Raw genomic sequence first — 112,156 nt, 5'->3', positions numbered from 1 at the left:
CATAGGTGCTGACCGGGGTGCCAGTGGTCTCCAGCCAGGCGGCGGCGATCTCGACTGCCAGCGGCAGGTCGCCGACGGCCTCGGCGACGCGGTCGGCATCCTTCCGGCTCAGGCCCTGCACCCGGCGGCACAGGTGCTCGATGCTCTCGCCCCGGGTGAAGACGTCCACTTCCAGGTCCTCGGCCTGACCCGACCACACCTGGTTGCGTGAGGTCACCAGCACGTGCCCGGGGCCCGCCGGGAAGAAGCGCGCGATGCTGGCCGGTTCGTCCGCGTTGTCGAAGATCAGCAGCCAGCGGGCGTACCGAGTGCCCTGCCGCAGTGCCTCCCTGGCAGCCTCGGCAGCCTCGGCGACACTGTCGCCCACCTGCAGTTTGAGCCTGCCGGCCAGTTCCGCGAGGGAGAGTACGACCTGGTCGGGCTGCTCGGCCTCGATCCACCACACCAGGTCGTAGTCGGCCATGAAGCGGTGTGCGTACTCCAGGGCGATCTGGGTCTTGCCGACACCACCGAGACCGGACAGGGCCTGCGGCGTGGGCTGCACGCCGGTGGCGGTGCTGCTGCCGCGCAGCTGGTCGCGCAGCCGCTCGAGCACGGCGGAGCGGCCGGTGAAGGCGGGGTTGCGCAGTCGGGGGTTCCAGATCTCGGGTCGGGTGGCCGGAAAGCGGGGACCGTCGGACGGGGACGGCTCCAGGACCGTGTCGGCCCGGCCGAGTGCGCGCAGCAGCGCGGCCGCGGCCTGCTCCTCCTCCAGCCGGACCAGGTCCACGGCGTTGCGGTTGCTGAAAGGCGTGGTCAGCCGAACATCGCCGACCCGGACCGGAATGAGTTCCCGGCGGCTTCCTGAGGGATCCGCCCCGGCCACCGCCTCCCATACCGCCTGCGCCTGCGGGGAGCGGACATAGGCAGGGGAGAGCACAGCGAGAGTACGGGCGGCAGCGTCCGCACCGCGTTCGGCCTCGACCCTCGGGTCGGCACCGACCTCCCTGGGCACCACCCGGATTCCGGCACGGGTGAGCACCGACTCGATCCAGTCGGCCCACATCCGGTCCTCGGGGGCGTACGACAGGAAAAGGTCGGCTGGACCGGCGGGCGGCCGTCGGGTGAAGGAGTCGACATAGCGCCGCCGGACGTCCTCGGGGATGGCGGGCAGGCTCGCCACCCGGCCCGCAGTGATCACCGAGGTGAGCCGCTCGCAGGCCGACAGCATGGACGTGGCCCCTCCGGACGGGTCGCCGAAGGTCGCCAGGATTTCCTCGTAGGCGTAGAACGGCTTGTAGGGAATCTCCACCGAGCCCCAGTACTGGATGAGTTGGCTCCCCTCAAGGCCCACTGGAAGCCCGTTGAAGCGCGCCCTGGCCAGTGCCCGCCCAGCGTCGGCCTTCTCTTTCTCGCCCTCGTCGATCCGCATCGGGACCGGAAGGATGCGTATCTTCCGGTTCCCGTAGGCCTTCGCTATGTGCTGGGCGATCGCCGAAGCACCCTCGATGCTCTGCCCGCTGAGGGTGAAGCAGACCACCAGGGTGTCCGGCATCTCCACGGTGCAGATCTCGGCGATGTCGGACAGGCCGGTACGGCTGTCGATGAGGACGTAGTCGTAGTGGCGGCGCATGTCCTCGCGCATCGCCTCGAAGAACCGGCCTCCGTTGAGTTTCTCGTAGAAGCGGTCCCAGTTGATGCTGGCGACGGTGGTGGCGTAGTCGCTGTTGGTGAGCCCCGCCGAGAGGAAGTCCAGGCTGCCGCCGTCGGGGAAGAGCGGCCAGCTCAGCGACACGGCATGCGGCCTGACCCGGGCGAACTCCCGGTGCCAGTCGGGGCTGCGAGCCAGATCCCGCATCGCCTCCTCCCGGTACTCCAGGATCAGGTCGATCACGCCCGTGGTCGAACCCGGCACCGCCGGATCCAGGAAGGGGTGGAAGAAGCGGGCGAGGCCGGGTGCCTCCAGGTCCCAGTCGACCGTGAGCACCCGGAATCCGTTGGAGGCCAGGATCCAGGCCGTGTTGGCCAGGGCCATGGTGCGGCCGGTACCGCCCTTGTAGGAGTAGAAGGTGATGATCTGTCCGGCACGATCCTCCGCCGGGGATCGGCCCTCCCGCGCCCGCTCCGCAGTCTTCTGGAATTCAGTCATCAGGTCCCCTCCGCCGGGTCCGCCTCGCCGCTGTCAGGGTGCTGGGAGCCGTGGTCCGAAGTGCCGTCCCGCGCGGCACTGGTCGTCGGCTCCCGTGACATCTCGTCCTCCGGCCCGCCCATGGGGCCGTACTTCGCATCGCGCACCGTCGCCAGTGGCACCACCAGGGCTTCGCGAAGGCTCGGCCGGCGTCTGCCGCCGCCTTCGGCCGGGCGCGTCGATCGCGCGCTCTCCTCGAACCCGTTCATCGCCCGCTGGGCGGCCTGCGGCAGTTCCTGGTTGAACGCCTCCAGCGAGGGGAGGCCGTCGACGGCCTCCTTGAAGCTCGGCTTGACCTCGCGCTTGTGCCGGAGCGTCAACTCGCTGAGCTCGCGGAGTTCCCCGTTGGCCACCCGGTTGTCGGGGTCGTCCTGAGCCCAGGGCTCCATGACACTGACCCAGGCGGGGTTTCGCTCGTCGAAGCGCCGCACCAGCTCACGCCGGGCCGGATCGAGCAGCGCCCACCGGTCGAGCAGCAGAAGTCCCGGCGCGCTCGGCTCCGGGGGCTGGGAGTCGGCCGGCTTGAGCAGTTCCTCCGCCTCCTCCTCGAAGAGATGCACGCTGGTGTGGAAGTTCAGCTTCTTGGCGACTCTCACGACGTGCTGGACCAGCGGCAGCTTGGTCGGTTGCCAGTACGGCTGCCAGTCGAGCGGAGTCTGTCCGTAGGTGTGTGGAGCACGGCCGGCAGGCAGCCTCCCGACATCGCAGGCCAGCACGGATATGCGCAACTGACGGAAGGGGGGAGGAGGCGCGAAGGCACTCGGCAGGGTCAGGAAGTCCAGCCGCTCACCTTCCCTGACCTTCGTCTGGTGGGCCACATGGACGATCCGCTGGGCCAGGCGGTGCACGGCCAGGTCGTACGACTCCTTGAAGTATCCGAGCTTGATCAGCGCGTGCAGTCCCTCGTTGAGGTAGTCCATACCGAACTCGCTGTGGTTGAACTGCAGTCTGCTCGCCACCGCAGGCAGGCTCTCGGTGGGCACCCGCACCCACCACACCGGCACGATGCCTGTGTGCGGGGCGCCGCCGCGCGGGGGCTCCACCTCGCGCGAGGCGAAACCCTGCCACTCCTGCCCGCAGGGGGCGCTGCGGAAGTAGCGCGGTGAGTAGAGCGGTACAAACACCCGACAGCGGGCTAACGCGTCAGACAGGCGCTCGGCCCATTCCTCGCCGAGATGCATACCCCGGTCCATGAAACCGGCAGGAACATCAGCAGGGAGATCCGTGATCTCCATGATCGCTTCGCAGAGGTCCTGGTAGAGCCGGTGCACCCAGTGGTTGGGGTCGTGCCCGCCGGCACCGGTTCCCGGAGTGTGCGCATAACTCAGGAAGAAGTAGGGTCGGCGTTCGTCATCGCCCGATCCTTCCTGGTCAGTCACGCGCCACCCCCGTACCGCGGAAAGGGGTGCCGCCGCTGATGGAAGCGGTGGATCCCCCGCGGCGAACCGTTCACCGTTGAGCTATTCGACCGCGCGATCAGATCGCTCGTCAACCATGCATGTGTGGTCGGGATCTGACGGATCGTTGTGGAGAAGCCAGCGAGCTGCCGCATCCACTGCCTCGACCAGCGGCACCCGGAAGCAGTCCGCGTCACCCAACCGCCCGGTTCCGAAATCGACCTCCTGGCGCACCGACGCCCCCAGCGCGGGGAAGTGCCGGTCGTCGAGGTCGAGGTCCTCGAAGTTCCGCCAGCGGCCCACCCCTTGAGCATCGGCGACCAAGCAGCTGTAGTGGCGGAGCGGACGCCGGGGCACCCGGTACTCGGCCAGGTGGTACCCCGTGCAGAGCCAGTCGGGAATGCCGATCAGCAGAGCCGAGGCACCCTGCTCGTACAGTCGCCCGAGCGGCGACTCGTCCCCGAGATGGCAGTCGAGCGGGTGCCTCCAGACGATCTTCTCCGCCTGCGGCCCCAGCGCCGCGAACGAGGTCTGCGGATGGCTGCTCCGCAGGGCGCCCGGCGTGGTCCTGATCTCCTCGGAGAGCCGACCGACACTCGGTGAGCAGGGAGTCGTCAGCGGGTCGAACGCGGCCATCCGCGATCGGTGGCGCTCCAGCGCCGCCTCGCCCAACCCCGCGGTGGCGGCACGAAACTCTCGCGAGCTGGTGGAGTTCTCCGGCGTCGCGGTGTACGCCACGAGCGTACCGTCCGCCCCGAGAGCCCGGCGCAGAGCCCGGACCACGGCCGCTGCGCCGCCGTCGACCCGCCCGATACTGCGCAGCGAGGACTGCACGAAGAGCGTGTCCCCCTCGCACACACCGAGTTGGACGAGATCGCGCAGCAACCCCTCCTCGCTGTGCCCCCCCGCCAGGCCCTCGACCTCCAACTCCCGCACTCCCGACCCCGATCCCGCCGCTCCCGCGGCCTCAGCGCCGCGCTGCCGACTGCCGGGCACCGGCACCGCTCCGCTCCTCGAAACCGGCCCGGGTCTCCGCGGCGGACCGTTGCGCGGCGAGCGCCGCCCAGCCCTCGACCGGATCGTTCAGCCAGGGTGTCACCGTCGCCCGCATCCCGGCGGCGAAACGCTCGCCGAGCGGGGTCAGGGCACCGGATCCGGCCAAGGTCTCCACTGCCTGGGCTGTGTGCTCCCGCCAGCGGGCGAACTCCAGCTCCGCGCGGCGCGCTGCCGACTCGTCAAGTCCTGAAGCACGCCTCCGCGAGCGCCAGAACTCGGTGACAGCAAGGTGCGCATACGTCCCCTGGAGGAGTCCTTCGAGCGGACGCGGGTCAGGACGCCACGGCGCGTAGAAGAGACGCGTGTCCTTGGGGTCGAACAGGTCGTGGAGGTCGAGCACCGCACCCAGCTTCACATGCTGGAACTCGTGAACGGCAAGCAGCGCCAGGATGTCGGAGCCGACCGGTCGGGCGATGCCGACCGCGCCGAAGGCGTTCCGTGCGGCGGAGCTGGTCTCACTGCCGTCGGCACCCCGCCGCAGCGGGGTGATCACCGACAACCCTGCGGCCAGCCCGTCGGCGTATCCGGGGAGGTCGGCACCGATGAGGGCCCAGGCCTCGGCGAGTCCGGCCTGCCAGGCGGCGACCTCACCACTGCCGAGGCGGTCGGCGACGGGCCACTGGTGTGCGTCCCGGTGCGGATCGGTGTCCTCCAGGGAGACGGTCCACGGACCGAAGGGGCCCCCGGGAGCCTCCGCCCGGTTGAGCGGCTGCCAGCGCGGATCGGGTGCGTCGTCGGCGTTCTTCCAGGGGAACCGCAACGTCTCACCGCCGGCCTCGACGGCGAAGCCGTCGCCGGTGGCGCGGACCAGCGCCTCGGCGCAGCCGTCGAGCAGCACCCGACCGAGCGTGGGCAGCCGTAGTACACCGTTACGCACCGGCACCGCTACCGCGTCACTCCCGCCGATCCGCCACCCTGCACGCAGTGCGGCAGCAGCGGCGATCTCCGCGAGACCGCCCAGGTCCGCAGGGGGTCCGCTGCTGCCCCTCCGGTCGCCACGGGGGCCGGTCAGACAGCCGACAATCCAGGCCCGGGTGTACGGGTGGGCCAGCACCCGGTCCAGGGCCTGGGGCGCTTCCGCATCGAGCGCCGTGATCAGATCCCAAGCAGCGCGGGCACGCCGGTCGGGTTCGGCCCGCCACCACAGCTCCTCCAGCAGGGTACGGCCCAGTCCCAGTTGCGCGTCGGTGAGGGCGAGGACCGTGTTCGCGCTGCCGTAGCCGCTCGCCAGCTCGCCGAGTTCGCCGTCCGTCAGCGGTCCCGCGGCTGCTGACGGAACGGCGACCTGCGATGCCGCCTGCACTCTGTGCTCGACTCCGTTGATCAGTTGCATCAGGTCCGGACAGAACACCGAGGGGTTGTCGAAGCCCTCGCCGGTCCGGTAGCGGTGCGCGTAGAGGCCGCCACCGCAGGAGCGGACCACCGGGCAGGAGCGGCATTTCTCGCTGAGGCCGTCGAGTCCCGACTGGCGGTCGATCATGCCCGGATGCCGTGCAGCGGAGTCGAAGTCGTCGGCGAAGACGTCGAAGCCGGTGGCCGGCGCCCCGTCGAAGGCGGTCTTGAGCGAGTCGGCCTGCTCGAGCGACCCGTCGGTTTCGATCACCACCAGATCGGCTGGATCCAGCCCCAAGGACTCGGTGAGGCTGCTGAGTCCGTCGAGCGTACGCAGCACAGAATCGAACATGCGGACGGGGACGGGGCGTCCCTGTGCCTCCCAGCGATCGAAGACCGTCAGGAGCCAGTCCGCATAGGGAGTTTCATGACCATCGGGCCGGGTGGGCGGCTGGTCCCAGGTCGCGTGCGGCAACAAGAAGTCGATACGGGGCGGATCGAGCGCCACTAGAGCGTCGTACACGGCCACCGGGTCGTTGGCGACGTCGATGGTGCAGAGCAGACCGGCATAGAGGTGCCGGTACTCCGGCCGGTCGAGAAGTGCCACTGCCCGGAGGACCTGGGGGTGACTGCTCCGACCGTCGGCATAGCGGCGATGGCGGTCATTGGACGCCTTGTCGCCGTCCAGGGAAATACCGACCTTGATGTCGAACTCATCGAAAAGATCAAGGAAGCGTTCGTCCAGCAGCACTCCATTGGTGTGAATCCGCAGGTCCAACGCACACACCTGAAATAAAGCGCGGTTCAGCTCCTCGGCGGCCCGGCGTAATTTCGCCGGGCCGGCGAGGAGGGGTTCCCCTCCATGCAACACGACGTGGACATCAGTCAACCGATGGGCCTTCGCATGCTCGGCGATTCGCTCCGCCGTACGCACCAGCACCTCGTCAGAGGTCGACTTCGGCCTCCCCCTCCAACTCGTGTCGGCATGCTCGTAGACATAGCAATGATCGCAAGCAAGATCGCAACGACTGTGCATCTTCAGAACGAACTGACGAAAAGGCACCAACGGTCTGTCCATGGCGTGGTAACGGCGAAAGGTCTACAGCTCTCAGGCGCCTCAGATGCTCGACTGGAAGGCCGCGACCTCGACCCGCTCCTTTCCGAGCGCGGGCAGGATGCGAGCGATGACCCGAGCTGATGCGGCGTCAGCCATTCGGGCCCGCCGACCCAGTGGGACGCGCTCACGAGTGACCGCGGGGCTCGGCGCCGACCGGGAGATAGTGGGTGCAGTTGCGTTCATGAGGACCCAATCGCGGGTAGGGGGGAACACGGGAAGCCAGGTAGGGTCTTAGCGATCATGTTTGCTCCAGCCTGACCCGTTAATTCACACCACCCCAGGGCAACCTGGAGTTTCCACGCGCGCGCAACGGCTACCTGTAGCGGACAACTCGACATCATAGCCAGGGCGCAGCCCCCGCGCGCGATTTTGAGCCATCGTCACAAAGGTTCATTTGGCCGCACAGTCCCTGGACCTGGCAAGACGTCTTGCCCAGTAAGGTCCGATTTCACTCAATTGGTCGATACAGCGCACGAGCGCCTGCGGTGGCCGAGAATCGCGGGCCGGACCGGAGGCGCCGCTCAGGGCTGCAGCCGCTCAACCGTCCAGCCCGACGCCGCGGCCTGGTCCCTGCGGTACCGCAGCCGGTCGTGCAGCCGATTGTCCTGACCCTGCCAGAACTCCACGCTGTCCGGGGTGACCCGGTAACCGCCCCAGAACGGCGGCACGGGAACGCCCGCGCCCTCCGGGTATCGCGCGGCCAGCTCCGCATAGCGCCGTTCGAGGTCGGCCCGCGACCCCACCGGCCGGGACTGCTCGCTGGCCCACGCACCCAGCTGCGACCCGTGCGGGCGGCTGCGGAAGTAGGCGGCGGTCTCGTCCCTGCCGATCCGCTCGGCCCGGCCGGTGACGATCACCTGACGGGACAGCGGATGCCAGGGGAACAGCAGCGCCAGCCGGGGGTTCGCGTCCAGCTCGGCGCCCTTGCGCGAGCCGTAGTTGGTGAAGAACACAAAGCCCAGCTGGTCGTACGCCTTGAGCAGGACGGTCCGTGCGCTCGGCTGGCCCTCGGCGTCCACGGTGGAGACGACCATGGCGTTGGGCTCGTCGATCCCGGACTTGGCGACGTCGTTGAACCAGCGGTCGAACTGTTCCATAGGTTCCGGCGCGACCTCGGACTCGTTGAGGCCGGCCTCGCTGTAGTGGCGGCGCATCGCCGCCAGCTCGGACGCGGGGGTGTCGGGGTGGGCGTGTTCCGGAAGCTGCACGCCCACATCATCCATCACCCGCCGTGTGGTTCTCATCACCCGGCTTCTCGTCACCTGTACGAAATCTCGACGTCAAGAGATAGGGTGTCGGGGCGCCGGACGGCCGAGTCGTCCAGCCCCACTCCACCAAGAAGGGGCCTGGATTTCCCTGCCACCACGAGGTGATTCCCGCTTCCGTGCGGGGCATCACCGTCGTGGACCCTGGCGCAATGCACCCCGTGCCTGCCACCCTGACACTGCGTGCCACACGCCCACAGCTGAACCGACCGCGCGACCGCGCGGACAAAACACCCGACGACTTGGCCACACCACAGTCACCGACGTCGACCAGAGGAGCCGCCTGATGTCCGATTTCGTACCCGGACTCGAGGGAGTCGTAGCGTTCGAGACGGAGATCGCCGAACCGGACAAGGAAGGCGGCTCGCTCCGCTACCGCGGCGTCGACATCGAGGAGCTCGTCGGCCACGTCTCCTTCGGCAACACTTGGGGCCTGCTGGTCGACGGCAAGTTCAACCCGGGACTGCCCGCCGCCGAGCCCTTCCCGCTGCCGATCCACTCCGGTGACATCCGCGTCGACGTGCAGTCCGCGCTCGCCATGCTCGCCCCGGCCTGGGGCCTCAAACCGCTGCTCGACATCACCCCCGAGCAGGCCCGCGACGACCTCGCCCGCGCGGCGGTGATGGCCCTCTCCTACGTGGCCCAGTCCGCGCGCGGCCAGGGCCTGCCGATGGTCCCGCAGAGCGAGATCGACAAGGCCGAGACCATCGTCGAGCGCTTCATGATCCGCTGGCGCGGCGAGCCCGACCCCAAGCACGTCAAGGCCATCGACGCCTACTGGACCTCGGCCGCCGAGCACGGCATGAACGCCTCCACCTTCACCGCCCGCGTCATCGCCTCCACCGGCGCGGACGTCGCGGCGGCGCTGTCCGGCGCGGTCGGCGCGATGTCCGGCCCGCTGCACGGCGGCGCGCCCTCGCGCGTCCTCGGCATGATCGAGGAGATCGAGCGCACCGGCGACGCGACGGCGTACGTCAAGCAGGCCCTGGACAAGGGCGAGCGCCTGATGGGCTTCGGCCACCGCGTCTACCGCGCCGAGGACCCCCGCGCCCGCGTGCTCCGCCGCACCGCGATGGAGCTGGCAGCGCCCCGCTACGAGGTCGCAGCGGCGCTGGAGAAGGCCGCGCTGGAGGAGCTGCACACCCGCCGCCCCGACCGCGTCCTGGCCACGAACGTGGAGTTCTGGGCCGCGATCGTGCTCGACTTCGCCGAGGTTCCGGCGCACATGTTCACCTCGATGTTCACCTGCGCCCGTACGGCGGGCTGGAGCGCGCACATCCTGGAGCAGATGCGGACCGGCCGCCTGGTGCGCCCGGCCGCGCGGTACATCGGGCCGGGGACGCGCAGCCCCCGCGACGTCGAAGGCTTCGACGACATCGCCCGCTGAGCGGTGCCCTAGGCAGACGAGCAACCCCGTTACTACCCGGGGGCGCGAGGCTTCTCTTCTCGCAGAGGGCAACCCGTTACTACCCAGGGGCGCGGGGAACTGCGCGACCATCCCTCTACGGAGGTGCATGGTTGGCAGCGCCGTTCCCCGCGCCCCTGGGTTGTGCATGGCTGATCAAGTGCGACGCATGGGCGGTCACTCCTTTGTGTCTCATTGGACGGACCAGCCGCAGGCGGGAGGGACGCAGCCGCTAGGCTGCGTCCGTGGCTGAGATCCAGATCCCCGCTGACATCAGGCCCGCTGACGGCCGTTTCGGCGCAGGTCCGTCCAAGGTTCGCCCCGAGGCGCTCAGCGCCCTCGCCGCGACCGGTAGCTCCCTGCTCGGCACCTCCCACCGCCAGGCCCCGGTGAAGAACCTGGTTCGGCGCGTGCGCGAGGGCGTGAGCAGCCTCTTCTCCCTGCCCGAGGGCTATGAGGTGGTGCTCGGCAACGGCGGCTCCACCGCCTTCTGGGACATCGCCGCCTTCGGCCTGGTGCGGGAGAAGTCCCAGCACCTGAACTTCGGCGAATTCTCGTCCAAGTTCGCGGCCTCCACCAAGGCCGCCCCCTGGCTGGCGGACCCGTCCGTGATCAAGTCCGCCCCCGGGACCCACCCCGTGCCCGTCGCCGAGGCCGGCGTCGACGTGTACGCGCTGACGCACAACGAGACCTCCACCGGTGTCGCCATGCCGATCAAGCGCGTGACCGGGGCTGACGAGGGGTCGCTGGTACTGGTGGACGCGACCTCCGGCGCGGGCGGCCTGCCCGTCGACGTCACCGAGACCGACGTCTACTACTTCGCCCCGCAGAAGTGCTTCGCCTCCGACGGCGGCCTGTGGATCGGTGTGTTCTCGCCCGCCGCGCTGGCACGTGCGGCGGAGATCGCGGCGTCCGGGCGCTACATCCCGACCTTCTTCGACCTGCCGACGGCCATCGACAACTCGTCGAAGGACCAGACGTACAACACCCCTGCGCTGGCCACGCTCTTCCTGCTGAACGAGCAGTTGGAGTGGCTGAACGGCAACGGCGGTCTGCCGTGGTCGGTGGCGCGGACGGCGGACTCCTCCTCGCGGCTCTACGCCTGGGCCGAGAAGTCCTCGTACGCGACCCCGTTCGTCGCCGAGCCGGCCGAGCGCTCGCAGGTCATCGGCACCATCGACTTCGACGAGTCGATTGACGCCGCGGCCGTCGCCAAGACGCTCCGCGCCAACGGCATCGTGGACACCGAGCCCTACCGCAAGCTCGGCCGCAACCAGCTGCGCGTGGCGATGTTCCCGTCCATCGACCCGGCGGACGTCGAGGCGCTGACGGCGTGCATCGACTACGTCATCGAGAAACTCTGAACCGCGAGGCTTCGAGCTGCGCTGGGACATGACCGAAGGGGCATGACTGAGGGGCCGTCCGGTCGCACCGGACGGCCCCTCAGTCATGCCGGCTTCAGCGAACCAGCGCGCCGATGACGACAGCGAGCAGCAGCAGTGCCAGCGCGGCGCTGACGATCCGGGTACGGGTCTTGGGGTCCACGGTCTACAGACTATCCGCCGCCCGCGTCGAGCCGCGCACGAGGAGGGTCGTGGGCAGCGGAGCGGGGGCGGACGGGGTGCGGCCGGCCACCAGTTCCGCCAGCAGGCCCACCCCGGCGCTGCCGAGGTGCTCCCCTGGCAGGTCCACGGTGGTGAGTGCGGGAGCGAGCAGCGAGGCGGCGAGGATGTTGTCGATGCCGACGACGGAGAGGTCGTCAGGGATGCGCAGGCCCAGGTCCGCTGCCGCGTGGTAGAGCCCGGCGGCGACCACGTCGTCGTCGCAGACCACCGCTTGCGGAGGGACGTCGGCCAGCAGCCGGTGGGCGGCGGCGCGGGCCGCCTCCAGGCCGCCGTTGATCGAGACGCCGACCTCCAGCACCTCCAGACTGCGCGCGGCCTGCTCGAAACCCGCCTGGCGGGAGCGGAAGGTGTAGGCCGAGTCCGTGGAGCGAAGATGCCCGATCCGGCGGTGCCCGAGCTCGCGCAGGTGGCTCACTGCAGAGGCCATGCCGCCCGAGACATCCAGCTCCAGGGTGCGGCGCAGGGGGGATCCGGCCACCAGCGCCGGGTCGGCGTCCAGGAAGACCACGGGCGTGGACGCGGGCAGCTCGCCGAGTTGGCTGTCGTCCGGGGAGCACAGCAGCAGGCCGTCGAACTGGCGTGAGTTGCAGGCGCGGGCGAGGGCGTCGCCGTCCCAGCCCGAACTGAAGACGACGGCGAGGCCGAGCTCGGTCGCGGCACTCTGCGCGCCGTCGAGGACCCGGGCGAAGAAGGGACCGAGGATGTTGGGGACGGCGAGGTGAACCAGACCGGTACGGCCGAGGCGGAGCTGGCGTCCGGCCGCCTGCGGCTGGTAACCGAGCTGCCGGGCCGCCTCCCTGACCCGGTCGCGGGTGGCGCTGGAGACCCGGGCGCGGGCGGTGTCACTGCCCGAGAAGACCAGGGAGACCGTCGCCTGCGAGACTCCGGCGAGGCGCGCGACATCACGCCCGGTGGGGCGGTCCACCGCTCAGGCGGTCCGGTCCGCGCGCACCGCGTCGTCCAAGGCGTCCTCGGCGGCGGTCTGCGCCGCGATGCGCTGCTTCATGCCGCCCCCGGGCCTGGCCTTGCGCTGCTCGATGCCCGAGCTGATCTGCGCGGACATCTCGTCGCGCTGACGGCTCAGCAGGACGTAGCTGAGCGGCGCGGACACGATCCCGGCGAGGATCAGCAGCAGGAAGACCCCGGACACGCCGGCGGTGGTCGGGAGCACGCCGAGGTCGGCGAGCACCAGGGCGACCACGAAGCAGGCGCCGAAGAGGCTGAACCGCATGGACGTGTAGCGGAGGGTGGCGTGTGACTTGCTGCTCACGGCGCGGTCTTCTCTTTCCCGAGCGAGTCCGGACGACCCGTCCAGTACAGCACGGTGCGGGGGCGGATCTTCAACGAGGTCGGCCGGAGCCGACCCGCATGTCTGCAAACCGGGCGAATAGACGACAATCAGGTGATGATCGGATCGCCTGGTCCGTACGACGGAGGGACGCCTGTGGACGCCGACGAGGCCGAAAGCACCGCCCTCGCCTCTCCTGCCGCCCCCGCCGCCGGATCGACCACCCTCTACCGGGCCGGCCCCCGCCGCGTCCGCCGCTTCCACCGACGGCTGCTGGCCGTGCTCGCGCTGCTGGTGGCCGCGGTCCTGGCCGGCATCGCCTGGCTGGTGTACCAGGGGACGCAGGGTCCGCTGAAGGTCCCCGCCCAGTACGCCTCCGTCGTGAGCAGCGCGGCGAGCACCTGCGGCCAGGTGACGGTGGCACTGCTCGCGGCGCAGCTCGACGCGGAGAGCGGCTGGAACCCGCAGGCCGACTCGGGACACGCCCAGGGCATCGCCCAGTTCACGCCCGCGACCTGGTCGGAGTGGGGCGGTGACTACGACCACAGCGGCAGCTCGTCGGTGTGGGACCCGGGCGACGCGATACCGGCCCAGGCGAAGTACATGTGCTCCCTCTTCAAGCAGACCGCGAACGTCCCGGGCGACGCCACCGCCAACGCGCTCGCCGCGTACAACGCGGGACCGACGGCGGTGATCAACGCCGGGGGCGTGCCCAACTTCCCCGAGACACAGGCCTATGTGAGCCGGATCGAGAAGCAGCTGGAGCCGCGGTACCAGCAGGGTCTGAACCAGTCCGGGTAACGACCCGGGGAGCGACAGGGCTCCGGTCAGCGGCGGGTCAGCGCAGGTCGAGCCACATCGTCACGTCGTCGTACTCCTCGCCCGGCGCGACCCGGATCGCGCCGGGCACCCGGCCGACCTCCTTGTAGCCGCTGCGGCCGTAGAAGGTCTCCAGGCTGCGGCCGCCGCGGAGGGTCAGCTTGAGCCCGGACAGACCCCACTCGCGCGCCGTCCGCTCGGCCTCGGCGAGCAGCTCGGCCCCGTACCCCTTGCCCTGGCAGCCCGGGTGCACCATGACCCGCTTGAGCAGCTGCCAGTGGTCCATCAACACGAAGCGCTGGTCCTCGAAGAACAGGCAGGCCACCAGCCGTCCGTCGGCGTCGTCGCGGGCCACCATCAACCGGTCCGGCCCCTCGGTCACCCCCGCGAACTGCTTGTCGGCGGTGGGGCGTACCCGCTCGGCGGTGACGGGAGGGACGAAGCCGACGGCGCCGCCCGCGTTGCTGACGTCCGTCCAGAGGTCGACGAGCTCGGCGCGGAGCTCGGGAGTGAGCTCTGGGTCCAGAGTGAAGAGAAGGGCCATGGTCACCGACCATAGCCCGTCTCTCCGACAACCTGTTCGGGTGATCAGAAACGCATCAGCTGCGGGGTCTCGCGGCGGTCGGCGACGGGACCGTCGTACTCGCGGATGATCTCGTAGCGGGTGTTCCGCTCGACCGGGCGGAAGCCCGCGTCGCGGATCAGGTCGAGCAGGTTCTCGCGGCTCAGCTTGTTGGGAGTGCCGAAGCCGTCCGCGTCGTGCGTGATCTTGTATTCGACGACCGAGCCGTCCATGTCGTCCGCGCCGTGGTTGAGCATCAGCTGCGCGCCGTCCAGGCCGTGCATCACCCAGAAGACCTTGACGTGCGGCACGTTGTCGAACAGCAGCCGGGACACGGCGAAGGTCTTGATCATGTCCGCGCCGGTGGCCATGGTCGTACGGGCCTGCAGCCGGTTGCGGACGATGCCGTCCTTGGAGTCGTGGAAGTCGTGCTGGTAGCGCAGCGGGATGAAGACCTGGAAACCGCCGGTCTCGTCCTGGAGCTCGCGCAGCCGCAGCACGTGGTCCACCCGGTGCCTGGGCTCCTCGATGTGCCCGTACAGCATGGTCGACGGGGTCTTCAGACCCTTGGAGTGGGCCAGCCGGTGAATCCGCGACCAGTCCTCCCAGTGGGTGTCGTGGTCGACGATGTGCTGGCGCACCTCCCAGTCGAAGATCTCCGCGCCGCCGCCGGTCAGCGACTCCAGGCCGGCGTCGATCAGCTCGTCCAGGATCTCGCTCGCGGACAGGCCGGAGATCTTCTCGAACCAGTGGATCTCGGTGGCGGTGAAGCACTTCAGCGCGACGTCGGGCAGTGCCGCCTTCAACTCCCGCAGCGAGCGGGGGTAGTAGCGCCAGGGCAGGGTCGGGTGCAGGCCGTTCACGATGTGCAGCTCGGTGAGCTGGTCGTTCTCCATCGCCTTGGCCAGCCGGACGGCCTCCTCGATGCGCATCGTGTACGCGTCCTTCTCGCCCGGCTTGCGCTGGAACGAGCAGTACGCACAGGACGCGTTGCACACGTTGGTCATGTTGAGGTGGCGGTTGACGTTGAAGTGGACGACGTCGCCGTTCTTCTGCGTCCGCACCCAGTGCGCGAGGCCGCCGAGCCAGGCCAGGTCGTCGGTCTCGTACAGGGCGATGCCGTCCTCGCGGGACAGCCGTTCCCCGGCGTAGACCTTCGCCTCCAGCTCCCGCTTGAGTCCTGCGTCCATCCGCCTCAGCCCTTCCACTACCAGCTTCACGACAACCTGACCGAGCCTACGCCCTCCCTCCGGGGCGCTACGCGCCGCAGCTCACATCCGGAGCAGTTCCGCCAGCAGCGACGGGTCCACGTTCCCCCCGCTGACCACCGCCGCGACGCTGCGCCCGTCGAACTCGTCGCCGTGGTGCAGGTAGGCCGCCAGGGTGACGGCGCCCGAGGGTTCGGCGACCAGCCGCCCGCGCCGGGCCAGCACCGCCACGGCCGAACGGATCTCGTCCTCGCTGACGGTGATGATGTCGTCCACGAACGCCTGGACGTGCTCCCAGGGCAGCACGCCGAGCGAGTTGGTGCGCAGCCCGTCCGCGATGGTGCGGTGCGTCGCCTCGAACGGCCACACCTTGCGCTCGCCGCTACGGAAGCTCTCCGCGGCGTCGCCCGCCAGCTCCGGCTCGACGCCGACGACCCGCACGCCCGGCAGGGTCAACTTGAGCGCGGCGGCGGTACCGCTGATCAGGCCGCCCCCGCTGACCGGCACCAGGACCGTACGCAGGTCCAGGTCCAGCGCGGTCGCGTCCTCGGCGATCTCCAGGCCGACGGTGCCCTGCCCGGCGATGATCCAGGGGTCGTCGTACGGGGGTACCCAGACGTAGCCGTGCTCGGCGGCCAGGTCGGCGGGGGTGGTGTCGCGCTCGTGCATGGGGACGAGGATGACCTCGGCGCCGAAGGAACGGGTGTTGTCGACCTTCACCGCCGGGGAGGTGTCCGGCATCACGATGACGGCCCGGATGCCCAGCCGCTGGGCGGCGTACGCGATGGCCTGGGCGTGGTTGCCGCTGGACTGCGCGACGACGCCCCGCGCCCGCTCCTCGTCCGTCAGCACGGAGAGCCGGTTGTAGGCGCCCCGGATCTTGAAGGAACCGGTCGGCTGCAGGCTCTCCGGCTTCACATGCAGCGTCTTGTGGCCCTCCCGTCGCCCACCACCACCCTTGCCGGAGACGCTTCGCGTCGCCCCTCCGGTCTCCGCCCAGGGGCAGGGCATCAGCGGCGTCCGTACCGCCACGCCCGCGATGCGCTTCTGCGCGTCCCGCAGCTCGTCCAGGGTCACCAGGGTCACAGCGGCTACACCTTCCGGTCGGTCAGAGCGTCCGTCTCGGGCAACTCCGTCGCCCGGTTCTCCCACTTGGTGGAGAGCACCACCGTCGTCCGGGTCCGGGCCACGCCCTTGGTTCCGGACAGCCGCTTCACGATCGACTCCAGGCCGTCCACATCGGGCATCCGGACCTTCAGCATGTACGAGTCGTCGCCGGCGATGAACCAGCAGTCCTCGACCTCGGTGAGATCCCGCAGCCGGTGCGCGACGTCCTCGTGGTCGGCGGCGTCGGACAACTGAAGGCCGATCAGCGCGGTCACCCCCAGGCCCAGCGAGGCCGGGTTGACCGTGGCCCGGTAGCCGGTGATGATGCCCGCCTGTTCCAGGCGGTTGATGCGGTCGGTGACGCTAGGGCCGGACAGGCCCACGAGCCGTCCCAGCTCGGCGTAGGAGGCGCGGCCGTTCTCGCGCAGCGCCTGGATGAGCTGTCTGTCCACCGCGTCCATGCTGGAAACCCGCGCCTTCCGATCGTTGGGCAACTCGCCGAGATTATCCGGAATCGAAGAGTCCCGCCCCGTCGACCCTGACATCCCAACGACAATACCCCGTCGGAGTGAGCTGCCTCACTCGCTCCCCTCGCCCCGGCCGCCTCCGCCGAGCTCGCCGGACCAGCGCCGGTACAGATCATGGGTGACTCCGGCCGCGTCCAGCACCCGTCCGGCGACGAAGTCCACCAGTTGCTGCGCGCTGTCCAGGCCCGCGTAGAAGCCCGGCGAAGCGGGCAGCACCACGGCTCCGGCGTCGTCGAGCGCGACCAGCTGACGCAGCGTCTGCCCGGTCAGCGGGGTCTCCCGGACGCAGACCACGAGCCGGCGGCGCTCCTTGAGCGTCACACTCGCGGCGCGTTGCAGCAGGTCCTTGGACAGGCCGAGGGCGATCCCCGCCACCGCGGCCGTGCTGCAGGGGACGACCAGCATCCCCTTGGCGGGGTACGAGCCGCTGGACGGACCGGCCGCGAGATCCCCCGCCGACCAGTACCGCACCTCGTCCAGCGGCTCCACATCGGGCTTACCGGCATCGAGGGGCAGCTCCAGCCACTCGCGGAGGTCGTCGCGCCAGTGCGCGTCCCGGAACGCGATCCCGGTCTCGTCCAGGATGGTCAGCCGCGCCGCCCGGCTCACCACCAGGTCCACGGCCTCGCCCGCGGCGAGCAGGCCGCGGAGCACCGCCGCCGCGTACGGCGTCCCCGACGCCCCGGACACGCCGAGCACCCACGGCCGCCGTACTCCCGATCCTTCGTCCACCCCTCCGACCCTACCGGCGGCGCTCCCCAGGTCGTTAGCTGTCGATGAGCAGGCGCAGGCCGGTGCGGAGGCCGTGGGTGTGGTAGGAGGGGTGCGGTGGTCAGAAGCAGCGGAAGCCCCTGATATTCCGTCACGTTCGAGGGAATATCAGGGGCTTTGCGGATCCCCGGGAGGGTGTCAGACGCCCAGCCCGCGCAGCACCAGGTCGAGCAGCGCGAAGGCGAACAGCGAGACTCCGACGAAACTGTTGAGCTGGAAGAACGCCCGGTTGAGCCGGGACAGGTCGCCGGGCTTGACGATCGAGTGCTCGTAGAGGAAGGCGCAGCAGACGACGACCAGGCCCAGCCAGAAGGCCCAGCCCGCGTCGGTGAGCACCGCGTACCAGCCGAGCAGCAGCACCGTCACCGTGTGCGCGGCGCGCGCGCCGTACAGGGCTCCGTTGATGCCGAAGCGCGCGGGGACGGAGCGCACGCCGTCGGCACGGTCGGCGGCGACGTCCTGGCAGGCGTAGATCAGGTCGAAGCCGCCGATCCACACGCCCACGGCCAGGCCGAGCACCACCGCGTCCCAGGACCAGGTTCCGGTCACCGCCAGCCAGGCGCCGATCGGGCCCATGGCCTGGGCGATGCCGAGGATGGCCTGCGGGAAGTCGGTGAACCGCTTGCCGTACGGGTAGACCACCATCGGGATCACCGCGACCGGCGCCAGTGCCAGGCACAGCGGGTTGAGCAGCGCGGCCGCGGCCAGGAAGACCACCAGGGCGACGGCGGAGCCCGCGTACGCCGTGCGCAGCGACACCGCGCCGGTGACCAGTTCGCGCCCTGCCGTGCGCGGGTTGCGGGCGTCGATCTCGCGGTCGATGATCCGGTTGGCGGCCATGGCGAAGGTCCGCAGACCGACCATGGCGAGCGTCACCAGCAGCAGCTCCAGCCAGTGGACGTGCCCGTTGTCGAGGAACATCGCCGTCAGCGCCGCGGTGTAGGCGAAGGGCAGCGCGAAGACCGAGTGCTCGATCATCACGAGCCTCAGGAACGCCTTGGTTCTCCCGGGTGCCGGTGTGGCGATGGCAGCCGTTGTCACAGTCCGTACTCCTTCCAGCGGCGGGTGACGGTCGCGGCGGTCGACGGGTCGGACTCGACCATCTCGGGCCAGCCGCCGTCCCGGGTGTACCCCTCCTCGGGGAGCTTACGGGTCGCGTCGATCCCGGCCTTGCCGCCCCAGAACTGCTGGTACGAGGCGTGGTCGAGATGGTCGACCGGGCCCTCCACCACGCTCAGGTCGCGGCTGTAGTCGACGTTGCCGAGCGCCCGCCAGGCGACCTCCTGGTAGTCGTGGACGTCGCAGTCCGCGTCCACCACGATGATCAGCTTGGTCAGCGACATCATGTGCGCACCCCAGATGGCGTGCATGACCTTCTGCGCGTGCTTGGGGTACTTCTTGTCGATGGAGACGATCACGCAGTTGTGGAAGCCCCCGGCCTCGGGCAGGTCGTAGTCGACGATCTCCGGGACGATGATCTTCAGCAGCGGCAGGAAGAAGCGCTCGGTGAACTTGCCGAGCGGGCCGTCCTCCGTCGGCGGGCGCCCCACCACGATCGACTGCAACAGCGGGCGCCGACGCATCGTCACACAGTCGATCGTCAGCGCCGGGAACGGCTCCTGCGGAGTGTAGAAGCCGGTGTGGTCCCCGAACGGGCCCTCCGGCAGCATCTTCCCCGGCTCCAGCCAGCCTTCGAGCACCACCTCGGCATCGGCCGGGACCTGCAACGGGACGGTCCGGCAGTCCACCATCCGCACCCGCTCCCCGGCGACGAAGCCGGCGAACAGGTACTCGTCGATGTCCCCGGGCAGCGGCGCGGTGGCCGCGTACGTCACCGCCGGCGGGCAGCCGAAGGCGATGGCGACCGGCAGCCGCTCGCCGCGCCTCGCGGCGACGGCGTAGTGGTTGCGGCTGTCCTTGTGGATCTGCCAGTGCATCCCGATGGTGCGCCGGTCGTGCCGCTGCAGCCGGTACAGCCCCAGGTTCCTGATCCCGGAGTCCGGGTCCCTGGTGTGGGTCAGCCCCAGGTTGAAGAAGGAGCCGCCGTCCTGGGGCCAGGTGAACAGCGCGGGCAGCTGGTCCAGGTCCACCTGGTCACCCGTCAGCACGACCTCCTGCACCGGGGCGTCACCGGCCTTCACCTTCTTCGGCGGCACGTGCGTCATCCCGGCCAGTTTGCCGAACGCCTCCCGCACGCCGGTGAAGCCGTGCGGCAGTTCCGGCTTCAGCAGCCCGCTGATCTTCTCGGCGATCTCCTCGGCGCCCTTGAGCCCGAGCGCCTTCGCGAGGCGGCGTTCGGTGCCGAAGACGTTCATCGCCAGCGGCATCGACGCGCCCTTGACGTTCTCGAAGAGCAGCGCGGGGCCCTTGGCCTTCTGCACCCGGTCGACGATCTCCCCGATCTCCAGGTACGGGTCCACCTCCACCTTGATTCGCTTGAGGTCGCCCTCACGCTCCAGAGCCCGAAGAAAGGACCGAAGATCGTCGTATGCCATACGTGCCAGTATCCGCCACGGGTTAGGCTGCCCTCGACGCACACCGCCGCGATCCGCCCCGGGTATCTCCCGGACCTGTGCCGAACCTGTGCCGTCCATCTCCCGGCTACGTACAGAACGTACGCCGTACCCCCGCGTAGACCCGTCGTTCCGACCGTTTACGGCTTCCATACGCGCCCCGAGACTGACCGTATGACCGCCGCCCCCACAGAGATATCCGCGTACGGCGACCACGTTCTCGCCGTCGAACCCACCGGCGCAGAACCCGTCCCCGACGATGCCCGGCACGGCCGTCCGCTCAGCCTGCTGTGGACCTGGACCTCCCCCAACATGGAGTTCGCCACCGTCTTCATCGGCGTGCTCGCCGTCGGCATCTTCGGCCTGGGCTTCTGGCAGGCCGTCCTCGCCATCGTCCTGGGCACCGGCCTCGGCGCCGTCGCCCACGCCTTCCTCGGCCTCAGCGGGCCGCGCTTCGGCGTGCCGCAGATGGTCGCCGGGCGCTCCGCCTTCGGCTACTGGGGCAACGCCCTGCCGGCCGGACTCAACGCGCTGACGGCCGGCATCGGCTGGTTCGCCGTCAACAGTGTCAGCGCCGCGTACGCGCTGAACACGCTCCTCGGCTGGCCGGTGCTGCTCTGCCTGTTCATCGTGGTGATCCTGCAGGTCGCCATCGCCTTCTACGGCCACAACTTCATCCACAGCGCCGAGAAGTACACCTTTCCGGTGCTGACCGTGGTCTTCCTGGTCGCCGCCGCCGTCATCCTGAGCAAGTCGCACATCGGCACGGCCACCGGCTCGAAGGCCTTCCCCGGCGCGTTCCTGCTCACCGCCGGTGCCGCCTTCGGCTACGCCGCCGGGTGGACCCCGTACGGTTCTGACTACACCCGCTACCTCCCGCGCACCGCGCCCAAGTGGGCCGTCGCGCTCTGGCCGGGCCTGGGCGTCCTCGTCTCCTGCGTCTTCCTGGAGATCGTCGGCGCGGCCTCCGCCACCGTGCTGATCCCGGCGAAGGTCGCCGCCAACCTCTCCCTCACCGCCGCCTTCACCTACTCGCTCCCCGGCTGGCTCGCCAACCTGACCCTGCTCGCCATCGCTGTCGGCGGGATCGCGGCGAACGCGCTGAACATCTACTCGGGCTCGCTCTCCTTCATCGCCATGGGCATCAAGCTCCCGGCGGCGGTACGACGTGCCACCGTCTCGCTGGTCTTCGGCGTCGCGGGGACGCTCGTCGCCTGGGGCGGCCTGAGCGACTCCGCGACCAAGTACACGGACTTCCTGCTCGTCATCACCTACTGGATCGGCCCCTGGCTCGCGGTCGTCTTCACCGACCGCTACCTGCGCCGCAACGAGTCGGACGCACAGCTCGCCGCGCTGCTGAGCGACCCGTCGCACCGCAACTGGGCCGCGCCGATCGCCATGGCGGCGGGCACCGGGCTCGGGGTGTGGCTGTTCTCCAACCAGACCGAGTACGTGGGTCTGATCGCCAAGCACGTCCCCGGCATCGGCGACATCGCCTTCGCGGCGGGCTTCGTCATCGCCGGGCTGCTGTACCTGGCGCTGCGTCTGGTCCCCGGCCTCGGCCCGGTCGGCGCAGGCGCCGTGCCCTCGGCGGAGCCGGAGCCGGAGCCCGCCGGGGCCTGACTCCGACAACCCACCGCCCGCTGCCCGCTGCCCACCGCCTGCTGCCTGCTGCCTGCTGCCTGCCGCGGCCTACTGCGCGGCGCGCAGCAGGCGGTGGGCGCAGCAGGCGAGCAGGAGTTCGGCGTGGCAGTCGGCCTCGCCGACCGGCAGGCCGAGCAGGGACTCGACCCGCTCCAGGCGCTGGTACAGGGACTGCCGTCCGACGTGCAGCAGAGCGGCGGTACGGGTCGGACTGCAGCCGTTGCGCAGGTGGACCTCCAGGGTGCGGACGAGGTCGCTGGGGTGCGCGGCCTCCCATTCCAGCAGCGGTCCGAGGGCGCGGCTGACCAGGTGCGCGAGCCGGTCGCGGGCGGCCGGGGTGAGCCCGTCGCCGGTCAACTGGCGTTCCAGGGCGAACGCGCGGGACGAGGTGACCAGCGGGCCGCCGGTGCCGGTGCAGCGGGCGGGCTCCGCCGTGGGCACGGTCAGGGCGAACCCCAGCGCCGTACGGGCCTCGCGCAGCGACTCGCCCCAGCGGCTCCACGCGGCGTCCGCCGGCGCGGCGGGCCCCAGCGCGACGACCGCGCCGGCGCCGGCGCCGTCCGGGCTCGCCTCCGTGAGCGCCGCCCCGGCCGCCCGTACCGCGTCACCGGCCCGGGCCGGAACGGCGAGCAGCGCCGTGACGATTCCCCCCGGAGCGGGTGCGCCGAGCAGTGGCGCACCCAGCTCGGCTGCGGCGCGGTCGAGGACGGTGAGCGCGGATGCGCCGGTCGCGGCGATGCCGACCAGCCACTGGGTCCGGTCGGGACAGAAGTCCAGTGCCCGGGCCCGGGTGAGCACGTCGGAGCGGCTGAGCACCGTCCCTTCGGCGAGTTCGACGAGCAGCGCTGCGGTGCGGCCGTCGCGGTCGGCGGCCGGGTGCGGACGGTTCGTCAGCGACTGGGTGACGATGGCGGTGTTGGCTGCCTCGGCGATCCGGATGAACGGGACGACGGCCCGCAGCGCGACCAGCGGCAGGCCACGGCGACGGCTCTCGTCCACCAGCTCGTAGGGCATCTCCGGCAGCGACCGGCCCAGCTCGACGGCGATCCCGGCGACGCCTCGTTCGGCGAGCTCGCGGACGTAGTGCCGGCGCGCCCCCGCGTCCGCACCGGCGAGGCCGAGGCCGGTGGTGAGCAGCAGTTCGCCGCCGGACAGCAGCGGGCCGATCTCGTAGATCTCGCTGGAGTGCACCCAGCGCACCGGCCGGTCGAGGCCCTTCCCGCCGCTGAGTATCTCGGGCGCGGCATCGCCCATAACGTCGAAGGAGAGGATCTCGCGGAGCGTGAGTGCGGCCATGGCGGCTCCCGGAGCGTAGAGGGCACTGTGGACATGGCGTCAGCCGTTGAGTGGGCTGGAGCGTACTTTCCGCACGTTGCCCCGGTGTTTCACGGCCGGGACAGTGGTGGCATGACAGAGAACTCAACGCTGCTGGCCGTCGCCGTGGCGGAGGCCAGGGCCGGGCTCGCCGAGGGCGGCATCCCGATCGGCGCCGCGCTGTTCGGCCCGGACGGCGAGCTGCTCGGCCGTGGCCACAACCGCCGGGTGCAGGACGGCGACCCGTCGATGCACGCGGAGACGGCGGCGTTCCGGAGCGCCGGTCGGCTGCGCGGCTACGGCCGGACCACGATGGTGACCACCCTCTCCCCCTGCTGGTACTGCTCGGGCCTGGTCCGGCAGTTCGGCATCGGCCGGGTCCTCGTCGGCGAGGCGGAGACCTTCCACGGCGGGCATGACTGGCTCGCGGACCACGGTGTCGAGATCGTCGTCCTGGACGACCCGGAGTGCAAGGCTCTGATGCGGGACTTCATCGCGGCGCGACCCGAGCTGTGGTTCGAGGACATCGGCGAGTGACCGCCGCAACGACCGGCTCACCGAGCAGCGCACCGAGCGACGCACCGAGCAACGCACAGAGCAGCGCACCGACCGGCACACCCAGCAGGAGGAGCAGCATGTCCCCCCGTATCCCCGTGATCGACCTCGGGCCGTGGCTGTCCGGCGACCCCGACGCGCGCACCCGTACCGCCGCCGCAGTGGACGCGGCGCTCAGCCAGGCCGGCTTCCTGCTGATCACCGGGCACGGTGTCAGCCGCGAGCAGCGGGAGGGCGTCCGCGCGGCGGCGCGAGCGTTCTTCGCCCTGCCGAACGAGGTCAAGCAGCGCTACGGCGTGAGTGTCGGCGGCCGCGGCTGGCTGGCCAAGGGCGCGGAGGCGAACGGGTACTCGGAGGGCACGGAGACCCCGCCCGACCTCAAGGAGTCCTGGACGGTGGGCGCGGACCAGCCGATCGGCGACGCCGCGATCGACGACTTCTGGTTCCAGCCGAACCGCTGGCCCGAGGCGGAGGCCCCGGCGCTGCGGAAGACCGTCGAGGACTACCTCGCGGTGATGCGGACGGTCGCGGACGAGGTGCTGCGCCTGCTCGCCGCCGCCCTGGGGCAGCAGACCGGTTTCTTCACCGACCACACCACGCATCCGACGTACACCCTGAACATCAACTGGTACCCGGGCACGGGCGTGGTCGGCGAGCCGCAGCCGGGCCAGTTCCGGATCGGCCCGCACACCGACTTCGGCACGGTGACGCTGCTCGACCGCCAGCAGGGCAGGGGCGGCCTGCAGGTGTACGTCGCCGAGGAGGAAGGCGGCGTGGGCTGGGAAGACGCGCCGTACGACCCGGACGCGCTGACCGTGAACATCGGGGACCTGATGGCGCGCTGGACCGGCGACCGGTGGAAGTCGGGCCGCCACCGGGTGCTCCCGCCGTCGCCGGAGGCTCCGGAGGAGGACCTGATGTCGCTGGTCTACTTCTTCGAGTGCGACCCGCACACGACGGTCAGCCCGGTGGGCGGGACCGTCGCGTACGAGCCGGTCGACTCGTCCGCGTATCTCAGAGCCAAGCTGGAAGCCATCACCGTCGCCTGACGATGCGTCAACAGGTCAGCTGTGACGGGTCAGCTGTGGCCGAGGTCCTCGGCCGGGTCGCTCTCGACGACCGAACCGCTGTCGCGGTCGGGGTGCAGCGGGAACGACTCGACGGTGAACTCGTCCAGGACCGGCGGCGGGGGCTGCGGCGGGGTGGGCATGACCGCCGCCTCCGAGTGGCCCCCGCAGCCGTAGTCGAGCGCGACGATGTGTCCGTCAGCGGGGCCGAACTCGTTGGCGCAGATGCCGAAGGTCTGGCTGAGCGATCCGGCGATCGGCACCAGGAAGCCGCAGGACGAGCAGGACGCCGGGGCGGCCTGCGCCATCGGCGTGTGCGCGCCGTAGTCCTTCTCCCAGCGGTCCGCCGCCAGGTGCAGGCCCAGCCGGGACAGCACCCGGGCCCGGCCGAAGCCGAGTTCCATCGCGACGGCGGAGATCGAGCCCCGGGTGATGGGCGCGGCCAACTCCTCCGTGGCGACAGCGCCGGCCGAGTCGGAGCCGTCGCCGGTCGCCGCCGCCAGCCGCTCGTCCGCCAGGGCGGAGTTCGGCGCTGGTTCGTCCGCGCCGGTCCAGCCCGGCTCCAGGCGCAGATCGTCCTCGTCCGTCGGCAGCAGGTCGCCGGGCCCCATGTCGCCCGGCCGCAGGCGCTCGCTCCACGGCACCCACTGCGGCGCGGTCAGCGCGTCCGGGCCCGGCAGCAGCACCGTCTCGTCGAGCGTGACCTGACGGCTACGGGAGGCGCGGGTCACCGTGACGGCCCAGCGCCAACCCCGGTAGGCCCATTCGCGGGTCGCGAAGTAGTGCGTGACGACGCGCTCGCCGTCGACGTCCACACCCAGGTGCTCGCCGACAGCGGCGTCACCGGCCGCCTCGACGGCGGCACCCCGGGCAAAGTCGACGGCCTCGGCACAGAGCCGGTCGGGGGTACGGCTTCGCGTCGTCGCAGCACTCATCACAGGATCGATTCTCTCCCAAGACTTATCCCTGGATCGCCACCGTCTCCGGACGGCATGGCGCGGGTTGCCTGCCGGAAGGTGTCGGATGTCTCTATTCTGCGGGATTCCGCAGGGCCTCGGCGCGGCACTGCCGGAAGCACCACCGGAACTGCCACGGAGTGAACGCTACCGGTCCTGCCACCACGCCGGACAGTACCTTGTCCCCTTGTGACAGTGCGCCACGAGAAGCGACTCGCGACTCGATGAACTACACGGCACTGCGGGCCGTCCGTCGGGCAGGATGGAGAGTGTGGCCGACGAAGCGTCTCCGGGGTTCACCTCCGGAGGCTCCGAGCGCCCCTCCCCGTCCGGGCCGAGTTCCAGGCCGACGGGGGCGGAGGGGCAGCGGCCCCATGAGCACTCCGACTCGGGGCACTCAGACTCGGGGCACTCCGACTCGGGCCGGGTGGCCCGGATGACCGGCTCACTGCACCGCGCGGCCTCCGCGACCGCGCTTGGCACCGGCCACCTGGTACGCGGCACCGGCCGCCGCATCCGCCGCGCCACCTCCGCCGAGGGCGCGGGCGAGTCCGGCCTGGCGAAGCTGATCGAGCTGCACGCGGTGAACTCCGCGGGCGACATGCTCGTCACCGTCGCCCTCGCGTCCACCATCTTCTTCTCCGTGCCGACCGGCGAGGCCCGGGGCCGGGTCGCCCTGTACCTGCTGATCACGATGGCCCCGTTCGTGCTGCTCGCCCCCGTGATCGGACCGCTGCTGGACCGTCTGCCCAGCGGCCGACGCAGCGCCATGGCCCTGTCCATGCTGGCGCGGGCCGCCGTCGCCTGGATGATGACCAGCTCCATCGCGGGCGGCGGTCTCGCGGTGTACCCCGAGGCACTGGGCGTGCTGGTGGCGTCCAAGGCGTACGGGGTGGTCCGCAGCGTGGTGGTCCCACGCCTCGTGCCGGAGCAGGTCACGCTGGTGAAGGCCAACTCTCGGGTGACCCTGGCCGGGCTGCTGGCCACCGGTCTCGCCGGCGGGCTGGGCGCGCTGCTGCACCTGATCGGACCCGACTGGCCGCTGCGCGGCGCGTTCCTGGTCTATCTCGCCGGAGCGTTCCTGGCGTTCTCCCTGCCGCACCAGGTGGACCTGGCGAAGCACGAGGAGCGGGCGGTCCTGCACGCCGAGGCGACGGCGTACGGGCATCCCTCGCTGCTGAAGGCGGCGAAGCCGGCCCGGATGGGACTGCGCACCGTCGGCCCGTCCGTCATCCTGGCGCTCCGCGCCGAGGGCACTCTGCGCGGCCTTTCCGGCTTCCTCACCTTCTTCCTGGCCTTCCTGCTGCGTGAGCACCCGCTGGGCGGCCTGCACGCCACGGCCGCGCTGGGTGTCGCGGTAGGCGCACTGGGCATCGGGAACGCCGTCGGCACGGCCCTGGGTTCGTGGCTGCGGGCCCGCGGCCCTGAGATTCTCGTCACGCTGCTGCTGGCAATCGCGGGTGCAGCGGCCCTCGCCGCGACGGTCGTCTACGGGCTGCTCACCGTCACGGTTCTGGCAGGGGTGACCGGGCTCACCCAGTCGCTCGGCAAGGTCGCCCTGGACGCCCTGATCCAGCGGGACGTCCCGGAACGCGTGCGCACGTCGGCCTTCGCCCGCTCGGAGACGCTGATGCAGCTCACCTGGGTGCTCGGCGGCGGCCTCGGCATCGTGCTGCCGCTGATCGGACGGCTCGGCATGGCCACGGCGTCGGGCATCCTCGCCGTGTCGCTGGCGTTCACCCTGCGAGGGCTGTTCCGGCTCCCCGGCCCGGCGGCCCGGCCCCACCCGGCGTAACGACCTGGGCAGCGACAGGCCCCCGACGTGGCGTGATCGCCGGCGGACGGTAGCCTCAGCACCATGAGTCTCAACCGCGGTGTCGCCGCCCTCGGAGCCGTCGCCCTCGTCGGGGTTGCCACCCTCGGCGTTTCCTACGGGATCGCCAGCAGTGCGGGCCAGCCCATCCCCAAGGTCTCGGTGACCTCCGGCTCGACGTGGACTCAGTTCTCCCCCGCGTCGACCTGCTACAACGGCGGCGACCCGCTGACGGCGAAGCAGCTCGCCGCGTGCGGTGCGCTGATCCAGAAGCAGGCGAACAACGCGACTGCCCCCGCCATCTCGGTCGCCCCGAACGGCACGTTCATGATCAGCGTGGACAAGAAGCTCACCGAGAAGGGATGGACCGCGAGCGGCGGCCAGACCTCCCTGGTGTCCGAGACGAAGAACTACCAGGCGAGCAACCTCCCGGTCTCCTCGGTCATCGCCGCGGCCTCGTCCACCTCCGCTGCCGCCACCTCGGGCACCGTTCTGGTCCTGGAGCAGCAGGGCAAGACCATCTACGGAGCCTGGCTGTTCCAGCTGAACCAGAAGTCCGCCTGACCCGGTGGCCCCGCCCCGGCTGCTCGTCGTCACCGCCGTCGCCCCCGAGGCGGCGGCGGTAGTGCGTGGCATCTGCACCGCCCTGCCGCAGGTCGGCCCGGTCGAGACAGCGCTGCCGGGTGGCTGGACTGTCCAGCGCTGCGGCCCGGTGGACGTGCTGGCCGCCGGTGTCGGCCCGGCCGCAGCCGCCGCCGGGACGGCCACCGCGCTCGCGCTCGATCCGGGCGGCTACAGCCTGGTCGTCTCCGCCGGGATCGCGGGCGGCTTCGCCCCGCTCGCGCCGCTGGGCTGCGCCGTCGTCGCCGAGGCGATCATCGCCGCCGACCTGGGCGCGGACACCCCCGACGGCTTCGCGACCGTCACCGAGTTGGGCTTCGGGCGCGTCCGCCACGACACGTCGCACCACGAGCTGGTGACCGCGCGCCTGCGCGAGGCCGGCGTTCCCACCGCGACCGGGCCGATCCTGACCGTGTCCACGGTCACCGGCAGCGCCGCGCGCGCCACCGAGCTGGCGGCGCGTCACCCCGGGGCCGTCGCCGAGGCGATGGAGGGCTTCGGAGTCGCCGAAGCCGCGGCCGGATACGGCACAGCGGTGCTGGAGCTCCGTACCGTGTCCAACGCCGTCGGCCCGCGCGACCGCGCCGCCTGGCGCATCGGCGAGGCGTTCGCCGTGCTCGAACGAGCCTTCGCGGTACTGCCGTACGGCGAGCTGGGCTGAGCGGTTAGGGTCGTCAGGGGCAGAGCGCACGACCGCTGAGCGCACGACCGCAGCGCGCACCCGCTGAGCACATCCGCTGAGCATCCGCAGAGACTGGGAATCGGGGACCGTCATGACCGCGACGAGCAGCAGCAGCGACCGTCTGGCAACCGCGTACTCGCCCTGCCCCAACGACACCTTCGTCTTCCACGCCTGGGCCCACGGCCTCGTCCCCGGCCCGCTCACCCCCGAGGTGACCTTCGCCGACATCGACGTCACCAACGGCCTGGCCGAGCGCGGCGAGCTCGACCTGCTGAAGATCTCGTACGCCGCGCTGCCCTGGGTCCTGGACGAGTACGCGCTGCTGCCCTGCGGCGGCGCGCTCGGGCGCGGCTGTGGGCCGCTCGTGCTGACCGGACTAGCGGCGTCCGGCGACCCCGCCGCCCTGGCTGGGAAGACCGTCGCCGTTCCCAGCGAGCGGTCCACCGCGTACCTGCTGTTCCGGCTCTGGGCGGCCGACGCCGTGCCGGGCGGCCTGGGCGAGGTCGTCGTGCTGCCGTTCCACGAGATCATGCCCGCGGTGCGAGACGGCAAGGTCGACGCCGGCCTGGTCATCCATGAGGCCCGGTTCACCTACCAGCAGTACGGGCTGCACAGCCTGGCCGACATGGGCGAGGCATGGGAGGCCGCGACCGGGCTGCCCATCCCGCTCGGCGCGATCGTCGCCCGCCGCTCGCTCGGCGCGGAGCGCCTGGGCGAGCTGGCCGCAGCGATCCGCGCCAGCGTCGAGTACGCCTGGGCGCAGCCGCAGGCGAGCCGGGACTACGTGCTCGCGCACGCCCAGGAGATGGACCCGGCCGTCGCCGACCAGCACATCGCCCTCTACGTGAACGACTTCACGGCCGAGCTGGGCCCGGACGGTTACGCGGCCGTCCGGGCCCTGCTCGACCGTGCGGCCGCAGCGGGCCTGGTGCCTCCGGTCGCCGCGGAGGCCCTGGCCTTCCCCGGCGTCATCGGCTGACTGCCTCGCCGGCAGTACCGGCCGGGGCGGGCGGCTCAGACGTCCAGCTGGTCGGCGACCGCGCGAAGCAGCGTCGCGACCTGATGCCCGGCCTGCTTCTCGGGATAGCGCCCGCGCTGCAGGCCCGGGAGGATGCGCTCGAGGAGGGTCGTCAGATCCTGCACGATGGGGGCGAGATCATCCGGTTTGCGACGGTTCGCCGCGGCCAGCGAGGGGAGATCCTCCAACAGGATCACCTTCTGCGCCTGGTCGCCTCGGTGTCCGGCGATCACGCCGAACTCGACGCGCTGGCCGGGCTTGAGTGCTTCGACCCCGCTGGGCAGCGCCTTGGAGTGCACAAAGACGTCGCCGCCGTCGTCGCTGGAGAGAAAGCCGAAGCCCTTCTCGGAGTTGAACCACTTGACCTTGCCCGTGGGCATCGGAGACCTCGTCGCTGGTGAGATGGGGGTGGAGACGTGTGGTGAGGAGCCGGGTGATCAGCTGCACTGGACCGCGCTGGTGCTGATGGTCTGCCAGGTGGATCAGTGCCGCGCCATTGTTCCAGGTCGACGGCCGGTTGATCGAGCGCATTCCCCGGGGCCGAGCGCCTGGGAGCCGGGATGCGCGATACGCCGCAGCTGTTTCGCCGGCCGTTTCGCCGTGGCCACGGTGCACCCCCGATCCCTTGGCGGGGTCGCTGCCGGACAGTCGCGGCGCAATCCCCGTGCGTGACGTGCATACCCTTGAGGGGTGACTACTGAAACTAAGCAGCCCGGCGACGCGCTGGTCCGAGTCGGCGCGATCCTGTTCCTCGTCGGTGCGGTGGCGACCGTCGCCACGGTGGCCCCGTTGTTCCTGGGGCTGGCGCCGCTGCCGACGGCGGCGTACTTCGTGAGCATGGTGATGCCGCTGGGCTTCGGCGTCGCGCTGGTCGGGCTGCTGCGCTCGGCCCGGGCGCAGCGCCGGCCGGCCGGTCGGCCCGTTCAGAGCGCCAGGTAGTTCAGAGCGCCGGGCAGTCAGGGCACCAGGTAGGAATCCAGCCAGTCGGGGAACACGGTGAGGTCGGGCAGGACCACGTCTGCCCCCGCCTCGCTGAGCGCCTCGGCGTCGTACGGACCGGTGGCGACGGCGACGGCCAGCGCTCCGCCGGTGCGGGCGCCGATGATGTCGCCGAGGTGGTCCCCGACGTAGATCGTCGCCCCCTCCTCCCGCAGCACCGTCCCCTTCTCGGTGCCGAAGACCGACCCGTGCAGGGCGTCGGCGACGAGGTCGAGGGCGTCGAGGTTGCGGCGGGCGTTGGGGGTGAACTTGCCGGTGACCACGATGCTCCGGCCGCCGTGCTTCTGGACCGCGGCGAGCGCCTCGCGGGCTCCGGGCAGCGCGAGGCAGCCGGCGACGCCGTGCTCCCGGTAGAGGGCGCGGTAGCGGTCGGCCATGGCGGGGACGTCCGAGGCCGGGAACCAGTGGACGAGCTCCTGCTCGACGGGCGGCCCGAGCCGTCCGACGGCGAGGTCACTGTCGATGACCGCGCCGGTCTCGGCGGCGAGGAAGTCGTAGACCGCCTTGATGCCCGGCCGGGAGTCGATCAGCGTCATGTCGAGGTCGAAGCCGATGGTCAGCGCAGCGCGTTCGATCATGCCGCTCACCCTACGGGCCACGTACCTCGGGTGCCGTCGGCAGGATTCGTCCCGTACTGCCTCTTGTGACCCACGTCACCCCGTTCCACCATGGCAGGATGCCGACGACAGCAGAGCAGGCCCAGCAGCAGGCGAACGCGCAGCGCAAGGCATATATCGCCCAAGGCTTTGACCTGGTGGCGGGCACCTTCGACACCGTGAACGGCGACTTCTTCAACGGCCTGGGGGCGCGGCTGGTGCAGCTCGCCGGCGTGCGTCCGGGCGACCGCGTGCTGGACCTCGGCTGCGGCCGGGGTGCGGTGCTGTTCGCCGCCGCCGCGGCTGTCGGTCCGGACGGCTACGCGGCCGGGATCGACCTCTCCCCCGAGATGGTGCACGCCACAGCCGCCGAGATCGCGCGGCGGGGCCTGCGCAACGTCGCCGTTCGGGTGGACGACGCGGAGGACCCGGGCTTCCCGGCGCGTTCCTTCGAGGCGGTCCTGGCCGGGCTGATGCTGTTCATCACCCCGGACCCGGCCGCCGCCCTGGTCGCCGCGCACCGGTTACTGACGACGGGGGGACGCTTCGCGATGACGACCTTCGGCCCGGCCGACCCCCGTTGGGAGCGTCCGCTGCGCGCCGCCCTCGCCTTCCAGGAGCCGCCGCAGCCGCCCGCGAGCACGGGGGCGGGCAGGGGCGGCAACGGACTGCTCGACGCCCCCGAGGACATCGCGGAACTGCTCGGCCGGGCGGGGTTCACCGAGGTGGCGACCGTCGACGAGGAACTGGTCACCACGACGGAGCCGGACGAGTGGTGGGCCTCGGCGTGGTCGAGCGGGCGCCGCGCCGCGCTGGAGCTGATCCCCGTCGAACGGCGGGAGGACGCCCGAAAAGCGGCGCTCGCGGAACTCGAACTCCTGGCCGTGGACGGCGTCCTGACCCGCCATTCGGTGATCCGTTACACCACGGCCGACAAGGAGTAGGGTCGGTCCGGTCGATCTTCGCGGCTGCGGGCACCAGCGGCTACGCCGCGGGGCGCACGCCGTCGCGGTGACACCATGCGGCACCGCCGCGTGGCGGCGCCTTGTAAGGCGGCGGAGCGCCCTTCGTAGCGGAGCTACCAGGGCGTTTCTCCCCCAGCCTTCGGCCGGGAGGTGGAGGTGCAGCCTTCGCGGCGAGGTGCCGCCACGCGGCGGAGCCGCACTCGGCCGGACCGGCCCCAGGGCCGTCAGGCCCGGGCTCACCCGCGCCGGTAGCGGGAGATCCGCCAGGCCAGGAACGCCGCCGAGCAGGCCGCCGCCGACCGCAGCCACACCCCGGCTGCGGAACGCAACGATGCCTTGAACTGGGCGCTGGTCAGTGGGTGCCCCGGCGGCTGCCCGTGGGTGTGCTGGTACAGCCAGAAGCCGCAGCCTGCGGCGACCAGCAGCGGCAGCCACAGCCCGGCGACGTGCGTGGACGCGCGTCCGATCCGGCGCGCGGTGTAGGCGATGAACCAGCCGAGCAGGGCGACGTACCAGAGGGCCAGCACGGCGGCGCTGACCAGGATCAGCACCGCCAGCGACTCCATCGGCGGCAGCGGCACCCGGACCGGGGCGGCGGCCTCGACGCCGTCCTCGTCTGTCTCGGGTTGCTCGGCGGGCAGCTCGGGTCTGCCCAGCAGGCGGCGCAGGAACGGCCGTCGGGGCGGGAGGGCGGCCGGATCGAGGCCGCCCTCGCCGTCGTCGTCCGCCCCGGGACCGCGGGGCGTCGGGACGCGGGCCGACCGGGGGTCGCCGTGGTCCGGGTCGAGGAAGTCAGGCTCGTAGGTGGCCCGCCAACCGGGCAGCTCGCCCAGCGTCTCATCGCTCAGCGGCGGCACCCCGCCGGGGCCGAGCTCGGGCGCGGCGCCGACGCCGTCCCCCGCGCCTCCGCCGCCGAGGCGCCACCAGTCGACGGGCGCGCCCGTTCCGCCCGCGCCACCGCCCGCCGGCCCGGACCGCCCGGCCTGCTTGGGGACCGAAGGCCCGGACGGGTAGGCACCTGCCGCGTACTCCCCTTCGCGCTTCCGCGCGCCCCTTGGCGCGGGCGCCGACGGCACGCCGTTGCGCACCGCCCGGCTCACCACCTCGTCCGGCGTGCCGATCCCGGCGAGGATCTTCTGCAACGCCGTCGCCTCCGTCCGCCGCGAGCCGGACGACGTGTCGCCGCGCCGCGTGTCGATGTCCTCGCGCAGCGTGGTGACCAGGCGCGCCCGCTCAGCCGCAGTGAGCGGGGTGGCCTGCGCCAGGTCCCCGACCCGGCTGAGGTAGTCGTAGACGAGTTGGTCGCTCTCGATTCCCATGGCGGCGATCACCCTCCCCGGTAGGCACCCCGTCGCGCGTGAACCCGAGCCTAGACCGACCGGCACGGGTGGCGGGCGGTCGGTCCCCGGGGGGCCTGTTGTCTGCCTCTCCCGTACCCGGAGAACCGCACCGGCACGCCCTTGCACCACGGTTGCACCCCCGTCCACACCGCCCGACCGCACCCCCCGTCCACACCGCCTGTCCACACCGCCTGTCCACACCGCCTGTCCACACCTCCGCCCGGCGGGCGATCGGCCTCCGGCCGCGCAGGCCCCGCCGGTGCGGCCTTGCCGTGGACCGGACGCGTCGGGCCTGCGCTGACGCTCCTCTGCTCACCCGTACGACTTGCCCGCGCGAGCGGCTAGCCTGGATCGGATGAGCAGTCGAAGAAGCGGTCAACCGGGCAGCGGCAGCAGCCACACCCGCGCCTCGGCACCGCGCACCCTCGCCGAGGAGCTGCGCGCGCGGCCCGACGAGGCTCTGGCGGCGCTGCTGCGGGCCCGCCCCGACCTGCTGCACCCGGTCCCCAGCGACCTCACCCAGCTGTCGACGCGGCTGTCCACCCGCGCCTCGGTCGTCCGCGCGCTCGAACGGCTGGACCGGTTCACCCTGCAGACCGCGGAGGCTCTCGCGGTCGCACCCGACGGCTGCCCCTACGCCACCCTCCTCGGCCTGCTCACCGGCACCGAGCCCGGCACCGAGCCCGGCGACGGGACGGCCGCCGTCACCACCGCCGTCACCACCGCCGTGATCGCCGTCCTCCCGGCCGCGCTGGCGACGCTGCGCCAACAGGCCCTGGTGTGGGGCGGCGAGGACCAGCTGCGACTGGTCCGCACGGCCCGTGACGTGCTCGCACCGTCGAACGGGAACCCGGGGCCCACCGGCCTGGGCCCGACCTTCGCCGAGGCCACCACCGGGGTCTCCCCCGGCCGCCTGCAGGAGTTGCTCGCCGATGTCGGGCTGCCCGCCACCCACGACCCGGTCAGCGCCGTCGCCGCCCTCGCCGCGCTGTTCGAGGACCGCCCCCGGGCCGCCGAGCTGCTCGCCGACGCTCCTCCGGGTGTCAAGGACGTGCTGCGACGGCTGATGTGGGGGCCGCCTTACGGGGCCTCGCCGCCCCGCGCGGTCCGCGCCGCCGACGCCCGCACCCCGGTGGAGTGGCTGCAGGCGCGCGGCCTGCTGCTGCCGGCGGGCCGCGAGAACGTCGTCCTGCCCCGCGAGGTAGCCCTGCACCTGCGCGGGGGCCGCGCGCACCGGACCGTCGAGCCGCTGCCTCCGGCGGTCACCACGGCCGCCGAGCACGACCCGAAGCTGACGGACCGCGCGGCCGCCGCTCAGGCGTTCACCGCCGTCCGCATCGTCGAGGAGGCGCTCGACCTGTGGAGCACCGAGGCGCCCGCCGTGCTGCGCACCGGCGGCCTCGGCGTGCGCGAGCTGCGCCGCACGGCGACGGCCCTGGATCTTCCGGAGCCGGAGACCGCGTTCTGGCTGGAGCTCGCCTACGGCGCGGGCCTGCTCGCCGCCGACGGCGAGACCTCCGAACGCTGGGCTCCGACACCGCTGTTCGACGAGTGGCTGCGCCGTCCGGTCGCCGAGCGCTGGCTGCTGCTGGCCCGTACCTGGCTGGCGACGACCCGGGTGGCCGCGCTCGTCGGCAGCCGGGACGCCAAGGACAAGATCCTCGCGGCGCTCGGCAACGACCTCGACCGTACGGCGGCCCCCGAGCTGCGCCGCAGCGTCCTCACCCTGCTCGCCGGGCTCCCCCGCGGTTCGGTCGGCGACCCGGTCTCCCTGCTCGAACACCTGCGCTGGCAGAACCCACTGCGCGGCGGATCCACCCGGGACCGCCTGGTCGGCTGGACCCTCCGCGAGGCCGAGCACCTCGGCCTGACCGGCCGTGGAGCGCTGGCCACCCATGCCCGGCGGCTGCTCGACGGCGGGGACCCCACGGCGTCCCTGCAGCCGCTGCTCCCCGAGCCGTTGGACCACGTCATCCTGCAGCCCGACCTCACCGCGATCGCCCCTGGGCCGCTGCACACCAACCTGGCGCAGACCCTCGCGGTCGCCGCCGACATCGAGTCCAAGGGCGGCGCGACGGTCTACCGCTTCACCCAGGAGTCGGTGCGCCGCGCCCTGGACGCCGGGCGCAGCGCCGAGGAGCTGCACTCCTTCCTCGCCCTGCACTCGCGCACGCCCGTCCCGCAGCCGCTCAGCTATCTGATCGACGACGTGGCGCGACGGCACGGACGGCTGCGCGTCGGCGCAGCCTCGGCCTATCTGCGCTGCGACGACGACGCGCTGCTCGCCGAGCTGCTCGCCGACCGCCGCGCGGTGCAGTTGCGGCTGCGGCGGCTGGCGCCGACGGTGCTGTCGGCCCAGGCCGAACCGACGACCGTACTGACCCAGCTGCGGGCGATGGGGTACGCGCCCTCGGCGGAGTCGCCGGACGGCGATGTGCTGATCTCCCGCCCGGACGCGCTGCGGACGCCTCCGCGCAGCGCACCGCTGCCGGTGTCGGACGGCCCGCCGGCGGTGCCCGAGGGCCTGCTGGGCGCCGCGGTGAAGGCGGTCCGGGCGGGTGACCGCGCGGCAACCGCCGTCCACCGCCAACCAGCGACGGCGGCGCCTGCCGATCCGAACGCGCCGGCCGCCGCTCCCGGCCTGGCCGCACTGCCGCGCACGACCGCCGCCGACACCCTGGCGGCGCTGCAGACAGCCGTGCTGACCGGAGACCGGGTCTGGATCGGCTACGTCAACGCCGACGGCGCGGCCAGCCAGCGGGTCGTCGAACCGGTAAGAGTGGCGGGCGGTTTCGTCACGGCGTACGACCATCTCCGCGAGGAGGTACGCACGTTCAGCCTGCACCGGATCACCGGTGTGGCCGAGCTGGCGGACGGTTCGTAGGTTCACCGGACTGACATATGATCCGCATGAAAATTCCTGCAACCGTCTCATGATTTTCTTACGTCATGAACGGTGGGTGCACGACGGATCGGAAGCGGATCAAGCTCCCCCGAGCCGGCGTGCCCCTGTGCGAATCAGCCCCCACCACCCCGGAGAGCCCCGCCATGCGCCCCAGTACTGCCCGCCGCCCGCTGCTCCCCAGCCTGGCGGCGACAGCTCTCCTGGCACTCACCCTGGCGGCCTGCGGCTCCTCCTCACCCGGCTCCTCCCAGGCGCTGGGCACGCCCGCGCCCAGCACGTCCGTCGCTCCGACGCCGACGCCGAGCCCGTCCAGCACCATGGTGTCGCTGCCCACCGGACCCCACACCGCGATGACCAAGGTCAGGGACACCGCCGCCGGACCGATCTACCTGGTGAAGCTGCACGGACCGAAGTCCGGGGTGACCGGCAACGTCTGGGTGTGGCTGCCGCCCGAGTACAACGACCCCGCCTACGCCGGCTACGGCTTCCCCGTGGTGAGCCTCTACTCCGGCGGCCAGAGCAACGGCTACAACACCTGGACCGACGACAGCCAACTGCCCATCGAGGAGGCCGACGTCCGGCTGAGCAAGGCGGGCAAGGCACACCCCTTCATCCTGCTGATGCCGGTGCAGAACTTCATCTCCAGCGAGAGCCACGAGCTGGACTGCAGCGACATCCCCGGCCAGGTCAAGATGGGCACCTGGATGGGCGAGGACGTGACCGACTTCGCCCGCGCGAACTTCCGCACCCTGAAGACCCGCGACGGCTGGGGCGTCGCCGGCGCGTCGACCGGCGGCCTGTGCTCCGCCAAACTGGCGCTGCAGTACCCGCAGACCTTCCGCGCCGCCGTCCCCATCGACGGCTACTTCATCCCCGACTCCCTGTTCTGGCGCGGCCACGCGGCCGAGATGGCGGCCAACACCCCGCAGATCATGGTCAGCAAGGCCACCACTGACATCGACATGATGGTCACGGCGGGCGGCGCGGAGCAGTACGAGGTCAACGTGGTGAAGGCGTTCGTCAAGCGGGCGTCACCCTCGGTGCACATCACCTACCTGGAACTGCCGCACGCCGACCACTCCACCAAGAACTTCAAGCGGGTCATCGACGCCACGCTGGTCTACCTCAGCCAGCACCTCGCCGCACCGACGGCCGGGTGAGCGCCCGGGCTGGCACACTGGAGGGTCTGCCCCCGCACACCGGCATCGGGTAGGACCGGCACCCTCGGAGGACCCGCACGTGAATGACGGCCCGCTCATCGTCCAATCCGACAAGACCCTGCTGCTGGAGACCGGGCACCCGCTGGCCGGTGACTGCCGCCGCGCCATCGCGCCGTTCGCGGAGCTGGAGCGGGCGCCCGAGCACGTCCACACCTACCGGGTCACCCCGCTGGGTCTGTGGAACGCCCGCGCGGCCGGACACGACGCCGAGCAGGTCGTGGACGCCCTGGTCACCTACTCGCGCTACCCGGTGCCGCACGCCCTGCTGGTGGACGTCGCCGACACCATGGCCCGGTACGGGCGGCTCACCCTGTCCAAACACCCCGTGCACGGCCTGGTGCTCACCAGCACCGACCGTCCGGTGCTGGAGGAGGTGCTCCGCTCCAAGAAGATCGTCCCGCTGGTGGGTCAGCGCATCGACCCCGACAACGTCGCGGTTCACCCCTCCGAGCGCGGCCAGATCAAGCAGGTGCTGCTGAAGCTCGGCTGGCCGGCCGAGGACCTCGCCGGATACGTGGACGGGGAGGCGCACCCGATAGAGCTGGACCAGAACGGCTGGCAGCTCCGCCCCTACCAGGAGCAGGCCGTCGAGGGCTTCTGGCACGGCGGCTCCGGCGTCGTCGTGCTGCCGTGCGGCGCGGGGAAGACCCTGGTCGGCGCGGCGGCGATGGCCACCGCCAAGGCCACCACCCTGATCCTGGTGACCAACACCGTCTCCGCCCGGCAGTGGAAGCACGAGCTGGTCAAACGCACCTCGCTGACCGAGGACGAGATCGGCGAGTACAGCGGCACCCGCAAGGAGATCCGCCCCGTCACCATCGCCACCTACCAGGTGATGACGACCAAGCGGAAGGGCGTCTACGCCCACCTGGAGCTGTTCGACGCCCGCGACTGGGGCCTGATCGTCTACGACGAGGTGCACCTGCTGCCCGCACCGGTCTTCCGCTTCACCGCCGACCTGCAGGCCCGGCGGCGGCTCGGCCTCACCGCGACTCTGGTCCGCGAGGACGGCCGCGAGGGCGACGTGTTCTCGCTCATCGGCCCCAAGCGCTTCGACGCGCCCTGGAAGGAGATCGAGGCCCAGGGCTATATCGCCCCCGCCGACTGCTGCGAGGTCCGGGTCACCCTGACCGACACCGAGCGCCTCGCCTACGCCACCGCGGAGCCCGAGGAGCGCTACCGATACTGCGCGACCACGGCGACCAAGCGCCGCGTCACCCAGGCACTGGTGGAGAAGCACCGGGGCATCCCCACCCTGGTCATCGGCCAGTACATCGACCAGCTGGACGAACTCGGCGAGGCCCTGAACGCCCCCGTCATCAAGGGCGAGACGACGAACCCGCAGCGCGAGAAGCTGTTCGACGCGTTCCGCAACGGCGAGATCACCGTGCTGGTGGTGTCCAAGGTCGCGAACTTCTCCATCGACCTGCCCGAGGCCACGGTCGCGATCCAGGTCTCCGGTACCTTCGGCTCGCGCCAGGAGGAAGCGCAGCGCCTCGGCCGGGTGCTCCGCCCCAAGGCGGACGGGCACACGGCGCACTTCTACTCGGTCGTCGCCCGCGACACCATCGACCAGGACTTCGCCGCGCACCGCCAGCGGTTCCTGGCCGAGCAGGGGTACGCCTACCGGATCATCGACGCGGACGACGTGCTGTGACGAGGCGGTAGCGGCGGCCGACGGCGGCCTCTGTTCAGCGCAGCTAGCGCTTGACGCCGTCGATGCCTTCGCCGCCGAGCAGCACGACGCGCCACGCGGTGTCGAGGAAGACCCCGACGCCGCGGACCGCGGTTCGCACGGGGCTGCCCTTGTGGTCCTGCTTGGTGCTGCCGTGCGGATCGCCCTGCCGAGTGGTCGTGCGAGTGCCGGGGCGAGCGTTCTGTCGGGGGACCTGCCGAGTGCCTGAGGCGGCCACGGCCTGCGGATTCATGTGTGCGGTAGCCATGCTTCAACCGTAGGTCTCCAGGCCGCTCCGGGCGTCGCCCGGCAGGCCGATCCGGGGGTGCGCGAAGCATCCTCCCTCGGGTGTACGCGCGCTCCTCCCCAGGTCAGGGATCACCCTGAGACCGGGGCCGGGGCCGGAGACCGGGGACGGAGGCCGGGATCGGGGACGGGGACTGGGGACGGGGACTGGGGACGGAGGCCGGGGACCGGGGACGGGGACGGGGACTGGGGACGGAGGCCGGGGACGAGTGCCGGGGACGGAGGCCGGGGACCGGGGACGGGTGCAGGGGAGCTCTGCCGGGGAGCTCTGCCGGAAAACGGTTCGCGGACACCCCGTGGACGGGTCTAGGATGTCCGGTCTGCCGCCTCCCCCTCCGTTCCGGGGCCCGGGGAGTGCGCCGCCCGGCCGGTACCGGGCGGCTCTCAAACTCCATCGCCGAACTTTGAGACCGCTGCGCGCCGGGCCACCCCCGGTGTCTCGCAGCCGGGAAGGCTCCTCCGTGCCCGCGCACACCTCCACGCACGCCGACTCCACCGCGAACCCGCTCGACCGCGAGCGCGCCCACCTCGCCCAGTCCCGCGCGGCGCTCCGCGCCATGCGCGCCGACGTCGAGTCGCTCGACCTGTCCGACGTCACCGGCAACTGGGTGAACGCCGCGATCCTGCAGCGCGAGATGTCCGACCGGATCAAGGCGCTCGCCGACCTCGCCCACACCCCCCTCTTCTTCGGCCGCCTCGACTACCTGCACGCCCCGGGCGTGGACCTGGTCGAGGGCGCAGGAGGAGAACAGTTCTACATCGGCCGGCGCCACGTCCACGACGACGACGGTGACCCGATGGTCATCGACTGGCGCGCGCCCGTCTCCCAGCCGTTCTACCGGGCCAGCCGCAAGGACCCGCTGGATGTCGGCCTGCGCCGCCGCTTCGGCTACACCGGTGGCGAGTTGACCGCCTACGAGGACGAGCACCTCACCGACGCCACCGAGGCGGAAACCGCGAGCGCCCTGCTCACCGCCGAGATCGAACGACCCCGCGTCGGCCCCATGCGCGACATCGTCGCCACCATCCAGCCCGAGCAGGACGAGATCGTCCGCGCCGACGTGCACGGCACGGTCTGCGTCCAGGGCGCCCCCGGCACCGGTAAGACCGCGGTCGGCCTGCACCGTGTCGCCTACCTGCTGTACGCGCACCGCGAGCGCCTGGCCCGCACCGGCACCCTGGTCATCGGCCCCAACCGGTCCTTCCTGCACTACATCGAGCAGGTGCTGCCGGCCCTGGGCGAGCTGGACGTGGCCCAGGCCACGGTGGAGGAACTGGTCTCGCACGTGGCCGTCAGCGGCGCCGACCCGGCCGACGCGGCCGTCGTCAAGGGCGACGCCAGGATGGCGGCGGTACTGCGCCGCGCCGTGCGCTCCGGCATCCGGATGCCCACCGAGCCGTGCGTCGTCGTCCGCGGCTCACGCCGCTGGCGCATCCCTGCCTACGAACTCGAGGAGCTCGTACGTGAGCTGATGGACCGTGACATCCGCTACGGCGCGGCCCTGGCAGCCCTGCCGCAGCGCATCGCGCACGCCGTCCTGGTCAAGATGGAGAACGGCGGCGAGGCGCCCGACGACCGGGTCCAGGACAGCGTCGCCCGCAACGCCGCCGTGAAGGCGACCGTCAAAGCGATCTGGCCCGCCGTCGACCCCGCGAAGCTGGTCTTCCGGCTGCTGTCCGACGCCGAGTTCCTGCGCGACTGCGCCGACGGCATCCTCACCCCCGGCGAGCAGCAGACCATCCGGTGGCCCAAACCTCCGCGCAGCGTGCGGTCCGCCCCCTGGTCGCTCGCCGACGCGGTCCTCGTCGACGAGACCCGCGACCTGGTGGAGCGCACCCACTCGCTCGGCCATGTGGTCCTGGACGAGGCGCAGGACCTCTCCCCCATGCAGTACCGCGCGGTCGGCCGCCGCTGCACCACCGGGTCGGCGACCGTCCTCGGCGACATCGCGCAGGGGACGACGCCGTGGGCGACCGGGACCTGGGCCGAGGCCCTGACGCACCTGGGCAAGCCCGGGTCCCGGATCGAGGCGCTGACCAAGACCTTCCGCGTCCCCAGCGAGGTCATCGGCTACGCCTCGCGGCTGCTGCCGGGCATCGCCCCCGACCTGGCCCCGGCCGAGTCCGTCCGCGAGTCGGTCGGCGCGCTGACCATCCGCCACATCCCCGCCGCGCGGCAGCCCGGCGACCTCGACGGGCTGGACTCGGCGGCGCGGGACTCGGCCGCTCTGGATTCGGCGGCGCTGGATTCGGCCGCGCTGGACTCGGCCTCGGCGCTCACGCTGCCGGCCCCATCGCCCGAGCTGGTCCGGGCCGTGGTCGCCGCCTGCCGCGAGACGCTGCGCAACGAGGGCTCCATCGGCCTGATCGCCGCCGACGACCGCATCCCCCTGCTCGCCGCCGCCCTCGACGCGGCGGGCCTGCCCTACCTCGACCCGGGCGTGGAGACCTCGGCCGAGGCCCGGCTGACCCTCGTCCCCGCCTCGCTGGCGAAGGGCCTGGAGTACGACTACGTCGTACTCGACGAGCCCGCCGCCATCGTCGACGGCGAACCCGACACCCGCACCGGCCTGCGCCGCCTCTACGTCTGCCTCACCCGCCCGGTCTCCGGCCTGACGGTCCTGCACGCACGCCCGCTGCCGCAGGCGCTGGCGGCGCACCGCTGACCGGCTCCGCCGGCAGGTGAAGACCGACCGGCACATGGGGCGGCGAGGCTCTGCACGATGAACCCGGCGCGCTGCCAACCTTGCACCTCCGTAGGCGGCTGGTCGCACACGCGGTTGATCAAGCAGAGCCTCGCGCCCCTGCTGTGCATGGAGCCGCCAGGCAGACAGGCCCTACGCCACGGCGTGGGCCTCGGCGTCGACGAGGCGGCGCCACTGCTGGACCAGGCCGGTGTCCACGGGGGTGTCCCAGCCGCCGGTGCGGACCATGCCGCCGACGTGGAAGCCGTCGATGCCGATCGCGCAGAGATCCGCCACCTGGTGGGCCTTGAGGCCGCCGCCGACGAGGATCCGCGGGCTGTAGCCGGGCTCGCCGGAGCGCGCGGCCTCGACGGCGAGGACGTCCAGGCCCGAGGCGACGCCCGACGCCGATCCCGCGGTCAGGATGGTGTCGAGCCCCGGCAGGCCGTCGATCGCGGCGCGGACCGCCGCGCGATCGGCGGCGTTGTCCAGGGCGCGGTGGAAGGTCCAGCGGCAGCCCGGGACCGCGGCCAGGACGGTGCGCACCGCGTCGAGGTCGACCGCCCCCTCGGGGGTGAGGAAGCCGAGCACGAACTCCTCTGCGCCCTCCGCGCGCAGCGCCTCCGCCGTGGCGGACAGCTGGTCCAGGTCGCGCGGCTGGAAGCCGTCACGGTCGCGCAGCATGACCCGGAGTGGGATGTGCACGGCCGCCCGGATGCGGGCGAACTCCTCGACGTTGGGGGTCAGTCCGTCGGCGGCCATGTCGGTGACCAGCTCAAGGCGGTCGGCACCACCGGCAGCTGCTGCCACCGCATCCTGCGCGGATGTGGCGATCACCTCGAAGATTGGTCTAGACATATTCCTAAGACTGCCATATCCAGGCGCTGCGCGGCGAGTCCTGACCGCCCCTTGATCACGCAAACTTCACACACGCCACTCCCTCACAATGGCGTCATGACATCGCCGACGCACCCCGACACCGAGCTGGCCCGAACCTTGCTCGGACGCTGGATCCCGCTGCTGGAACGGGTCGTGGACGCGAACTCCCCGGCCCCCGCGCCGTTCGGCGACGAGCTGCTGCGCCGGTGGTCGGAGCCGCAGCGGCGGTACCACGCGCTCGCCCATCTGGACGCGGTGCTGACCTCCGTGGACGACCTCGCCGGCGACGCCGACGACGCCGACGCGGTACGCCTGGCCGCGTGGTTCCACGACGCCGTCTACGCGCCGGACCGCTCGGGCAACGAGGAGCGCAGCGCCCGGCTGGCGTCCCGGGTCCTGGCCGAGGCGGGTGTCCCGGCGGCCACCGTCGCCGAGGTGGCCCGACTGGTGCGGCTGACGGAGAGCCACGATCCGGCGCCGGGCGACCGCAACGGCGAGGTGCTGTGCGACGCGGACCTGGCCGTGCTGGGCGGCTCGGAACGGGCCTACGCGGCCTATACGGCGGCCATACGCGCCGAGTACGCGTTCGTGCCCGAGCCGGACTTCCGCGCCGGACGGGCGGCGATCCTGCGGCAGCTGCTCGCGCTGCCCGCCCTGTTCCGCACGCGGGCCGCGTGGGAGGCGTACGACGCGGCGGCCCGGCGCAACCTGGCAGCCGAGCTGGCCGAACTCGGCGACGTCGGCGACGACGGCGACGGCGTCGGCGACGACGGCGACGACGGCGACGTCAGCGACGTCAGCGAGTAGAGCTCTTCCGCCGTCGCAGCCCGCCGGCGATCAGCCGCGCCACCAGCTCCTTGCTCGGTACCGGCTGCGCACCGGCCGCCACAGCCGCCGCGTAGAGCCGCTCGGGCACGTCGTAGTGGTCCCGCTCGAAGCCGCGCTCGGGGACGCCGATCGTACGCGCGAAGGCGTGCAGCTCGTCGTAGGAGGTGTCGCTGACGAGGTGGGACCAGAGCCGTCCGTGCCCGGGCCAGGTCGGCGGGTCGATGAGGATCACGGCCGCAGCTCGCCGACCGCAGCGACCACGACGCCCGCCTTCTCGCAGACCCAGTGCGGGTCCGCCCCGAGCTCCGGCTCGACGGCGAGCGCGTGCAGCTCGCCGTCGGCGGCGCAGGAGCCGCACAACGGCCAGCGGCCGTAGGCCTCCAGCAGCGCGTCCTGGATGTCCTGGGCGACCAGCCCGAGCAGGTACTCCGCCCCCTCCGGCCACTGCTCGACCCACCAGCGCCGCTGGGCGACGGCGTCCTCGAGCATCGAGACGACGGCGGCGTCGGCGACGTCGCGGGCGGTCAGGTCGCGGAGCACCCCGGCGCGGGCGGTGTGCAGTACTGCTTCGAGCGTGTCGGCGTCCATCCGTTCATTGTCCCGGACGTGCCGGGAGCGGGGAAACGCCGCGAGGCGGCCCTCCCCGTGGTGGGGAGGACCGCCTCGCGAGAGGTGCTTTCCGATCCGGGCCGAAGCCGTGGATCAGAAGTCCATGTCGCCGCCCGGCATGCCGCCGCCCGCGGGGGCACCGGCCTTCTCGGGCTTGTCGGCGATGACGGCCTCGGTGGTGAGGAAGAGCGCGGCGATGGAGGCCGCGTTCTGCAGAGCGGAGCGGGTGACCTTGGCCGGGTCGATGATGCCGGCCGCGATCAGGTCCACGTACTCGTTGGTGGCAGCGTTGAGGCCCCAACCGGGCTGCAGGTTGCGCACCTTCTCCACCACGACGCCGCCCTCGAGGCCGGCGTTGAAGGCGATCTGCTTGAGCGGGGCCTCAAGGGCCACCTTGACGATGTTGGCGCCAGTGGCCTCGTCGCCCTCGAGCTCCAGCTTCTCGAACACCGAGGAGGCCTGCAGCAGGGCCACGCCGCCACCGGCGACGATGCCCTCCTCGACGGCCGCCTTCGCGTTGCGAACGGCGTCCTCGATGCGGTGCTTGCGCTCCTTGAGCTCGACCTCGGTCGCAGCGCCGGCCTTGATCACGGCCACGCCGCCCGCGAGCTTCGCCAGGCGCTCCTGGAGCTTCTCGCGGTCGTAGTCCGAGTCGCTGTTCTCGATCTCGGCACGGATCTGGTTGACCCGGCCGGCGACCTGGTCGCTCTCGCCGCCACCATCGACGATGGTGGTCTCGTCCTTGGTGATGACGACCTTGCGGGCGCGGCCCAGGAGCTCCAGACCTGCGTTCTCCAGCTTGAGGCCGACCTCCTCGGAGATGACAGTGCCACCGGTGAGGATGGCGATGTCGCCGAGCATGGCCTTGCGGCGGTCGCCGAAGCCCGGGGCCTTGACGGCGACGGACTTGAAGGTGCCGCGGATCTTGTTGACCACCAGGGTCGACAGGGCCTCGCCCTCGACGTCCTCGGCGATGATCAGCAGCGGCTTGCCGGACTGCATGACCTTCTCCAGGATCGGGAGCAGGTCCTTGACCCCGCCGATCTTGGAGTTGGCGATCAGGATGTAGGGGTCCTCGAACGAGGTCTCCATACGCTCCAGGTCGGTGGCGAAGTACGCCGAGATGAAGCCCTTGTCGAAGCGCATGCCCTCGGTGAGCTCGAGCTCCAGACCGAAGGTCTGCGACTCCTCGACAGTGATGACGCCTTCCTTGCCGACCTTGTCCATCGCCTCGGCGATGAGCGCGCCGATCTGCGGGTCGGCGGCGGAGATGGAGGCGGTGGAGGCGATCTGCTCCTTGGTCTCCACATCCTTCGCCTGGGCGAGGAGCTCGGCGGAGACGGCCTCGACGGCCTTCTCGATGCCGCGCTTCAGCGCCATCGGGTTGGCCCCGGCGGCGACGTTGCGGAGGCCCTCACGGACGAGCGCCTGGGCGAGAACGGTGGCGGTGGTGGTGCCGTCGCCCGCGACGTCGTCCGTCTTCTTGGCGACCTCCTTGACGAGCTCGGCACCGATCTTCTCGTACGGGTCCTCGAGCTCGATCTCCTTGGCGATGGAGACACCGTCGTTGGTGATCGTGGGGGCGCCCCACTTCTTCTCAAGGACGACGTTGCGGCCCTTCGGACCGAGCGTGACCTTGACAGCGTCGGCGAGCTGGTTCATCCCGCGCTCAAGGCCGCGACGAGCTTCCTCGTCGAAGGCAATGATCTTGGCCATGGAAGTGGTCCTCCCGGACAGGGTGGCTTCGTATGGACCGCGCTGGCGCCCGCGACGGACGGACCCGACCTGCGACGGTTCCTTCCCGTCGCGCCCGGGGCCTCACCTACCCGGCCCGTTGTCACTCTCTACCTCAGAGTGCTAACGCCAATGATTAGCACTCGACCCCTCCGAGTGCAAGCAGATGGAGTGTGAAGGGGCGGTGGCGAGGGGCGCGGAACGCCGAGAGGCCCGCACCCCGAAGAGGGCACGGGCCTACTGGAAGACCTGAGTTGCGCTTCGTTCGGAACGAGGCCCAGCCGGTCCTGTCGTCAGTCAGCGATCGCTCGACCGGTCACACCACGCGGACCATGTCCGCCTGCGGACCCTTCTGACCCTGCGAGATCTCGAACTCCACTCGCTGGCCCTCTTCGAGCGACCGGTACCCGTCCATCTGGATCGCGCTGTAGTGGACGAACACGTCCGCACCACCGTCGACCGCGATGAAGCCGTACCCCTTCTCCGCGTTGAACCACTTGACGGTGCCCTGAGCCATTCCAAACTCCCCTATTACTGGCCCTTTCACGGACCGCACTCCGCGGACCGGGCCGAGACGCCGACGCGTGGCGCAGCGCTCAACCGACGCTGAATGTATCCACTCAGATGCCCTCCGCAACAGGGCATAAGGCGGAGAATTCTTGGCGGGCGTTAAGGGACAGCGGCGAATCAATGCAAACAAACGCCCGCAAAGCGGTCCGGGCATAGCAGACTTACCCGACAAATCACTTCGGTTTTTCTGATGCTTCGAGCGCGCCTCCGCGCCGGTTCCCGTCTCAGCCAACGGGACGGGGCATCGCGCTGGACTGCCGGTGGTGCAGGAGTGATTCAGGGGTGGCGCACGTGGCGGAAGCGAAGGGGGTTTGAATCCTGCGCCGACTGCGCAGTAACTGGTGAGACGGTCAGAAGCAACCGGAACTCACTCTACCCCTACGCCCGGTCAGCCCCGTGCACGGGGGACGGACATGAATGCGAAAAGCCGGGACGCCCCGAATGTGCGGGCGCCCCGGCTTACGACCGGTCGGCTATGGGGATAGCCGGGTTCGGCAGGTCGGACGGCTCAGCCGCCGGCCACGGCGGGAATGATCGAGACGCCCGCACCGTCCGGAGTTGCCGTCTCCAGGCCGTCCGCGAAACGCACGTCGTCCTCGTTCACGTACACGTTGACGAATCGGCGCAGCTTGCCGGTGTCGTCGAGGATGCGGCCCCGGATGCCGTTGTGGTTGGTTTCCAGGTCGTCGATGACCGCGGCCAGGGTCGCGCCCTCGGCCGCCACCTCGGCGGCCCCGCCGGTGTAGGTGCGCAGGATGGTCGGGATGCGGACGTTGACGCTCATGCGAGGCCAGCCTCTCGGAACGAGTCAAGGGTGGGGCGGATGGTGGCGGAAAGACCGGTGGTGGGTTCCACCGCGTCCAGGGTCTTCAAACCGTCGCCGGTGTTCAGTACGACGGTCTCAGCGGCAGGGTCGAGCAGGCCGTTCTTGATGAGCTTCTGCAGCACGCCGACCGTGACGCCGCCCGCGGTCTCGGCGAAGATGCCCTCGGTACGAGCGAGCAGCTTGATCGCGTCCACGACCTGCTCGTCGTTGACGTCCTCCACCGCGCCGCCGGTGCGGCGGCAGATGTCGAGGACGTAGGGGCCGTCCGCGGGATTGCCGATCGCCAGGGACTTGGCGATCGTGTTCGGCTTCACCGGGCGGATCACGTCCTGGCCGGACTTGAACGCGGCCGACACCGGGGAGCAGCCCTCGGCCTGCGCGCCGAAGATCTTGTAGGGCTTGTCCTCGACCAGGCCGAGGGCGATGAGCTCCTTCAGACCCTTGTCGATCTTGGTGAGCTGCGAGCCCGAGGCGATCGGGATGACCAGCTGGTCCGGCAGCCGCCAGCCCAGCTGCTCGCAGATCTCGTACGCCAGCGTCTTGGAGCCCTCGCCGTAGTACGGGCGCAGATTGACGTTGACGAAGCCCCAGCCCTCGCCCGCCGGGTCGCCGATCAGCTCCGAGCAGAAGCGGTTCACGTCGTCGTAGTTGCCCTCGATGCCGACCAGCTCGCCCCCGTACACGGCGGCCATCACGACCTTGCCCGCCTCCAGGTCGTGCGGGATGAACACGCAGGAGCGGAGCCCAGTACGGGCCGCGGCAGCGCCGACCGCGCCGGCCAGGTTGCCGGTCGAGGAGCAGGAGAGGGTGGTGAAGCCGAAGGTGCGCGCTGCCTCGACGGCGATGGCGACGACCCGGTCCTTGAAGGAGTGCGTCGGGTTGCCGGAGTCGTCCTTGACGTACAGGCCGCCGGTGACGCCGAGCTCGCGGGCCAGGTTGTCGGCCTTGACCAGCTTGGTCCAACCGGGGTTCAGATTGGGCTTCGTCGCGACGTCGACGGACACCGGAAGCAGCGGCGCGTAGCGCCAGATGTTGTTGGGACCCGCCTCGATCCGCGCGCGCAGCGCCTCGGGGTCGCCGGTGGGCAGCTCGTACGCGACCTCCAGCGGACCGAAGCACTCGGTACAGGCGAAGTCGGGGGCCAGCGCGGTCCGTGCGCCGCACTCGCGGCAGGACAGGGCGACGGCGGGGCCGAAGGATTCCGCGGCGACCTGCGGAGGTGCTGCCTGCGGACTTGCTGCCTGCGAAGGTGCGGTGACAGATGTGACAGCCATGATGGCGAGGCCCTCTCTCCTCATCTTCCCCACGGCGCGTCTCGCCGCAGGACGGAATTGGCACCTTCCCCACCAGGGCCGCGACGGCTTGTACTGGCAGGAGGGTTGCCGGGACTTCAACGGGCCGTTCCCTCAGTCCCTCTGGATGAGCTCTATGGCGGTCCGCCCAGCAGGCGGACGCATTTGTGAGACTGGCACCCCCGATGTGCGCCGGGTGTGCGTCGTCCCCAAGACTGTAACCGAAGCGCCCCGCCCCGATCACAGTCGTCCGCGAGGCGAGACGACAACACCATGACGACAGCACCATGACGACGACACCATGACGAGGAGTCCTGTGCTTGACGAGGTCGCGGACTGGCTGCGCCGCCGCTCCTGGACGGCCGCCGACCGCCCGCTGCCCGACCTGCTCGCCGCCAAGCGGGCGAGCGGAAGCACCGTCAGCGTCGTACTGCCCGCGCTGGACGAGGAGGCGACGGTCGGCGAGATCGTCACCGCGATCCGCCGCGACCTGATGGAGGACGTCCCGCTGGTCGACGAGCTCGTGGTGATCGACTCCGGATCCACCGACCGCACCGGCCAGGCGGCCGCCGCGGCCGGAGCCCGGGTCGTGCACCGCGACGCGATACTGCCGCACCTGCCCGTCATCCCCGGCAAGGGCGAGGTGCTGTGGCGATCGCTCCTGGTCACCACCGGCGACATCGTCTGCTTCATCGACGCCGACCTGCGCGAGTTCGACTCCACGTTCGTCTCCGGCATCGTCGGGCCGCTGCTGACCGAGCCGGACGTCGCCTTCGTCAAGGCCATGTACGACCGGCCGCTGGACACCGACACCGCCGACGGCACGGTCAGCATCCCGGCCGGGGGCGGCCGGGTCACCGAGCTGGTCGCCCGCCCGCTGCTCAACCTGCACTGGCCGCTGCTGGCCGGATTCGTCCAGCCGCTCGGCGGCGAGTACGCGGCGCGGCGCGCGCTGCTGGAGCGGCTGCCCTTCCCCACCGGCTACGGCGTGGAACTGGGCCTGCTCGTGGACGCGCTGGACCTGGCCGGTCTGGACGCCCTCGCCCAGGTCGACGTGGGCGTGCGGCACCACCGCCACCAGGACGCGCTGGCGCTCGGCCGGATGGCCGCCACCATCCACCTCACCGCACTCGACCGGCTCGCCCGCACGGATCGGCTCAAGGCCGGCGACGACCTGGTCAGACTGCGGCTCACCCAGTTCACCCGCACCGCCGCGGGCTTCACGCCGACCACCGTCGACATACCCACCGTCGAACGGCCGCCCATCGTCACGCTGCCCGAGCGCGATGTCTGACCGACTCCGAGGTTCGACTCCGACCTTCGACTCCGACCTTCGACTCCGACCTTCGACTCCGAGGTTCGACTCCGCCATTCGGCTCCCCATTCCAGCCCCTGATTGACTCCCTCCGTTTGACTCCCTCCGCGAGAGGCAAGGTAGGACTCATGGCCAACGCAAGTCCCGCACGGATTCTGCTCGCATCCAACCGGGGGCCCGTCTCCTACACGGTGGAGGACGACGGCACGCTGACGCACCGCAGGGGCGGTGGCGGACTGGTGTCCGGACTCTCCGCCATCGGCAACGACATCGAGTCGGTCTGGGTCTGCGCGGCGCTCTCCGAGGGCGATCGCGTCGCGACCCGGCGGGGCCTCACCGATCCTTCCGTCCGGATGCTCGACATCGACGCCGGGACCTTCGCCCGCGCCTACAACGGCATCGCCAACTCCACCCTGTGGTTTGTCCACCACCTCATCTACAACACGCCGACCACCCCTGTGTTCGGCGCCTCCTTCCGTCGCGAGTGGGCCTCCTACGAGGCGTACAACCGGGCCTTCGCCGAGGCCCTGGCCCAGGCCGCGGCGCCCGGGGCGACCGTGCTGGTCCAGGACTACCACCTGTCACTGACACCGCGGCTGCTCCGCGAGCTCCGACCCGACCTGCGGATCGGGCATTTCTCGCACACCCCCTGGGCCCCGCCGGACTACTACCGGCTGCTGCCCGACGACGTCGCCCGCGACGTGCTCGCCGGCATCCTCGGCGCCGACCGCGCCGGATTCCTCACCCGCCGCTGGGCGAGCGCCTTCGCCGACTGCTGCGAGGCTGTCCTCGACGCGGACGTCGACCGCGCTGCGCTGACCGTGACGTACCAGGGACGCACCACCCGGCTCGGGGTGCACGCCCTCGGCGCGGACAGCGACTTCCTGCGCGAACGCGCCCACCGCCCCGACGTGGACCTCAGGCTCGCCGCCCTACGGGAGGCCGTCGGCGACCGCCGCACCGTGGTCCGGGTGGACCGCACCGAGTTGTCCAAGAACATCGTCCGAGGGCTGCACGCCTACCGGCATCTGCTGCGTACCAGGCCCGAATGGATCGACCGCGTCGTCCACATCGCCTTCGCCTACCCGTCCCGACACGACCTGCCGGAATACCGCGAGTACACGGCGTCGGTGCTGCGCACGGCGCAGGAGATCAACGACGAGTTCGGCACCGCGACCTGGCAGCCCGTCATCCTGCACGTGGACGACGACTTCCCGCGCTCGCTCGCCGCCTACCGGCTCGCCGACGTGGCGCTGGTCAACCCCATCAGGGACGGCATGAACCTGGTCGCCAAGGAGATCCCGGTCGTCTCCGACGAGGGCTGCGCCCTGGTCCTCTCCCGCGAGGCCGGCGCCTTCGCCGAACTCGGCGAGGACGCCGTCGCCGTCAACCCCTACGACGTCATCGCGACGGCCGAGGCTCTGCACACGGCGCTGACCATGCCCCGTGCGGAGCGGGCCGAACGCTGCAAGCGGCTGGCCGAGGCGAGCACGGCGCTGCCGCCGTCGGCGTGGTTCCTGGAGCAGTACGCGGCGCTGACGGCCGATCAGGGGCAGGAGTAGGAGAAGCTCGCGGAGGCGGAGCCGGCGACAGGACCGGTGATCCACACGGTGGCCGTCCCCTGGAACGTGCCCTTGCCCTGAACGGTCCAGCGCAGCGGCACCGACACCTGGTGCAGGCCGGCCGGGACTGACTGCTGCAGCACCCCGCTGTCGGTGCCGTCGCTCCGCACCCAGCGGTAGTGGACCGTGCCGGACCGCCCGTTGGTCTGGAGGGTCGCGGTCACGACCTCCGTGCCGTCGCAGCCGAGGCTCGCCGGAGCGGCGGCGACCGAGACCGAGCTGACGGCGAGCGAAGGCCCGAAGCGCTGCCACAGCAGGAAGGCCACGACCGCCAGCAGCACCACCCCTGCGAGGGCGTAGCGCCCCACCCGCCGCCCGGGCTTCGCCTCCGGCGCGGCGGCGGGGCCGGGCCCGGCGCCCTTCCACACGGCGATCGTCCGGGCCGTCTTGGGGTCGGGCACGCCGGGCCCGAACCGAATCAGGCCCTCGGCAGGCAGCGCGGGCTGCTGCGCGGACGGTTGTGCGGGCTGCAGCGTAGGCGCAGGGGCGGGTACCGGCAGGGGCACGGGCATCGGCATGACGAGCGTCGGCGTGGGCACAGGCGCAGGCGCAGGCGCGGTCATCGGCACCGGGGCGGTCTGGATCTGCCCCAGCTGGACGGTGGCGTTGTCCGGCACCGGCGGGGTGTCCTGAAACGGTCCGCGTAGGTGGACAGTGCCCTTGTCGGGCGGGGGCGCGTCCCGGGGTTCGTCGCTGGGTGTCATGTGATGCACTGCTCCCGACCGGACGCGTAGGGGCTGCCATTGGCTGCAGCAGGACTGGTGCTGAGCTGCGCGACCGCGAAGCTGCACGAGGAGTAGGGGAAGGTGAAGGTGCCGACCCGAATCCGCACATAGGACTTACCGCCCCGCAGGCTGACGGACTGCGAGCCGACAAAGGTCCCGCCCGGGTACCCGGTGCCGTTCACGTACGCGTTCGCGGTGACGGTGATCGACCCGGTGCCGTCCGTGGTGATGTTGGCGTAGATCGTCCCCACGTTGGTGGCGGAGTCGTAGGCCCACGCGTCCACGGTCACGCTCGTGACGTGGGTGACCGGTGGTGGCGGAGGCGTCGGCGACTTGCTCGGGGAGGCGCTCGGCGTGGGCGAGGGAGTGGGCGACACCGTCGGTGAGGGCGACGGCGACGCGGAGGGGCTCGTGGAGGCGGACGCCGACGGGCTGGGCGACACCGACGCCGACGCGGAGGCTGAGGCGGAAGCAGATGGCGAAGGCGACGCGGCGACCGAAGCCGACGGCGACGTCGTCGGCGACGGTGAGAGCGAGGTCACGGCGATCGGAGTCGGATGAGCGACGGGGGAGGTCCGCGGGCTGCCGCCGATCACGCCGGAGGCGTAGCCGCCACCGAGCAGGATCAGCACGATGCCACCGGCCACCCCGCTGACCAGGACCTTCTTACGGATGATCCGCCCCGCGCCGCGGCCCGGGCCGACTCCACCGCCGAGCACCGTGGTGGCCAGCGCCGTCGTCCCGCTGGGGACGCCGCCCGCCGAGGGGAACAGCAACGGCAGCAGCGCGGCGATCGCGGCGAGCTTCCGTTGCCCGCGTTCCTCCCAGTCGGGCCCGTAGGCCGTGCCGGCCACCGCCTCCAGTTCCTCGACGAACGCCGCCGCGCTGCTGGGCCGGTCGTCCGCCGCTTTCGCCAGGCCGCGCCTGATCAGCGGACGGACCGCCTCGGGGGCGAGCTCGTCGGGGATGGGCGCGGTGGTGTGCTGCACGACCAGCTCGGCGAACTCCGTGCCGGGGTACGGGCGCGAGCCGGTCAGGCACTCGAAGAAGGTCGCCGTCGCGGCGTAGACGTCCGCCGCGGCCGAGGCCGGGTCGCCGGCCCACTGTTCGGGGGCCATGTAGGGCGGCGTACCCGCGACGTCCCCGGCCTGCCCGTTGTGGACGGCGATGCCGAAGTCCACCAGCTTCGACGAACCGTCAGCCGCGACCAGCACGTTCTCGGGCTTGTAGTCCCGGTGCACCACACCCATCGCGTGGGCGGCCGCCAGGCCCAGCAGCGAGCCCTTGAGCACCACCAGCGCGGCCTCGGGTCCGGTCGCACCCGCCTGTCGCAGCAGCGCCCGGAGGGCGATCCCGTCGACCAGCTCCATCACGATGGCGGCGCCCTGCGGCCCCTCGACGTACTCCCAGAGCCGCACCACATACGGGGTGTCCAGCTCGCCGAGCAACCTCGCCTCGGCCCGGAACTCTTCCAGGAAGTCCGCGTCAGCGCGGAGTTCGTCGGCCAGGTACTTGACGGCGACCGGCGTCCCGGTCGCCTCGTGCAGCGCCAGGACCACGCGTCCGCTCGCCCCGGCACCCAGTTCTCTGGTGTGCCGGTAGCCAGGTACGACCCATTCCATTCGCTCTACCCCCATGAGTCATTCGCAAGGAAGGTAGCGCTTGGTCGGTATCACTTGGGTCCTCAGAACGTCACAGTTCCCCCACAGCCGGACGTTCGTCGACGCACAGTCAGTTCACGGACTAATCGGACACGCTCGCCCGTCCCGTCACGCTCCGAGAGCTTCAGCGAGTGCGTCCATCAGCTCCACTACGCCCTCGGGCCCGTGGACGATCAGGTCGGCGCGGTCGGCGAGGGCACGGACGGGGGGTTCGCCGGTGGTCGGGGCACTGCAGACGAGGACGCCGGGGATGCCGGCGACGCCCTGCCGCGACCGCAGCGCGTCCACCGCGTCATAGGCGGCGACGTCGCCGAGGTCGTCGCCGGCGAAGAGCACCGAACGGGCGTCGCGCTCGCGCAGGAAGGCGGTGAGGGCGACGCCCTTGTCCACGCCGGGCGGGCGCAGTTCCAGCACCATCCGGCCGGGCTCGACCGCGAGCCCGTGCCGGGCGGCAGCCTCGCGCAGCGGGGCGTCCAGCAGTGCGAGGGCGGCGTCGGGATCCTGGGCGCGGCGGGTGTGGACGGCGAGGGCGTGGCCCTTGTCCTCGAGCCAGACTCCCTCGGGGGCGCCGGCCAGCAGTCCGGGGAGTTCGGCCCGCAGCGCCGCGACCCCGGAGTGCTCCTCCGGCGCGCGCACCACACCGTCGGCGGCGTCCCAGCGTTCCAGGCCGTAGTGGCCCAGGACGGTGAGGTGGTCGAGCCCGGGCACCCCGGCGAACCCGCCGTAGCGCACCGCTGTGGCGGCCGGGCGGCCGGTGACCACCACGACGGCCGCGAGGTGCGGAGCGAGTCGGACGAGCGCGGGAACGACACCGGGGTGGGCGCGGGCCCGTTCGGGGTCGGGGACGATCGGTGCCAGCGTGCCGTCGAAGTCGAAGGCGGCAACGGCCCGGGAGGGATCCTTGAGGAGGGCGGCCAGTCCGGCCGTTCCGGCGGGTGTGTGCGGCTGGAGCTCCATGGCTCCCGACCCTACCGGCGGGCGCGGCGCTGCTCGCGGAGGCGGCGGAGCCGGTTGACCAGGATCGCGTCGTGGGCCAGGGCGGCCGGCCGGTCCAGAAGCCCGTTGAGCAGCTGGTAGTACCGCACCGGAGCGAGGCCCAGTTCCTCCCGTATCGCCGCCTCCTTGGCCCCCGGCGTACGCCAGGGACGCGCTTCCAGAGCGAGGAGCGCGCGGTCGCGGTCGCTGAGCTCGTCCATCGAGCGCTCCCTTCGGTCCCGGCTGGTGTGACGATACGACCTGTCATTCTGCCGAACGGGTACGACACAATCTGCCCCTGCCCGGTCGGCGAGGGTCACGGCTAGCGTCGGGTCCATGACCAGCAAGAGTTTTGCCGTATACGTTCCGGACGTCGAACTGGAAGCGGACCCGCTCGACCCGGGGCAGATCGTCGAGGGCGCACCCGAGGTCTCGGGGAAGGTCCTGTGGGAGTCCGAGGACGGGAAGCAGATCCGCGGGATCTGGCAGATCACGCCGGGTGTCGTCACCGACACCGAGGCCGACGAGTTGTTCGTCGTGGTCAGCGGCCGGGCGACGATCGCGGTGGAGGACGGCCCGACCTTCGACGTGGGCCCGGGCGACGCCTGCGTACTGCGCGAGGGCGACCGCACCGTGTGGACCGTGCACGAGACGCTGCGCAAGGCCTACCACATCACGCTCGGCTGAAGGCGGAACGAAGGCGGAACGAAGGAGGCCCCGGCCGGGGTGGATGCCCGGGCAGGCATCCACCCCGGCCGGGGTCGTCCGTTGCCGCTTCCGCTACTTCACCGAACCAGCGGTCAGGCCGGAGACGACCTTGCCCTCGATGAGCGCGAACAGGATGATCACGGGGATGGTCGCGATCACGGATCCGGCGAACAGGTGCTGCCAGTCGATGGAGTACTGGCCGATGTAGCTGGAGGCCTTGACCGTCAGCGGATGCGTGGCGTCCGAGGTGGTCAGGGTGAGCGCGACGATGAACTCGTTCCAGGCAGCGATGAAGGTGAAGATCAGCGCGGTGACGATGCCGGGCATCGCCAGCGGGATGATGACGCGGAACATCGCACCGACCCGGCTGCAGCCGTCGACGATCGCGGCCTCTTCGATCTCCTTGGGGATCGCACCGAAGTACGCGTTGAGGATCCACACCGCGAACGCCATGTTGAAGCCGGCGTTCACCAGGACCAGAGCCCATACCGAGTCGATCATGTTGAACTGCATGAACTCGCGGTAGATGCCCACGATCATCGCGGTGGGCTGGAACATCTGGGTGATCAGCACCAGCAGCAGGAACAGCCGCTTGCCACGGAAATTGCGCCGGGCCGTGTAGTAGGCGGCAGGGATCGCGACGAGCAGGACCAGCGCGGTGGAGCCGACCGCGATCTCCAGGCTCACCCGGAGGTTGGTGCCGAGACCGGTGTCCCAGATGTTGATGAAGTTGGAGAAGGCGAAGTGGTGGGGCAGGTAGTTGCGGTCCCTGATCTCGTTGTGGGGCCGCAGCGCCGTGAGGATCATTTCCAGGTACGGCAGCAGGAAGAAGATCGCGATCAGGTACGCGCCGCCGGCGAGGCCGACGGTCCGGAGCCGGGGCGGGGTCCGCCGCGCCGCACGGGACTTGGCGGGCCGTGCGGCTGCGTGCGCGGGCGCGGTTTGAGTGGTCATCTTGGTCAGTCCTCCGCGGAGTTCCACTTGGACGCCCGCAGGAACAGCAGGACGATCACGATAATGAAGCCGAAGTTGACCACCGACATCGCGGCGGCTTCACCGATGTTGGTCTGCTGGGTGGTGTACATGAAGATGGTGGTGGTCGCCGTCTGGTTGCCAGGGCCGCCACCGGTCAGCTCGTAGATGATCGGGAACGAGTTGAACACGTTCATCACGTTGATCAGAGCGGCCACCAGCAGTGCGGGGCGCAGCAGTGGCAGCGTGACCGACAGGTAGGTCCGGAAGGCGGAGGCGCCGTCCAGCTTCGCGGCCTCGTAGACGTCCGCCGGGACCGCCTGCAGGCCCGCGAGCAGGGCATAGGTGGTGAAGGGCACCGAGACGAAGACCGCGACGAAGATCTCCCAGCAGAACGCGGAGACCGGATTTGCGAGCACGTTCGAACCGGTGCCGTTGAAGTCCTTGACCACACCGAGCTGGTGCAGGAAGACCACGATGGCCCCGTTGTTGGGGTCGAGCATCCACCTGAAGACGAGCGTGGTCATCACCACGGATGCGGCCCAGGGGGCGATCAGTGCCCAGCGTGCCACCCGGCGACCGGGGAACTGCTTGTTGAACAGCTGTGCGACGCCCAGCGAGAGCAGCATGGTGATCGTGACGACCGCCACGACCCAGACCACCGTGCGAACCATGACCGAGGTCAGATCTGCCTCGGCGAACAGTCTGGTGAAGTTCTTCCAGCCCGCGGACCCCATGTCGAAGCCCAGGGACGAGTAGTGCTGCCCTGAGGTCTGGAACATCGCGACGACCGGCCAGATCACCACGAACAGGATCAGGCCCGTGGCCGGGGCGATCCAGGGCAACGGCGCCAGCGCACGTGTGAGTCGTCGCAACGGGCCGCCGGGCCGGTGCGAAACCACGCGTGCCTCACCCGGGCCAGGTCCCGCCCCCCGCACGTCGGGGTGAGTCGTTTGCGTCATGGTCTTCTCCATCGATGCGCGCCGGTGGCCGACGCGGCGATGGTGCCTCGCCGCGCCGGCCACCCGCAATGCGGATTACTGGTTGCTGGTGGCGAAGGTCTGCAGGCCGCCCAGGACCTTGCTCGGGTCGGTGCCCTGGACACCGGTACCGATCGTCTGCTGGATCTTGGACTTCAGGGTGTTCCAGTTGGCCGTGTTCGGGTAGACCACCGAGGTGGGCACGGTGGCCAGGAAGCCGGCCGCGACCGGGTCGCTGGCGGTGAGCGAGGTCGACGCGGAGGTGGTGGCCGGGAGCAGGTTGTACTCGTTGTCGAACTGGATCTGGTACTTGTCGGCGTAGGCGAAGTCGAGGAACTGCTTGACCTCGGCCGCGTGGCCGCCGGCCTTGAACGCGGTGATGTCGTCGTGCACGGCGAGGGCCGAGGTGAGCGGGGCGGTCTTGCCGGGCATCGTGGCGACGCCCCAGTCCGTGGTCTGCAGCTTGCCCGCGGTCTTGATGATCGGGATGAGCGCGCCGGAACCGCCGACCATGCCCACCTGGCCGGCCGCGAAGTCCGACCAGACGGTCTTACGGTCCGTGGTCGCCGGGCTCGGCTGGGTGTCCCCGGCCTTGACCAGCGAGGTCAGGAAGTTGAACGTCTCGATGTTGGCCGCCGAGTTGATGGCGTACTTGCCCGAGGCGTCCGCGTAACCACCGTTGTTGCCCAGCATCCACATGAAGGACTCGCCCTGGGCCTCCTCCGGCCCCAGCGGCAGGCCGTAGCCGATGTTGCCGCCGCCCAGCGCCTTGATCTTCGCGGCGTCGGCCTGCAGGTCGGCCCAGGTCTTCGGCGGAGCGGCGATCTTCGCGGCGGCGAACAGCTTCTTGTTGTAGAACATCGCGCGGGCGCTGGTGGTGAAGGGGGCGCCGTAGGCGACGCCGCTCGTCTCCTCCTGCTTGGCGAAGACCGGGATCAGATTGCTGATCGTGCTCTGCGACATCACGTCGGTGAGCGGGTAGAGCAGGCCGTTGGCGGCCAGCTCCTGGGGCGCGTCGCCCACCAGGATGTCGGGGTACTGCTTGTCCTGGATCAGGGTCGCGACCTGGTCCCAGTTCGCCCAGGCGATGGTCTGCACCTTGACGGTGATCTTCGGGTTGGCCGCGTGGAAGGCGTCAGCGATGCCCTGCCAGTAGGTCTGCGAGCTGTCCGGGCCGCCGGCAGTGCCGTAGTCGGGCGCCAGAAGCTTGATCGTGGTGGTGCCGTCACTCGTAGTGGCCTTGGAAGTGCTGGAGCTGCTGCAGGAGGTGAGGGCCATGACGCCCGCGACACCGATCGCAGAGAGGGCAAGCAAACGACGCTTCACGACAACTACCGCCTTCGCAGATGCGAACCCGGTCCTGGCCGGGTCCGAATGTGAGTCCAAGGTCGGCAGCTACCACCGGGGGGTGGAGGAGAGCCACCCACTCGGACCGGAAGACCTGCCGCCTCCGCTGTGGCCGCCAGTTTGTCCGCGCGGCACACAAGAGGTCTACACCATTTACCGAATAGCTGAACTTCGTTGCATCCAGTGCAACGACAATTCGGGCAATTGGTATGAATGTCCGTCAGCCGGCTTGATCCAGAAGGGACCCGCGTGTCCGACAGTAACGATCAAAGAGATCTCTCAGTGAATTTTGTGGAACCCTCTTGTGGAATCGTCAGCCTGGTGACCTGCGATTCCACTTGGTCTAGACCACATAGGCCAGCCGGCGGACATCGTCGCAGCTCAGAGCGCCGCCCTCGATCCGCTACCCTCCGTGACACGCGGATGAGCGCCCTCGTCGACCGGCACCCCGGCTGCGCTCGAACGCACTTGGACCAGACCAATCCTCAAACTGGACTAGACCTCTACCTGCTCTGAGGAGACACTGTCCCCCGTGAAGCACGTCATCGCACTTGATGTCGGCGGGACCGGTATGAAGGCCGCTCTCGTCGCCCCGGACGGCGCCCTCCTGCACGTGGAGCGGCGTCCCACCGGCAGGGAACAGGGCTCAGCGGCCGTCGTCGCGGGGATCCTGGACTTCGCCGCGCACCTGCGCGACGAGGGTCTGCGCCGGTACGGGACCGTGGCCCTGGCGGCCGGGGTCGCCGTGCCGGGCACCATCGACGAGGAGCGCGGGGTGGCGGTGTTCTCCGCCAACCTGGGCTGGCGCGACCTGCCGATGCGCCGCCTGCTGGGCGAGCGCCTGGCCGAGGGCGGGCACGCACTGCCGGTGGCGCTCGGCCACGACGTGCGCACCGGGGCGTTCGCCGAGGGCCGGATCGGCGCCGGGCGCGGGGTGGACCGGTTCCTCTTCGTCGCACTGGGCACCGGCATCGCCGGCGGCATCGGCATCGACGGACGGATCGAGGCAGGCGCGCACGGCTACGGGGGCGAGATCGGCCACATCGTGGTGCGCCCCGGCGGGCCGTTGTGCGGCTGCGGGGCCCGCGGCTGTCTGGAGACCCTGGCCTCGGCCGCGGCGGTGTCCCGTGCCTGGGCCGAGGCGAGCGGAGACCCGGACGCGACGGCCGCCGACTGCGCCGTCGCGGTGGACGCCGGTGACCCGCAGGCCGCCGCTGTATGGACCGAGGCGGTCGACGCCCTGGCCGACGGTCTGGTCACCGCGCAGAGTCTGCTGGACCCCCGCACGGTGATCATCGGCGGGGGTCTCGCCGAAGCCGGTGACACCCTCTTCACACCCCTGCGTGCGGCAGTCGAGGAACGCCTGACGTTCCAGATGCCCCCCACGCTCGTACCGGCGATGCTCAAAGACACCGCCGCATGCCTGGGCGCAGGGCTGCTCGCCTGGGATCTGCTCTCACTGGAGGTGACCGCGTGAGCAACGCGGACCGCACTGTGCTGGCCGGCGCCAGGCTCGTCCTGCCCACCGGCGTCGTCGAAAACGGACGACTGACCGTCGAGAACGGCCGGATCGTCGAGGCGACAGCAGTCGACAGCACCTCCGGCACCAGCAGCACCAGCAGCGCCAGCGGCAGCAGCACCTCCACCGCCCCGCCGGTCCCGGCCCAGCGGGTGCTCGACCTCTCCGCCTACACGATCGTGCCCGGCTTCGTGGACATCCACGTCCACGGCGGAGGCGGTGGCTCCTACGCCTCCGGCATCGCCGAGGAGGCGCTCCGGGCGGCCCGTACGCACCTGGAGCACGGCACCACGACGACCATGGCGAGCACCGTCACCGGCGAGATCGACGAGGTCTGCCGACAGGCGTCCGTGCTCAGCGAGTTGGTCGAGGACGGCGTTCTCGCCGGAGTCCACTTCGAGGGCCCCTTCATCAGCATCAACCGCTGCGGCGCGCACCAGCCCGACCTGCTGCGCGACCCCGATCCCGGGCTGGTCCGCAAGCTGGTGGACGCCGCGCGCGGTGCCGCGAAGATGGTCACCCTGGCCCCCGAGCTGGACGGTGGCATCGAGTCGATCCGCCTGCTCAAGGAGCTCGGCGTGATCGCGGCGATCGGCCACACCGACGCCCGCTACGACAAGGTCCTCGAGGGCATCGACGCGGGCGCCACCGTGGCGACGCACCTGTTCAACGCGATGCCCGGGATCGCCCACCGCGCGCCGGGCCCGATCGTGGCGCTGCTGGAGGACGAGCGGGTCACCGTCGAGCTGATCGGCGACGGAGTGCACCTGCACCCCGCCGTGATCGACCTCGCCGTCAAGGGCGCCGGCCTGGACCGGGTCGCGCTGATCACCGACGCCATGTCGGCGGCGGGCTTCGGTGACGGCCTCTACCCGCTGGGCCCGCTGCAGGTGCGGGTCGACCAGGGCATCGCGCGGCTGGTCGAGGGCGGCTCGATCGCCGGAAGCACGCTCACCCTGGACGTGGCCTTCCGCCGCGCGGTGACCGTCAACGGCCTCTCCCTGGTGCGCGCGGCGCAGGTGCTGTCGCTGAACCCGGCGCGGGTGATCGGGATGGCCGACCGGGTCGGCTCGATCGAGCCGGGCAAGGACGCCGACCTGGTGGTCCTGGACGACGCCTACCAGTTGGTCGCGGTGATGCGCCGAGGCGAGTGGATCGTCGGCGCGGACGCCTTCCGCACACCGGCCGCGGTCTGACGCGGCGACACGGACAACGGCCTGCCGACACTCCCTGGGGGGGAGTCGGCAGGCCGTTCATACGTGGTTCAGGCGCCGTTACGGCGCCGTTCTGTGTCCGGCTGCCGCGTGCGGTTCTGAGGCCGGATCAGCTCCAGGGGCTGTGGTCCTTGTCGGCGCTCAGCCCGAGCTGGTCGATGTTCACATTGCCCTGCCCGGCCCCTATGGTCAGGCCCACGGTGTTGGCGCCCTGCTTGAGGTTCACCGTCACATAGGAGCGGTACCAGGCCTTGGCCCAGTCCGACTCGTGGCTGAAGTTCTTGAGCCTTATCGCGTACGAGGTCGGAGTGCCGTTCACCACGACGGTCGCGGTACTGTCGCCGCCCGCGTTGGCATACCGCACCCAGAAGGTGTAACTCCCCGCCGTGGACACGTTGACGGTCCAGTTGATCCCCTGGCCCACCGTGACCAGCGGCACGAAGGTGCCGCCCGCGGCCTTCGCGCCGGTGTGGTTGTTGGTCGGAGTCGGGTTGCCGACGAGCTGCATGGTGGCGGCGTCCGCAGGCCCGGGCAGCGCGGCACTCGCCGAGGGCGAGGCGCTCGCCGAGGCGGACGCCGAGCTGCCGTTGCTGGCGGAGGCCGCCGCGCTGTTGGCGCCACCCGCTGTGGACGTCTTCGGGGAGCCGCCGTTGAAGAGCGCGACGCCGATGCCGATGGCCACGGCGGCCGCGACGGCGACTGTGCCGATCATCACTCCGCGCCCGCCGCCACTGCTGCGCCCACCGCCGTTGGTACGGGCCCCGGCCCGGCCGCCACCGGGCGGCGGGGCCTGGTACTGCGCGGTCTGCTGAAGCGGCGTCGTCTGGTGCGGGAGCTGGGGCGCGAACGGCGGTGACTGCGGCTGCTGCTGGCCGTACTGGGTGCGGCCGACCTGGGTGGCCTGGTGGTACGAGGTACGCGGGACACCGGGCAGCGGGGCGGTCTCCTGCCCGGTAGCGCCATCCGCCCCCTCGCCCCGGTACAGGTAGGCGAACGGGTCGTCGTCCTCGGGCACGCCGTGGTTCTCGGCCGACATCGAGATCTCAACTCCCCAGTGGTGGAAGACCGTCCGCTCCCGCACAGGCGGGGGAAAGGTCAAGCTACATGATCGAATCAGGGCGTCACACCCCGTGCATGTCAACCGGCCGACACGCTTATCCCAGGCACACTACCCGGCTCGGGTGACACAGAGGTAAGTACCGGCCGTGCGTAAGTGGAGCGGAAACAGTCCGGATATTCAACCCGCCGAACGACCTCCGCTGCGATCCGCCGTCCGCCCCGCCGTTCGACCGGCAGGTCAACCCGCGCGGCGGTGGGAGCGGTTGCCGTTCCCCGGCGGCCGGGTTCCGGCCGCGGCCGCCCCGGCGCGGGCGCGCTTCTCCAGGTACATGCGTTCGTCGGCCGTGTGCAGCACCTCGTCGATGGACATGCCGCAACCCGCCCAGCCGATGCCGAGGCTGACCCCGACCCGCACCGTGCGGTCGTCCACCCGCATCGGCGGGATGATCGCCGTCCGGAGTCTGCCGGCCAGGTCCTTGGCCTCGTCCCGCCCCACGCCGTCCGCGAGCACCACGAACTCGTCGCCGCCGAGCCGCGCCACCGTGTCGCCCTCGCGGACGACATGCTGCAGCCGCCGGGCGACCTCGATCAGGACGGCGTCGCCCGCGCCGTGGCCAAAGCGGTCGTTGATGGATTTGAAGCCGTCCAGGTCGCAGAACAGCACGGCGAGGCCACGCCCGCCGCGGAGCTCGGCGGCGGGGTCGTCCGGGAGGACGGCGTGGACGTGCTCGAAGCCGCCGTCGAACGGACCGCCGTACGGGGAGAGGTTGTAGCTGTGCCCGCCGGTGTCGAAGGTGCCCAGCGCGCCGGGTCCGCTGCCTGCGGCGGCCTGGATGGCCTGCCGGCCGTCGTCCGCGACCTGCGGCTCCTCGCAGAGCCGCAGCCGCAGCCGGGCCCTGAGCTCGGCCGCGTTGGGCAGCCCGGTCAGCGCGTCATGACTGGCCCGGTGGGCGAGCTGCAGCTCGTGCCGCTTGCGGTCCTCGATGTCCTCGATGTGGGTGAGCAGGAAGCGGGCGCCCTCCTCGGTGTCGGCGACGACCGAGTTGCGCAGGTAGACCCACAGGTAGCCGCCGTCCCGGCGGGCGAGCCGCACCTCGGCGCGGCCGTTCTCGGCCGAGACCCGCCGCAGCAGGCCCTCGTCCTCGGGATGGACCAGGTCCTCGAAGCTCTGCCGCTGGAGCGCGGCCCTGGGCCGCCCCAGCAGCCGGCACAGCGCGTCGTTCACCCGGGTGAGCTTGCCCCGCTGCGCGCCGTGCAGTTCGGTGATGGCCATGCCGCTGGGCGCGTACTCGAACGCCTGCCGGAAACTCTCCTCGCTGGCGCGCAGGGTCTGCTGCTCGCGCTCGAGCCGGACCAGGGCCCGCTGCATCTCCGCGCGGAGCCGCGCGTTGCTGATGGCGATGCCCGCCTGCTGGCTGAACATCTCCAGCGACTCGCGGGTCCACTGGCCGGGGCGGCGGCCGCTGCGCGGGCGGTCCACCGAGAGCACGCCCAGGAGTTCGCCGCCGAGGCTGTGCATCGGCGCGAGCAGGAGGTCATCGGGGTGCCAGGGCACCGCCTCGGAGGGGCCCACCGGGACCAGTTCACCACCGCCGCTGCCGCCCCAGCTGGGGATGTCCGGTGAGCGGGCCCAGCTGCGCTCGTGCGGGACGAAGACCAGGGAGCCCCAGACGTCACCGACGTTCATCAGCCGGTTCCAGGACTCCCGGGAGCCGATCTGTCCGAGCAGGCTGTCGATGCCGGAGTCGGTCTCGCCGTACTCACCGCAGTCCCAGACGGCGGCCACCACGAGGTCCCCGTCCGGCCGGACCAGGTTGACGACGGCGCTCTCGAAGCCGAGCCCGGTGACCGCACCCTCGACGACGGCCTGGAGGGTGCCGGCCAGGCTGCGAGCGGCGTTGAGGTCGGCCACGATCCGGTGCAGGGTGCGCAGGGTCGCGAGACGGACGTACGGCTCCGACTCGGGGTCCATCACGCACTCCCTCCGTGACAGCGGCAGCTTCCGGGGCTCTTCCGGGGCTTCGGGGTGGACTCGTTGCGGAGTACCTGTCATGCCTATCGTCCGATTGCCAAACAAACTGAATCACAGGGAGCACATCTACCGGCACGCTGGGTCAGCAAATGAACGCCACTTGTGACCCAACTCACACAACTGCGCAGCATTGATAACCAGTTCATCCGGGGCAGACTCTGCCAATCCCTATCAAATCGGTACTCACTGTCTCGGTCGAACACGTCAAGAACTGAAGCCATCATCCCGCCGCCAAGGCTCATGTCTTCACTCCTGGGGGTGAAAAAGCGTCTTTCGCCCGTTCTGCAGTGTCTTTTCGCTCACTCTCGAACACAAGCATGCCGCCTAGGACCTGCGGCCGGGTCGGGATACGCCCAAGGGCCGATGCGGTCGACCGCCGCGCGAAGATACCGTGCGTTACGTGTACAACGCCGCGCTCCCTTCCCCCACCGGCAGTTCCAACGGTTCAGCAACTGCCGCCTCCCCGCTCGCCGCCGCCCAGGCCACCCCGGAGGAGTTCCGGGCCGCACTCGGCCAGCTCGCGTCCGGCGTCGTCCTGCTGGCCGCGCACGACCCCGAGGACGGGCCGCGCGGCGAGGACGTCGGCATGACCGCCACCGCGTTCCTCTCCGTCTCCCTGGAGCCCCCGCTGGTGATGGTGTCGGTGCGGGAGGACTCGCGGATGGAGGAGGCGCTGACGCGGGTCGACCACTGGGCGGTGTCGATCCTCTCCAGCGACCAGCGGACGGCCGCGGCCCGGTTCGCCATGAAAGGCCGGGTCAGTGACCGGCTGCTGTTCGCGGACCTGCCGCACCATCGGGGCGAGATCAGTGGAGCACCGCTGGTGGACGGGGCGCTGGCGACCGTGGAGTGCCGCACCGAGCAGCGGATACCCGCCGGGGACCACGTCCTGCTGATCGGGCGGGTGCTCTCCGCGCGGATCGGGAAGCAGGACGGCGCGCCGCTGGTGTACTTCCGGGGCCAGTACCGGCAGCTCGGCTGACGGTCGACGGCAGCTCGGCTGGCGGTCGAAGCTGCGCTGCCGGTCCCGGCTCCGTTGACGGTCCCGGCTCCGTTGACGGTCCCGGCTCCGTTGACGGTCCCGGCTCCGTTGACGGTCCCGGCTCCGTTGACGGTCAGTCTTTGACGGTCAGTCGAAGTGGCCCGAGCGCCCGCGCTTCACGTCGGCGCGGCGCTTCTTGTCGGTGAGCCGCCGCTCCACCACGCCCCGGCTGGGCCGGGTCGCCCGGCGCGCCCTCGGCGGCGGCGCCACCGCATCGCTGAGCAGCGCCCCCAGCCGCACCGCGGCCGCCTCCCGGTTGCGCCACTGCGACCGGTGCTCGGAGGCCCGCACGACGACGACCGCGCCGTCCACCAGCCGCCCGGCGAGCCGCTCCAGCGCGCGCTCCTTCCACACCCGCGGCAGCACCTCGGACGCGGCGAGGTCGAAGCGCAGCTCGACCTGGGTGTCGGAGGTGTTGAGGTGCTGGCCGCCCGGGCCTGACGAACGTGAGAAACGCCACTGGAGCTCGGCGTCGGGAACGACGACCGAGCCACGGACGCGGACGGGAAGGGACATGCCCATATGATCGCCGCTCAGCGCGGAGGACCGCCAGGGGATATCAGGCGCGCGCCCGGCCCGTGCGACGATCGTGCCGTGATCGACCTCGGCTACTCGCTCTCCAACCGCTTCCCCGACCCCCCGCAGACCGACTACCGCAGCGTCGGCGCCCGTGCTCTGCGGCACGACCTGTTCTGCGGCGACGTGCACCTGGAGGGGGACGGGCTCGACCTCTCCACGGCCTGGGGCTGGGTGCCGGTGCTGGACTTCGCCTGGGCGCTCTGCGACATCGTCGAGGAGATCGACCGCGATCCCGCCGGCGCTCGCGGTTCCACCCTGCAGCGCGCCGAACTGGACTTCACCGAGTCCGCGGACCTGCTCCGGTTCAGCCGCCGCTTCAACTGGGTCGAGATCCGCGCGGACTGGGTCGACGGCCCGCCCCTCACGGTGCGTCATCCGGTGCTGCGCCGCGAGGCCCGGGACTTCCTCCAGGACCTGGTCGCGGACCTCTGCGACCTGCACGAGGGGCTCGCCGACAACGCGACCGTCTGGGAGCTCCAGGGCCGCTTCCCGCGTCTCCCCCAGGAGACGTCCGCCGCGGAGACCTCCTCGACGACAAGGGAACCGTAAGAGGGTCCGCCCACGTTCTTACCCGCGACGGAACAACCGCGGGAATCAGCGACGCAGGAAGGGGCCCCACCATGCCGGTAAGCCTGTCCAAGGGCGGAAACGTCTCCCTCACCAAGGAGGCCCCAGGTCTCACGGCCATAACCGTGGGCCTGGGCTGGGACGTCCGCACCACCACCGGGACGGACTTCGACCTCGACGCCAGTGCCATCGTCCTTGACGCCTCCGGGAAGGTCCTCTCGGACAAGCACTTCGTCTTCTTCAACAACACCTCGACGCCCGACTCCACCGTCCTCCACACCGGCGACAACATCACCGGCCAGGGCGACGGCGACGACGAGCAGATCAAGGTGAACCTGGCCGGCCTGCCCGTCGAGGCCGACAAGATCGTGTTCCCGGTCTCCATCTACGACGCCGAGAACCGGAGCCAGAACTTCGGGCAGGTCCGCAACGCGTTCATCCGCGTCGTCAACCAGGCGGGCGAGGCGGAGATCGCCCGCTACGACCTCAGCGAGGACGCAGCCACCGAGACCGCCATGGTCTTCGGCGAGATCTACCGCAACGGGCCGGAGTGGAAGTTCCGCGCCATCGGCCAGGGCTACGCCTCCGGTCTGGTCGGCATCGCCCGCGACTTCGGCGTCAACCTCTAGCATCCCCACAGCACCTGCGTTCTGACCGCAGGTCAGGTCACCGCCGTCCCCCGTCCCATCAGGACGAGGGACGGCGCGGGCCGCGCGATCTCGTGGAAGCCCAAGCGGTCGTAGAAGGCGCGGGCGGCGGTGTTCGCGGCACCCATGCCCAGATGCACCCGCGGGACACCCGCCGCGCGCAGCGCCGCGAGGTACGTGTCCATCAGCGCCCGCCCCGCGCCGCGGCCCTGGGCCTCGGGCAGCAGATCGATGTGCAGGTGCGCGGGATAGTCGGCAAGGCCGTCCTGCAGCATCCACTCCGGATGGTGCAGCTCGCGGATGCGCTCGGCGTCACGGCCTGTGCCGCTGCCCTCCGGGTAGCGGTCGGCCACCTTCGGCAACCAGTCGCGCCGGTATGCGGAGACGAAGCGCGGGGTGTCGGCGGTACCGATGATGTAGCCGACCGGCCGGTCGGCGGCGTCCGCCAGGACGAACGCAAGCGCGGGATCCAGCTCCAGGTAGGGGCCGGTGAAGATGTCCGGCAGGATGCGCGGATCGGAGTAGAGCGCGGTGGCGTCCCGGCCGGAGTCGCCCGTGCGAATGCAGATGTCGTACAGGGCGTCGCGGTCGGCGGGGCGGTACGGGCGAATCGTCGACATCCCGCCAGCTTGGCACAGCAGGCGGGATGTCCGGCGCCAACAGCGGGTTCAACGCGGTGGGTTCAACGCGGTGGGTTCAACGCGGCGGGGTTCAATGCGGTGGGTTCAGCGCGGTGGGGGCAGTCGCTGCAGGAAGACCTGGAAGGCGGTCGGTTCGACCCTGGTCACCCCGCCGAAGGGGTAGTTCATCTCCCTGATCAGGATCAGCGAGACCACGACCAGCGCGGTCAGGGACAGCACCATCAGTGCGTGGGCGAGCGTGTTCGAGAGTCCGAAGAGATAGGTGAAGGCGATCGTCAGCACCGCGCCGACGATCAGCGCACCCCACAGGATCGGCGGGACGGAGTCCTCCACCTGGTTGAGGCGCGCCCGGCGCTCCGACGCCAACTGCTCGACGTGGGTCAGGGCGTGGTCGTAGAGGACCTGCTGCTGCGGGGTCGTCGGCTGGTAGGAGAGGACGGCGTCGCGGATGCCGTAGACCTCCTGGGTGGCCTGCGGGCTGCTCCGGTGCTGCTCCATCAGCGGCCACTCGGTGCCCTCGACGGTGTTGGCGTAGTCGAGGGTCAGGTGCTCGATCTGCGAGCCGAGCGGCAGCGGGAGGTCGCGGGAGATCCAGTAGACCCCGGCCAGGGCGTCGGCCTCCCTGAAGGTGGTCTGCCGGGCGGCGTCGACGCCGGTCCAGACGGAGATGACCACGAACGCCAGCAGGACGGCGTAGATCACGCCGACGGTCGCGAAGATGAATCCCGCGACGTGGTTGTGGACTTCGCGGAGCGGGTGCGGCACGAAGCGCTGCAGCACCCACAGGCCGAGAGCGGCGACTCCCATCGCCGCGGCGAATATCCCGAGGTCGAGCCAGGTCAACGGGCACACTCCGATCCAGGTGCGGCGACGGCGGAAGCCACGGAGGTGGCGAACTGATGGATCGTCACCTTTCAGTCCCGGAGACTGGCCACCTCGACGTTCTCCAGGACCCCGAGTGCGTCGGGCACCAGGACGGCCGCCGAGTAGTAGGCGCTGACCAGGTATTGGATGACGGCCTTCTCGTTGATGCCCATGAAGCGCACGGACAGGCCGGGTTCGTACTCGTCCGGGATGCCGGTCTGGTGCAGGCCGACCACGCCCTGGTTGTCCTCGCCCGTGCGCAGCACCAGGATCGAGCTGGTGTGGCCGCCGTTCACCGGGATCTTGTTGCACGGGAACATCGGCACCCCGCGCCAGGACGGCACCTGGTGGCCCTGCACGTCGACGCTGTCGGGGTAGAGGCCGCGCCGGTTGCACTCGCGGCCGAAGGCGGCGATGGCGCGTGGATGGGCGAGGAAGAACTTGCTGCCGCGCCGCCGGGACAGCAGCTCGTCCAGGTCGTCGGGGGTGGGCGGGCCGCCGTGGGTCTGGATCCGCTGCTCGTGCTCGGCGTTGTGCAGCAGCCCGAAGTCGGGGTTGTTGATCATTTCGTGTTCCTGGCGCTCGCGCAGCGCCTCCACGGTGAGCTTGAGCTGCTGTTCGATCTGGTTCATCGGCTGGTTGTAGAGGTCGGCGACCCGGCTGTGGACCTGCAGCACGGTCTGGGCGACGCTCAACTCGTACTCACGCGGCGCGAGTTCGTAGTCCACATAGGTGCCGGGGAGCTCTGCCTCGCCCTCGTGGCCTGCGGCGAGTTCGATGGCGGCCTGGCCGTGCCGGTCCTGCGACTGGGCGGCCTCGGCCAGATAGTCCTCGACCTGGGCCCGCAGCGCTTCGGAGCGGGCGGCGAGTTCGGCGAAGGCCTGCCTGGGCAGCGCGAGCAGGATGCCCGAGGTCGCGGCCTTGGCGGTGTAGTCCCAGGTGGCGCCGTCGCCGGTGAGCGCCTCGTCGCCGAAGTGGTCGCCGTTGGCGAGAGTTCCGAGGACGGCCTCGTGGTCGCCGAACTTGCCGTCACCGAGCTTGCGGATCTTCCCGTGGGCGACGACGAGCACGTGGTCGACGGGCGTACCGCGCTGGGCGATGACCTCTCCCGCCTCGAACTCGCGCTGGGCGAAGCGCCCGGCCAGTTCGCCCAGCAGTGCGTCGTCGTCGAAGCCGCGGAGGAGCGGGAGTTCGCCGAGGGTGGGCGGGACGATCCGGACCTCGGAGCCGGTCTGCGCGAAGCTGAGGCGGCCTCTGCCGGTGGTGTAGGTGAGTCGCCGGTTGACCCGGTAGGTCCCGCCGGCGACCTGCACCCAGGGCAGCATGCGCAACAGCCACCTGGAGGTGATGCCCTGCATCTGCGGGGCGGTCTTGGTGGTGGTCGCGAGGTTCTTTGCTGCTGCTGTGCCGAGAGCCGTCTGCTCGTCAGTCATCTGCTACTGCCTCCCCAGAACGTTAAAACCTGCAGTTCCAGGGTGTCGGTTCGGAGCCGAAGCTTCTATTCCCCGATCGAGTGCACATGTTCGACACCCGTCCGGGGTAATCACAGGCCCTGTTCGCATAAGACCGACCGGCACATGGGGGGTGGGTGAAGGAGGAGGTCGAGGGAGGGGGCACCCCCGGACGAAGTTTGGGGGAGAGTCTGGGCGGGGCGGAGGAAGGAGCCATTGCGGAGCACTGGCGACTGACGACAACCCGGCCAGGCGAAAGCCTCCCCCACCCTTCGGGCGGGAGGTGCCCCCTTGCCCGCGACGCCGCCCCCCATGTGCCGGTCGGTCTAAGCCGGACGGAGGTTGTCGGTGGGTCAGCTGCTGCCGAGCGCGTCGAGCAGGTGCGGCCAGGCCGCCGACAGCGGGTCGATCAGGCCGAAGTGTTCCATTCCGGGCAGCTCGACCAGCCGCACCGGGTCGCCCGCCTGCTCGGCGAGGCCCGCGTACTCGCGGCTCATGGCCACCGGGACATCGGCGTCCTCGGTACCGTGCAGCAGCGTCACCGGAACGCCCAGCGGCAGCAGCGCTCCGGGGTCCGCGAGGGCGTAGCGCTCGGGCACGTCGTCCACGCCGCCACCGAGCAGGGCGGAGGCGGCCTGTCCGCCGAGGCTCCAGACGTCAGTGAGGGCCAGCGAGGCGCAGCCCGCCAGCGAGACCACGGCGTCGGGCCGCCACTGCGTCCGCCACGGCGATCCGGCGGGGAGGCGGTGCCGGGCCGCCGCCCACAGCGCCAGGTGGCCTCCGGCGGAGTGGCCGACCAGGATGGTGCGCTTGGCCCGCAGGCCATGGGCGGTGGTGATCGTGCCGAGGGCCTCGAAGAACACCGAGAGGTCGTCGAACGTCCCCGGCCAGCCGCCGCCGACGGAGCCCACCCGCCGGTACTCGGGCACGGCGACGGCGTAGCCGGCGCGGGCGAGCGCGTCGGCGAGCGGCCCGGTATGGGCACGGTCGTACCTGGCCTTCCAGAACCCGCCGTGGACGAGGACGACCAGGGTGTCGGCGGGGCGGTCGGGCGGCAGCCGAAGGTCCACCACCTGGTCGGCGTGCGGGCCGTAGTGCGAGGTGTGGTCCGGCGGAGGGGCCGTACGGGTCATCACGTCAGGGCTCGGGTCGTTCCCCACGGTGGAACTCCTCACGCTGGTTCTACCGGTCGCCACAGCACCGGACTGGAAAGAATCATGGTGCTCGCGGGCTGCCCGTACTCGGCGAGGCGATCGATCAGCACCTCGAACTCCGCCATCGACGCTACCGCGACCATCAACACGCAACAGGCTCCGCCGGTCACCCGGTGCAGTTGCACTACTTCGGGCCAGGTCGCGACCGCCGGATCGCGCAACACACAGCGTGGCCCATAACATTGCACCTGCACCAGTGCGCTCACCGGCCGTCCGGCCCGCACCAGGTCGACCTGCGCGTGGTAGCCGGTGAGCACCCCCGCCGCCTCCAGCCGTCGCACCCGCTCGGCGACGGCCGGCGAGGAGAGGTTCACCCGCCGCGAGAGCTCGTTGAACGACAGCCGCGCATCCTGCTGCAACTCGTCCAGCAACCGCCGATCCACCGCGTCCACGTCGCCACCCTTCCAATCACGAAGCCATCCCATGAATCTGCCTTTCACATGCTAGGCACATGGACGAAAGCAGCATCCGACGGCCATTCAGTGCGAGCCCGAAGAACTCCAGAATTACCCCAGGCAGCCAGCACGCCAGCAGCAGCCGGAACCAACAGGAGACGCGCGATGGAACCCAGACTCGACTTCGGCGAGCCGACGACGCCGTACGCCGCGTACGCGGGCATCGACGCGCTCCACACGCTGCAGAACCCGCGCAGCAAGGAGCCCACCGAGCGCACCTTCATCGTCGCCACGCAGGTCATGGAGCTGCTCTTCGGCCAGCTGCGCGAAGAATGGACGCTCGCCCAGCACGCCCTGCGCGCCGACGACCTGGCCGGAGCCACCGCCGCGCTGCGCCGCGGCCTGGGCGTCCAGGAGGTGCTGGTCAGCTCCTGGGAGCTGCTGGCGACGATGACGCCGGTCGAGTTCAGCGCGTTCCGCCCGTACCTCGGCGAGGCCAGCGGCTTCCAGTCGTACACCTACCTGCACCTGGAGTTCCTGCTCGGCAACAAGAACGAGCGGTTGCTCAACCTCTACGCGGGCCACCCCCGGATCCACGCCGAACTCGCCGCCACCCTGCACGGGCCGAGCCTGTACGAGGACGCGATGGGCGTGCTGGAGCGGCGCGGGCTGAGCGGACCCGACGTCTGGGTCGAGGTCTACAGCAAGCCCGAGCACCGCGAGCTGGCACTCCTCGGCGAACTCCTGCTGGACGTCGCCGAGCGGGTCACCCGCTGGCGCCAGCGCCACTTCAGCTCCGTGAAGCGGACGATGGGGGCCAAGCCCGGCACCGGTGGCTCCAGCGGCCTGAGCTGGCTCCGCAAGGCCGCCGAGGAAGACGTCTTCCCCGACCTCTGGAGCGCCCGGAATGCACTCTGATCCGCACCTCGCCGATCCGTCCCTCGCCGATCCGTCCCTGACCGCCGAGGCCCTCGACGCCGCCGATCCGCTGCGCGGCTTCCGCGACCGCTTCACCCTCCCCAAGGACGTCCTCTACCTGGACGGCAACTCGCTCGGCCCGCTGCCCGCGAACACCCCGGCCCGGGTCGCCCGACTCGTCGAGCAGGAGTGGGGCGAGGGCCTGATCCGCAGCTGGAACGACGCCGGGTGGTACGACCTGCCGCGCGGCCTCGGCGACCGCATCGCACCGCTGGTCGGGGCGGCCGCAGGCCAGACCGTGGTCTGCGACTCGACCTCGGTGAACCTGTTCAAGGTGCTGACTGCGGCGCTTCGGCTGCGACCCGGGCGCCAGGTCATCGTCTCCGAGCTGGGCAGCTTCCCGACCGACCTCTACCTCACCGAGGGCGTAGGGCCCGCCCGTCGCCCGACCACCACCCCCGAGGCCCCCGAGGGAAGCGCTTCGCGCCCCGGACTCCGGCGCCTCCTCGGCCGCGACGGCTCGACCCTGGAGGAGCTGCTCGACGGCGATGTCGCCGTGGTCCTGCTCTCCCATGTCGACTACCGCACCGGTCGGCTGCAGGACATGTCCGCCGTCACCGAACTCGTGCACCGCCACGGCGCGCTGATGGTCTGGGACCTGTGCCACTCGGTGGGCGCACTCCCGGTGCAGCTCGACGCCTCCGACGTCGACTTCGCCGTCGGCTGCACCTACAAGTACCTCAACGGCGGCCCCGGCTCGCCCGCCTTCCTCTACGCGGCGGCCCGCCACCACGCGGCCGCGGACCAGCCGCTCACCGGCTGGTTCGGCCACGCCGACCCCTTCGCCTTCGAGCCCGGCTACCGCCCGGCACCCGGCATCGGCCGCTTCCTCACCGGCACCCCGCCGCTGCTCAGCTTCGCCGGACTGCAGGCCGCCCTCGACGTCTGGGACGACGTGGACCTGGCCGCCCTGCGCACCAAGAGTCTCTCCCTCACCTCACTCTTCCTCCGGCTCACCGAGCCGCTGGGACTGGAGTCGCTCACCCCCGCCGAACCGGAGCAGCGCGGCAGCCAGGTCTCGCTGCGGCACCCGCACGCCCGCGCCGTCGTCCAGGCGCTGATCGAACGAGGTGTCATCGGCGACTTCCGCGCCCCGGACGTGATGCGCTTCGGCTTCACCCCGCTCTACCTCTCCCACGCCGACGTGCGCGACGCGGCAGAGGCGCTGCGCGAGGTCCTGGCCTCCGGCGTCTGGCGCGAAGCCCGCTTCGCCGCCCCTGCGGGCGCGGTCACCTGAGCGAGCGCGAGGACGACGCCCGTACAGGACCATGAGTATGAGACGCCACTGTCTTGTACGGGCCTTCGCTGTCAGAATGTCTGGATGCGCACCCCCACCCCTGCCGCCGGAGCCTCGCAGCGCCGCACCGGTCTCACCCTCGCCCTCCTCTCCGCCTGCGCGTTCGGCGGCTCGGGGGTGGCGGCGAAGCCGCTGATCGAGGCCGGGTTGGCGCCGATACAGGTGGTGTGGCTGCGGATAGCCTGCTCCGCGCTGGTGCTGCTGCCGGTCGCGGTCCGGCACCGGGACCTGCCCCACCGCCACCCCGGGCTGCTGCTCGGCTTCGGGCTGATCGGCGTCGCGGCGGTGCAGAGCTGCTACTTCTTCGCGATCTCCCGGATCCCAGTGGGAGTGGCGCTGCTCATCGAGTACCTGGGCCCGGCGCTGCTGCTCGGCTACGTCCGCTTCGTCCAGCGCCGCAGCGTGTCCCGAGCGTCCGCCGTCGGCGCGCTGATGGCCATGACCGGCCTCGCACTGGTGGTGCAGTTCTGGGACGGCCTGGGCGGCCTGGACCCGCTCGGGGTGGCCTTCGGCCTCGGCGCGGCCTTCGGCATGGTGGGCTACTTCATCCTCTCGGAGAAGTCCGGCGGCAAGTCCGGCTCCCCGTCCGAGGGAGGCTCCGTCCCGATCGACCCCATGGGTCTCACCGCATACGGGCTGATCATCGGCGCGATCGTGCTCGTCCCGATCGCCCAGCCATGGGCCGCGCACTGGCAGGTGCTCGGGCAGGACGTGGCCATGGGGAGCATGCGGGTACCGGCCCTGGCACTGCTCGGCTGGGTGGTGCTGATCGCGACGGTGCTGGCCTACCTGACCGGGGTCGCGTCCGTGAGCAGGCTGTCCGCGCCGGTCGCCGGGGTGGTGGCCTGTCTGGAGGCGGTGGTGGCGACCGTGCTGGCGTGGGTCCTGCTCGGTGAACATCTGGCGGTGCCGCAGATCATCGGCGGCGTGCTGGTGCTGATCGGGGCCTGCGTGGCGCAGACCGCCGCCGCACCGGCGGCCGCTCCGTCAGTGGAACCGCTGCCCGTACCCACCTCGCCCCCGGTCGACCGGACCCCCGCCGCACGCTGAGGGCGGCGCCGGCACGCTCTGCGGCTCGGTGGCGCGGAGTAGCGGAGGAGTAGCGCAGGAGTATGGTCCATTTCCATGGCAGACGAGTGGGCCAATTCCAGCCCCGGCGGCAGCGACCTCCACCTCGACCTCAGCGGCCCGGGCGGCGTACGGGCGTCGCTGATCCGCGCCCTGCGCGACGCCGTCCGGTCCGGGCGACTCGCGCCCGGCACCCGGCTGCCGCCGTCCCGCTCCCTCGCCACCGACCTGGGCCTGGCCCGGAACACCGTGGCCGACGCATACGGGGAACTGGTCGCCGAGGGATGGCTGACGGCGCGTCAGGGATCGGGGACGCGGGTCGCCGAGCGCGCGGCGCAACGGACCACCCCGCCTCGGAGCCGCCCCACCGCCAGGCCCGCACCCGCCCCCCGCACCCCGCCGCGCCGACCGAACCACGGTCCGAACAGCCTCTACGCCGGGTCGCCCGACCTGTCGTCGTTCCCCCGCGCCGCCTGGCTCGCCGCCGCCCGGCGGGCGATGGCCACCGCGCCGAACGAGGCTTTCGGCTACGGCGATCCGTTGGGACGGATCGAGCTGCGCCGGGCGCTGGCCGACTATCTGGCCCGCGCCAGAGGGGTCCGGGCCGATCCTGAGCGGATCGTCGTGTGTGCCGGGTTCATCCAGGGCCTCTCGCTGCTCAGCCGAGTGCTGCGGCGGAACGGCGCACGGCGGCTGGCCGTGGAGTCGTACGGCCTGGACTTCCACCGCGACCTGATCACGGCCGAGGGGCTGCGCACCACTCCCCTGACGGTCGATCACCATGGCGCGTCCACCAGCATGCTGTCCGGCCGCAAGGACCTGTCCGCGGTTCTCCTCACCCCCGCGCACCAGTTCCCCACCGGCGTTCCGCTGCATCCGGACCGCAGGGCCGCCGCCGTCGACTGGGCCAGGAGCACCGGCGGACTGATCCTGGAGGACGACTACGACGGCGAGTTCCGCTATGACCGCCAGCCCGTGGGCGCGCTGCAGGGGCTCGATCCCGAGCGGGTCGCCTACCTGGGCACGGCCAGCAAGAGCCTCGCCCCGGGGCTGCGGCTGGCCTGGACAGTGCTCCCGGCCCCGCTGGTGGAGCAGGTGGCGGCGGCGAAGAGTGCGGGTGAACGGCACCCGGGTGTCCTGGACCAGCTGACGCTCGCCGAGTTCATCACCTCGGGCGCCTACGACGGCCACCTCCGGGCCATGCGGCTGCGCTACCGCCGACGCCGCGACCGCCTCGTCGCCGTCCTCGCCGAGCGCGTGCCGACTGTGCGGGTCAGCGGGATCGCCGCGGGCCTGCACGCGGTACTGCGGCTTCCGCCGGGGACGGAGCGGGAGGCGGTGCGCGGCGCGGAATGGCTGGGCCTGGCCGTCCAGGGCTTGGACCACTTCCGCTACCCCTACCCGGAAGAGGCCGGGGCAGGGGCGATTCGGCCTCAGGCCGCCCATGCCATCCACTCCGTCCAGGCCGTGCCGGACATCCCGGACGGCCTGGTCATCGGCTACGGAACGCCGGCCGAGCATGCCTTCGCCGGAACGCTGGAGACGCTCTGCGAGGTGCTGCAGGCGATCGTCTGATCGTCTGGTCAGTGGTTCGTCGGGGAGACTTGGTTCATGAGCACACCGACAGCAGGCGGTCCGGTCCAGCGACTTCTGGACGCGATCCGGGCGAGCGACTCCGAGGCGTTCGCCTCGCTCTTCGGCGACAACGGAGTCGTGGACGACTGGGGGCGGGTGTTCACCGGTCGCGACGAGGTCTCAGGCTGGAACGAGCGCGAGTTCATCGGCCTGGCCGCGGTTCTGACGATCGGCCAGGCCCAATGGGGCGACGACGCGACCGTCCTCACCACCGACATCGCCACGTCCGGCGGCTACAACGGCCCCGCCACCATCACCCTGACCGTCGCCGCGGACGGGAAGCACATCACCCGGATGCTGCTGGCGGACTGACCGCCGCACCGGCTGCACGCGCCACGGGGGACACACCCATGATGAGCAGCATGGATGCGGCAAACCGGTAGAACTGAGGCGTCTGGAACTGAGGCGTCGGCCACCGATTCGGTCCCAGCCGATGCGAACTGGAGGGCCACCGTGATCACCGCACTTCGCGACGCCTGGAGCACCCTCGTCCCCGACCTGCGGGACCGCCACGGCCCGCTGCCGCCCATGCTGATCGCACTGACCGTCGTCGCGGGTCTGGTCGACGCCTTCAGCTACCTGGTGCTCGGACGCGTCTTCGTGGCCAACATGACCGGAAACGTCGTGTTCATGGCCTTCTCCCTGGCCGGCTCCACGGACTTCTCCCTTGCCGCGTCACTGGTCGCGCTGCTGGCGTTCGTCGCAGGGGCGGTGCTCGGCGGCCGTATCGGCAACCGTTACCCCGACCACCGGGGCCGACTGCTACTGGTCGCCACGACCATTGAGGGGGCGCTCGTCCTCGTCGCGTACGTCTGCTGCCTCCTGTTCACGTCCCCGTTCACCGGTTCCGTCCGCTACCTGCTGGTGGCCCTGCTCGGACTCGCCATGGGCGCGCAGAACGCCGCCGCTCGCCGCCTGGCCGTACCCGACCTCACCACCACCGTGCTCACCCTCACCATCACCGGGATCGCCGCGGACGGGCGGCTGGCCGGCGGCGGCGACAGCAGGATCGGACGCCGGCTGCTGTCAGCAGCCTCGATGTTCGTGGGCGCCCTGGTCGGCGGCCTCGCCGCGCTGCATGCCTCGCGCTCGCTTCCGCTGCTGATCGCGGTTGCCGTCCTCGCGGTGACGGCGGCGGCGCTGACCGTGCAGGCCCGATCCACCCTGCCCTGGACCCGCCCGTCCTGACCGGATCCACCGGTCGGCGGCACGTGAGTCAGCGGCCCGTGAGTCAGCGGTCCGTGAGTCAGCGGTCCGTGAGTCAGCAGCCCGTCAGTTGGCGGGGCCGCTCCCGAGTTGGACCAAGGCGCTGTGCTGCCCACCGGAAAGGTCCGTCCACCGGAGCGTGACCCGGTCGCCGGGGCTCCGGCCAGCGACCAACGTGGTGAGCGCGGACGGGGAGGCCACGGACCGTCCGCCCAGCGACGTGATCAGATCGCCTGCGGCCAGTCCCGCCTGCGCGGCCGGCGAGCCGTCGACCACGCCCTCGACCAGCGCACCCGGCGCGCCCTGCGGATCGGAGCCGACCTGGACGCCAAGGAACGGCGTCGCACCGACGTGCACGGTGGGTCCGCCGGTACCGGCCTCGATCTGCCGGACCACCGGCATCGCCGCGTTGATCGGAACGGCGAACCCCTGGCTGCCGGACTGCTGGAAGCGGAAGCCTTGGGAGGCGGCCGTGTCGACACCGATCACCGCACCCGAGGCGTTGACCAGCGGGCCGCCCGAGTCGCCGGGCTGCACATCGGCGTTCACCTCGATCAGCCCCGCCAACTGCTCGGACTCGCCGGTCGTCTGGTCCCCGGCGGTGATCGACCGATCGAGCGCGGTCACCGTGCCGGAGACGGCGCTCGGCGTGAGGCCCACGCCTCCGGCGTTGCCGATCGCGAGCACGGGGTCGCCGACCACTACCTTCGAGGAGTCACCCAATGTCGCCGTGGCCAGCCCCGACGCCCCCTGCAACCGGATCACGGCCAAGTCGGCGGAGCGGTCGTAGCCGGCCACGGTCGCCGTGTAGGTCCTGCCGTTGCCGACGTCGACGGCGCTGATCCGGGTGGCGCCGCTGATCACATGGTTGTTGGTGAGCACCTCCCCGGAGGAGCTGAGCACGATCCCGGTCCCGGCTGCCTGAAGCCCCTGGTAGCCGAGGGTGACGTTGATGTCCACCAGTTCCGGGTCCACCTGGGCCGCCACGCCGCCGACTCCGGCCGCCGGGGGCGCCGTCGGGCTGCCCGAGCCGGACGACCCGGGGACGGACGGCCCGGGGACGGACGGCTCAGAGGCTGCCTGCCCGGGCGCGACCGGGGACTGGCTCCAGAAGGCGTGGTCGATGCCGATGCCCGCCCACACCGCGGCCGCCACCACGAGCAGCAGCGCGAGCACCGCACGTAGCGGGTGCCGCCTGCGCGGTGGTTGTGGCGGCGCGGCCGACGGCGGCGGCGGATACGGCGGACCCCAGCCGCCATCGCCCGTGCCACCCGTCCAGCCTGGTGTCCCTGCTCCGTGACTCCCGCTCATGACGGCCTCCAACAGGCCCCGGCTCGGACACGCTCAGAGCGTTGCGCCCTGCTTCCATCATGCGAGCCCCGCGCGTAAGCGCACCGTCAAGCGCAACTGAGCATTCTCTGCAACCGGGGGATCACTGGCCTGGGCGACGGTTTCTGTCGAACGACCACTCACCTGGGAACCTGTCAGGACGCCAGGACGCACAGTCAGTCCAGCGCCTTGGCAACGGTCAGCAGGACCGCGCTGTCCTCCAGCGCCGTCAGCGAGTGACGCTCGTCGGGCACGATAAGCAGATCGCCCGCGGAGCCCTCCCAGGCGTCGGTGCCCGCGTCGAGCCGTACGCGGCCGAGCAGGACCACGACCGTCGCCTCACCCGGGCTCTGGTGCTCGGCGAGGGTGCTTCCCGACGTCAGGGCGATGACCGTCTGCCGCAGGGTGTGTTCGTGGCCGCCGACGACGGTGGCGGCGGTGCGCCCCGAGGTGTGAACGACGGCGTGGGAGAGCTGCTCGCGCGCGAGCGCGACCAAGGAGACGTGTCTCATGAACCCAGTGTCGGTGCAGACGGCCCGGCGCACATCCCGGGCGGCGCCGCGGACACGCTGCTGACCCGTGGCGCCCCGGTTCGGGCACCACGGGTCAGCAGGTTCGTCAGTGGGCTCCAACCGCCGAGCCCGGTCGGCCCTGTCGCTCCGTCAGTGGCCCGAGCCGGACAGCGGCGGCAGCGGCACGGGGAGCGGCGGCAGCGGCACACTGGGCAGTCCGGGCAGCCCGGGCAGGTTCGGGACCGGCAGGCCGCTGCCCAGCAGGATGCCGGCGACGAGGTTGACCGCCGCCTGGACCGCCGCGGTCACCGCGGCGAGGATCTTTGCCGGGTCCAGCGAGGTGACAGCCTGGACGAGGGCGTCCAGCGCCGCCTTGACCTGCGCGATCGCCTGCGCGAGCAGCGCGCCCGGGGCCGGCGGGTCCACCCGCTGGGCGGACTTCGGGACCGGCGGGAGAGCGCTGGTCAGCCCGTCCAGCGCCGCCTTCGCGGTGGCGACGAGCTGGGTGACCTTCGCCAGGTCGGGCGGAGTGGCGAGCGCGGCCTTGAGCGCGTCGGCGACCGGGCCGACCGCGCCGAACTGCGACAGCACGCCGATGAGAGCTGAGGGGTCGGGCGCCGGGACGGGAGCGGCCACGTGAGCGGCGGCGGGCTGCTGCACGGCGGCGGCGGTCGTTCCGGCGACACCGAAGGTGAGCGCGCCGCACGCGATTCCGGCGACGACGAGGTTGGTGGTGCGGGACAGGTGCATGGGGGGAGATTCCCTTCGATGCTGTACACAGATGGCTTGTTCACCATGCAAAGGACGTGTACGCTCCGCAACTTTTCGGATACTGGGAGTGACCATCGTGCCAACGCCCGCACTCCAGGTCTGACCTGCGCGTTCGTCAGAAATCCCGGAAGCTGCCGGGGCCGTGGAAAGTGCCGCCGTTAGGGCCTCTCCGCCCCAAGGCTCCCGCTGGACGGCGCCGCAGGTGCGTCCGGCAGGATGCGTGGGTCAACCGGCGTCAACGGAGGCCGCGTCCCGCCGCAGCAGCAGGCAGGCTGCGTCGTCCTCCAGGTCCAGCCGGTCTGCCAGGGACTCCATGAGGTGGTCGGCCAGCGGCTCCAGCTCGTGCGGCCCGGTGCCCAGTGCGGTGGTGAGCCGGGCCAGGCCCTGGTCGAGGTCCTCGTCCGACCGTTCCACCAGTCCGTCGCTGCACAGCAGCAGGGTGTCGCCGGGGTCGAGGTGGAACGAGGAGCGTCCGTAAGGGGGCGCGTCCAAGCCGGCCGGGAGGCCCAGCGGCGGCCCCGCCTCCAGGTCCAGCCGCCGGACCGAGCCGTCCAGGCTTCGGACGAACGGCGGCAGATGCCCGGCGTTGGCGGCCCACACCGATCCTGTGGCGAGGGAGACATGGGCGTAGAAGCAGGTCGCGAACCGGTCCGCGTCGAGGTCGCGCAGGAAGGCCGAGGCTCGCTGCAGGACGGTCTCGGCAGGGTGCCCTTCGGCGGCGTAGGCAGTCATGGCGATGCGCAACTGGCCCATGATGGCGGCGGCTTCGGTGTCATGGCCCTGGACGTCGCCGACCGCAATGCCGATGCTGCGGCCGGGCAGCGGCATGGCGTCGTACCAGTCGCCGCCGATCGAGGTGCCGACGCGGGCGGTGCGGTAGCGCACCGCGATGCTCCCGCCGGCGACCTGGGGGATATACCGGGGCAGCATGGCGTTCTGCAGCCCGGCGGCGATCTCCCGTGCCTGGTCGACGAGCATCGCGCGCTGCATCGACTGGGCGATGCCGCTGGACAACGCGGTCAGCAGGGTGCGGTCCTCGATCGAGAACCGGCGGCGTCCGTCGTAGATCAGGCCCATCGCGCCGATCGGGCGTCCCTGGGCGATCAGCGGCAGGAAGGCAGCAGCCGTGAGCCGGGTTCCGGCGAGGAAGTCGGCCAGCCTCGGATAACGGGCGAGGAACCGCGACCGGGAGGTGAAGTAGAGCGGCTCGCCACCGCGCACGGCGTCGTTGAGCGGCCAGGACTCGGACAGGCGGGCGCTCTGGAGTTCACGGACCAGGGTGTCGCTGGGCCCCGCCGCCCCGACGACGCGCAGCCTGCCCTGGTCCATGACGGCGAGGGACACCCCCTGCGTCCCCAGGCGCCGCATGCTGTGTTCGCCGGTCAGCACGCCCACGACGTCGTCGACGCTCAACGCGTCGGCAAGAGCGCGGGCGACCTCCCGGATCGCGTCCTCCTGCCGGCGCAGGTCGTCCTCGGCGACCAGCCGCTGGGCCGAGTAGCTCAGTTCCTGGGTCGCGTCGCGGACGACGCCTACGACCTTCAGGTCGGCGCCTGGTTCGGCGTCCGCCCGCTGCTCGCCGCGGATGACCTTGCCCTGGGTGTGGGTCCATCTGAGGCTGCCGTCGCGGCAACGGATCCGGAAGTAGCTGCTGTAGGTGTCGCTGCGCCCCGCCCTGATGTCGGCAACGAGGCCGATCAGGCGGTCCACCTCGTCCTGGGGGATGCGCTGCCCCAGGCTCGCGGCCAGTCCGTCGTACTCGTCGGCCCGAAGGTCGAAGACGGCCAGGCCGCACGCGTCCAGGAGGAAACGGCCCGAGTCCGGTTCCCACACGAAGCAGCCGACGCGGGTGGCCGCCATCGCCTCCGAGGCATCCACCCGCAGTCCCCCGTCACCCATGCGGGCCTCCAGCAGCTCTCGGCGGCGATCCATAGCAAGGTACGCCAGGGCCACTGATGCACCTACCGCTCTCGCGTGCGAACACCCGTATGGCGCAGCGGCGCTGAGCCGGCGGGGGCAGCGGACCATCCAGCCACGAACCATCGAGGGTCGCGACCGGGCAGGATAGGGAAAGGCGGCTTCGCCCCACGGGCACCGACCTGTCGAAGACCGCCGGATCGGCCGGGTGATGCACCCGTGGAACCCTCCATGGAACCCACAGTCCTGCACCGGCTGCGCGACCTGTGCCTCGCGCTCCCCGAGGTCACCGAACGCCCCAGCCACGGCGAGCCGACCTGGTTCATCGGTGCCAGGAAGACCTTCGTGATGTTCGCCGACCACCACCACGACGACCGCCTGGCGTTCTGGTGCGCCGCCGCCCCCGGCGCCCAGGAGGAACTGGTCGCCGCAGCCCCGGAGCACTACTTCCGTCCGCCCTACGTCGGCCATCGGGGCTGGATCGGTGTGTACCTCGACGTACCGATCGACTGGACCGAGATCCACGAGCTCGTGGAGGAGAGCTACCGGGCCGTGGCACCCGTCCGTCTGGTCACGATGCTCAATGCGCACAAGGGGAGCCATATCGGCTGAAAGGGGGAACAATCGATGTGTCTACGAGCATGTGGGAGGAAGTGAGTCGGATGTCTGACCTTGGGCATCAAGCCCCGGACATCACTGGTCACCCGGATGTGGCCGAGATGCGGGAGCGGTACGCGCAGGTGTTGGGCGGCAGCCAGGCCGTGGCGATCGACGGACTGATGCTGTTGACAGGGCTGTACGCGGCCATCTCGCCGTGGGTGGTGCACTTCCACAGCACCAATCCCGAACTGGCAACGAACAACCTGATCATCGGAATCGCGCTGGCGCTGTTCGGGCTGGGGCTCGGCACGATCGGCGAGCGGATGTACCAGCTGAGCTGGACCTGCGCGGCGATCGGCGTGTGGATGATCATCTCGCCGTGGGTCGTCTCCGTGGGCCACACCGCCACCCGCGGAGTCATCTGGAACAACGTGCTGATCGGCGCGATCACCTGCGCCCTGGGGCTTGCCGCCTACGCGATGGTGCTCAGCACCCGCCGCATGGCGAAGTAGCGGTGTGACGGTCCGCCCCGAGAAATGATCGAGGCCCAGGCCTCCGGCCTTACGCCGGTTCGCCTGGGCCTTTGTCCTGCTCCCGACCGCCGAGACGATCAGAGCCCCCTGTCGGGTTCGAACCGACGACCCCCGCTTTACAAGTTCGATCACCGACCCATACGACGTCCGGCAACGCGCTCGTGGGGCTGCATTAGTTTCCGGGTCGTGGCCGCCCCTGTGCGCTCCGGTCCGTCGTCGTTGATGTCAACCGGTGATGTCAGGGGCAGCCGCTGCGCTCGCCGCTCTTGTGGTCTGTTCGGTGGAGATCGGCGTGCCGTGCAGGGGCTGACATCCGGCCTGTCGTCATTGTGAGCGATAGCAGACGTGATTGACGTGTAGCTCTGGACCGGGGCTACCGCCCGAGAAGAAGGAGGCCCCATGGCAGCGTTTCGAGGCGCCTGTCTGCGCGGTGCAATCGCTGTGGCCGGCATGGTGGTGAGTTTGGTGGCCATGCCCGCGACGGCCCAGGCCGCGACAACCAACGTGCCCTGTGACCCGACCGCACTGAAGAACGCGATCACTAGCGCCAACTCCGGGGACACGCTGGTGCTGGCCCACAACTGCGTCTACAGCTACACCACGCCGGACAACGCCAACAACGCTTTGCCCGTGATCACCAAGAAACTCACCATCAATGGACGCGACGCCACCATCCAACGAGACCCAACGACGGCAGCCCTGTTCCGCATCTTCGAAATCGACGGACCCGGGAACCTGGCACTCAACGATCTCACCGTCCGCAACGGCAGCGCCCCGGGTACTGCTGGTGGCAACATCCTCGTCAATCCGGGTGGGACACTCAGCCTCACCCGTAGCGTCGTGACGAACGGCACCGCCACCGACGGCGGCAACATCTTCGCCAATGCGGGTGGGACCATCGACCTCACCCGTAGCGTCGTGAGGAACGGCACCGCCTTCGACGGCGGCGGCTTCTTCATTCTCGCCTCTGCCACCGTGCGGATCCGTCACAGCGCCATCTGCGACAACACCTCGGCAGCATTCGGCGCCGGCATCTCGAGCAGAGGCGACCTCACCATCGCCGACGGCACCACGATCAGCAATAACACCACCGGCGGCGTCGGTGGCGGACTCGCCAACAGCGGCCCGGCGACGATCGATGATTCCGAGATCTTCTCGAACAGCGCAGCCAGCACCGGTGGCTTCAGAGGCGGTGGAGGGATCTTCAACCTCAACGCCGGCAAGGTGAACCTGCACCACACCCGTGTGGAGCACAACACGGTCACCGCAACGGCGAACGCGCCGGGCGTGGGCGGGGGGATCTCGAACCAGGGAGTGGCCGCCACGGTGACGATTGACGGCGGAAAGATCGGACACAACTCGGCCGAGGGGACCAACGCCCAGGGTGGTGGCGTCTACAACGAGGGCACGCTGAGCACCAAGCGGCTGGAGATCGAACACAACACCTCCACCGGCACGGGTGCCCAGGGCGGTGGTCTGACCAACAACGGTGGGACCGCCACGCTCACCAGCAGCCAGGTGGAGCACAACACCAGCAGCGCCCCTCCCGGCGGAATCAACAACAAGTCCGGCACGGTGGCCCTGAACAACAGCAAGGTGAAGCACAACAAGCCCACCAACTGCGCTGGCAGCGCAGTCCCGGTGCCTGGCTGCGTGAACTGACCAACCGGATTAACCCACCACCTTCCCCAGCTCCCATCCCGTTCGCCGTCGACCCACACACCGTGGAGCGGGCGTGGTCCATGGCGTCCAGGTGGAGCGACACCCCCAAGTCCCGGCGCAAGCGGGTGATCCCCATCCCGATGATGTGCGTCCCGCCGCTTCGCTGGCAGCGACTGAGGCAGGCTGAGCAGCGCCGCAGTGCGGGTGCCGACTGGCAGGACTCGGAATACGTCTTCACCACACGCAGCGGTAGGCCAATCGAGCCGCGCAACCTCACTCGCTCGTTCCAGCGGATCGCCGATGACGAGAGGCTGCCTGCCATCCGGCTGCACGACACCCGGCATGGCTGCGCGACGCTGCTGTCCGCCGCCGGCGTGGGACCTCGCGACCTGATGGCCATCCTGGGGCACAGCCAGATCGCCGTCACGATGGAGATCTACACGCATGTGGTGCAGGAGCGGCAACGGGAGGCGATCAACCACATGGACCGCCTTCTCAAGCGGCGCCGTCGCCAGCGTTGATGTCAATCGGTGATGTCAGAAGCCCCGGAGCTTGATCACTCCGGGGCTTCTTCATGCGGTCCTGCTGGTCAAGCGTGGAGCCCCCTGTCGGGTTCGAACCGACGACCCCCGCTTTACAAGAGCGGTGCTCTGGCCAACTGAGCTAAGGAGGCATGGTGCCTGTCCGCAGCGTGCCACGGCAGGACCAGGGGAAGTCTACCGGGACGAACGGCTGCGTTGTCCGGGGTATTCGCGCGATGAGGGGTGGGGGGCAGTGGGTCGCATCGTACTGAATGCAGTGATTTGTCACCTAATAAGGCGGAACGTTGTCGGTTTTGGTCCCCTGCAGGTACTGACAGGGCGGTGGGCGGGGAGGTAGCGTCACGAGCAGTCTGCCGATAGGTGGACTAGACCTCTCGGTCTCCGTGCCGCTCCGGCGGGTTGGCACGGCGGTGTGGAGGGGTCGCACGAGACCAGCACCATCCACCCTTTACTCGGATCGTCCGGCACGTTCCTGCCGGTGAAGGAGCGCAGCAGTATGCCTACGGTGACTTTCGACAAGGCCACCCGTATCTACCCCGGCGGCCAGAAGCCGGCCGTCGACGCCCTCGACCTGGACATCGCCGACGGCGAGTTCCTCGTCCTGGTCGGTCCGTCCGGCTGTGGCAAGTCGACCAGCCTGCGGATGCTCGCGGGCCTGGAGGACGTGAACGGCGGCGCCATACGTATCGGCGACCGCGACGTCACCCACCTCCCCCCCAAGGACCGGAACATCGCCATGGTGTTCCAGAACTACGCGCTGTACCCGCACATGACCGTCGCCGACAACATGGGCTTCGCCCTGAAGATCGCCGGCGTGAACAAGGCGGAGATCCGCAAGAAGGTCGAGGAGGCCGGCAAGATCCTCGACCTCACCGAGTACCTCGACCGCAAGCCGAAGGCGCTCTCCGGCGGTCAGCGCCAGCGTGTCGCGATGGGCCGCGCGATCGTCCGCGAGCCGCAGGTCTTCCTCATGGACGAGCCGCTGTCCAACCTGGACGCCAAGCTCCGCGTGCAGACCCGTACCCAGATCGCCTCGCTGCAGCGCCGGCTCGGCATCACCACCGTCTACGTCACCCACGACCAGGTCGAGGCCATGACCATGGGCGACCGGGTCGCGGTGCTCAAGGACGGTCTGCTCCAGCAGGTCGACACCCCGCGCCACATGTACGACCGCCCGGCGAACCTCTTCGTGGCCGGCTTCATCGGCTCCCCCGCGATGAACCTCATCGAGGTGCCGCTGGCCGACGGTGGCGTGAAGTTCGGCAACTCGCTCATCCAGGTCTCCCGCGACGCCGTGGCCGAGGCCGCCGCCGCCGGCGACAGCACCGTGACCATCGGTGTCCGCCCGGAGCACCTGGACCTGATCTCCGAAGGCGACGCGCTCGCCGCCGGTGGCAACGGCCTGGCCGTCACCGTCAACGTCGTCGAGGAGCTCGGCGCGGACGGGTACGTCTACGGCACCGCCAAGGTCGGCGACGAGGACAAGGACCTGGTGGTCCGCGTCAGCGGTCGCGCCGTGCCGCAGAAGGGCGAGGTCCTGCACGTCGTCCCGCGCGTCGGCGAGACCCACGTCTTCTCCACCTCGACGGGTGCCCGCCTGAGCGACTGACGCAGTCCGCGCAGCCGACAAGTCGACATCGACAACACAGCGTCATCATGCTTCCCCGGTAGGCCAGTTGCCTGCCGGGGAAGTTCATATTCGGATATTCCAGACACGCCGTCACTCATTGGAGTGACTGAATGTCGCCAAATCATTACTCCTCGCTAGCATCGCCGTCGTGAAGCAGCTAGCGCGCCGTCTCGGCAAAACCCTCGCCTTCGTCCTGCCCTTCGTCCTCGTGACGACCGGCACCCTCGCAGTCACCCGCGTTCCCTGGGCTCCCGGCGGTCTCGGGGACCAGCAGGTCCTCGCCGCATCATCCCGCACGAACGCCGGTGCACCGCAGCAGGCGCCCCGGGAGGCACCCAAGGAGGCCCCGCAGGACGCCCTGCGCGACCGTCTTCTGCAGCAACTCAGGAACGAGGACCCGGGAGCGGCCCTCGACTCCCTGAAGCAGGCCATGCAGCAGCAGCCCTCGCTGACCGCCTACTGCACCGCCATCGCCCGGGACCTCGGCCAGGCCGCCGTCCGCAAGTACCAGGGCGACGTCAGGCGCGCCCAGTCGTTCGCCCGGCCCGTCTGCGACGGGTCCTTCGCCGTCGGCACCATGGCCGCGGCAGGCTGAGATCTCGTGCGGCCCGGTGCGGCTGGTTGACGACACCGGGCCACGAGCACCCCTACGCCGTCTAGGGTGCTCTCATGACCGCTGACCTCCTCCCCTCCACGGAGCGCTCCCCGCACTCCTCGCCGCCCGTGACCCAGGCCGTGATCCTGGCCGGCGGTCAGGGATCCAGGCTTCGTCCCTACACCGACACCCGTCCCAAGCCGATGATCGAGATCCCGGGCACCGGGGTACCGATCATCGGCCACCAGCTGCAGTGGCTGGCCGAGGAGGGCGTCACCGACGTCGTCATCTCCTGCGGCCATCTGGCCGAGGTGCTCCAGGACTGGCTCAAGTCCACCGACCTGCCGCTGAACGTCGCCACCGTGGTGGAGACCGAGCCCCTCGGCCGAGGTGGCGGGCTGAAGTTCGCCGCCGCCTCGCTCCCGCGCAAGGACGAGCCCTGGTACGCCACCAACGGCGACATCTGGACCCGCTTCCAGCTGCGTGACATGGCCGACTTCCACAACGAGCGCGATGCCCACGCCACGCTCGCCCTGGCCCGCCCCCGCCTCCCCTGGGGCACGGTGAAGACCGACCAGTTCGGCAGCATCCTCGACTTCATCGAGGCCCCGCCCTCCCCGTATCTGATCAACGCGGGGGTGTACGTGTTCTCTGCCGAGTTCGCATCCATGCTGCCCGCGCTCGGCGACCACGAGCGCAGCACCTTCCCCCGCCTCGCCCGCGAGCGCCGCCTGTCCGGCTACGAGCTGCCTCAGGGCGTCTACTGGCGTGCCATCGACACCGCCAAGGACCTCTCCGAGGCCGCCAAGGAACTCGCTGCCGCCACCCGCCCCGTCGAGGAGGCCGGGGCGTAGCGGAGGCCGGGGCGTAGCGGAACCCCGGGCGTAGCGGAAGCCGGGGCGAGAAGCCTCGGCCCGCGCCTGGCCTCGACCCCGCGCCGACAGACACCGGAACCACAAGCAGTGGGCCCCGCACCGAGAGTTCGGTGCGGGGCCCACTGCTCTACCGATATGTCCGACATGTCGTCAGATCAAACCACGGGGCCGGCCCCCGAGGACGGCCCGGACGACCTGCCGCCCACAGATCCCTGGCCGGTCATCCCCAGCAGCGGCAGGGGAGCCGCGCTGCCCAGCAGCCCGCCGATCACACCGTTGCCCCCTCCGGGGCTCGGGGAGGGCGAGCCGCTGTGGCGCTGCGACGGCTTGGAGGTCGATCCGCCCGTCCCCTGCGAGGCGGAACCGCCCGCGCCGCCGTGGCTGCTCCCGGTGTGCCGGGAGGAGGGGTGGTGCGAGGCGGACGCGCTGGGCGAGGTGGACGGAGAGGCGCTCGCCGAGGGCCGTGCCGACGGCTTCGCGGTGCTCGGGTGGGCACTCGGGGTCTGCGCCGGCCACATCGGACTGGGGTAGACCGACGGCGCCTCCGGGCTCCCTGGGAGGGTCGTCGAAGTCGTCTGACCGTTCCGCACGGCCGCGCCGAGCGCCGAGCCCAGCAGCAGCGTCGAACCGATCACCATGGTCGCGACCACGAAGCCCCGTCGCAGCACCCGTCGCCGGAGCACCGACACCGGTGCCCGCTCCCCCAGCCGGTGCCACGCCTCGATGGCGAGCCGTCCGTCCAGGGAGAACAGCGGCGCGCCGGCGAGCAGCAGCGGGCTCCAGGCGGCCAGGTAGATGATCTCCGGCGCGTCGTACGCCGGAACCATGCGCCAGCTCACGGTCACCAGCAGTGCCAGGGCCAGCAGCATCGCCGTCCCGGCCGCAAGTCGCTGCCACAGCCCGAGGATGGAGAGCACGCCCACCACGATCTGCACGAAGGCCACCCCCAGCCCCGCGCCCACCGGATGGTTGAGGGCGATGTGCAGCAGCGGCTGGGCCAGCGCCCACGGGTGCAGCGACTGCAGCCAGTGCATCATCGAGCCGCGCGAGCCGCCGTCGAAGTAGACCGGGTCGCAGACCTTGCTGAATCCGGCGTAGATCGAGATGGCACCCAGGAAGATTCGCAGCGGCAGCAGCACCAGGCCGAGGTCGACCCGTCGCCCCGGGTACCAGGCGTGGCGAACCGGTTCTCCCGGGTCCCGCCCGTCCAACTGGTACTCCGGGCCGGAGCCCCACGGCTCGCGCCCGTCGACGTAGGCGACGTCACGGTCGTAGGAGGCGTGGTCGCCATAGCGGTCGCCATAGCCGTCGCCGTAGTCGCTCGGGTCGAAGCGCGGCATCAGCTGGGTCTCGCCGGCCGAGCTGGCCGAGCCCGCAGCGACCGCCGCGGCCCGCGAGGCCGTCGGCTGGCTGGGAAGCGCGCCCGCGCCGCCCTGCCGCACGGCGTCCAGCAGGGGCGCCGCCGCACCCGTCCAGGTGATGGGGGTGACCCTGGGCCTGCGGCGTGGCGGCACGGCGGCGCCGTACCCGCCGCCGCCCGCTGCGGCGACGCCTGCCCCCGCGCCCACCAGGGTGGGGTACAGGAGCATCGGCTGGGTGTCGTCGGGTGAGATGCCTGCGTAGGAGGGAGCGAGGGGAGCGGCGAAGGCCGGTGCGGCCACCTGAGCGTCGATCAGCGGGTTCACCGGTGCGCGGAGGCGCACGCGGAAACTCGCCGTGGTGCTGCTCAGCCGGGCCGGGTCGGTCGGTACCTTGACCGTGTTCAGCCCCGGCTCACCGTCGCTCCCCTCGGTGCGTCCCCCCTGAGGGCGGTTAGGTGTTCTGGTGTCCACACCTCACTAACCGAGCGAGAGGCCATTTGGACACCCCCCGGGTGACACCCGATCCACGGCTGTCCGTGCGACACGCCGAAATCCCGTCGGAATTCGCACGCCCGCACCAATGCCGGGCGACTCAGCGCCCGGCCCGACCTGCCGCGCTCACTGCTCAGTGCTCAGTGCTCAGTGCTCAGTGCTCAGGGCTCACTGCTTGGCGCGCAGCCTCGCCGCCTCGTACAGCACGATGCCCGCCGCCACCCCGGCGTTGAGCGACTCCGCCTCACCCGGCATCGGAATCCGCACCGTCAGATCACAGGTCTCCGCGACCAGGCGCGACAGGCCCTTGCCCTCGGAGCCGATCACGATCACGACCGGACCCGTCAGCGCCTCCAGGTCGCTCAGCTCGGACTCGCCGTCGGCGGCCAGGCCAACCACGAAACAGCCGGCCTTCTGGTACGCCTCCAGCGTCCGGGTCATGTTCGTCATCCGCGCCACCGGCACCCGTGCGGCCGCGCCGGACGAGGTCTTCCAGGCACCGGCCGTCATCCCGGCAGCGCGGCGCTCGGGGATGACCACTCCGGTCCCGCCGAAGGCCGCCACGGAACGGACGACGGCGCCCAGGTTCCGCGAGTCGGTGATCCCGTCCAGCGCCATGATCAGCGGGTAGTCGTGGTTGGCAGCCGCAGCGGCGAGCAGGTCGTCCGGGTGCGCGTACTCGTACGGCGGCACCTGAAGGATCAGGCCCTGGTGGTTGTGGCCCTCCGCCAGATTGTCCAGCTGCATCCGCGGGGCTTCCATCAGCGGGACGCCGCGCTCGTTGGCGAGGGTCAGCGCCTCGCGCACCCGCTCGTCGTTGTCGATGAACTGCTGGACGTAGAGCGCCGAGGCCGGCACGCCGCCCTCCAGCGCCTCCACGACGGAGTTCCGCCCGTACACCAGCTCCGAGCCGGCCTTGCCGCCGCGCCGGGCGCTGCCGCGCGACTTGTTGCCGGCCGCGGCGCGCTTGGTGGCGGCGTTGGCCATGCGGTTCTTCTTGTGTCCCTTGCGCTCCGACGCGGGCGGCGTCGGGCCCTTGCCCTCGAGTGCCTTCCGGCTGTGGCCACCGGTACCGACCGACGGGCCCTTCTTGGATCCGGGGTTGCGGCGGTTCCTGCGCTGGCTGTTGCCGGCCATCAGTTCTGTCCTGCTTCCATTCAAGCGATCAAGCGATCAACACGTACGTACGGAGGTCAAGGTCGAGCATTCAGCTTCAGAAGTCAGCTGAGAGTCCAGCGGGAACCGTCAGCCCGGTCCTCGATGGTGAGACCGGCCTGCGAGAGCCGGTCCCTGATGGCGTCGGAGGTCGCGTAGTCCTTGCGCTCCCGCGCGGCCTGCCGCTGCTCCAGTACCACCTTGACCAGGGCGTCCACCACACCGTGCAGGTCCTCGCCCTGCACCGGACCCGCCCACATGGCGTCCAGCGGGTCGAGACCCAACACACCGAGCATCGCACGGACCTCGGCCAGACGCGCTACCGCGTTCTCCTTGTCGTCCGCCGCGAGCGCCGCGTTCCCCTGCCGGACTGCGGTGTGGACGATCGCCAGCGCCTGCGGGACGCCGAAGTCGTCGTCCATCGCCTCGGCGAACGCCGGGGGCACCTGCGGCGCCGGCTCGACCAGCCCGTGCTGCTCGGTGACCCGCTGCGCGAAGCCCTCGATGCGGGCGAAACCGACCTCGGCCTCCCGCAGCGCCTCCTCGCTGTACTCAATCATCGAGCGGTAGTGCGGGGTGCCCAGGTAGTAGCGCAGCACGATCGGCCGCCACTTCTGCACCATCTCCGAGACCAGCACCGAGTTGCCGAGCGACTTGCTCATCTTCTCGCCGCTGAGCGTCACCCAGGCGTTGTGCACCCAGAACGAGGCGAAGTCGTCCCCGAACGCCTTGGACTGGGCGATCTCGTTCTCGTGGTGCGGGAAGATCAGATCGCGCCCGCCGCCGTGGATGTCGAAGGCGGGACCGAGGTACTTGTGCGCCATCGCGGAGCACTCCAGATGCCAGCCGGGACGGCCGCGCCCCCAGGGGGTCTCCCAACTGGGCTCACCGGGCTTGACGGACTTCCACATCGCGAAGTCGCGCTGGTCACGCTTGCCGGTCTCGCCCTCGCCCTCGGGCTGGCGCAGGTTCTCCAGCTCCTGGTGCGACAGGGCGAGGTAGTCCGGGTAGGAGGTGACGCTGAAGTAGACGTTGCCGTCGACCGCGTAGCCATTGCCGCGCGCGATCAGCTCCCGCATCATCTCGATCATCTCGGGGATGTGCCCGGTCGCCCTGGGCTCACCCGTGGGTGGCAGGCAGCCCAGGGCGGTGTAACCGTCGTTGAAGGCGCGCTCGTTGGCGTATCCGATCTGCCACCAGGGCCGACCGGTCTCCCGCGACTTCGCGATGATCTTGTCGTCGATGTCGGTGACGTTCCGCACGAAGGTGACGTCGTAGCCCCGGTAGGCGAACCAGCGACGCATGATGTCGAAGTTCAGCCCGGACCGGATGTGCCCGATGTGCGGGGCGGCCTGCACGGTCGCACCGCACAGGTAGATCGAGACACAGCCCGGCACGAGCGGGACGAAGTCGCGTACCTGGCTGGCGCTGGTGTCGTACAGGCGAATACTCACACCGTCAAGCGTAGTGGGAACGACGGGGTGCCCTGTGCCCATACGGCCACAGGGAAGGGATGCGTTCATGCCGCCGCAACGAACGGGGGCTCCGCGGCCCGCGAGTCGGGTCCCCGCCCGACCATCCTGAGCGGATCACCCGTACGACGTGAACCTGAATCCACGGCGCACGGCATCAGCCCTGGCAAGGCTGTTCCCATCCATCAGTCCAACGAGTGATGGTCCGTCAGTACAGCGTCGGCGTCGGCACGGTCGGCGTCGGCACCGTCGCCGTCAGCACCTTCGGCGTCAGTACACCAGCGCGGTCGCGATCGCGGCCAGCCCCTCCGCACGCCCGGTGAGCCCCAGCCCGTCGGTCGTCGTTCCGGAGACCGACACGGGTGCCCCCAGCGCCGCGGACAGCGCCGCCTGCGCCTCCTCGCGCCGCTTGCCGATCTTCGGCCTCACGCCCACGACCTGCACCGCGACATTGCCGATCTCGAAGCCCGCGGCCCGGACGATGCGCCCGGCCTCGGCCAGCAGCCGCACCCCAGGCGCACCGGACCACTCGGGCCGGTCGGTGCCGAAGTGGGCGCCCAGGTCGCCGACACCGGCGGCGGAGAACAGCGCGTCGCAGGCGGCGTGGGCGGCGACGTCGCCGTCGGAGTGCCCGGCCAGACCGTGCTCGTAGCCCTCCCAGCGAAGGCCGGCCACCCACAGCTCGCGCCCGGCCTCGAAGGCGTGCACGTCCGTGCCGACGCCGATACGGGGAAGCCGGATGCCCGCGGCCGGTTCGGACGCCGTTGCCTCAGCCTCCGTTGCCTCACGCCCCGTTGCCCGAGGCCCCGCTGCTTCAGCCCGCGCTGCCTCAGAACTGCTGTCAGAACTCATCGTTGGCCCTCCGCCTGGCGAGTACGGCCTCCGCGAGCAGCAGGTCAAGCGGACGGGTCACCTTGAAGGCCTCCTCATGTCCGGGCACGACCACGACCCGTCCGCCGAACTGCTCGACCAGTCCCGCGTCGTCCGTCGCGTCCACACCGTCGCTCAGCGCCTTGTCGTGGACCCGCTGCAGCACCTCCCGACGGAAGCCCTGCGGGGTCTGCACTGCCCGTAGCGTGGCCCGGTCGGGCGTGGCGACGACCGGCTCGGGACGCCCGGGCGCGGCGGGTTCGACCTGCTTGACGGTGTCGGCGAGCGGAACGGCCGGGACGACCGCCTCCGCCCCGTCCTCGACGGCGCGGACGACCGCGTCCACCACGTCCACGGGGACGAGCGGGCGCGCGGCGTCGTGCACCAGCACCACGTCGATGTCGTCGGGCACCACGTCCAGGCCCAGGCGTACCGACTCCTGCCGGGTGGCGCCGCCCGCGACGACCCGGACGTCCTTGCCCTCGAGCCCGGCTACTCCGTGGTCGTCCAGCAGCGAACGCACCTGGAGGACGCCGTCCACCGGGGCGACCACGACGACCAGCGTCACCGCGCGGGAGCGCGCCAGCGCGCGAACGGCGTGCACCAGCAGCGGCACGCCGCCGAGTTCACGCAGGGCTTTGGGGGCACCGGGGCCCAGTCGCTCGCCCCGGCCTGCGGCGGGGACCACTGCTGCGGCGTTCAGGTTTTGTTCCTTCGGCGAAGTGGGTATGGCCAAGTCGTGCCGGGCCAAGCGCCTTCCGTGGAGCGAGACCAGCTCGTCCCGGCACAGTCAGGCACGAACGGAAAGTCACAGTACCGGGACATGCCTCAGCGCCTGCCGTGGGGCGGCAGGCGCTGAGAACAACCGAGTTGAGACTGCGCTAGGAGGCGAGAACCTCGTCGAGCAGCGTTTCGGCCTTGTCCTCATTGGTGTTTTCAGCGAGTGCCAGCTCGCTGACCAGGATCTGCCGGGCCTTGGCCAGCATCCGCTTCTCACCAGCGGACAGCCCGCGCTCGCGCTCACGTCGCCAAAGGTCGCGCACAACCTCCGCGACCTTGATAACGTCACCCGAAGCAAGCTTCTCCAGGTTCGCCTTGTAGCGGCGGGACCAGTTGGTGGGCTCTTCGGTGTACGGTGCCCGCAGCACCTCGAAGACCCGGTCCAACCCATCCTGACCGACCACGTCGCGCACGCCTACGAACTCTGCGTTCTCCGCAGGCACGCGCAGCGTCAGGTCACCCTGCTGCACCTTCAGCACCAGGTAGGTCTTGTCCACACCTTTGATCTGGCGGATTTCGATAGCCTCGATCAGCGCGGCCCCGTGATGGGGGTAGACCACGGTGTCGCCAACCTTGAACGTCATGTGACAGGTACCCCTTCCGTGGCTTTCCAGAATAACACGGGTCTGGCCATATCCGAAGGGCGTTTTCGCAGGTCAGAGCCAGTCTCAGGGCTTGACAACCACCCCTACCGCGTGCTGCGACCCCAGTTCGAGGTGAGCTTCCCGCAGGTCGGAGCGCTTGCACACGAAGCGGTCACGTCTGGGAAACCCTGAATTGATCTTACGCGAAAGACGTAACCGAAGCGTTATATGATCTTCAATCGAGCGGATCCCGAACGGATCCGGAGCTTCCGGCGCGGGCGCGTCGGCGTGCTGGCCGGCGGGCGCGTCGGCGCTGGGACGATCGCGAGCCGATTGCGATGGGCAGGCGACACGGGGCCACCCCGTGTGGAGCGGATAAACGGGCTCGGTAACCTGATCGCGGCCAGCCCGCAAGAAACCCGTCCTGCCAGGACCCCGAACGTCCAAGGAGAAGCAACCGCCGTGAGCCGCAGTCTTCGTCGCGGCGCAGTCGCCGCCGTCATCATCGCGACCGCTCCCATCCTCGCCGCCTGCTCCGCGGGGGACAACGCGGCGAGCCTTCAGGTGAAGCCCGACAACGCCGCAACCTCGATCGGATCGACGCTGAAGCTCAACGGCATCGTGGTCGTCACCACCGCGATCGGCCAGGCCCCCGCCAACGTCACGGTGAACATCAGCAACACCGGAGACCAGGCGGACAACCTGGTCTCCGTCGCCGTGGGCAGCACCCAGGCCGTGCTGAGCGGCCCCGCGACGATCAACTCCGGCGGCTCGCTGCTGCTCAGCGGCCCGGGCCAGGTCTCGGCGACCGTCCCGACGCTGACCGCAATGCCGGGGCAGAACGCCAACGTGACCTTCACCTTCGCCAACGCCGGATCGGTCACGGTGCAGGCGCTGGTCAGCGCGGGCACGGGCATCTACGCCTCGTACGCACCGGTCGCACCCACGCCCAGCCCGAGCGCCTCCCCCTCTCTCGCGGCGACCGCTTCCGCGTCCGCCACGTCGAAGGCCACGAAGCCGGCGAAGAGCACGGCGAGCGCGACCCCCAGCGCCACCAAGACCCCCTGACGCGGTCAGAACGCCGATCGCCGCAGACACGGCTGCGCCCCGGAAGGATCACCTTCCGGGGCGCGGCCGTGCTGTGGCTTCCTTGAGCGGGAGTGTCGCTCCCCAGGCCGTAAGTTCACGGTGGCGGTCTACGGCTCGAACTTGTAGCCGAGGCCGCGGACGGTGACCAGGTAGCGCGGGGCCCCCGGGTCCGGCTCGATCTTGGCGCGCAGACGCTTCACGTGGACGTCGAGAGTCTTGGTGTCGCCGACGTAGTCGGCGCCCCAGACCCGGTCTATCAGCTGCATCCGGGTCAGCACCCGGCCGGCGTTGCGCAGCAGCATCTCGAGCAGGTCGAACTCCTTGAGCGGCAGGTCGACCTTGGCACCGTCCACGGTGACGACGTGCCGGTCGACGTCCATCCGCACCGGGCCGGCCTCCAGAGCGCCGGGGCCGCCGATGGTGGTCTCGGGCTCGCCGCGGCGGCGCAGCACCGCGCGGATGCGGGCGACCAGCTCGCGGGTGGAGTAGGGCTTGGTGACGTAGTCGTCAGCCCCTATCTCCAGGCCGACGACCTTGTCGATCTCGCTGTCCTTGGCCGTCACCATGATCACGGGGACGCTGGACTTGGCCCGCAGCTGGCGGCAGACCTCGGTGCCGGGGAGTCCGGGCAGCATCAGGTCCAGCAGGACCAGGTCGGCGCCATTGCGTTCGAACTGGTCGAGTGCGTCGGGGCCGGTGGCGGCGATGGCCACCTCAAAGCCCTCCTTGCGAAGCATGTAGGACAGGGCATCGCTGAAGGACTCTTCGTCCTCGACGACAAGCACACGGGTCACGGCTGGACCTCCGGGGCAGGCAGGGTGGCAGAAACAGGATCGGGGAGAGCGGCGTCGCCCTCGTCCGGGTCGTCGGGCTCGCGGGAGTCGGTTTCGTGGGAGTCGGTTTCGTGGGAGTCGGTTTCGCGGGTGTCGGTTTCGCGGGTGTCGGTTTCGTGGGGGGCAGAGTCGTCGGGGGCAGAGTCGTGGGAGTCGGGCCGGTCGGCGCCGGGCTCGTGCGAGTCGGGCTCGTCGACGAGCTCGTGGTCGGCGAACGGCGTGCGGTCGGCGATGGAGTCGCTGGAGCGGGGGGCGATGGGCAGTCGCAGGGTGAAGGTCGAGCCCTGGCCCTCGACGCTCCACACCGAGATCGTCCCGCCGTGGGAGGCCGCGACGTGCTTGACGATGGAGAGGCCGAGGCCGGTGCCGCCGGTGGCCCGCGAGCGTGCCGGGTCGACCCGGTAGAAGCGCTCGAAGATCCGCTCCCGGTCCTTCTCGGAGATGCCGGTGCCCTGGTCGGTGACCGATATCTCCACGGTCTCGACCTTGGCTCCGGGCACCTTGCGGGCCGCGATGGCGACGCGGGTGCGCGCGGGGCTGTAGTTGACCGCGTTCTCGACCAGGTTTCCGAGGGCGGCGGCGAGTTGCCCCCGGTTGCCGTGCAGGTTGAGTCCGGCGATCCCGCCGGCCGCCATGGTGATCTGTTTGGCGGCCGCCTGGTGACGACATCGGTCCATGGCCTCGGCGACCAGTTCGTCCACCGCGACCGGCTCGGGGTCGACCAGGCGCTCGTCGTCCTGAACCCGCGAGAGCTCGATGATCTCCTGGACCAGGCTGGTGAGCCGGGTGGCCTCGATGAGCATCCGGCCGGCGAAGCGGCGGACCGCCTCGGGGTCGTCGCTGGCGTCCTGGACCGCCTCGGAGAGCAGCGAGAGAGCCCCCACCGGGGTCTTCAGCTCGTGCGAGACGTTCGCCACGAAGTCGCGGCGGACGGCCTCGATCCGCCGGGCCTCGGTCAGGTCCTCGACCAGGACCAGGACCAGCCGGGAGCCGAGCGGGGCGACCCGGACGGACACGGCGAGGCCCTCGCCGCTGCCGGCCTTGGCACCTGCGCGCTTGGGAATGTCCAGGTCAGCCTGGCGTATCTCGCCGTCGCGGCGGGTCAGCCGGGCCATGGCCAGCATCTCGTCCACGGCGATGGCGCCGCCCCGGACCAGGCCGAGGGCGTACGCTGCGGAGCTCGCCTTGATGACCTGGTCACTGTCGTCCAGCACCACCGCGCAGGAGCGCAGCACCGACAGCACGGTGTCGACGCCCGGCGGAAGCTCGGGCTCCGGTTGCTGCTCGATCTTCTTGACGGCCTTGTTCCTGTCCTTCTCGCTCCAGCGGAAGGAAAGCGCGGCGGTGAGGCCGACTCCGAGCCCGACAAGCGCGCTCGCTGCGGCCTCAGCCACGTTCACGTCCATGCGTTCAGCGTAAGCGCACGGTGGTGACCTGCTGTAACCCCTGGACAAGGGCATCAGCCCCAGGTCGCCGAGAATTCACCTTGGCGTCGGGAGTGGTTCACTCCTGCTGAGGTACAGGTACGTCCGGACAGCGCAAGCTGTGGATGTACATCCAGACAGGTCTGCCAGGAGGACGGGACGATGCGCGACGCGTACCACGAGGAACTCGATTCGATCGGCGACGGCCTGGTCGAGATGGCCCGGCTGGTCGGGTCAGCGATCGGGCGGGCGACCACGGCGCTGCTCGACGCTGACCTTGCCCTCGCCGAGAGCGTCATCGCAGCCGACGAGAAGGTCGACGCACTGCACCATGACCTGGAGAACCGGGCGATAGCCCTGCTGGCCAGACAGCAGCCGGTCGCCACTGACCTGCGCATCGTGGTGACATCGCTGCGGATGAGCGCCGACCTGGAGCGCTCGGGCGACCTCGCCCGGCACATCGCCAAGCTGGCCCGGCTGCGCTACCCCGAGTCGGCCGTCCCGGCGGACCTTCACCCGATCGTGCTGGAGATGGGGCAGCTGGCACAGCGCCTGGTCGCCAAGGCCGGTCTGGTGATCTCGTCCAAGGACGTGGACGCCGCGCTGGAGCTGGAGCGGGACGACGACGAGATCGACGAGCTGCACCGCCAGCTCTTCTCGCACCTGCTGGACGACCGCTGGCAGCACGGCATCGAGACGGCCGTGGACGTGACGCTCTGCGGTCGCTACTACGAGCGCTTCGCGGACCACGCGGTGTCGGTGGCGAAGCGGGTGGTCTTCCTGGTCACCGGCGAGCACGCGGACGACTTCGTACCGGAGACCGACCGCTAGGTCCGGACCTGCGGACAGACCATGGGACACATGGCATCAGGCGCTCGTCAGGGGCGCGCGGGCGGGCGTACGGGGTGACCCCGTACGCCCGTTGACGCTGCGTACACGGGTGGCTTCACTGGGTTGTAGGCACGACTGCCTGAAGGAGGGTCCACGTCATGACTCAGACTCCGACTCCACCCGCCCCGCCGAAGGCCCAGCCGACCGACCGCACCCCACAGTCCGCCCTGCGCATTCCGCTGCCGCTGGTGGCCGCCTGCGGCTGCGGCTCGGGCTGCGGCTGCGGCTGCCAGTCGGGCGGCGCCTGCCAGTGCGGCGGAGGATGTTGCCACTAGCCGTACGTACACCGGTACATACCGGGAAGGGCCGGGCTCGCGTACGAGAGCCCGGCCCTTCCCCTGTGTCACCTATTACTGCTGCTGCCGCTGCTGTTACTTCTTGCCCTGGTTCTTCACGGCCTCGATCGCGGTGGCCGCGGCCGCCGGGTCGAGGTAGCGGCCACCCTTGGTGATCGGCTTGAAGTCGGCGTCCAGCTCGTAGAGGAGCGGGATGCCGGTGGGGATGTTGAGACCGGCGATGTCCTCGTCGGAGATGCCGTCAAGGTGCTTGACCAGAGCGCGCAGCGAATTGCCGTGCGCCGTCACCAGGACGGTGCGCCCGTCGACGAGGTCCGGCACGATCGCGTCGTACCAGTAGGGCAGCATCCGGTCGACGACGTCCTTGAGGCACTCGGTCTGCGGCCGGACGTCGGCGGGGAGCTGGGCGTAGCGGGGGTCGTCCGCCTGCGAGTACTCGGCGTCGGCGGCGAGCACGGGCGGCGGGGTGTCGTACGAGCGGCGCCAGAGCATGAACTGCTCCTCGCCGAACTCGGCCAGGGTCTGGGCCTTGTCCTTGCCCTGGAGCGCACCGTAGTGACGCTCGTTCAGGCGCCAGGAGCGGCGCACCGGGATCCAGTGACGGTCGGCCCGGTCGAGGGCGATCTGGGCGGTGCGGATCGCGCGACGCAGCAGAGAGGTGTGCAGAACGTCGGGAAGGATGCCCTCGGCGGTGAGGAGCTCGCCGCCGCGCACGGCCTCCTTCTCACCCTTCTCGTTCAGGTCGACGTCGACCCAGCCGGTGAACAGGTTCTTCTCGTTCCACTGGCTCTCGCCGTGGCGGAGCAGGACAAGACGGTACGGAGCTTCAGCCATGGTGGGAAGCCTAGTCGAGAGGGCGACGCGTCGATGTGGGAGGTAAACCACTGGCGGTCGCCATCGCCGGGTGAGTAATCTCTGGACCGCCATAGAGGCACTTACACCTGCCGCTCGGGAGCCCCTCTCCATGCCTGCTCTGCTGCCTGCATCGCCGCTGCACCGACTCAGAACGGCGACGCAGGAGACAGTGGGCGGGCTGCCGTCCGCCTTCTGGTGGCTGTGGACCAGCACACTGGTGAACCGGCTCGGCGGCTTCGTCGTCACCTTCCTCGCCCTCTATCTGACGGTCGGCCGCGGTTTCAGCCCCGCCTTCGCCGGCCTGGTCGCCTCGCTGTACGGGCTGGGCGACAGCGTCGCCGCCGTCGCCGGCGGGGTGCTCGCGGACCGGGTGGGTCGGCGGCCGACCCTGCTGGTGGCGCAGTCGAGCACGGCGGCGACGACGCTGGTGCTCGGCCTGGTCCACCCGGCGTGGGCCATCGCCGTGACGGCCGGCGTCCTCGGGCTCACCAGCAACGCCTCCCGGCCTGCCGTCTCCGCGATCATGGCGGACGTGGTCCCGGCACGGGACCGGGTCCGGGCCTTCTCGCTCAACTACTGGGCCATCAACATCGGCTTCGCCTTCTCGGCCGCCGTCGCCGGACTCATCGCCGCCCACGGCTTCCTACTGCTGTTCGTCGGCGACGCGGCGACGACGCTGCTGTGCGCACTCGTGGTGTTCGCCCGGGTGCCCGAGACCCGACCCGAGACCCGACCTGAGACCGCGCACAGAGCGGCGGCCGACCAACCGCCCACGCCCGGGGTCGGCCTGGGTTCGGTGCTGCGCGACCCCGTGTTCATGGCACTCGTCGGGCTGACCTTCCTGCTCGCCCTCGTGGACAACCAGGGCAGCATGGCGCTGCCCATCGTGATGGGCCGTGCCGGGTACTCCCCCACGGACTACGGCCTGGTCGTCAGCCTCAACGGGCTGCTGATCGTACTGCTGCAGATCCCGCTGACCCGCCTGGTCGAAGGCCGCAGCCGGGCGGCGATGCTCTGCCTCGCCTCCCTGCTCACCGGCTGCGGATTCGGCCTGACCGCCTTCGCGGGCGCTGCCTGGTTCTACGCCCTCACCGTGACGGTGTGGACAGCCGGGGAGATGCTGCGCACCCCTGCGGGCGTGTCGCTGGTCGCCGAGCTCTCGCCGGTGCACGCCCGCGGCCGCTACCAGGGCGTCTACTCACTGGCCTGGTCCGCTGCCTCGTTCCTCGGCCCGCTGACGGCTGGATTCCTGCTCACCGCCGCAGGCGGCGACGGGGTCTGGCTGACCTGCACCCTGCTCGGCGCGGTCACCGCCGCAGGCTCCGTCCGGCTGCTTCGCGGCCGGGAGAAGGCGGCCGCCCGGGCCCGTGCCGGGGCCATCGATAATCCGCGTGCCGTGTCCACTGTCTCCTCGTAGGGTGCCCGGTATGGCGACTGAGGACAGGGCGGGAACCGAGACCGTGACGACCACATCCGGGCAGCCGGGCACCGACGGAATCACGATCCGGGTGATCGAGGAGTCCGAACTCGGCGAATGGGGGAAGGCGCTGTCCAGCGGCTTCATGCGGCCCAAGGGCGACGGAGAAGTGGAGTTCCGCAGGGAGCAGTTCACACCCGGCCGCTCGCTCGGCGCCTTCGACGGCGCGCGCTGCGTCGGTACCTTCCGCAGCACCGAGCGGGAGTTGACCGTCCCCGGCGGCGCGACCCTGGTCACCGACGCCATCACCAACGTCGCCGTCTCCGCGACCCACCGCCGGCGCGGCCTGCTCACCCGGATGATGACCCAGGACCTGGCCGCCGCCTCGGAGCGCGGAGACAGCCTCGCGATCCTGATCGCCGCCGAGTACCGGATCTACGGCCGCTACGGCTTCGGCCCCGCCACCGGGCACAAGGGCTACACCATCGACAAACTCCGCGCGGGCGATGTACGCGTCCCGGCCGAGGCGGAGGGGGGCAGCTTCGAACTGCTGACCATGGAGGAGCAGGGGAAGCTCGGCCCCGAACTGCACGACCGCTTCCGCCGTACCCAGCCGGGCGCGATCGACCGACGCACCGTCAACTGGCGCTTCCTCACCGGCGAACTGCGGCAACCGGGTGCCGACTGGACGGAACCGCTGGTCGTCCTCTACCGCGATCCGGCGGGCCGACCCGCCGGGATGCTCGCGTACACGATCACCGACGAGTGGCCCAACTTCGTCACCAAGTCCGCGCTGAAGGTCCGCGACCACTTCGCGGTGGACCGCGCCGCCGCGGCCGCGTTGTGGCGCTACGCGCTCAATGTGGACTGGATTGACCGTGTCGAGATCAGCAACATCGCCCCCGACGACCCGCTGCCGCTGCTCCTCGACGATCCGCGCGCCTGCGTGGACGGCGGCGACAGCAGCGACGACTTCATGTGGGTGCGGGTCCTGGACCCGGCGACGGCGTTCGGCGCCCGTAGTTATGCCGCGGCGGGGCGGGTGGTGCTGCAGGTGAGCGACCGGCTCGGCTACGCGGACGGGCGCTGGGCGATCGAGGCTGCGGAGGACGGGACAGGGCGTTGCGAGCGCGTCGGTGAGGGTTCCGCCGCAGGCTCCGCTTCGGGCGCTGCCTCGGTCTCTGCCTCGGGGTCCGGTGAGGCGGCCGACCTCGCTCTGGACGTGAGCACGCTGGGGACGCTGTACCTGGGCAATCAGTCCGTGGCCCGGCTGCACGCCGCCGGACTCGTCACCGAGCTGCGCCCGGGCGGTGTCGCGCGGGCCGGGGCCCTGCTGCACACCGACTTCCGGCCGTGGTGCCCGGACGTTTTCTGACGGTCCACCAGTCCGGCCGGCAGCCGTCAGGAGCGCCGGCCGGGCTTCCCGCCTGCGGTCTTACCGACTGCGGCCTTACCGACTGCGGCCTTACCGACTGCGGTCTTACCGACTGCGGTCTTACCGATCGTCGGGAGCACGAACTCCTGGATCATGTCGGTCGCATCGCGCACCAGCGGGCGGAACACCCGGTAGCGCGAGAGCGCGACGATCTTGGCGACGAACGGAGCGCAGCGCTTGACGAAGGCGCGGGTGCGCTCCGTGTCCTCAGTGCGGTCAAAGACCCAGTAGAGGACGACGACCATCAGGTGCAGCCAGAGCAGGTCCGGCAGCAGCTCGTCCAGCTCGGCGTCGAGCTTCGGGCCCAACTCCGAGCCGTCCAGCACCTCGCGGAAGATCTGGACGGCGGTGGCCCGGGCGGGATGGGACTCGTTGGAGAACGGGCTGAGCGCGCTGTTCGGGTCCGCCGCCGTACGGAAGAACTGTGCGGCGAACTCGTGGTACGGCGCCGCGCAGTCCACCCAGGAGTCCAGCGCGATCTGCAATCGCTCCGCGAAGTCGGTCTTTCCTGCCATCCGCGCCCGAGCCTCGGTCGCGTGCTCGTGGGTCATCCGGTCGTAGAACCCCTGAATCAGGAATTCTTTGCCTTCGTAGTAGTAGTAGGCGTTTCCGACCGAGACACCCGCTTCGCTCGCGATCGCCCGCATGGTCGTCTTGTCGTAGCCGCGCTCCTGGAAGAGCCGCATCGCGGTCTCCAGGATCAGCGCCCGGGTCTGCTCGCTCTTGGCCTTCTTCGGCCGGGGCGGCGGCTCGGGCGCGGGGGTCTCGGGCGCGGGGGTCTCGGTCTCCGGCACTGCGTCGTTCACCCTCAAGAGGCTAGTCGGACTGCGGAGTGCAGTGTCCCTCGCAGGGCTCGGAGGCGGTCCTCGTGCGGGGCGGCTGCCAGACCGCTCCGTCACTGCTCCAGCCCCAGGGCGGGGTGGAGGGGCTTCCCGGCCGACCGACCGACCCCTGTGCGGTCGGTCGGCCGGGAGCAGTGGGCGCCGTGGACCCGGCGGGCGCGGTGGGCAGCCTCGGCACCAGGGGGTGCCTGGATCCCTGAGGCTGCGGCCTCGGCCCCGACCGGGCCGCGGATGCCTTGGACGCCTCCCGCCACTTGGCCGCGGTAAGCACCATGCCCCGGGCGAGCTGGGCCCCGCTCGGTGTGCTGAACCGGTGCGCCATCGCCCGGTAGCCGTGGAGTGCCCAGAGGCACACCACCCAGGCAGCCGACCCCTCGTACAGCTGGCCGGCGTCCCCGACGACCGTGATCTCCCGGAGCGTGCGGGCGTGATCGAGCGCCGGGAAGCGCTGCTGCGCCTGAGGCGATCCGGCCGGGACGAAGTCCAGCGGCACCAGCTGCCACTGGCGTTCCAGCCAGCCGCGGACATGCCGGCAGAGCGGGCAGCCCTGGTCGTAGAGGACCGTCAGTCGCCGGACCGGGGCGTCGCTGGGGCCCCGGTCGTCAGTCGTCGCGGTCATGGCTCAGGCCTGGTGCGGCGCGAGCGTGGTCCAGCCCTGCGGCGGGACCGGCGGGCGCTGCTCGTTGTCCATCAGGCCGCGCCGACGGATCCGGTTGAGGACGTAGACGTTGCAGAGGTGCAGCACCCCGAGGACCAGCAGCACCGTGCCGACCTTGTAGGAGAGCGCGGTGAAGACGCCCGGGGTGGTGGTGACGTTGGTGTCTCCGCCGCGCAGCCAGAGCGCCACGAAGCCCAGGTTGACCAGGTAGAAGCCGACCACGAGCAGGTGGTTGACGGCGTCGGCGAGCTTCTCGTTGCCGTGGAAGACGTCGGCCAGGAAGACGTGCCCGCTGCGGCTGAGCGTGCGGGCCACCCAGACCGTGAGCCCGATGCTCAGTGCCAGGTAGACGACGTAGGTGACGACCGTGAGGTCCATGTTCCGCCCCTTGGGGAGTTATTTGAACGCGTTCAAATCTTGCGTTGGTCAGGACTGTAGACCTGTTTTTGAACATGTTCAAGTCCGATTTTCGGCAGCACTCGGCGCACGCTTGGCGGCGCGCACTGGGCCGGGTCCGGGCCGGATCTGGGCCGGATCCCGGCCGGGTCTGGGCCGGGCGGAGAACTACCGAACGCCGTCCAGCCGGTCACGGCTGCGCTCCAGGAAGGCGCGCTCGGCGGCGTTCCCGGTGCGGGTGATCGCCGCCTGGTACGCCTGGGCCGCCTCGGCGGCGCGATCGAGGCGGCGGAGCAGGTCGGCCCGGATGGCGTGGAACGGGTGGTAACCGTCGAGGGCCGGGGCGAGGGCGTCGACGAGGGCGAGCGCCGGACCCGGACCGTCGACCTCGGCCACCGCGACCGCGCGGTTGAGGGCGACGACCGGGCTCGGGGTGAGGGCCAGGAGCTGGTCGTAGAGCTGCAGGATCTGCCGCCAGTCCGTGTCGGCGGCAGTCGGTGCGTCGCTGTGGACGGCGCTGATCGCCGCCTGGATCTGATACGGACCGGGCTGGTCGCGCCGGAGGCATCGCCGCACGATGGCTTGGCCCTCGATGATGAGACGGCGATCCCAGAGGTCGCGGTCCTGGTCGGCCAGCAGCACAAGGTCGCCACCCGGGGTGGTACGGGCGGCCCGACGCGACTCGACCAGCAGCATCAGCGCGAGCAGCCCCATGGCCTCCGGTTCGTCGGGCATGAGCTCGGCGAGGAGCCGGCCGAGGCGGACGGCCTCGGCGCAGAGGTCCTCGCGGACCAGCCGGTCGCCCGAACTCGCCGTGTAGCCCTCGTTGAAGATGAGGTAGACGACGGCCAGCACGGCCCGGACCCGGTCCGGGAGGTCCGCCTCGGCGGGGACCCGGTAGGGGATCCCCGCATCGCGGATCTTGGCCTTGGCGCGAACCAGCCGCTGCGCCATGGTCGGTTCGGGCACCAGGAACGCGTGGGCGATCTCTGTGGTGGTGAGCCCTCCCAGGAGCCGGAGAGTCAGCGCGACCTGGACGCTCGTGGCGAGCGCGGGGTGGCAGCAGGTGAAGATCAGGCGGAGCCGGTCGTCGCGCACGGCACCCTCCTCGGCCCGTTCGTCGCCTTCATCGCGTTCGCCGCGTTCGCCGCGTTCGCCGCCTTGGTGCAGCAGGGCGGCCTGGGCGTACCGGTCCTGGCGGGACGCCTCTCGTCGGAGACGGTCGATCGCCCGGTTGCGGGCGGTGGTGATGATCCAACCCGCCGGGCTCGGTGGCAGTCCGGCGGACGGCCACCGAGCCACCGCCGTGGTGAAGGCGTCCTGCACCGCCTCCTCGGCGACGTCGATGTCCCCGAAGACGCGGACCAGAACGGCCACCGCGCGACCGTACTCCGCACGGAACACGCGCTCGATATCCGCGTGGAGCACAGTCGTCACCTCGGGCCTGCCTCGGGCATCAGTCCTCGGCTTCGCCCTGGAACGGCCGCACTTCGATGGGGAGGGTGGTTGCCAGGCTGGCCTTGCGGCCCCAGGCGAGCGCTGCGTCGAGATCGGGCGCCTTGATGATCAGGAATCCGCCCATGTGCTCCTTCCCCTCGGCGTAGGGGCCGTCGGTGATGAGCACGTCGCCGTTCCTTGGCCGGAGCACGGTCGCGGTGTCGGCCGGATGCAGCCCCCCGGCGAAGACCCAGGCGCCCGCGGCCTTGATCTCCTCGTGCAGGACGTCGAGGTCCGCCATCACCTTCGCCAGGACCTCGGGCGGCGGAGTTCCCCCGTCGGGCTGGTACACGGTGAGCAGATACTGCTTCATTGTGAGTACCTCTTCGGCTCCAGTTGGTACAGGTACGGAGTGGTGCTGCTCAGGAGGACGAATCCGAGCCGCTGCAGGATCGGGCGGCTCTGGTCGGACGCGTCCACCTGCAGATAGTGGTAGCCGCGCTCGTCCGCGATACCCGCCCGGAAGGCGATCAGGGACCGGTAGATGCCCCGGCCGCGCCAGGCAGGCACGGTGCCCCCGCCCCAGAGGCTGGCGAACTCGGTCCCCTGGTGCAACTCCATCCGCGCCGCGCACACCGGTAGGTCGCCGGCCATCGCGACGACCGCGACGACCCGGTCCGGTCCCCCGGCGAGTTGGGCGAGCAGGCGCCGCCTGATCCTGGACGGCCCCGTCCCGAATGCCTGCTCGTGCACGTCCGCGACGAGATCCACGCCTGCCGTGTCGGTCACGAGCCGAAGGCTGATCCCTTCGGGGAGCCTGACGTCGGTGGCGAGGTCCCGCACCGGCGCGACCATCAGTGCCTCCTCGGGCTCGGGCAGGAACCCCGCAGCCAGCAGCCGCCCTCCGAGGTCGACGGGTTGGTCATGGGCGTAGAGCTTCCACTCGAACTCTCGTCCCAGCGCGGTGAAGTGACGCACCTGCTCGGTGATCGCCGGGGTCGCGGTCTGCCGGTCCAGGTCCGACCAGACGACGCCGTTCCAGCCGCCCTCGGCGTCGACCTGCCGCACCACGTCGCCGACTCGCTCGACCAGGGCCCCGGGACCGTCGGGCCGCGCGTCCCGCCGCATCTGCTCGTCGAACGCCGCCAGCACGTGATGTTTGTCCATGCGCCCACTCCAGCATCGGACCGGCGGACCCGGCAAATCGGTTTACCCGTCCGCGCGCACCATCTGACCAGGCCGGATCTGCCCGCGCGGACCGGGCGATCGGTCACTCCGGCTGGTATGTCGCGATGACGACCCCGGTGCCGGTGGAGAGGCTGTCGACGAGTCTCAGCCGAGCCGCCGGCGCTCCATCCGGGAACAGCCGCCGCCCGGAACCGAGGACCAGCGGATGGATGAGCAGCACATACTCGTCCACGAGCCCGCGGCGCGCCAGCGACTGCGCCAGTTCCCCGCTGCCGATCACCGCGAGATCCGGCCCCGGCCGGCGCTTGAGCTCGGCCACGGCATCTGCGGCGTCACCGTGGAGCAGCGTCGAGTTCTGCCATGGGAGCGGCTCGGTGAGCGTCGTCGACGCGACGTACTTCTGGACGCCGTCCAGGAACTCGGTGAAGGGGTTGTCCGTCCGGTTCGGCCATACGGCGAAGAAGTCCTCGTACGTCCGCCTCCCGAACAGCATCGCGCCGGTCTGGGCCATGCCCTGGCCCATCGCCTTGGCCTTGATCTCGTCCTCGTACGGCAGCGCCCAGCCGCCGTGCTCGAACCCGCCGCGGACGTCCTCGTCGGCACGGCCCGGCGCCTGCATCACACCGTCCAGCGTCACGTTGGTGGTCACGACTACCTTGCGCATGGAGGGTCCTCCGTGAGTGTGGAGGCGGCCCAGTGCCGGCCTCTCACCCCCTATACGAACGGCGCACGGGCAAATCGACCGCGACGCGAGCGCGCCGGCCGGCGAATTCCGCCGGCCGGCGCGCTCCGGTCGGGCGCGGGGAGCGCAGCCGTCAGACGACTCCGCTGTCCGCGATGGTGATCTTGGCCTTGGTCTTCCCGCTCGAGGTGCCGTAGCCCTCGATCTTCGTGACCAGGTCCATGCTCTCCTTGCCGTCGACCTCCCCGAACACGACGTGCTTGCCGTCCAGCCACGACGTCACCACAGTGGTGATGAAGAACTGGGAGCCGTTGGAGTTCGGTCCGCTGTTGGCCATCGAGAGCAGGCCCGGCTTGCTGTGCGTGAGCTTGAAGTTCTCGTCGGGGAACTTCTCTCCGTAGATGCTCTTGCCGCCGGTGCCGTTGCCCCTGGTGAAGTCGCCGCCCTGCAGCATGAAGGCGGGAATGACCCGGTGGAAGGACGAACCCTTGAAGCCGAAGCCCTTCTCGCCGGTCGCCAGCGCACGGAAGTTCTCCGCCGTCTTGGGAACCACGTCGTCGAACAGGTTGAAGGTGATCCGCCCGGCGGGCTCGTCGTTGATGGTGATGTCGAAGTAGACCTTGATCGTCATACCACCATCCTGGCATCCCTCGGCCCCGGATGAGACTTTCCGTACGTCTCGTGTCGCCCTTGTCCTGGCGCAGGCGGGTCGGGGCAGGTCGGGGCACGGCAGGGCAGGGCCGTCCGGATCAGTTCGCGGCGATCTCGCGGACCTCGGCGGTGATGGTCCAGTGCTCCGGGTGGGCCTGGAGGAACCGGTTGGTCCACTCAAGGGCCTCGGCCTTGTCCTTGGCCTGGAGGATGGCGTAGCCGCCGATGACTTCCTTGCTCTCGGTGAAGGGGCCGTCGGTGTAGCTGACCTTGCCGTCGGACCAGGTGGCCCGGGTGCCCTCGGAGGTCGGGGTGAGCCCGGCCGTGTCCAGCATCACCCCGGCCTTGGTGATCTCTTCCAGCAGTGCGCCCATGCGCTGCGCGAACTCAGGGCCGGGGTCCTCGGCGGGAAGGTTCTGCTCGTCCATGCGGATCATCGTCAGGTAACGCGGCATGGTGACTCCTCGGTCGGGAGGGCTGGGGCTTTCCCTGCCTCTCACCCCTTGCGTCGAACAGGAGACGGCCGGATCGACACCCCTTCCAGGATTCTTCTGGGATTCCTCCGGAGCAGCCACCGGAGCGCTCCGCGCAGCCGGTCCTGGGTCACACGGGGGCCCTGGGTCACGTAGAGCCTGGGTCACACTTGCAAGCAGCGTGCTTGCAAAAGTTAGCACCGTGGGTGCACAGTAGGGGCATGGCCTCACTGAACGTCGGCTCGCTCGGCGAGTACATCCGTGAGCAGCGAAGGCACGCGCAGTATTCACTGCGTCAGTTGGCCGACGCCGCCGGGGTGTCGAACCCGTACCTCAGCCAGATCGAGCGCGGGTTGCGCAAGCCGAGCGCGGAGATTCTGCAGCAGATCGCCAAGGCGCTGCGGATCTCGGCGGAGACGCTGTACGTGCAGGCGGGGATCCTCGACGAGCGCGAGGAGGACGGTCTGGAGCTCCGGGCCGCCATCTTCGCGGACTCGCTGATCAACGAGCGGCAGAAACAGGTGCTGCTCGCCGTCTACGACTCCTTCCTCAAGGAGAACGCGAATGCGGACTCGGAGGAGAAGGAGCCGGAGACCAGTGCCGGCAGGACCCAGGTAGATCCCGACTAGGGGAGGAACTCCCATGCCCATCACCGATGATCTCCGCAAGACCCTCTCGGACCCCACGCCGCTGTACGCCCTCGCCGGCGCCGGTGACCTCGCGGTGGAGAAGCTGCGCGAGGTGCCCGAGAAGGCTGCCACCCTTGCCGGCACCGACCGCAAGGTCGTGCAGGAGCGGGCCACGGCCCGCCTGCAGGAGGCCCAGACCAGGCTGACCGAGGCTCAGGCCAAGGTCAACGAGACCGTGTCCAGCCTGCCGAGCGACTTCAAGTCGCTTCAGGAGAAGGCCCAGGACTTCGCCCTGCAGTCGGTCGGCCGG

106 protein-coding genes, 1 tRNA gene, 3 pseudogenes and 1 riboswitch (2 of these 111 running past the window's edge) are annotated in these 112,156 nt (G+C 70.7%); of the genes and pseudogenes, 45 read left to right on the top strand and 65 right to left on the bottom strand.

Going from position 1 to position 112,156, the window contains the following annotated elements; all coding sequences use genetic code 11:
* The 5 genes from fxsT to pdxH form a co-directional block, all read right to left on the bottom strand.
* On the bottom strand, positions 1-2,128 hold the 5' portion of the coding sequence (gene fxsT, locus ABIA33_RS04670; RefSeq protein ID WP_370077221.1) for an FxSxx-COOH system tetratricopeptide repeat protein. 1,838 nt of this gene lie to the left of the window's left edge; 2,128 of the gene's 3,966 nt are visible here — the first part of the coding sequence; it begins with the start codon at positions 2,126-2,128; its stop codon lies beyond the left edge, outside the window.
* On the bottom strand, positions 2,128-3,546 hold the full coding sequence (locus ABIA33_RS04665) for a TIR-like protein FxsC (protein ID WP_370077219.1): 1,419 nt from the start codon (positions 3,544-3,546) through the stop codon (positions 2,128-2,130). The genes fxsT and ABIA33_RS04665 overlap by 1 nt, the downstream gene beginning before the upstream one ends.
* 81 nt (positions 3,547-3,627) lie before the next feature.
* On the bottom strand, positions 3,628-4,566 hold the full coding sequence (locus ABIA33_RS04660) for an aminoglycoside N(3)-acetyltransferase (protein WP_370077217.1): 939 nt from the start codon (positions 4,564-4,566) through the stop codon (positions 3,628-3,630).
* Complete coding sequence (locus ABIA33_RS04655; RefSeq protein ID WP_370077215.1) at positions 4,532-7,030, bottom strand: FxsB family cyclophane-forming radical SAM/SPASM peptide maturase; 2,499 nt, start codon at positions 7,028-7,030, stop codon at positions 4,532-4,534. The genes ABIA33_RS04660 and ABIA33_RS04655 overlap by 35 nt, the downstream gene beginning before the upstream one ends.
* A gap of 560 nt (positions 7,031-7,590) precedes the next feature.
* Positions 7,591-8,292, bottom strand: a complete 702-nt coding sequence (gene pdxH / locus ABIA33_RS04650) for a pyridoxamine 5'-phosphate oxidase (RefSeq protein WP_370077760.1) — start codon at positions 8,290-8,292, stop codon at positions 7,591-7,593.
* Positions 8,293-8,620: 328 nt separating this feature from the next.
* Here pdxH and ABIA33_RS04645 point away from each other — a divergent pair, with 328 nt between their 5' ends.
* Positions 8,621-9,721, top strand: coding sequence for a citrate synthase 2 (locus ABIA33_RS04645; RefSeq protein ID WP_370077213.1), 1,101 nt, complete (start codon positions 8,621-8,623; stop codon positions 9,719-9,721).
* A gap of 263 nt (positions 9,722-9,984) precedes the next feature.
* Entirely contained in the window at positions 9,985-11,103 is a 1,119-nt protein-coding gene (serC, locus tag ABIA33_RS04640; protein ID WP_370077211.1) for a phosphoserine transaminase, read from the top strand.
* A 184-nt stretch (positions 11,104-11,287) separates the two neighbouring features.
* On the opposite strand, the gene ABIA33_RS04635 is transcribed toward serC, so the two are convergent.
* Both ABIA33_RS04635 and ABIA33_RS04630 read right to left on the bottom strand, forming a co-directional pair.
* Complete coding sequence (locus tag ABIA33_RS04635) at positions 11,288-12,289, bottom strand: LacI family DNA-binding transcriptional regulator (RefSeq protein WP_370077209.1); 1,002 nt, start codon at positions 12,287-12,289, stop codon at positions 11,288-11,290.
* 3 nt (positions 12,290-12,292) lie between these two features.
* Complete coding sequence (locus ABIA33_RS04630) at positions 12,293-12,634, bottom strand: DUF4229 domain-containing protein (protein WP_370077207.1); 342 nt, start codon at positions 12,632-12,634, stop codon at positions 12,293-12,295.
* Positions 12,635-12,769: 135 nt separating this feature from the next.
* Between ABIA33_RS04630 and ABIA33_RS04625 the strand changes: the two genes are divergently transcribed.
* On the top strand, positions 12,770-13,453 hold the full coding sequence (locus ABIA33_RS04625; RefSeq protein ID WP_370077205.1) for a transglycosylase SLT domain-containing protein: 684 nt from the start codon (positions 12,770-12,772) through the stop codon (positions 13,451-13,453).
* Between the two features lie 37 nt (positions 13,454-13,490).
* Here the strand turns inward: ABIA33_RS04625 and ABIA33_RS04620 are convergent, their stop codons facing one another.
* The 7 genes from ABIA33_RS04620 to ABIA33_RS04590 all read right to left on the bottom strand — a co-directional run bounded on the left by ABIA33_RS04620 (position 13,491) and on the right by ABIA33_RS04590 (position 20,141).
* Positions 13,491-14,015: an N-acetyltransferase family protein gene (locus tag ABIA33_RS04620; RefSeq protein ID WP_370077203.1), complete on the bottom strand. Its 525-nt coding sequence runs from the start codon at positions 14,013-14,015 to the stop codon at positions 13,491-13,493.
* Positions 14,016-14,059: 44 nt separating this feature from the next.
* Complete coding sequence (gene mqnE / locus ABIA33_RS04615) at positions 14,060-15,223, bottom strand: aminofutalosine synthase MqnE (protein ID WP_370077201.1); 1,164 nt, start codon at positions 15,221-15,223, stop codon at positions 14,060-14,062.
* An 81-nt stretch (positions 15,224-15,304) separates the two neighbouring features.
* Positions 15,305-16,327 (bottom strand): threonine/serine dehydratase, encoded by a 1,023-nt coding sequence (locus ABIA33_RS04610; RefSeq protein WP_370077199.1) that lies wholly within the window; start codon positions 16,325-16,327, stop codon positions 15,305-15,307.
* 5 nt (positions 16,328-16,332) lie between these two features.
* Positions 16,333-16,809, bottom strand: a complete 477-nt coding sequence (locus ABIA33_RS04605) for an Lrp/AsnC family transcriptional regulator (RefSeq protein WP_370077758.1) — start codon at positions 16,807-16,809, stop codon at positions 16,333-16,335.
* Positions 16,810-16,926: 117 nt separating this feature from the next.
* Positions 16,927-17,607, bottom strand: a complete 681-nt coding sequence (locus tag ABIA33_RS04600) for a UbiX family flavin prenyltransferase (RefSeq protein ID WP_370077197.1) — start codon at positions 17,605-17,607, stop codon at positions 16,927-16,929.
* 177 nt (positions 17,608-17,784) lie between these two features.
* Complete coding sequence (gene mqnP / locus ABIA33_RS04595; protein ID WP_370077195.1) at positions 17,785-18,687, bottom strand: menaquinone biosynthesis prenyltransferase MqnP; 903 nt, start codon at positions 18,685-18,687, stop codon at positions 17,785-17,787.
* Complete coding sequence (locus ABIA33_RS04590) at positions 18,684-20,141, bottom strand: menaquinone biosynthesis decarboxylase (RefSeq protein WP_370077193.1); 1,458 nt, start codon at positions 20,139-20,141, stop codon at positions 18,684-18,686. Before ABIA33_RS04590 ends, mqnP begins: the two co-directional genes overlap by 4 nt.
* 192 nt (positions 20,142-20,333) lie before the next feature.
* Here ABIA33_RS04590 and ABIA33_RS04585 point away from each other — a divergent pair, with 192 nt between their 5' ends.
* A complete protein-coding gene (locus ABIA33_RS04585) occupies positions 20,334-21,782 on the top strand; it encodes a cytosine permease (protein ID WP_370077191.1) in 1,449 nt (482 codons plus the stop codon).
* Between the two features lie 69 nt (positions 21,783-21,851).
* Here ABIA33_RS04585 and ABIA33_RS04580 read toward each other — a convergent pair whose 3' ends face one another.
* Entirely contained in the window at positions 21,852-23,099 is a 1,248-nt protein-coding gene (locus tag ABIA33_RS04580; RefSeq protein ID WP_370077189.1) for a PucR family transcriptional regulator, read from the bottom strand.
* A gap of 111 nt (positions 23,100-23,210) precedes the next feature.
* On the opposite strand from ABIA33_RS04580, the gene ABIA33_RS04575 reads away from it, so the two are divergent.
* Positions 23,211-23,654 (top strand): nucleoside deaminase, encoded by a 444-nt coding sequence (locus ABIA33_RS04575; RefSeq protein WP_370077186.1) that lies wholly within the window; start codon positions 23,211-23,213, stop codon positions 23,652-23,654.
* A gap of 98 nt (positions 23,655-23,752) precedes the next feature.
* On the top strand, positions 23,753-24,721 hold the full coding sequence (locus ABIA33_RS04570; RefSeq protein ID WP_370077184.1) for an isopenicillin N synthase family dioxygenase: 969 nt from the start codon (positions 23,753-23,755) through the stop codon (positions 24,719-24,721).
* A gap of 29 nt (positions 24,722-24,750) precedes the next feature.
* On the opposite strand, the gene ABIA33_RS04565 is transcribed toward ABIA33_RS04570, so the two are convergent.
* On the bottom strand, positions 24,751-25,674 hold the full coding sequence (locus ABIA33_RS04565) for a DUF3027 domain-containing protein (protein ID WP_370077182.1): 924 nt from the start codon (positions 25,672-25,674) through the stop codon (positions 24,751-24,753).
* Between the two features lie 457 nt (positions 25,675-26,131).
* Here ABIA33_RS04565 and ABIA33_RS04560 point away from each other — a divergent pair, with 457 nt between their 5' ends.
* From ABIA33_RS04560 to ABIA33_RS04545, 4 genes are all read left to right on the top strand, one after another.
* The gene (locus tag ABIA33_RS04560) at positions 26,132-27,490 is read left to right on the top strand and encodes an MFS transporter (RefSeq protein WP_370077180.1); all 1,359 of its coding nucleotides are present in this window, start codon (positions 26,132-26,134) and stop codon (positions 27,488-27,490) included.
* A 63-nt stretch (positions 27,491-27,553) separates the two neighbouring features.
* Positions 27,554-28,072 carry a hypothetical protein gene (locus tag ABIA33_RS04555; protein ID WP_370077178.1) on the top strand — a complete coding sequence of 173 codons (519 nt, stop codon included), beginning with the start codon at positions 27,554-27,556 and terminating at the stop codon, positions 28,070-28,072.
* A gap of 4 nt (positions 28,073-28,076) precedes the next feature.
* Positions 28,077-28,790, top strand: a complete 714-nt coding sequence (locus tag ABIA33_RS04550; RefSeq protein ID WP_370077176.1) for a futalosine hydrolase — start codon at positions 28,077-28,079, stop codon at positions 28,788-28,790.
* Between the two features lie 112 nt (positions 28,791-28,902).
* Entirely contained in the window at positions 28,903-29,790 is an 888-nt protein-coding gene (locus ABIA33_RS04545; protein WP_370077174.1) for a 1,4-dihydroxy-6-naphthoate synthase, read from the top strand.
* 35 nt (positions 29,791-29,825) lie between these two features.
* On the opposite strand, the gene ABIA33_RS04540 is transcribed toward ABIA33_RS04545, so the two are convergent.
* Positions 29,826-30,209 (bottom strand): cold-shock protein, encoded by a 384-nt coding sequence (locus ABIA33_RS04540; protein ID WP_370077172.1) that lies wholly within the window; start codon positions 30,207-30,209, stop codon positions 29,826-29,828.
* A 310-nt stretch (positions 30,210-30,519) separates the two neighbouring features.
* Between ABIA33_RS04540 and ABIA33_RS04535 the strand changes: the two genes are divergently transcribed.
* The gene (locus ABIA33_RS04535) at positions 30,520-30,768 is read left to right on the top strand and encodes a hypothetical protein (RefSeq protein ID WP_370077170.1); all 249 of its coding nucleotides are present in this window, start codon (positions 30,520-30,522) and stop codon (positions 30,766-30,768) included.
* A 17-nt stretch (positions 30,769-30,785) separates the two neighbouring features.
* Here ABIA33_RS04535 and ABIA33_RS04530 read toward each other — a convergent pair whose 3' ends face one another.
* Positions 30,786-31,406: an HAD family hydrolase gene (locus ABIA33_RS04530; protein WP_370077168.1), complete on the bottom strand. Its 621-nt coding sequence runs from the start codon at positions 31,404-31,406 to the stop codon at positions 30,786-30,788.
* A 98-nt stretch (positions 31,407-31,504) separates the two neighbouring features.
* Between ABIA33_RS04530 and ABIA33_RS04525 the strand changes: the two genes are divergently transcribed.
* Entirely contained in the window at positions 31,505-32,368 is an 864-nt protein-coding gene (locus ABIA33_RS04525; protein WP_370077166.1) for a class I SAM-dependent methyltransferase, read from the top strand.
* Between the two features lie 257 nt (positions 32,369-32,625).
* On the opposite strand, the gene ABIA33_RS04520 is transcribed toward ABIA33_RS04525, so the two are convergent.
* Complete coding sequence (locus ABIA33_RS04520) at positions 32,626-33,708, bottom strand: hypothetical protein (RefSeq protein WP_370077164.1); 1,083 nt, start codon at positions 33,706-33,708, stop codon at positions 32,626-32,628.
* 376 nt (positions 33,709-34,084) lie between these two features.
* On the opposite strand from ABIA33_RS04520, the gene ABIA33_RS04515 reads away from it, so the two are divergent.
* The 3 genes from ABIA33_RS04515 to ABIA33_RS04505 all read left to right on the top strand — a co-directional run bounded on the left by ABIA33_RS04515 (position 34,085) and on the right by ABIA33_RS04505 (position 39,511).
* Positions 34,085-36,613 carry a helicase C-terminal domain-containing protein gene (locus tag ABIA33_RS04515; protein WP_370077162.1) on the top strand — a complete coding sequence of 843 codons (2,529 nt, stop codon included), beginning with the start codon at positions 34,085-34,087 and terminating at the stop codon, positions 36,611-36,613.
* Between the two features lie 164 nt (positions 36,614-36,777).
* On the top strand, positions 36,778-37,794 hold the full coding sequence (locus ABIA33_RS04510; RefSeq protein ID WP_370077160.1) for an alpha/beta hydrolase: 1,017 nt from the start codon (positions 36,778-36,780) through the stop codon (positions 37,792-37,794).
* 79 nt (positions 37,795-37,873) lie between these two features.
* Entirely contained in the window at positions 37,874-39,511 is a 1,638-nt protein-coding gene (locus ABIA33_RS04505; protein ID WP_370077158.1) for a DNA repair helicase XPB, read from the top strand.
* 43 nt (positions 39,512-39,554) lie between these two features.
* Here ABIA33_RS04505 and ABIA33_RS04500 read toward each other — a convergent pair whose 3' ends face one another.
* Positions 39,555-39,797, bottom strand: a complete 243-nt coding sequence (locus ABIA33_RS04500) for a hypothetical protein (protein WP_370077156.1) — start codon at positions 39,795-39,797, stop codon at positions 39,555-39,557.
* A 499-nt stretch (positions 39,798-40,296) separates the two neighbouring features.
* Between ABIA33_RS04500 and ABIA33_RS04495 the strand changes: the two genes are divergently transcribed.
* The gene (locus ABIA33_RS04495; protein WP_370077154.1) at positions 40,297-42,501 is read left to right on the top strand and encodes an AAA family ATPase; all 2,205 of its coding nucleotides are present in this window, start codon (positions 40,297-40,299) and stop codon (positions 42,499-42,501) included.
* 171 nt (positions 42,502-42,672) lie between these two features.
* Here the strand turns inward: ABIA33_RS04495 and ABIA33_RS04490 are convergent, their stop codons facing one another.
* Positions 42,673-43,377 (bottom strand): copper homeostasis protein CutC, encoded by a 705-nt coding sequence (locus tag ABIA33_RS04490; RefSeq protein ID WP_370077152.1) that lies wholly within the window; start codon positions 43,375-43,377, stop codon positions 42,673-42,675.
* Positions 43,378-43,473: 96 nt separating this feature from the next.
* Here ABIA33_RS04490 and ABIA33_RS04485 point away from each other — a divergent pair, with 96 nt between their 5' ends.
* Positions 43,474-44,205: a hypothetical protein gene (locus ABIA33_RS04485; RefSeq protein WP_370077150.1), complete on the top strand. Its 732-nt coding sequence runs from the start codon at positions 43,474-43,476 to the stop codon at positions 44,203-44,205.
* Here the strand turns inward: ABIA33_RS04485 and ABIA33_RS04480 are convergent.
* The 6 genes from ABIA33_RS04480 to thrC form a co-directional block, all read right to left on the bottom strand.
* A complete protein-coding gene (locus tag ABIA33_RS04480; protein WP_370077148.1) occupies positions 44,195-44,458 on the bottom strand; it encodes a DUF4031 domain-containing protein in 264 nt (87 codons plus the stop codon). The two genes, ABIA33_RS04485 and ABIA33_RS04480, sit on opposite strands and share 11 nt — an antisense overlap.
* Positions 44,455-44,814, bottom strand: coding sequence for a hypothetical protein (locus ABIA33_RS04475; RefSeq protein WP_370077146.1), 360 nt, complete (start codon positions 44,812-44,814; stop codon positions 44,455-44,457). Before ABIA33_RS04475 ends, ABIA33_RS04480 begins: the two co-directional genes overlap by 4 nt.
* A gap of 114 nt (positions 44,815-44,928) precedes the next feature.
* A complete protein-coding gene (gene groL, locus ABIA33_RS04470; protein ID WP_370077144.1) occupies positions 44,929-46,551 on the bottom strand; it encodes a chaperonin GroEL in 1,623 nt (540 codons plus the stop codon).
* A 334-nt stretch (positions 46,552-46,885) separates the two neighbouring features.
* On the bottom strand, positions 46,886-47,086 hold the full coding sequence (locus ABIA33_RS04465) for a cold-shock protein (RefSeq protein ID WP_030255564.1): 201 nt from the start codon (positions 47,084-47,086) through the stop codon (positions 46,886-46,888).
* A 561-nt stretch (positions 47,087-47,647) separates the two neighbouring features.
* The gene (locus ABIA33_RS04460) at positions 47,648-47,923 is read right to left on the bottom strand and encodes a MoaD/ThiS family protein (RefSeq protein ID WP_370077141.1); all 276 of its coding nucleotides are present in this window, start codon (positions 47,921-47,923) and stop codon (positions 47,648-47,650) included.
* Positions 47,920-49,239: a threonine synthase gene (thrC, locus tag ABIA33_RS04455; protein WP_370077139.1), complete on the bottom strand. Its 1,320-nt coding sequence runs from the start codon at positions 49,237-49,239 to the stop codon at positions 47,920-47,922. The genes ABIA33_RS04460 and thrC overlap by 4 nt, the downstream gene beginning before the upstream one ends.
* Positions 49,240-49,256: 17 nt before the next feature.
* Positions 49,257-49,391, bottom strand: a riboswitch (SAM riboswitch).
* A 182-nt stretch (positions 49,392-49,573) separates the two neighbouring features.
* Here thrC and ABIA33_RS04450 point away from each other — a divergent pair.
* Together ABIA33_RS04450 and ABIA33_RS04445 are read left to right on the top strand one after the other, a co-directional pair.
* Positions 49,574-50,551 (top strand): glucosyl-3-phosphoglycerate synthase, encoded by a 978-nt coding sequence (locus ABIA33_RS04450; protein ID WP_370077756.1) that lies wholly within the window; start codon positions 49,574-49,576, stop codon positions 50,549-50,551.
* A gap of 149 nt (positions 50,552-50,700) precedes the next feature.
* Positions 50,701-52,134 (top strand): trehalose-6-phosphate synthase, encoded by a 1,434-nt coding sequence (locus tag ABIA33_RS04445; RefSeq protein ID WP_370077137.1) that lies wholly within the window; start codon positions 50,701-50,703, stop codon positions 52,132-52,134.
* Here ABIA33_RS04445 and ABIA33_RS04440 read toward each other — a convergent pair.
* The 4 genes from ABIA33_RS04440 to ABIA33_RS04425 all read right to left on the bottom strand — a co-directional run bounded on the left by ABIA33_RS04440 (position 52,119) and on the right by ABIA33_RS04425 (position 55,776).
* Complete coding sequence (locus tag ABIA33_RS04440) at positions 52,119-52,898, bottom strand: hypothetical protein (RefSeq protein ID WP_370077135.1); 780 nt, start codon at positions 52,896-52,898, stop codon at positions 52,119-52,121. The genes ABIA33_RS04445 and ABIA33_RS04440 overlap by 16 nt on opposite strands.
* A complete protein-coding gene (locus ABIA33_RS04435) occupies positions 52,895-54,541 on the bottom strand; it encodes a serine/threonine-protein kinase (RefSeq protein ID WP_370077133.1) in 1,647 nt (548 codons plus the stop codon). Before ABIA33_RS04435 ends, ABIA33_RS04440 begins: the two co-directional genes overlap by 4 nt.
* A 147-nt stretch (positions 54,542-54,688) precedes the next feature.
* The gene (gene otsB / locus ABIA33_RS04430; RefSeq protein WP_370077131.1) at positions 54,689-55,537 is read right to left on the bottom strand and encodes a trehalose-phosphatase; all 849 of its coding nucleotides are present in this window, start codon (positions 55,535-55,537) and stop codon (positions 54,689-54,691) included.
* Between the two features lie 11 nt (positions 55,538-55,548).
* Complete coding sequence (locus tag ABIA33_RS04425) at positions 55,549-55,776, bottom strand: DUF3263 domain-containing protein (protein WP_370077129.1); 228 nt, start codon at positions 55,774-55,776, stop codon at positions 55,549-55,551.
* Between the two features lie 115 nt (positions 55,777-55,891).
* Here ABIA33_RS04425 and ABIA33_RS04420 point away from each other — a divergent pair, with 115 nt between their 5' ends.
* On the top strand, positions 55,892-56,242 hold the full coding sequence (locus ABIA33_RS04420) for a cupin domain-containing protein (protein ID WP_370077127.1): 351 nt from the start codon (positions 55,892-55,894) through the stop codon (positions 56,240-56,242).
* A gap of 93 nt (positions 56,243-56,335) precedes the next feature.
* Here ABIA33_RS04420 and ABIA33_RS04415 read toward each other — a convergent pair whose 3' ends face one another.
* From ABIA33_RS04415 to ABIA33_RS04405, 3 genes are all read right to left on the bottom strand, one after another.
* Entirely contained in the window at positions 56,336-57,217 is an 882-nt protein-coding gene (locus ABIA33_RS04415; RefSeq protein ID WP_370077125.1) for a carbohydrate ABC transporter permease, read from the bottom strand.
* A gap of 5 nt (positions 57,218-57,222) precedes the next feature.
* Positions 57,223-58,080: a carbohydrate ABC transporter permease gene (locus tag ABIA33_RS04410; protein ID WP_370077123.1), complete on the bottom strand. Its 858-nt coding sequence runs from the start codon at positions 58,078-58,080 to the stop codon at positions 57,223-57,225.
* A gap of 192 nt (positions 58,081-58,272) precedes the next feature.
* Positions 58,273-59,541: an extracellular solute-binding protein gene (locus tag ABIA33_RS04405; protein ID WP_370077121.1), complete on the bottom strand. Its 1,269-nt coding sequence runs from the start codon at positions 59,539-59,541 to the stop codon at positions 58,273-58,275.
* Positions 59,542-60,094: 553 nt separating this feature from the next.
* Between ABIA33_RS04405 and ABIA33_RS04400 the strand changes: the two genes are divergently transcribed.
* Positions 60,095-61,039: an ROK family protein gene (locus ABIA33_RS04400; RefSeq protein ID WP_370077119.1), complete on the top strand. Its 945-nt coding sequence runs from the start codon at positions 60,095-60,097 to the stop codon at positions 61,037-61,039.
* On the top strand, positions 60,982-62,277 hold the full coding sequence (gene nagA, locus ABIA33_RS04395) for an N-acetylglucosamine-6-phosphate deacetylase (protein ID WP_370077117.1): 1,296 nt from the start codon (positions 60,982-60,984) through the stop codon (positions 62,275-62,277). The genes ABIA33_RS04400 and nagA overlap by 58 nt, the downstream gene beginning before the upstream one ends.
* Before the next feature lie 127 nt (positions 62,278-62,404).
* On the opposite strand, the gene ABIA33_RS04390 is transcribed toward nagA, so the two are convergent.
* Both ABIA33_RS04390 and ABIA33_RS04385 read right to left on the bottom strand, forming a co-directional pair.
* Complete coding sequence (locus ABIA33_RS04390) at positions 62,405-63,394, bottom strand: CBM35 domain-containing protein (protein WP_370077114.1); 990 nt, start codon at positions 63,392-63,394, stop codon at positions 62,405-62,407.
* Between the two features lie 198 nt (positions 63,395-63,592).
* Entirely contained in the window at positions 63,593-65,326 is a 1,734-nt protein-coding gene (locus tag ABIA33_RS04385; RefSeq protein WP_370077112.1) for a diguanylate cyclase domain-containing protein, read from the bottom strand.
* Between the two features lie 460 nt (positions 65,327-65,786).
* Between ABIA33_RS04385 and ABIA33_RS04380 the strand changes: the two genes are divergently transcribed.
* On the top strand, positions 65,787-66,368 hold the full coding sequence (locus ABIA33_RS04380; protein ID WP_370077110.1) for a flavin reductase family protein: 582 nt from the start codon (positions 65,787-65,789) through the stop codon (positions 66,366-66,368).
* A 147-nt stretch (positions 66,369-66,515) separates the two neighbouring features.
* Here the strand turns inward: ABIA33_RS04380 and arfB are convergent, their stop codons facing one another.
* Positions 66,516-66,944, bottom strand: coding sequence for an alternative ribosome rescue aminoacyl-tRNA hydrolase ArfB (arfB, locus tag ABIA33_RS04375; protein WP_370077107.1), 429 nt, complete (start codon positions 66,942-66,944; stop codon positions 66,516-66,518).
* Between the two features lie 78 nt (positions 66,945-67,022).
* Here arfB and ABIA33_RS04370 point away from each other — a divergent pair, with 78 nt between their 5' ends.
* Together ABIA33_RS04370 and ABIA33_RS04365 are read left to right on the top strand one after the other, a co-directional pair.
* Entirely contained in the window at positions 67,023-67,556 is a 534-nt protein-coding gene (locus ABIA33_RS04370) for a hypothetical protein (protein ID WP_370077105.1), read from the top strand.
* Between the two features lie 71 nt (positions 67,557-67,627).
* Positions 67,628-68,203, top strand: a complete 576-nt coding sequence (locus ABIA33_RS04365; RefSeq protein ID WP_370077103.1) for a TerD family protein — start codon at positions 67,628-67,630, stop codon at positions 68,201-68,203.
* A gap of 32 nt (positions 68,204-68,235) precedes the next feature.
* On the opposite strand, the gene ABIA33_RS04360 is transcribed toward ABIA33_RS04365, so the two are convergent.
* From ABIA33_RS04360 to ABIA33_RS04340, 5 genes are all read right to left on the bottom strand, one after another.
* Positions 68,236-68,841 carry a GNAT family N-acetyltransferase gene (locus tag ABIA33_RS04360; protein ID WP_370077101.1) on the bottom strand — a complete coding sequence of 202 codons (606 nt, stop codon included), beginning with the start codon at positions 68,839-68,841 and terminating at the stop codon, positions 68,236-68,238.
* Between the two features lie 105 nt (positions 68,842-68,946).
* Positions 68,947-69,714, bottom strand: coding sequence for a DUF4239 domain-containing protein (locus tag ABIA33_RS04355; protein ID WP_370077099.1), 768 nt, complete (start codon positions 69,712-69,714; stop codon positions 68,947-68,949).
* Between the two features lie 62 nt (positions 69,715-69,776).
* Entirely contained in the window at positions 69,777-71,159 is a 1,383-nt protein-coding gene (locus ABIA33_RS04350; RefSeq protein WP_370077097.1) for a family 2B encapsulin nanocompartment shell protein, read from the bottom strand.
* Positions 71,160-71,530: 371 nt separating this feature from the next.
* On the bottom strand, positions 71,531-72,337 hold the full coding sequence (locus ABIA33_RS04345; RefSeq protein ID WP_370077095.1) for an alpha/beta hydrolase family protein: 807 nt from the start codon (positions 72,335-72,337) through the stop codon (positions 71,531-71,533).
* Positions 72,338-72,348: 11 nt separating this feature from the next.
* Positions 72,349-72,783, bottom strand: coding sequence for an Lrp/AsnC family transcriptional regulator (locus tag ABIA33_RS04340; RefSeq protein WP_370077093.1), 435 nt, complete (start codon positions 72,781-72,783; stop codon positions 72,349-72,351).
* A 168-nt stretch (positions 72,784-72,951) separates the two neighbouring features.
* Here ABIA33_RS04340 and ABIA33_RS04335 point away from each other — a divergent pair, with 168 nt between their 5' ends.
* The 6 genes from ABIA33_RS04335 to ABIA33_RS04310 all read left to right on the top strand — a co-directional run bounded on the left by ABIA33_RS04335 (position 72,952) and on the right by ABIA33_RS04310 (position 78,952).
* Positions 72,952-73,704, top strand: coding sequence for a tryptophan 2,3-dioxygenase (locus ABIA33_RS04335; protein ID WP_370077091.1), 753 nt, complete (start codon positions 72,952-72,954; stop codon positions 73,702-73,704).
* The gene (gene kynU, locus ABIA33_RS04330) at positions 73,694-75,001 is read left to right on the top strand and encodes a kynureninase (RefSeq protein WP_370077089.1); all 1,308 of its coding nucleotides are present in this window, start codon (positions 73,694-73,696) and stop codon (positions 74,999-75,001) included. The genes ABIA33_RS04335 and kynU overlap by 11 nt, the downstream gene beginning before the upstream one ends.
* Positions 75,002-75,085: 84 nt before the next feature.
* The gene (locus ABIA33_RS04325) at positions 75,086-76,111 is read left to right on the top strand and encodes a DMT family transporter (protein WP_370077087.1); all 1,026 of its coding nucleotides are present in this window, start codon (positions 75,086-75,088) and stop codon (positions 76,109-76,111) included.
* A gap of 75 nt (positions 76,112-76,186) precedes the next feature.
* Positions 76,187-77,704, top strand: coding sequence for a PLP-dependent aminotransferase family protein (locus ABIA33_RS04320; protein ID WP_370077085.1), 1,518 nt, complete (start codon positions 76,187-76,189; stop codon positions 77,702-77,704).
* Between the two features lie 36 nt (positions 77,705-77,740).
* Entirely contained in the window at positions 77,741-78,076 is a 336-nt protein-coding gene (locus tag ABIA33_RS04315) for a nuclear transport factor 2 family protein (RefSeq protein ID WP_370077081.1), read from the top strand.
* Positions 78,077-78,217: 141 nt separating this feature from the next.
* The gene (locus ABIA33_RS04310) at positions 78,218-78,952 is read left to right on the top strand and encodes a YoaK family protein (RefSeq protein ID WP_370077079.1); all 735 of its coding nucleotides are present in this window, start codon (positions 78,218-78,220) and stop codon (positions 78,950-78,952) included.
* 84 nt (positions 78,953-79,036) lie between these two features.
* Here ABIA33_RS04310 and ABIA33_RS04305 read toward each other — a convergent pair whose 3' ends face one another.
* The 4 genes from ABIA33_RS04305 to ABIA33_RS04290 all read right to left on the bottom strand — a co-directional run bounded on the left by ABIA33_RS04305 (position 79,037) and on the right by ABIA33_RS04290 (position 83,481).
* A complete protein-coding gene (locus ABIA33_RS04305) occupies positions 79,037-80,281 on the bottom strand; it encodes a S1C family serine protease (protein WP_370077077.1) in 1,245 nt (414 codons plus the stop codon).
* A 194-nt stretch (positions 80,282-80,475) separates the two neighbouring features.
* Positions 80,476-80,811, bottom strand: a complete 336-nt coding sequence (locus ABIA33_RS04300) for a cupin domain-containing protein (protein ID WP_370077075.1) — start codon at positions 80,809-80,811, stop codon at positions 80,476-80,478.
* 150 nt (positions 80,812-80,961) lie between these two features.
* A complete protein-coding gene (locus ABIA33_RS04295) occupies positions 80,962-81,561 on the bottom strand; it encodes a hypothetical protein (RefSeq protein ID WP_370077073.1) in 600 nt (199 codons plus the stop codon).
* A 246-nt stretch (positions 81,562-81,807) separates the two neighbouring features.
* A complete protein-coding gene (locus tag ABIA33_RS04290) occupies positions 81,808-83,481 on the bottom strand; it encodes a SpoIIE family protein phosphatase (protein ID WP_370077071.1) in 1,674 nt (557 codons plus the stop codon).
* A gap of 249 nt (positions 83,482-83,730) precedes the next feature.
* Here ABIA33_RS04290 and ABIA33_RS04285 point away from each other — a divergent pair, with 249 nt between their 5' ends.
* From ABIA33_RS04285 to ABIA33_RS04270, 4 genes and pseudogenes are all read left to right on the top strand, one after another.
* Positions 83,731-84,111 carry an MmcQ/YjbR family DNA-binding protein gene (locus ABIA33_RS04285; RefSeq protein ID WP_370077070.1) on the top strand — a complete coding sequence of 127 codons (381 nt, stop codon included), beginning with the start codon at positions 83,731-83,733 and terminating at the stop codon, positions 84,109-84,111.
* A 50-nt stretch (positions 84,112-84,161) separates the two neighbouring features.
* On the top strand, positions 84,162-84,611 hold the full coding sequence (locus ABIA33_RS04280; RefSeq protein WP_370077068.1) for an SPW repeat protein: 450 nt from the start codon (positions 84,162-84,164) through the stop codon (positions 84,609-84,611).
* Positions 84,612-85,031: 420 nt separating this feature from the next.
* Positions 85,032-86,294, top strand: a complete 1,263-nt coding sequence (locus ABIA33_RS04275; protein ID WP_370077066.1) for a hypothetical protein — start codon at positions 85,032-85,034, stop codon at positions 86,292-86,294.
* A 92-nt stretch (positions 86,295-86,386) separates the two neighbouring features.
* Positions 86,387-86,815, top strand: a pseudogene (locus tag ABIA33_RS04270) (tyrosine-type recombinase/integrase); the annotation flags it as partial.
* Positions 86,816-86,890: 75 nt separating this feature from the next.
* Here the strand turns inward: ABIA33_RS04270 and ABIA33_RS04265 are convergent.
* Positions 86,891-86,967, bottom strand: a tRNA-Thr gene (locus ABIA33_RS04265).
* A gap of 365 nt (positions 86,968-87,332) precedes the next feature.
* Between ABIA33_RS04265 and ABIA33_RS04260 the strand changes: the two genes are divergently transcribed.
* The 3 genes from ABIA33_RS04260 to ABIA33_RS04250 all read left to right on the top strand — a co-directional run bounded on the left by ABIA33_RS04260 (position 87,333) and on the right by ABIA33_RS04250 (position 89,915).
* Entirely contained in the window at positions 87,333-88,445 is a 1,113-nt protein-coding gene (locus ABIA33_RS04260; protein WP_370077064.1) for an ABC transporter ATP-binding protein, read from the top strand.
* Between the two features lie 169 nt (positions 88,446-88,614).
* Positions 88,615-89,061 (top strand): hypothetical protein, encoded by a 447-nt coding sequence (locus ABIA33_RS04255; RefSeq protein WP_370077062.1) that lies wholly within the window; start codon positions 88,615-88,617, stop codon positions 89,059-89,061.
* Positions 89,062-89,135: 74 nt separating this feature from the next.
* A complete protein-coding gene (locus ABIA33_RS04250; RefSeq protein ID WP_370077060.1) occupies positions 89,136-89,915 on the top strand; it encodes an NDP-sugar synthase in 780 nt (259 codons plus the stop codon).
* 176 nt (positions 89,916-90,091) lie between these two features.
* On the opposite strand, the gene ABIA33_RS04245 is transcribed toward ABIA33_RS04250, so the two are convergent.
* The 6 genes from ABIA33_RS04245 to ABIA33_RS04220 all read right to left on the bottom strand — a co-directional run bounded on the left by ABIA33_RS04245 (position 90,092) and on the right by ABIA33_RS04220 (position 96,650).
* The gene (locus ABIA33_RS04245; protein ID WP_370077058.1) at positions 90,092-91,639 is read right to left on the bottom strand and encodes a DoxX family protein; all 1,548 of its coding nucleotides are present in this window, start codon (positions 91,637-91,639) and stop codon (positions 90,092-90,094) included.
* A gap of 318 nt (positions 91,640-91,957) precedes the next feature.
* A complete protein-coding gene (gene rlmB / locus ABIA33_RS04240; protein WP_370077056.1) occupies positions 91,958-92,926 on the bottom strand; it encodes a 23S rRNA (guanosine(2251)-2'-O)-methyltransferase RlmB in 969 nt (322 codons plus the stop codon).
* 83 nt (positions 92,927-93,009) lie between these two features.
* Positions 93,010-94,398 carry a cysteine--tRNA ligase gene (gene cysS / locus ABIA33_RS04235; RefSeq protein WP_370077054.1) on the bottom strand — a complete coding sequence of 463 codons (1,389 nt, stop codon included), beginning with the start codon at positions 94,396-94,398 and terminating at the stop codon, positions 93,010-93,012.
* A 288-nt stretch (positions 94,399-94,686) separates the two neighbouring features.
* Positions 94,687-95,268 (bottom strand): 2-C-methyl-D-erythritol 2,4-cyclodiphosphate synthase, encoded by a 582-nt coding sequence (ispF, locus tag ABIA33_RS04230; RefSeq protein ID WP_370077052.1) that lies wholly within the window; start codon positions 95,266-95,268, stop codon positions 94,687-94,689.
* Positions 95,258-96,022, bottom strand: a complete 765-nt coding sequence (gene ispD / locus ABIA33_RS04225; protein WP_370077754.1) for a 2-C-methyl-D-erythritol 4-phosphate cytidylyltransferase — start codon at positions 96,020-96,022, stop codon at positions 95,258-95,260. Before ispD ends, ispF begins: the two co-directional genes overlap by 11 nt.
* A 145-nt stretch (positions 96,023-96,167) precedes the next feature.
* Positions 96,168-96,650: a CarD family transcriptional regulator gene (locus ABIA33_RS04220; RefSeq protein WP_030255707.1), complete on the bottom strand. Its 483-nt coding sequence runs from the start codon at positions 96,648-96,650 to the stop codon at positions 96,168-96,170.
* Between the two features lie 462 nt (positions 96,651-97,112).
* Between ABIA33_RS04220 and ABIA33_RS04215 the strand changes: the two genes are divergently transcribed.
* Positions 97,113-97,718, top strand: a complete 606-nt coding sequence (locus ABIA33_RS04215; RefSeq protein WP_370077050.1) for a DUF461 domain-containing protein — start codon at positions 97,113-97,115, stop codon at positions 97,716-97,718.
* Between the two features lie 128 nt (positions 97,719-97,846).
* Here ABIA33_RS04215 and ABIA33_RS04210 read toward each other — a convergent pair whose 3' ends face one another.
* Positions 97,847-98,533, bottom strand: coding sequence for a response regulator (locus tag ABIA33_RS04210; RefSeq protein WP_370077048.1), 687 nt, complete (start codon positions 98,531-98,533; stop codon positions 97,847-97,849).
* Here ABIA33_RS04210 and ABIA33_RS04205 point away from each other — a divergent pair.
* Positions 98,493-98,846, top strand: coding sequence for a pentapeptide repeat-containing protein (locus ABIA33_RS04205; RefSeq protein WP_370077752.1), 354 nt, complete (start codon positions 98,493-98,495; stop codon positions 98,844-98,846). The two genes, ABIA33_RS04210 and ABIA33_RS04205, sit on opposite strands and share 41 nt — an antisense overlap.
* On the opposite strand, the pseudogene ABIA33_RS04200 reads toward ABIA33_RS04205, so the two are convergent.
* A pseudogene (locus ABIA33_RS04200) lies at positions 98,823-99,978 on the bottom strand (sensor histidine kinase); the annotation flags it as partial. The gene ABIA33_RS04205 and the pseudogene ABIA33_RS04200 sit on opposite strands and share 24 nt — an antisense overlap.
* 180 nt (positions 99,979-100,158) lie before the next feature.
* Between ABIA33_RS04200 and phoU the strand changes: the two are divergent.
* On the top strand, positions 100,159-100,827 hold the full coding sequence (phoU, locus tag ABIA33_RS04195; protein WP_370077046.1) for a phosphate signaling complex protein PhoU: 669 nt from the start codon (positions 100,159-100,161) through the stop codon (positions 100,825-100,827).
* A gap of 431 nt (positions 100,828-101,258) precedes the next feature.
* Here phoU and ABIA33_RS04190 read toward each other — a convergent pair whose 3' ends face one another.
* The gene (locus tag ABIA33_RS04190; protein WP_370077044.1) at positions 101,259-102,017 is read right to left on the bottom strand and encodes a phosphoglyceromutase; all 759 of its coding nucleotides are present in this window, start codon (positions 102,015-102,017) and stop codon (positions 101,259-101,261) included.
* 130 nt (positions 102,018-102,147) lie between these two features.
* Here ABIA33_RS04190 and ABIA33_RS04185 point away from each other — a divergent pair, with 130 nt between their 5' ends.
* Positions 102,148-103,455 (top strand): MDR family MFS transporter, encoded by a 1,308-nt coding sequence (locus ABIA33_RS04185; protein ID WP_370077043.1) that lies wholly within the window; start codon positions 102,148-102,150, stop codon positions 103,453-103,455.
* Positions 103,456-103,465: 10 nt separating this feature from the next.
* A complete protein-coding gene (locus ABIA33_RS04180) occupies positions 103,466-104,830 on the top strand; it encodes a GNAT family N-acetyltransferase (protein WP_370077041.1) in 1,365 nt (454 codons plus the stop codon).
* Positions 104,831-104,856: 26 nt separating this feature from the next.
* Here the strand turns inward: ABIA33_RS04180 and ABIA33_RS04175 are convergent, their stop codons facing one another.
* The 9 genes and pseudogenes from ABIA33_RS04175 to ABIA33_RS04135 form a co-directional block, all read right to left on the bottom strand.
* Positions 104,857-105,696, bottom strand: a complete 840-nt coding sequence (locus ABIA33_RS04175; protein WP_370077039.1) for a TetR family transcriptional regulator — start codon at positions 105,694-105,696, stop codon at positions 104,857-104,859.
* A gap of 265 nt (positions 105,697-105,961) precedes the next feature.
* Positions 105,962-106,351 (bottom strand): annotated as a pseudogene (locus tag ABIA33_RS04170) (thiol-disulfide oxidoreductase DCC family protein); the annotation flags it as partial.
* 3 nt (positions 106,352-106,354) lie between these two features.
* On the bottom strand, positions 106,355-106,768 hold the full coding sequence (locus tag ABIA33_RS04165; protein WP_370077037.1) for a hypothetical protein: 414 nt from the start codon (positions 106,766-106,768) through the stop codon (positions 106,355-106,357).
* 186 nt (positions 106,769-106,954) lie between these two features.
* A complete protein-coding gene (locus ABIA33_RS04160) occupies positions 106,955-108,223 on the bottom strand; it encodes an RNA polymerase sigma factor (protein ID WP_370077035.1) in 1,269 nt (422 codons plus the stop codon).
* A gap of 19 nt (positions 108,224-108,242) precedes the next feature.
* Positions 108,243-108,596 carry a YciI family protein gene (locus tag ABIA33_RS04155; RefSeq protein ID WP_370077033.1) on the bottom strand — a complete coding sequence of 118 codons (354 nt, stop codon included), beginning with the start codon at positions 108,594-108,596 and terminating at the stop codon, positions 108,243-108,245.
* A complete protein-coding gene (locus ABIA33_RS04150) occupies positions 108,593-109,390 on the bottom strand; it encodes a GNAT family N-acetyltransferase (protein WP_370077031.1) in 798 nt (265 codons plus the stop codon). The genes ABIA33_RS04155 and ABIA33_RS04150 overlap by 4 nt, the downstream gene beginning before the upstream one ends.
* Before the next feature lie 103 nt (positions 109,391-109,493).
* Entirely contained in the window at positions 109,494-110,075 is a 582-nt protein-coding gene (locus tag ABIA33_RS04145) for a dihydrofolate reductase family protein (protein WP_370077029.1), read from the bottom strand.
* A gap of 151 nt (positions 110,076-110,226) precedes the next feature.
* On the bottom strand, positions 110,227-110,724 hold the full coding sequence (locus tag ABIA33_RS04140; protein WP_370077027.1) for a peptidylprolyl isomerase: 498 nt from the start codon (positions 110,722-110,724) through the stop codon (positions 110,227-110,229).
* A gap of 118 nt (positions 110,725-110,842) precedes the next feature.
* Entirely contained in the window at positions 110,843-111,199 is a 357-nt protein-coding gene (locus tag ABIA33_RS04135) for a YciI family protein (protein ID WP_370077025.1), read from the bottom strand.
* A gap of 239 nt (positions 111,200-111,438) precedes the next feature.
* On the opposite strand from ABIA33_RS04135, the gene ABIA33_RS04130 reads away from it, so the two are divergent.
* Positions 111,439-111,846, top strand: a complete 408-nt coding sequence (locus tag ABIA33_RS04130; RefSeq protein ID WP_370077023.1) for a helix-turn-helix domain-containing protein — start codon at positions 111,439-111,441, stop codon at positions 111,844-111,846.
* 13 nt (positions 111,847-111,859) lie between these two features.
* Positions 111,860-112,156, top strand: the 5' portion of a protein-coding gene (locus tag ABIA33_RS04125; protein ID WP_370077021.1) for a hypothetical protein. 279 nt of this gene lie beyond the right edge of the window; the window shows 297 of its 576 coding nt (coding positions 1-297); its start codon is at positions 111,860-111,862; its stop codon lies off the right edge, out of view.

It is taken from the genome of Streptacidiphilus sp. MAP12-16 (genome assembly GCF_041262165.1).
Lineage (GTDB): Bacteria > Actinomycetota > Actinomycetes > Streptomycetales > Streptomycetaceae > Streptacidiphilus.
This window is presented reverse-complemented; position numbering and strand designations above follow the sequence as displayed.

Excerpts from the sequence above, each read along its gene's own strand:
- ABIA33_RS04655 (WP_370077215.1), bottom strand. The coding sequence starts at position 7,030 with ATGGACAGACCGTTGGTGCCTTTTCGTCAGTTCGTTCTGAAGATGCAC.
- pdxH (WP_370077760.1), bottom strand. The coding sequence starts at position 8,292 with ATGGATGATGTGGGCGTGCAGCTTCCGGAACACGCCCACCCCGACACC.
- ABIA33_RS04645 (WP_370077213.1), top strand. The coding sequence starts at position 8,621 with ATGTCCGATTTCGTACCCGGACTCGAGGGAGTCGTAGCGTTCGAGACG.
- ABIA33_RS04625 (WP_370077205.1), top strand. The coding sequence starts at position 12,770 with ATGATCGGATCGCCTGGTCCGTACGACGGAGGGACGCCTGTGGACGCC.
- ABIA33_RS04620 (WP_370077203.1), bottom strand. The coding sequence starts at position 14,015 with ATGGCCCTTCTCTTCACTCTGGACCCAGAGCTCACTCCCGAGCTCCGC.
- mqnE (WP_370077201.1), bottom strand. The coding sequence starts at position 15,223 with ATGGACGCAGGACTCAAGCGGGAGCTGGAGGCGAAGGTCTACGCCGGG.
- ABIA33_RS04605 (WP_370077758.1), bottom strand. The coding sequence starts at position 16,809 with ATGGACGCGGTGGACAGACAGCTCATCCAGGCGCTGCGCGAGAACGGC.
- ABIA33_RS04590 (WP_370077193.1), bottom strand. The coding sequence starts at position 20,141 with ATGGCATACGACGATCTTCGGTCCTTTCTTCGGGCTCTGGAGCGTGAG.
- ABIA33_RS04585 (WP_370077191.1), top strand. The coding sequence starts at position 20,334 with ATGACCGCCGCCCCCACAGAGATATCCGCGTACGGCGACCACGTTCTC.
- ABIA33_RS04580 (WP_370077189.1), bottom strand. The coding sequence starts at position 23,099 with ATGGCCGCACTCACGCTCCGCGAGATCCTCTCCTTCGACGTTATGGGC.
- ABIA33_RS04575 (WP_370077186.1), top strand. The coding sequence starts at position 23,211 with ATGACAGAGAACTCAACGCTGCTGGCCGTCGCCGTGGCGGAGGCCAGG.
- ABIA33_RS04570 (WP_370077184.1), top strand. The coding sequence starts at position 23,753 with ATGTCCCCCCGTATCCCCGTGATCGACCTCGGGCCGTGGCTGTCCGGC.
- ABIA33_RS04565 (WP_370077182.1), bottom strand. The coding sequence starts at position 25,674 with ATGAGTGCTGCGACGACGCGAAGCCGTACCCCCGACCGGCTCTGTGCC.
- ABIA33_RS04560 (WP_370077180.1), top strand. The coding sequence starts at position 26,132 with ATGACCGGCTCACTGCACCGCGCGGCCTCCGCGACCGCGCTTGGCACC.
- ABIA33_RS04555 (WP_370077178.1), top strand. The coding sequence starts at position 27,554 with ATGAGTCTCAACCGCGGTGTCGCCGCCCTCGGAGCCGTCGCCCTCGTC.
- ABIA33_RS04545 (WP_370077174.1), top strand. The coding sequence starts at position 28,903 with ATGACCGCGACGAGCAGCAGCAGCGACCGTCTGGCAACCGCGTACTCG.
- ABIA33_RS04540 (WP_370077172.1), bottom strand. The coding sequence starts at position 30,209 with ATGCCCACGGGCAAGGTCAAGTGGTTCAACTCCGAGAAGGGCTTCGGC.
- ABIA33_RS04530 (WP_370077168.1), bottom strand. The coding sequence starts at position 31,406 with ATGATCGAACGCGCTGCGCTGACCATCGGCTTCGACCTCGACATGACG.
- ABIA33_RS04525 (WP_370077166.1), top strand. The coding sequence starts at position 31,505 with ATGCCGACGACAGCAGAGCAGGCCCAGCAGCAGGCGAACGCGCAGCGC.
- ABIA33_RS04520 (WP_370077164.1), bottom strand. The coding sequence starts at position 33,708 with ATGGGAATCGAGAGCGACCAACTCGTCTACGACTACCTCAGCCGGGTC.
- ABIA33_RS04515 (WP_370077162.1), top strand. The coding sequence starts at position 34,085 with ATGAGCAGTCGAAGAAGCGGTCAACCGGGCAGCGGCAGCAGCCACACC.
- ABIA33_RS04510 (WP_370077160.1), top strand. The coding sequence starts at position 36,778 with ATGCGCCCCAGTACTGCCCGCCGCCCGCTGCTCCCCAGCCTGGCGGCG.
- ABIA33_RS04500 (WP_370077156.1), bottom strand. The coding sequence starts at position 39,797 with ATGGCTACCGCACACATGAATCCGCAGGCCGTGGCCGCCTCAGGCACT.
- ABIA33_RS04490 (WP_370077152.1), bottom strand. The coding sequence starts at position 43,377 with ATGTCTAGACCAATCTTCGAGGTGATCGCCACATCCGCGCAGGATGCG.
- ABIA33_RS04485 (WP_370077150.1), top strand. The coding sequence starts at position 43,474 with ATGACATCGCCGACGCACCCCGACACCGAGCTGGCCCGAACCTTGCTC.
- ABIA33_RS04475 (WP_370077146.1), bottom strand. The coding sequence starts at position 44,814 with ATGGACGCCGACACGCTCGAAGCAGTACTGCACACCGCCCGCGCCGGG.
- groL (WP_370077144.1), bottom strand. The coding sequence starts at position 46,551 with ATGGCCAAGATCATTGCCTTCGACGAGGAAGCTCGTCGCGGCCTTGAG.
- ABIA33_RS04465 (WP_030255564.1), bottom strand. The coding sequence starts at position 47,086 with ATGGCTCAGGGCACCGTCAAGTGGTTCAACGCGGAGAAGGGGTACGGC.
- ABIA33_RS04460 (WP_370077141.1), bottom strand. The coding sequence starts at position 47,923 with ATGAGCGTCAACGTCCGCATCCCGACCATCCTGCGCACCTACACCGGC.
- thrC (WP_370077139.1), bottom strand. The coding sequence starts at position 49,239 with ATGGCTGTCACATCTGTCACCGCACCTTCGCAGGCAGCAAGTCCGCAG.
- ABIA33_RS04445 (WP_370077137.1), top strand. The coding sequence starts at position 50,701 with ATGGCCAACGCAAGTCCCGCACGGATTCTGCTCGCATCCAACCGGGGG.
- ABIA33_RS04440 (WP_370077135.1), bottom strand. The coding sequence starts at position 52,898 with ATGACACCCAGCGACGAACCCCGGGACGCGCCCCCGCCCGACAAGGGC.
- ABIA33_RS04435 (WP_370077133.1), bottom strand. The coding sequence starts at position 54,541 with ATGGAATGGGTCGTACCTGGCTACCGGCACACCAGAGAACTGGGTGCC.
- otsB (WP_370077131.1), bottom strand. The coding sequence starts at position 55,537 with ATGGAGCTCCAGCCGCACACACCCGCCGGAACGGCCGGACTGGCCGCC.
- ABIA33_RS04425 (WP_370077129.1), bottom strand. The coding sequence starts at position 55,776 with ATGGACGAGCTCAGCGACCGCGACCGCGCGCTCCTCGCTCTGGAAGCG.
- ABIA33_RS04420 (WP_370077127.1), top strand. The coding sequence starts at position 55,892 with ATGACCAGCAAGAGTTTTGCCGTATACGTTCCGGACGTCGAACTGGAA.
- ABIA33_RS04415 (WP_370077125.1), bottom strand. The coding sequence starts at position 57,217 with ATGACCACTCAAACCGCGCCCGCGCACGCAGCCGCACGGCCCGCCAAG.
- nagA (WP_370077117.1), top strand. The coding sequence starts at position 60,982 with ATGCCTGGGCGCAGGGCTGCTCGCCTGGGATCTGCTCTCACTGGAGGT.
- ABIA33_RS04385 (WP_370077112.1), bottom strand. The coding sequence starts at position 65,326 with ATGGACCCCGAGTCGGAGCCGTACGTCCGTCTCGCGACCCTGCGCACC.
- arfB (WP_370077107.1), bottom strand. The coding sequence starts at position 66,944 with ATGTCCCTTCCCGTCCGCGTCCGTGGCTCGGTCGTCGTTCCCGACGCC.
- ABIA33_RS04365 (WP_370077103.1), top strand. The coding sequence starts at position 67,628 with ATGCCGGTAAGCCTGTCCAAGGGCGGAAACGTCTCCCTCACCAAGGAG.
- ABIA33_RS04360 (WP_370077101.1), bottom strand. The coding sequence starts at position 68,841 with ATGTCGACGATTCGCCCGTACCGCCCCGCCGACCGCGACGCCCTGTAC.
- ABIA33_RS04350 (WP_370077097.1), bottom strand. The coding sequence starts at position 71,159 with ATGACTGACGAGCAGACGGCTCTCGGCACAGCAGCAGCAAAGAACCTC.
- ABIA33_RS04335 (WP_370077091.1), top strand. The coding sequence starts at position 72,952 with ATGGAACCCAGACTCGACTTCGGCGAGCCGACGACGCCGTACGCCGCG.
- kynU (WP_370077089.1), top strand. The coding sequence starts at position 73,694 with ATGCACTCTGATCCGCACCTCGCCGATCCGTCCCTCGCCGATCCGTCC.
- ABIA33_RS04325 (WP_370077087.1), top strand. The coding sequence starts at position 75,086 with ATGCGCACCCCCACCCCTGCCGCCGGAGCCTCGCAGCGCCGCACCGGT.
- ABIA33_RS04320 (WP_370077085.1), top strand. The coding sequence starts at position 76,187 with ATGGCAGACGAGTGGGCCAATTCCAGCCCCGGCGGCAGCGACCTCCAC.
- ABIA33_RS04315 (WP_370077081.1), top strand. The coding sequence starts at position 77,741 with ATGAGCACACCGACAGCAGGCGGTCCGGTCCAGCGACTTCTGGACGCG.
- ABIA33_RS04305 (WP_370077077.1), bottom strand. The coding sequence starts at position 80,281 with ATGAGCGGGAGTCACGGAGCAGGGACACCAGGCTGGACGGGTGGCACG.
- ABIA33_RS04300 (WP_370077075.1), bottom strand. The coding sequence starts at position 80,811 with ATGAGACACGTCTCCTTGGTCGCGCTCGCGCGCGAGCAGCTCTCCCAC.
- ABIA33_RS04295 (WP_370077073.1), bottom strand. The coding sequence starts at position 81,561 with ATGCACCTGTCCCGCACCACCAACCTCGTCGTCGCCGGAATCGCGTGC.
- ABIA33_RS04290 (WP_370077071.1), bottom strand. The coding sequence starts at position 83,481 with ATGGGTGACGGGGGACTGCGGGTGGATGCCTCGGAGGCGATGGCGGCC.
- ABIA33_RS04285 (WP_370077070.1), top strand. The coding sequence starts at position 83,731 with ATGGAACCCACAGTCCTGCACCGGCTGCGCGACCTGTGCCTCGCGCTC.
- ABIA33_RS04280 (WP_370077068.1), top strand. The coding sequence starts at position 84,162 with ATGTCTGACCTTGGGCATCAAGCCCCGGACATCACTGGTCACCCGGAT.
- ABIA33_RS04275 (WP_370077066.1), top strand. The coding sequence starts at position 85,032 with ATGGCAGCGTTTCGAGGCGCCTGTCTGCGCGGTGCAATCGCTGTGGCC.
- ABIA33_RS04260 (WP_370077064.1), top strand. The coding sequence starts at position 87,333 with ATGCCTACGGTGACTTTCGACAAGGCCACCCGTATCTACCCCGGCGGC.
- ABIA33_RS04250 (WP_370077060.1), top strand. The coding sequence starts at position 89,136 with ATGACCGCTGACCTCCTCCCCTCCACGGAGCGCTCCCCGCACTCCTCG.
- rlmB (WP_370077056.1), bottom strand. The coding sequence starts at position 92,926 with ATGGCCGGCAACAGCCAGCGCAGGAACCGCCGCAACCCCGGATCCAAG.
- ispF (WP_370077052.1), bottom strand. The coding sequence starts at position 95,268 with ATGAGTTCTGACAGCAGTTCTGAGGCAGCGCGGGCTGAAGCAGCGGGG.
- ABIA33_RS04220 (WP_030255707.1), bottom strand. The coding sequence starts at position 96,650 with ATGACGTTCAAGGTTGGCGACACCGTGGTCTACCCCCATCACGGGGCC.
- phoU (WP_370077046.1), top strand. The coding sequence starts at position 100,159 with ATGCGCGACGCGTACCACGAGGAACTCGATTCGATCGGCGACGGCCTG.
- ABIA33_RS04190 (WP_370077044.1), bottom strand. The coding sequence starts at position 102,017 with ATGGCTGAAGCTCCGTACCGTCTTGTCCTGCTCCGCCACGGCGAGAGC.
- ABIA33_RS04185 (WP_370077043.1), top strand. The coding sequence starts at position 102,148 with ATGCCTGCTCTGCTGCCTGCATCGCCGCTGCACCGACTCAGAACGGCG.
- ABIA33_RS04180 (WP_370077041.1), top strand. The coding sequence starts at position 103,466 with ATGGCGACTGAGGACAGGGCGGGAACCGAGACCGTGACGACCACATCC.
- ABIA33_RS04165 (WP_370077037.1), bottom strand. The coding sequence starts at position 106,768 with ATGGACCTCACGGTCGTCACCTACGTCGTCTACCTGGCACTGAGCATC.
- ABIA33_RS04155 (WP_370077033.1), bottom strand. The coding sequence starts at position 108,596 with ATGAAGCAGTATCTGCTCACCGTGTACCAGCCCGACGGGGGAACTCCG.
- ABIA33_RS04150 (WP_370077031.1), bottom strand. The coding sequence starts at position 109,390 with ATGGACAAACATCACGTGCTGGCGGCGTTCGACGAGCAGATGCGGCGG.
- ABIA33_RS04145 (WP_370077029.1), bottom strand. The coding sequence starts at position 110,075 with ATGCGCAAGGTAGTCGTGACCACCAACGTGACGCTGGACGGTGTGATG.
- ABIA33_RS04140 (WP_370077027.1), bottom strand. The coding sequence starts at position 110,724 with ATGACGATCAAGGTCTACTTCGACATCACCATCAACGACGAGCCCGCC.
- ABIA33_RS04135 (WP_370077025.1), bottom strand. The coding sequence starts at position 111,199 with ATGCCGCGTTACCTGACGATGATCCGCATGGACGAGCAGAACCTTCCC.
- ABIA33_RS04130 (WP_370077023.1), top strand. The coding sequence starts at position 111,439 with ATGGCCTCACTGAACGTCGGCTCGCTCGGCGAGTACATCCGTGAGCAG.